This is a genomic window from Nonomuraea sp. NPDC049129, assembly GCF_040648495.1.
In the GTDB taxonomy this organism is placed as follows: domain Bacteria; phylum Actinomycetota; class Actinomycetes; order Streptosporangiales; family Streptosporangiaceae; genus Nonomuraea.
Genome location: NZ_JBEZDU010000006.1, coordinates 386,599 through 499,787 on the forward strand (window position 1 = coordinate 386,599; position 113,189 = coordinate 499,787).

The 113,189-nt window shown below is 69.4% G+C and carries 106 protein-coding genes and 1 pseudogene (1 of these 107 running past the window's edge); 55 read left to right on the forward strand and 52 right to left on the reverse strand.

Translation table 11 applies throughout. The annotated features are described in order from the left end of the window. Window positions 1–95: 95 nt before the first annotated feature. Window positions 96–929, reverse strand: a pseudogene (locus AB0B64_RS21355) (histidine kinase dimerization/phosphoacceptor domain-containing protein); the annotation flags it as partial. 21 nt (window positions 930–950) lie between these two features. Between AB0B64_RS21355 and AB0B64_RS21360 the strand changes: the two are divergent. Together AB0B64_RS21360 and AB0B64_RS21365 are read left to right on the forward strand one after the other, a co-directional pair. Next, window positions 951–1,160, forward strand: a complete 210-nt coding sequence (locus AB0B64_RS21360; protein WP_357943992.1) for a hypothetical protein — start codon at window positions 951–953, stop codon at window positions 1,158–1,160. Between the two features lie 118 nt (window positions 1,161–1,278). Continuing rightward, window positions 1,279–2,418: a cystathionine gamma-synthase gene (locus AB0B64_RS21365; protein ID WP_357943994.1), complete on the forward strand. Its 1,140-nt coding sequence runs from the start codon at window positions 1,279–1,281 to the stop codon at window positions 2,416–2,418. Window positions 2,419–2,447: 29 nt separating this feature from the next. Here AB0B64_RS21365 and AB0B64_RS21370 read toward each other — a convergent pair whose 3' ends face one another. Together AB0B64_RS21370 and AB0B64_RS21375 are read right to left on the reverse strand one after the other, a co-directional pair. Continuing rightward, on the reverse strand, window positions 2,448–2,882 hold the full coding sequence (locus tag AB0B64_RS21370; RefSeq protein WP_357943996.1) for a hypothetical protein: 435 nt from the start codon (window positions 2,880–2,882) through the stop codon (window positions 2,448–2,450). A 10-nt stretch (window positions 2,883–2,892) separates the two neighbouring features. Next, on the reverse strand, window positions 2,893–3,018 hold the full coding sequence (locus AB0B64_RS21375) for a hypothetical protein (RefSeq protein WP_357943998.1): 126 nt from the start codon (window positions 3,016–3,018) through the stop codon (window positions 2,893–2,895). Window positions 3,019–3,158: 140 nt separating this feature from the next. Between AB0B64_RS21375 and AB0B64_RS21380 the strand changes: the two genes are divergently transcribed. Next, window positions 3,159–3,581, forward strand: a complete 423-nt coding sequence (locus tag AB0B64_RS21380; RefSeq protein ID WP_358179219.1) for a DUF6292 family protein — start codon at window positions 3,159–3,161, stop codon at window positions 3,579–3,581. Between the two features lie 108 nt (window positions 3,582–3,689). Here the strand turns inward: AB0B64_RS21380 and AB0B64_RS21385 are convergent, their stop codons facing one another. The 3 genes from AB0B64_RS21385 to AB0B64_RS21395 form a co-directional block, all read right to left on the reverse strand. Beyond that, a complete protein-coding gene (locus tag AB0B64_RS21385) occupies window positions 3,690–5,645 on the reverse strand; it encodes a hypothetical protein (RefSeq protein ID WP_357944604.1) in 1,956 nt (651 codons plus the stop codon). A gap of 30 nt (window positions 5,646–5,675) precedes the next feature. Then, window positions 5,676–6,410 (reverse strand): hypothetical protein, encoded by a 735-nt coding sequence (locus tag AB0B64_RS21390; RefSeq protein WP_358179221.1) that lies wholly within the window; start codon window positions 6,408–6,410, stop codon window positions 5,676–5,678. 63 nt (window positions 6,411–6,473) lie between these two features. Then, window positions 6,474–7,865 carry a sigma 54-interacting transcriptional regulator gene (locus tag AB0B64_RS21395; RefSeq protein WP_358179223.1) on the reverse strand — a complete coding sequence of 464 codons (1,392 nt, stop codon included), beginning with the start codon at window positions 7,863–7,865 and terminating at the stop codon, window positions 6,474–6,476. A gap of 171 nt (window positions 7,866–8,036) precedes the next feature. On the opposite strand from AB0B64_RS21395, the gene AB0B64_RS21400 reads away from it, so the two are divergent. Beyond that, entirely contained in the window at window positions 8,037–9,221 is a 1,185-nt protein-coding gene (locus AB0B64_RS21400; RefSeq protein ID WP_357944607.1) for an FIST N-terminal domain-containing protein, read from the forward strand. A gap of 45 nt (window positions 9,222–9,266) precedes the next feature. Here AB0B64_RS21400 and AB0B64_RS21405 read toward each other — a convergent pair whose 3' ends face one another. Then, a complete protein-coding gene (locus AB0B64_RS21405; protein ID WP_358179225.1) occupies window positions 9,267–10,679 on the reverse strand; it encodes a M1 family metallopeptidase in 1,413 nt (470 codons plus the stop codon). A gap of 168 nt (window positions 10,680–10,847) precedes the next feature. Then, window positions 10,848–11,957, reverse strand: coding sequence for a 4-hydroxyphenylpyruvate dioxygenase (gene hppD / locus AB0B64_RS21410; RefSeq protein ID WP_357944007.1), 1,110 nt, complete (start codon window positions 11,955–11,957; stop codon window positions 10,848–10,850). Between the two features lie 103 nt (window positions 11,958–12,060). Here hppD and AB0B64_RS21415 point away from each other — a divergent pair, with 103 nt between their 5' ends. Together AB0B64_RS21415 and AB0B64_RS21420 are read left to right on the forward strand one after the other, a co-directional pair. Continuing rightward, the gene (locus AB0B64_RS21415; protein ID WP_357944009.1) at window positions 12,061–12,540 is read left to right on the forward strand and encodes an Lrp/AsnC family transcriptional regulator; all 480 of its coding nucleotides are present in this window, start codon (window positions 12,061–12,063) and stop codon (window positions 12,538–12,540) included. A 125-nt stretch (window positions 12,541–12,665) separates the two neighbouring features. After that, on the forward strand, window positions 12,666–14,792 hold the full coding sequence (locus tag AB0B64_RS21420; RefSeq protein ID WP_358179227.1) for a transglycosylase domain-containing protein: 2,127 nt from the start codon (window positions 12,666–12,668) through the stop codon (window positions 14,790–14,792). Window positions 14,793–14,848: 56 nt separating this feature from the next. Here AB0B64_RS21420 and AB0B64_RS21425 read toward each other — a convergent pair whose 3' ends face one another. After that, entirely contained in the window at window positions 14,849–16,819 is a 1,971-nt protein-coding gene (locus AB0B64_RS21425; protein WP_358179229.1) for a thioredoxin domain-containing protein, read from the reverse strand. 142 nt (window positions 16,820–16,961) lie between these two features. On the opposite strand from AB0B64_RS21425, the gene AB0B64_RS21430 reads away from it, so the two are divergent. Further along, window positions 16,962–17,315 carry a Uma2 family endonuclease gene (locus AB0B64_RS21430; protein WP_357944609.1) on the forward strand — a complete coding sequence of 118 codons (354 nt, stop codon included), beginning with the start codon at window positions 16,962–16,964 and terminating at the stop codon, window positions 17,313–17,315. 108 nt (window positions 17,316–17,423) lie between these two features. Further along, window positions 17,424–18,575 carry a hypothetical protein gene (locus AB0B64_RS21435; protein WP_357944015.1) on the forward strand — a complete coding sequence of 384 codons (1,152 nt, stop codon included), beginning with the start codon at window positions 17,424–17,426 and terminating at the stop codon, window positions 18,573–18,575. Between the two features lie 9 nt (window positions 18,576–18,584). Here the strand turns inward: AB0B64_RS21435 and AB0B64_RS21440 are convergent, their stop codons facing one another. The 3 genes from AB0B64_RS21440 to mca all read right to left on the reverse strand — a co-directional run bounded on the left by AB0B64_RS21440 (window position 18,585) and on the right by mca (window position 19,992). Further along, window positions 18,585–18,878 (reverse strand): GNAT family N-acetyltransferase, encoded by a 294-nt coding sequence (locus AB0B64_RS21440; protein WP_357944017.1) that lies wholly within the window; start codon window positions 18,876–18,878, stop codon window positions 18,585–18,587. Then, a complete protein-coding gene (locus AB0B64_RS21445) occupies window positions 18,879–19,043 on the reverse strand; it encodes a hypothetical protein (RefSeq protein WP_357944019.1) in 165 nt (54 codons plus the stop codon). A 64-nt stretch (window positions 19,044–19,107) separates the two neighbouring features. Then, window positions 19,108–19,992 (reverse strand): mycothiol conjugate amidase Mca, encoded by an 885-nt coding sequence (mca, locus tag AB0B64_RS21450; RefSeq protein WP_357944021.1) that lies wholly within the window; start codon window positions 19,990–19,992, stop codon window positions 19,108–19,110. Window positions 19,993–20,126: 134 nt separating this feature from the next. Here mca and AB0B64_RS21455 point away from each other — a divergent pair, with 134 nt between their 5' ends. The 9 genes from AB0B64_RS21455 (at window position 20,127) to AB0B64_RS21495 (ending at window position 28,987) form a co-directional block, all read left to right on the forward strand. After that, on the forward strand, window positions 20,127–20,549 hold the full coding sequence (locus AB0B64_RS21455; protein WP_357944023.1) for a DUF4307 domain-containing protein: 423 nt from the start codon (window positions 20,127–20,129) through the stop codon (window positions 20,547–20,549). Between the two features lie 105 nt (window positions 20,550–20,654). Then, entirely contained in the window at window positions 20,655–21,155 is a 501-nt protein-coding gene (gene greA / locus AB0B64_RS21460; RefSeq protein ID WP_225296428.1) for a transcription elongation factor GreA, read from the forward strand. Window positions 21,156–21,289: 134 nt separating this feature from the next. Then, window positions 21,290–22,423, forward strand: coding sequence for a C40 family peptidase (locus AB0B64_RS21465; protein ID WP_358179231.1), 1,134 nt, complete (start codon window positions 21,290–21,292; stop codon window positions 22,421–22,423). A 69-nt stretch (window positions 22,424–22,492) separates the two neighbouring features. After that, window positions 22,493–23,014, forward strand: a complete 522-nt coding sequence (locus AB0B64_RS21470; RefSeq protein WP_357944027.1) for a hypothetical protein — start codon at window positions 22,493–22,495, stop codon at window positions 23,012–23,014. Between the two features lie 249 nt (window positions 23,015–23,263). Then, a complete protein-coding gene (locus AB0B64_RS21475; protein ID WP_357944028.1) occupies window positions 23,264–25,057 on the forward strand; it encodes a phosphoenolpyruvate carboxykinase (GTP) in 1,794 nt (597 codons plus the stop codon). A gap of 190 nt (window positions 25,058–25,247) precedes the next feature. Then, entirely contained in the window at window positions 25,248–26,081 is an 834-nt protein-coding gene (locus AB0B64_RS21480) for an amidohydrolase family protein (protein ID WP_358179233.1), read from the forward strand. Window positions 26,082–26,100: 19 nt separating this feature from the next. Then, entirely contained in the window at window positions 26,101–26,616 is a 516-nt protein-coding gene (locus AB0B64_RS21485) for a hypothetical protein (RefSeq protein WP_357944032.1), read from the forward strand. 82 nt (window positions 26,617–26,698) lie between these two features. After that, a complete protein-coding gene (locus tag AB0B64_RS21490; protein ID WP_214639665.1) occupies window positions 26,699–27,460 on the forward strand; it encodes an isoprenyl transferase in 762 nt (253 codons plus the stop codon). A gap of 207 nt (window positions 27,461–27,667) precedes the next feature. Continuing rightward, a complete protein-coding gene (locus tag AB0B64_RS21495) occupies window positions 27,668–28,987 on the forward strand; it encodes a PhoH family protein (RefSeq protein ID WP_357944034.1) in 1,320 nt (439 codons plus the stop codon). Window positions 28,988–29,002: 15 nt separating this feature from the next. Here the strand turns inward: AB0B64_RS21495 and AB0B64_RS21500 are convergent, their stop codons facing one another. The 3 genes from AB0B64_RS21500 to AB0B64_RS21510 are packed head-to-tail and all read right to left on the reverse strand — an operon-like array spanning window position 29,003 to window position 31,591. Next, the gene (locus AB0B64_RS21500; RefSeq protein ID WP_357944036.1) at window positions 29,003–29,515 is read right to left on the reverse strand and encodes a hypothetical protein; all 513 of its coding nucleotides are present in this window, start codon (window positions 29,513–29,515) and stop codon (window positions 29,003–29,005) included. Next, on the reverse strand, window positions 29,508–30,920 hold the full coding sequence (locus tag AB0B64_RS21505) for a HAMP domain-containing sensor histidine kinase (RefSeq protein ID WP_358179235.1): 1,413 nt from the start codon (window positions 30,918–30,920) through the stop codon (window positions 29,508–29,510). Before AB0B64_RS21505 ends, AB0B64_RS21500 begins: the two co-directional genes overlap by 8 nt. Continuing rightward, window positions 30,917–31,591: a response regulator transcription factor gene (locus AB0B64_RS21510; protein ID WP_357944040.1), complete on the reverse strand. Its 675-nt coding sequence runs from the start codon at window positions 31,589–31,591 to the stop codon at window positions 30,917–30,919. Before AB0B64_RS21510 ends, AB0B64_RS21505 begins: the two co-directional genes overlap by 4 nt. Window positions 31,592–31,944: 353 nt before the next feature. Between AB0B64_RS21510 and AB0B64_RS21515 the strand changes: the two genes are divergently transcribed. Then, window positions 31,945–32,580 (forward strand): lytic transglycosylase domain-containing protein, encoded by a 636-nt coding sequence (locus tag AB0B64_RS21515; RefSeq protein WP_357944042.1) that lies wholly within the window; start codon window positions 31,945–31,947, stop codon window positions 32,578–32,580. Window positions 32,581–32,650: 70 nt separating this feature from the next. Continuing rightward, window positions 32,651–34,648 (forward strand): glycosyltransferase family 2 protein, encoded by a 1,998-nt coding sequence (locus AB0B64_RS21520; protein ID WP_358179237.1) that lies wholly within the window; start codon window positions 32,651–32,653, stop codon window positions 34,646–34,648. Here AB0B64_RS21520 and AB0B64_RS21525 read toward each other — a convergent pair. The 5 genes from AB0B64_RS21525 to AB0B64_RS21545 are packed head-to-tail and all read right to left on the reverse strand — an operon-like array spanning window position 34,638 to window position 40,690. Further along, window positions 34,638–35,771: a tannase/feruloyl esterase family alpha/beta hydrolase gene (locus AB0B64_RS21525; RefSeq protein WP_358179239.1), complete on the reverse strand. Its 1,134-nt coding sequence runs from the start codon at window positions 35,769–35,771 to the stop codon at window positions 34,638–34,640. The two genes, AB0B64_RS21520 and AB0B64_RS21525, sit on opposite strands and share 11 nt — an antisense overlap. After that, window positions 35,771–36,769, reverse strand: coding sequence for an alpha/beta hydrolase (locus AB0B64_RS21530; RefSeq protein ID WP_358179241.1), 999 nt, complete (start codon window positions 36,767–36,769; stop codon window positions 35,771–35,773). The genes AB0B64_RS21525 and AB0B64_RS21530 overlap by 1 nt, the downstream gene beginning before the upstream one ends. Then, window positions 36,766–38,037, reverse strand: coding sequence for an MFS transporter (locus AB0B64_RS21535; RefSeq protein ID WP_357944050.1), 1,272 nt, complete (start codon window positions 38,035–38,037; stop codon window positions 36,766–36,768). The genes AB0B64_RS21530 and AB0B64_RS21535 overlap by 4 nt, the downstream gene beginning before the upstream one ends. A gap of 30 nt (window positions 38,038–38,067) precedes the next feature. Continuing rightward, on the reverse strand, window positions 38,068–39,930 hold the full coding sequence (locus tag AB0B64_RS21540; protein ID WP_357944052.1) for a helix-turn-helix domain-containing protein: 1,863 nt from the start codon (window positions 39,928–39,930) through the stop codon (window positions 38,068–38,070). Window positions 39,931–39,937: 7 nt separating this feature from the next. Further along, a complete protein-coding gene (locus tag AB0B64_RS21545) occupies window positions 39,938–40,690 on the reverse strand; it encodes an SDR family NAD(P)-dependent oxidoreductase (RefSeq protein ID WP_357944054.1) in 753 nt (250 codons plus the stop codon). A gap of 260 nt (window positions 40,691–40,950) precedes the next feature. On the opposite strand from AB0B64_RS21545, the gene trpD reads away from it, so the two are divergent. After that, window positions 40,951–41,988: an anthranilate phosphoribosyltransferase gene (gene trpD / locus AB0B64_RS21550; RefSeq protein ID WP_358179243.1), complete on the forward strand. Its 1,038-nt coding sequence runs from the start codon at window positions 40,951–40,953 to the stop codon at window positions 41,986–41,988. 37 nt (window positions 41,989–42,025) lie between these two features. Here the strand turns inward: trpD and AB0B64_RS21555 are convergent, their stop codons facing one another. The 3 genes from AB0B64_RS21555 to AB0B64_RS21565 all read right to left on the reverse strand — a co-directional run bounded on the left by AB0B64_RS21555 (window position 42,026) and on the right by AB0B64_RS21565 (window position 46,638). Continuing rightward, window positions 42,026–43,417: a class II fumarate hydratase gene (locus tag AB0B64_RS21555; protein WP_357651720.1), complete on the reverse strand. Its 1,392-nt coding sequence runs from the start codon at window positions 43,415–43,417 to the stop codon at window positions 42,026–42,028. Window positions 43,418–43,600: 183 nt separating this feature from the next. Then, window positions 43,601–45,493, reverse strand: coding sequence for a protein kinase (locus tag AB0B64_RS21560; protein WP_358179245.1), 1,893 nt, complete (start codon window positions 45,491–45,493; stop codon window positions 43,601–43,603). Window positions 45,494–45,528: 35 nt separating this feature from the next. After that, window positions 45,529–46,638, reverse strand: coding sequence for a serine/threonine-protein kinase (locus tag AB0B64_RS21565; protein ID WP_357944060.1), 1,110 nt, complete (start codon window positions 46,636–46,638; stop codon window positions 45,529–45,531). Window positions 46,639–47,413: 775 nt separating this feature from the next. On the opposite strand from AB0B64_RS21565, the gene AB0B64_RS21570 reads away from it, so the two are divergent. Beyond that, complete coding sequence (locus AB0B64_RS21570) at window positions 47,414–47,602, forward strand: DUF5999 family protein (protein WP_214639679.1); 189 nt, start codon at window positions 47,414–47,416, stop codon at window positions 47,600–47,602. Window positions 47,603–47,754: 152 nt separating this feature from the next. On the opposite strand, the gene AB0B64_RS21575 is transcribed toward AB0B64_RS21570, so the two are convergent. Next, window positions 47,755–49,407: a fumarate hydratase gene (locus tag AB0B64_RS21575; RefSeq protein WP_225296469.1), complete on the reverse strand. Its 1,653-nt coding sequence runs from the start codon at window positions 49,405–49,407 to the stop codon at window positions 47,755–47,757. Between the two features lie 168 nt (window positions 49,408–49,575). After that, window positions 49,576–50,439, reverse strand: a complete 864-nt coding sequence (locus AB0B64_RS21580) for a DMT family transporter (protein WP_358179247.1) — start codon at window positions 50,437–50,439, stop codon at window positions 49,576–49,578. Between the two features lie 68 nt (window positions 50,440–50,507). On the opposite strand from AB0B64_RS21580, the gene AB0B64_RS21585 reads away from it, so the two are divergent. The 3 genes from AB0B64_RS21585 to AB0B64_RS21595 are packed head-to-tail and all read left to right on the forward strand — an operon-like array spanning window position 50,508 to window position 53,680. Continuing rightward, window positions 50,508–51,896 (forward strand): PLP-dependent aminotransferase family protein, encoded by a 1,389-nt coding sequence (locus AB0B64_RS21585; RefSeq protein WP_358179249.1) that lies wholly within the window; start codon window positions 50,508–50,510, stop codon window positions 51,894–51,896. A 48-nt stretch (window positions 51,897–51,944) separates the two neighbouring features. After that, window positions 51,945–52,883: a Gfo/Idh/MocA family oxidoreductase gene (locus AB0B64_RS21590; RefSeq protein ID WP_357944069.1), complete on the forward strand. Its 939-nt coding sequence runs from the start codon at window positions 51,945–51,947 to the stop codon at window positions 52,881–52,883. After that, a complete protein-coding gene (locus AB0B64_RS21595; protein WP_357944071.1) occupies window positions 52,880–53,680 on the forward strand; it encodes a TIM barrel protein in 801 nt (266 codons plus the stop codon). The genes AB0B64_RS21590 and AB0B64_RS21595 overlap by 4 nt, the downstream gene beginning before the upstream one ends. 3 nt (window positions 53,681–53,683) lie before the next feature. Here the strand turns inward: AB0B64_RS21595 and AB0B64_RS21600 are convergent, their stop codons facing one another. From AB0B64_RS21600 to AB0B64_RS21610, 3 genes are all read right to left on the reverse strand, one after another. Continuing rightward, window positions 53,684–54,844, reverse strand: coding sequence for an MFS transporter (locus AB0B64_RS21600; protein WP_357944073.1), 1,161 nt, complete (start codon window positions 54,842–54,844; stop codon window positions 53,684–53,686). Window positions 54,845–54,989: 145 nt separating this feature from the next. After that, entirely contained in the window at window positions 54,990–55,829 is an 840-nt protein-coding gene (locus tag AB0B64_RS21605) for an SDR family NAD(P)-dependent oxidoreductase (RefSeq protein WP_358179251.1), read from the reverse strand. Next, a complete protein-coding gene (locus AB0B64_RS21610; protein WP_357944077.1) occupies window positions 55,826–56,533 on the reverse strand; it encodes an SDR family oxidoreductase in 708 nt (235 codons plus the stop codon). The genes AB0B64_RS21605 and AB0B64_RS21610 overlap by 4 nt, the downstream gene beginning before the upstream one ends. 73 nt (window positions 56,534–56,606) lie before the next feature. Between AB0B64_RS21610 and AB0B64_RS21615 the strand changes: the two genes are divergently transcribed. After that, a complete protein-coding gene (locus tag AB0B64_RS21615) occupies window positions 56,607–57,158 on the forward strand; it encodes a TetR/AcrR family transcriptional regulator (RefSeq protein WP_357944079.1) in 552 nt (183 codons plus the stop codon). Between the two features lie 75 nt (window positions 57,159–57,233). Then, on the forward strand, window positions 57,234–57,884 hold the full coding sequence (locus AB0B64_RS21620; RefSeq protein WP_358179253.1) for a DUF1707 domain-containing protein: 651 nt from the start codon (window positions 57,234–57,236) through the stop codon (window positions 57,882–57,884). Between the two features lie 4 nt (window positions 57,885–57,888). Here AB0B64_RS21620 and glpX read toward each other — a convergent pair whose 3' ends face one another. Then, a complete protein-coding gene (gene glpX / locus AB0B64_RS21625) occupies window positions 57,889–58,923 on the reverse strand; it encodes a class II fructose-bisphosphatase (RefSeq protein ID WP_357944083.1) in 1,035 nt (344 codons plus the stop codon). An 82-nt stretch (window positions 58,924–59,005) separates the two neighbouring features. Between glpX and AB0B64_RS21630 the strand changes: the two genes are divergently transcribed. The 3 genes from AB0B64_RS21630 (at window position 59,006) to AB0B64_RS21640 (ending at window position 60,515) form a co-directional block, all read left to right on the forward strand. Next, a complete protein-coding gene (locus AB0B64_RS21630; protein ID WP_357944085.1) occupies window positions 59,006–59,614 on the forward strand; it encodes a TetR/AcrR family transcriptional regulator in 609 nt (202 codons plus the stop codon). 11 nt (window positions 59,615–59,625) lie between these two features. Then, window positions 59,626–60,162 carry a DUF4245 domain-containing protein gene (locus AB0B64_RS21635; protein WP_357944087.1) on the forward strand — a complete coding sequence of 179 codons (537 nt, stop codon included), beginning with the start codon at window positions 59,626–59,628 and terminating at the stop codon, window positions 60,160–60,162. Window positions 60,163–60,248: 86 nt separating this feature from the next. Next, window positions 60,249–60,515 (forward strand): exodeoxyribonuclease VII small subunit, encoded by a 267-nt coding sequence (locus tag AB0B64_RS21640; protein ID WP_225296495.1) that lies wholly within the window; start codon window positions 60,249–60,251, stop codon window positions 60,513–60,515. A gap of 61 nt (window positions 60,516–60,576) precedes the next feature. Here the strand turns inward: AB0B64_RS21640 and AB0B64_RS21645 are convergent, their stop codons facing one another. Further along, window positions 60,577–60,987, reverse strand: a complete 411-nt coding sequence (locus tag AB0B64_RS21645) for a nitroreductase family deazaflavin-dependent oxidoreductase (RefSeq protein WP_357944089.1) — start codon at window positions 60,985–60,987, stop codon at window positions 60,577–60,579. 88 nt (window positions 60,988–61,075) lie between these two features. On the opposite strand from AB0B64_RS21645, the gene AB0B64_RS21650 reads away from it, so the two are divergent. Then, window positions 61,076–61,666: a helix-turn-helix domain-containing protein gene (locus AB0B64_RS21650; protein ID WP_358179255.1), complete on the forward strand. Its 591-nt coding sequence runs from the start codon at window positions 61,076–61,078 to the stop codon at window positions 61,664–61,666. A gap of 99 nt (window positions 61,667–61,765) precedes the next feature. Here AB0B64_RS21650 and xseA read toward each other — a convergent pair whose 3' ends face one another. Together xseA and AB0B64_RS21660 are read right to left on the reverse strand one after the other, a co-directional pair. After that, window positions 61,766–63,019 carry an exodeoxyribonuclease VII large subunit gene (xseA, locus tag AB0B64_RS21655; protein ID WP_357944093.1) on the reverse strand — a complete coding sequence of 418 codons (1,254 nt, stop codon included), beginning with the start codon at window positions 63,017–63,019 and terminating at the stop codon, window positions 61,766–61,768. 27 nt (window positions 63,020–63,046) lie between these two features. Beyond that, window positions 63,047–64,168: a hypothetical protein gene (locus tag AB0B64_RS21660; RefSeq protein WP_358179257.1), complete on the reverse strand. Its 1,122-nt coding sequence runs from the start codon at window positions 64,166–64,168 to the stop codon at window positions 63,047–63,049. A 98-nt stretch (window positions 64,169–64,266) separates the two neighbouring features. Here AB0B64_RS21660 and AB0B64_RS21665 point away from each other — a divergent pair, with 98 nt between their 5' ends. Continuing rightward, on the forward strand, window positions 64,267–65,232 hold the full coding sequence (locus tag AB0B64_RS21665) for a 4-hydroxy-3-methylbut-2-enyl diphosphate reductase (RefSeq protein WP_357944097.1): 966 nt from the start codon (window positions 64,267–64,269) through the stop codon (window positions 65,230–65,232). A gap of 50 nt (window positions 65,233–65,282) precedes the next feature. Here the strand turns inward: AB0B64_RS21665 and AB0B64_RS21670 are convergent, their stop codons facing one another. Beyond that, complete coding sequence (locus tag AB0B64_RS21670) at window positions 65,283–65,792, reverse strand: DUF6542 domain-containing protein (RefSeq protein WP_358179259.1); 510 nt, start codon at window positions 65,790–65,792, stop codon at window positions 65,283–65,285. 14 nt (window positions 65,793–65,806) lie between these two features. Next, a complete protein-coding gene (locus tag AB0B64_RS21675; protein ID WP_358179447.1) occupies window positions 65,807–67,009 on the reverse strand; it encodes a DNA recombination protein RmuC in 1,203 nt (400 codons plus the stop codon). 164 nt (window positions 67,010–67,173) lie between these two features. On the opposite strand from AB0B64_RS21675, the gene AB0B64_RS21680 reads away from it, so the two are divergent. Beyond that, window positions 67,174–67,947: a hypothetical protein gene (locus AB0B64_RS21680; RefSeq protein WP_358179261.1), complete on the forward strand. Its 774-nt coding sequence runs from the start codon at window positions 67,174–67,176 to the stop codon at window positions 67,945–67,947. Between the two features lie 11 nt (window positions 67,948–67,958). Beyond that, window positions 67,959–69,035, forward strand: a complete 1,077-nt coding sequence (ychF, locus tag AB0B64_RS21685) for a redox-regulated ATPase YchF (protein WP_357944103.1) — start codon at window positions 67,959–67,961, stop codon at window positions 69,033–69,035. Between the two features lie 109 nt (window positions 69,036–69,144). Here the strand turns inward: ychF and AB0B64_RS21690 are convergent, their stop codons facing one another. Next, window positions 69,145–69,420 (reverse strand): IS66 family transposase zinc-finger binding domain-containing protein, encoded by a 276-nt coding sequence (locus AB0B64_RS21690; protein WP_357944105.1) that lies wholly within the window; start codon window positions 69,418–69,420, stop codon window positions 69,145–69,147. A 195-nt stretch (window positions 69,421–69,615) separates the two neighbouring features. On the opposite strand from AB0B64_RS21690, the gene AB0B64_RS21695 reads away from it, so the two are divergent. After that, complete coding sequence (locus AB0B64_RS21695; RefSeq protein WP_357944107.1) at window positions 69,616–69,849, forward strand: toxin-antitoxin system; 234 nt, start codon at window positions 69,616–69,618, stop codon at window positions 69,847–69,849. Then, window positions 69,846–70,265: a type II toxin-antitoxin system VapC family toxin gene (locus AB0B64_RS21700; RefSeq protein WP_357944108.1), complete on the forward strand. Its 420-nt coding sequence runs from the start codon at window positions 69,846–69,848 to the stop codon at window positions 70,263–70,265. Before AB0B64_RS21695 ends, AB0B64_RS21700 begins: the two co-directional genes overlap by 4 nt. A 574-nt stretch (window positions 70,266–70,839) precedes the next feature. On the opposite strand, the gene AB0B64_RS21705 is transcribed toward AB0B64_RS21700, so the two are convergent. Further along, on the reverse strand, window positions 70,840–71,190 hold the full coding sequence (locus AB0B64_RS21705) for a hypothetical protein (protein ID WP_358179263.1): 351 nt from the start codon (window positions 71,188–71,190) through the stop codon (window positions 70,840–70,842). After that, window positions 71,187–71,402: a hypothetical protein gene (locus AB0B64_RS21710; RefSeq protein WP_357944112.1), complete on the reverse strand. Its 216-nt coding sequence runs from the start codon at window positions 71,400–71,402 to the stop codon at window positions 71,187–71,189. Before AB0B64_RS21710 ends, AB0B64_RS21705 begins: the two co-directional genes overlap by 4 nt. A 171-nt stretch (window positions 71,403–71,573) precedes the next feature. Here AB0B64_RS21710 and AB0B64_RS21715 point away from each other — a divergent pair, with 171 nt between their 5' ends. The 11 genes from AB0B64_RS21715 to AB0B64_RS21765 all read left to right on the forward strand — a co-directional run bounded on the left by AB0B64_RS21715 (window position 71,574) and on the right by AB0B64_RS21765 (window position 86,945). Continuing rightward, window positions 71,574–72,896 carry a helix-turn-helix transcriptional regulator gene (locus AB0B64_RS21715; protein ID WP_357944114.1) on the forward strand — a complete coding sequence of 441 codons (1,323 nt, stop codon included), beginning with the start codon at window positions 71,574–71,576 and terminating at the stop codon, window positions 72,894–72,896. A 168-nt stretch (window positions 72,897–73,064) separates the two neighbouring features. Then, complete coding sequence (locus tag AB0B64_RS21720) at window positions 73,065–73,364, forward strand: hypothetical protein (RefSeq protein WP_357944116.1); 300 nt, start codon at window positions 73,065–73,067, stop codon at window positions 73,362–73,364. A gap of 629 nt (window positions 73,365–73,993) precedes the next feature. Next, entirely contained in the window at window positions 73,994–74,746 is a 753-nt protein-coding gene (locus tag AB0B64_RS21725) for a conjugal transfer protein (protein ID WP_358179265.1), read from the forward strand. 80 nt (window positions 74,747–74,826) lie between these two features. Beyond that, window positions 74,827–75,072, forward strand: coding sequence for a hypothetical protein (locus tag AB0B64_RS21730; RefSeq protein WP_357652102.1), 246 nt, complete (start codon window positions 74,827–74,829; stop codon window positions 75,070–75,072). 56 nt (window positions 75,073–75,128) lie between these two features. Then, entirely contained in the window at window positions 75,129–78,023 is a 2,895-nt protein-coding gene (locus AB0B64_RS21735; RefSeq protein WP_358179267.1) for a TcpE family conjugal transfer membrane protein, read from the forward strand. 47 nt (window positions 78,024–78,070) lie between these two features. Further along, complete coding sequence (locus tag AB0B64_RS21740) at window positions 78,071–80,551, forward strand: ATP-binding protein (RefSeq protein ID WP_358179269.1); 2,481 nt, start codon at window positions 78,071–78,073, stop codon at window positions 80,549–80,551. Then, window positions 80,548–82,851: a type IV secretion system protein gene (locus AB0B64_RS21745; protein ID WP_357944124.1), complete on the forward strand. Its 2,304-nt coding sequence runs from the start codon at window positions 80,548–80,550 to the stop codon at window positions 82,849–82,851. The genes AB0B64_RS21740 and AB0B64_RS21745 overlap by 4 nt, the downstream gene beginning before the upstream one ends. A 2-nt stretch (window positions 82,852–82,853) precedes the next feature. Next, entirely contained in the window at window positions 82,854–83,483 is a 630-nt protein-coding gene (locus AB0B64_RS21750) for a hypothetical protein (protein WP_357944126.1), read from the forward strand. Next, the gene (locus AB0B64_RS21755) at window positions 83,480–84,580 is read left to right on the forward strand and encodes a bifunctional lytic transglycosylase/C40 family peptidase (RefSeq protein WP_357944127.1); all 1,101 of its coding nucleotides are present in this window, start codon (window positions 83,480–83,482) and stop codon (window positions 84,578–84,580) included. The genes AB0B64_RS21750 and AB0B64_RS21755 overlap by 4 nt, the downstream gene beginning before the upstream one ends. 42 nt (window positions 84,581–84,622) lie before the next feature. After that, window positions 84,623–85,015, forward strand: coding sequence for a (deoxy)nucleoside triphosphate pyrophosphohydrolase (locus AB0B64_RS21760; protein WP_358179271.1), 393 nt, complete (start codon window positions 84,623–84,625; stop codon window positions 85,013–85,015). Window positions 85,016–85,079: 64 nt separating this feature from the next. After that, a complete protein-coding gene (locus tag AB0B64_RS21765; protein ID WP_358179273.1) occupies window positions 85,080–86,945 on the forward strand; it encodes a hypothetical protein in 1,866 nt (621 codons plus the stop codon). A 184-nt stretch (window positions 86,946–87,129) separates the two neighbouring features. Here the strand turns inward: AB0B64_RS21765 and AB0B64_RS21770 are convergent, their stop codons facing one another. Further along, window positions 87,130–87,462: a hypothetical protein gene (locus AB0B64_RS21770; protein WP_358179275.1), complete on the reverse strand. Its 333-nt coding sequence runs from the start codon at window positions 87,460–87,462 to the stop codon at window positions 87,130–87,132. Here AB0B64_RS21770 and AB0B64_RS21775 point away from each other — a divergent pair. Together AB0B64_RS21775 and AB0B64_RS21780 are read left to right on the forward strand one after the other, a co-directional pair. Further along, the gene (locus AB0B64_RS21775; protein WP_358179277.1) at window positions 87,452–88,387 is read left to right on the forward strand and encodes a hypothetical protein; all 936 of its coding nucleotides are present in this window, start codon (window positions 87,452–87,454) and stop codon (window positions 88,385–88,387) included. The genes AB0B64_RS21770 and AB0B64_RS21775 overlap by 11 nt on opposite strands. A 238-nt stretch (window positions 88,388–88,625) precedes the next feature. After that, complete coding sequence (locus tag AB0B64_RS21780; protein ID WP_358179279.1) at window positions 88,626–88,997, forward strand: hypothetical protein; 372 nt, start codon at window positions 88,626–88,628, stop codon at window positions 88,995–88,997. A 7-nt stretch (window positions 88,998–89,004) separates the two neighbouring features. On the opposite strand, the gene AB0B64_RS21785 is transcribed toward AB0B64_RS21780, so the two are convergent. The 9 genes from AB0B64_RS21785 to AB0B64_RS21825 form a co-directional block, all read right to left on the reverse strand. Further along, complete coding sequence (locus tag AB0B64_RS21785; RefSeq protein ID WP_358179281.1) at window positions 89,005–89,823, reverse strand: oxidoreductase; 819 nt, start codon at window positions 89,821–89,823, stop codon at window positions 89,005–89,007. Between the two features lie 11 nt (window positions 89,824–89,834). Then, entirely contained in the window at window positions 89,835–90,533 is a 699-nt protein-coding gene (locus AB0B64_RS21790) for a helix-turn-helix domain-containing protein (RefSeq protein ID WP_358179283.1), read from the reverse strand. 120 nt (window positions 90,534–90,653) lie between these two features. Next, window positions 90,654–91,406, reverse strand: a complete 753-nt coding sequence (locus tag AB0B64_RS21795; protein WP_225300743.1) for a succinate dehydrogenase/fumarate reductase iron-sulfur subunit — start codon at window positions 91,404–91,406, stop codon at window positions 90,654–90,656. Next, window positions 91,403–93,349, reverse strand: a complete 1,947-nt coding sequence (locus tag AB0B64_RS21800; protein ID WP_358179285.1) for a fumarate reductase/succinate dehydrogenase flavoprotein subunit — start codon at window positions 93,347–93,349, stop codon at window positions 91,403–91,405. The genes AB0B64_RS21795 and AB0B64_RS21800 overlap by 4 nt, the downstream gene beginning before the upstream one ends. After that, window positions 93,303–94,088: a hypothetical protein gene (locus tag AB0B64_RS21805; protein WP_357944144.1), complete on the reverse strand. Its 786-nt coding sequence runs from the start codon at window positions 94,086–94,088 to the stop codon at window positions 93,303–93,305. The genes AB0B64_RS21800 and AB0B64_RS21805 overlap by 47 nt, the downstream gene beginning before the upstream one ends. A 195-nt stretch (window positions 94,089–94,283) precedes the next feature. Continuing rightward, the gene (locus tag AB0B64_RS21810; RefSeq protein ID WP_357944146.1) at window positions 94,284–94,736 is read right to left on the reverse strand and encodes a response regulator; all 453 of its coding nucleotides are present in this window, start codon (window positions 94,734–94,736) and stop codon (window positions 94,284–94,286) included. Further along, on the reverse strand, window positions 94,726–95,880 hold the full coding sequence (locus AB0B64_RS21815; RefSeq protein WP_358179287.1) for an ATP-binding protein: 1,155 nt from the start codon (window positions 95,878–95,880) through the stop codon (window positions 94,726–94,728). The genes AB0B64_RS21810 and AB0B64_RS21815 overlap by 11 nt, the downstream gene beginning before the upstream one ends. Further along, window positions 95,877–97,013, reverse strand: a complete 1,137-nt coding sequence (locus tag AB0B64_RS21820) for a fused response regulator/phosphatase (RefSeq protein WP_357944150.1) — start codon at window positions 97,011–97,013, stop codon at window positions 95,877–95,879. The genes AB0B64_RS21815 and AB0B64_RS21820 overlap by 4 nt, the downstream gene beginning before the upstream one ends. Before the next feature lie 34 nt (window positions 97,014–97,047). Beyond that, the gene (locus AB0B64_RS21825; protein ID WP_357944152.1) at window positions 97,048–97,977 is read right to left on the reverse strand and encodes a LysR substrate-binding domain-containing protein; all 930 of its coding nucleotides are present in this window, start codon (window positions 97,975–97,977) and stop codon (window positions 97,048–97,050) included. Window positions 97,978–98,153: 176 nt separating this feature from the next. Here AB0B64_RS21825 and AB0B64_RS21830 point away from each other — a divergent pair, with 176 nt between their 5' ends. From AB0B64_RS21830 to AB0B64_RS21840, 3 genes are read left to right on the forward strand one after another with little or no spacing between them, the layout of a single operon-like run. After that, window positions 98,154–98,861, forward strand: a complete 708-nt coding sequence (locus tag AB0B64_RS21830) for a succinate dehydrogenase cytochrome b subunit (RefSeq protein ID WP_357944154.1) — start codon at window positions 98,154–98,156, stop codon at window positions 98,859–98,861. Continuing rightward, window positions 98,858–100,780, forward strand: coding sequence for a fumarate reductase/succinate dehydrogenase flavoprotein subunit (locus tag AB0B64_RS21835; protein WP_358179289.1), 1,923 nt, complete (start codon window positions 98,858–98,860; stop codon window positions 100,778–100,780). Before AB0B64_RS21830 ends, AB0B64_RS21835 begins: the two co-directional genes overlap by 4 nt. Then, entirely contained in the window at window positions 100,777–101,517 is a 741-nt protein-coding gene (locus AB0B64_RS21840) for a succinate dehydrogenase/fumarate reductase iron-sulfur subunit (protein WP_357944158.1), read from the forward strand. Before AB0B64_RS21835 ends, AB0B64_RS21840 begins: the two co-directional genes overlap by 4 nt. Window positions 101,518–101,594: 77 nt before the next feature. On the opposite strand, the gene AB0B64_RS21845 is transcribed toward AB0B64_RS21840, so the two are convergent. Both AB0B64_RS21845 and AB0B64_RS21850 read right to left on the reverse strand, forming a co-directional pair. After that, complete coding sequence (locus AB0B64_RS21845) at window positions 101,595–102,317, reverse strand: methyltransferase domain-containing protein (protein WP_358179291.1); 723 nt, start codon at window positions 102,315–102,317, stop codon at window positions 101,595–101,597. A gap of 101 nt (window positions 102,318–102,418) precedes the next feature. Further along, window positions 102,419–103,219, reverse strand: a complete 801-nt coding sequence (locus AB0B64_RS21850) for a class I SAM-dependent methyltransferase (protein WP_358179293.1) — start codon at window positions 103,217–103,219, stop codon at window positions 102,419–102,421. A gap of 142 nt (window positions 103,220–103,361) precedes the next feature. Here AB0B64_RS21850 and AB0B64_RS21855 point away from each other — a divergent pair, with 142 nt between their 5' ends. Both AB0B64_RS21855 and AB0B64_RS21860 read left to right on the forward strand, forming a co-directional pair. Continuing rightward, the gene (locus AB0B64_RS21855) at window positions 103,362–104,195 is read left to right on the forward strand and encodes a class I SAM-dependent methyltransferase (protein ID WP_357944165.1); all 834 of its coding nucleotides are present in this window, start codon (window positions 103,362–103,364) and stop codon (window positions 104,193–104,195) included. 280 nt (window positions 104,196–104,475) lie between these two features. Next, a complete protein-coding gene (locus AB0B64_RS21860) occupies window positions 104,476–104,982 on the forward strand; it encodes a GNAT family N-acetyltransferase (protein WP_358179295.1) in 507 nt (168 codons plus the stop codon). Window positions 104,983–105,115: 133 nt separating this feature from the next. Here the strand turns inward: AB0B64_RS21860 and AB0B64_RS21865 are convergent, their stop codons facing one another. Continuing rightward, window positions 105,116–105,742, reverse strand: coding sequence for a phosphotransferase (locus AB0B64_RS21865; protein ID WP_358179297.1), 627 nt, complete (start codon window positions 105,740–105,742; stop codon window positions 105,116–105,118). Window positions 105,743–106,555: 813 nt separating this feature from the next. Here AB0B64_RS21865 and AB0B64_RS21870 point away from each other — a divergent pair. Continuing rightward, on the forward strand, window positions 106,556–108,334 hold the full coding sequence (locus tag AB0B64_RS21870; RefSeq protein ID WP_358179299.1) for an ABC transporter ATP-binding protein: 1,779 nt from the start codon (window positions 106,556–106,558) through the stop codon (window positions 108,332–108,334). Window positions 108,335–108,336: 2 nt separating this feature from the next. Beyond that, a complete protein-coding gene (locus tag AB0B64_RS21875) occupies window positions 108,337–110,136 on the forward strand; it encodes an ABC transporter ATP-binding protein (protein WP_358179301.1) in 1,800 nt (599 codons plus the stop codon). A gap of 133 nt (window positions 110,137–110,269) precedes the next feature. Here the strand turns inward: AB0B64_RS21875 and AB0B64_RS21880 are convergent, their stop codons facing one another. Both AB0B64_RS21880 and AB0B64_RS21885 read right to left on the reverse strand, forming a co-directional pair. Beyond that, window positions 110,270–111,658: an alpha/beta fold hydrolase gene (locus tag AB0B64_RS21880; RefSeq protein ID WP_358179303.1), complete on the reverse strand. Its 1,389-nt coding sequence runs from the start codon at window positions 111,656–111,658 to the stop codon at window positions 110,270–110,272. A 188-nt stretch (window positions 111,659–111,846) separates the two neighbouring features. Beyond that, window positions 111,847–113,189, reverse strand: partial view of a DPP IV N-terminal domain-containing protein gene (locus AB0B64_RS21885; RefSeq protein WP_358179305.1) — the 3' portion only. It continues 724 nt past the right edge of the window; only the last 1,343 of its 2,067 coding nucleotides appear in the window; its start codon lies off the right edge, out of view; its stop codon occupies window positions 111,847–111,849.

Genomic DNA, 113,189 nt, shown 5'->3' on the forward strand with positions numbered 1-113,189 from the left:
GCGACGCGCGGCCCGTTCTCCGAGAACCGTTCCGTCAGCAGCCGTAGATCGGCGAGCGACGTGCCGGGGGTCCTGGCGGCCTCGTCCTCGGCCCGCAGGACGGTGACCAGGCGTCGCATCGAGGTGAGCGCGTCCGTCCCGGCACTGGCGATGGCGTCGAGGGCGGGCAGCACGGCGTCGGGCTTCAGGTCGGCGACCGTGCGGGCGGCCTGGGCCTGTACGACGATGCCGGTGATGTGGTGGGCGACCAGGTCGTGCAGCTCTCTGGCCAGCTCCAGGCGCTCCGCACGCCGTACGGAATGGACGGCCTCCTTGCGGCGCTCCTGCTGGAAGCGGAGGTAGCCGCCGACGGCGGCGATCATCGTCCACGCGGTGAAGAGGATGAACGAGAAGGCCAGCTTGTTCTGGGGATCGCGCGAGGCGCCTTCCGCCATGAGGACGACCAGCGCGGTGCCCCCGAACACCGCGGCCCGCTTGACCGGCTCGACGTGGCGCAGCACGCCGATCGTCAGGATCATCAGCGCGCCGGTCTCCGCCGCGCCGGGCACGCCCACGAACCCGCTGACGGCGATCACCAGCGAGGAGACGAGCGAGAGGGCCAGCATGACGACGAACGTCTCGACCCGGAAACGGCGCCGCAGGATGGCGGCCGCGACGCCCACGACCCCGCAGATCGGCACGAGCCACTGGACGCCGCCCCTGGTGGCGGCTACGGCGAGGTCCATGAGGAGCATCATGGCCAGCCAGCCGATCGCCGCGATGTCGCTCAGCCGGCGGATCCAATAGACGACGTGCTTGGCTTCCCCCACCCCTAGGAGCCTAAGCCGCAAGTCGGATGGCAGGCATCGACCGTTCGGCTGAGGAGGCTCGCCGAGGACCGGCCCTTCAGTGGAGGCGGCGGCGGGGGGCCGTCGACGATGCTGGTACATGTCCGGAAGGGGGACGGGAAAATGATTGTCCTTGGATTCGTACTGCTGGGTATCGGGTTGGTCGTGGGTCTGCTGCTGGCGCTGGCCGACCCGGTGCTGCTCTCCCGCATCAACGGGGAGCACGCGGAGGGCGGCAGCGGCCGCCATATCCAGGTGCCCGTACGCGACGCCGACGTTATACCGCTGGCGTCGCGGGCAGGCGGCGACAGGAAGAAGCCTCAGGCAGCCTGAGACCGGCTCGCGCGGGGCATGACGCGCGAGCCGCGCGGGCGCGGTTGGGGACGGCGCCCGCTTCGGCCCGCGGTCCGTTGGGGAACGGACCGCGGGCCGCTTCCGTTACCGTGGGCCTATGACGAACGGTTTCGAAACCCTGGCGATCCACGCAGGTCAGGAGCCTGACCCGCTTACCGGCGCGGTCGTGCCGCCGATCTATGCGACGTCCACCTACAAGCAGGACGGTGTGGGTGGCCTGCGTTCCGGATATGAGTACAGTCGCTCGGCCAACCCGACCAGGACCGCGCTCGAAGAGGCGCTGGCCGCGGTCGAGGGCGGCGCGCGCGGGCTGGCGTTCGCGTCGGGCCTGGCGGCCGAGGACACCCTGCTGCGAGCTCTCTGCAAGCCGCAGGACCACGTCGTCATCCCCAACGACGCTTACGGGGGCACATACCGGCTGTTCGCGAAGGTCGGCGAGCGCTGGGGCCTGCACTACGACCCAGTGCCGCTCGGCGACCTCGACGCCGTGGCCGCGGCGATGACCCAGAAGACGCGGATCATCTGGGTGGAGACGCCGACGAACCCGCTGCTCGGCATCGCCGACCTCGCCGCGCTCGCCCAGCTGGCCCACGACAACGGGGCGCTGCTGGTCGTCGACAACACCTTCGCCTCGCCCTACCTGCAGCAGCCGCTCGCGCTGGGCGCGGACGTGGTCGTGCACTCCACCACCAAGTACGTCGGCGGCCACTCCGACGTGGTCGGCGGCGCGCTGATCGCGGCCGACGAGTCGGTCGGCGCGGAGCTGGCCTTCCACCAGAACGCGATGGGCGCGGTGGCCGGGCCGTTCGACGCCTGGCTGACGCTGCGCGGGCTCAAGACCCTGGGTGTACGGATGGACCGGCACTGCGACAACGCCGAACGGATCGTCGATCTGCTGCTCGCGCACCCGCGCGTGACGCAGGTGCTCTACCCGGGCATGGGCGACCACCCCGGGCACGAGGTGGCCGCCAAGCAGATGAAGCGGTTCGGCGGCATGGTGTCGTTCCGCGTCACGGGCGGCGAGGCCGAGGCCGTCGAGGTGTGCAACCGGGCGAAGCTGTTCACGCTGGGCGAGTCGCTGGGCGGCGTCGAGTCGCTCATCGAGCACCCGGGCAGGATGACGCACGCCTCGGCGGCCGGCTCGCCGCTGGAGGTGCCCGCCGACCTGGTGCGGCTGTCGGTCGGCATCGAGACGGTCGACGACCTGCTCGCCGACCTCACGCAGGCGCTCGGCTAGGAGCCCGGTACGACCATCAGGACGCTCGGTTAGGAACCCGGTACGACCATCAGGAACAGGATCACCAGCCAGATCAGGGACAGCAGCCCGCTGATGGCGGCGATCCTGCCGTTCTGCACCTTCGCGTCGTCGTCCGGGGTCTCGGTCTCGAGGACCTTGACGGCGGCGCGCAGGTCGCGGTCGATGATGACGAGCAGCACGACGGCCACGATGAACAGCGTCATCGAGGCCGTCATGTACCACTTGCCGAGCACGCCGCCGCCGATCGACATGCCGACGGCCAGCCCGAAGATCAGCACGCCCAGCGAACCGATGCTGTAGATCCGGGTGGTCCGCTGGATGTTCTGCAGGACGGGCACGTTCTTGCCGCGGATGGCTCGCGGAGCGGCCATGGTGGCCGCTGTGAGCGGGCCGATCGTGAAGATCGCGAAGCCGATGTGCAGCCAGAGAAGCAGGGGCGACATGCGTAGGAGACTAGTCCCCGACGATCTCGCCCGCGGACTCGACACTCTGTTTACCCTCTGAGGAGCAGCGCATGATCAGCTCGGTGGCCGCGATCGCGACCACCATGAGCACGATCAGAAGAATCATGGCAATCATGGAGCCCCCCTCCTTCCCCGTGTCGGACGTAAATATCGTCCGTAATGACTAGACGCTCTGGCAACGGAATAAGTTCAGCGCGGGTATGGTTGACCACCGTCGCTTTTTCCTTACCGTCTGGGCACAAGGGGGTGCCGTCCGTGGCCATCAGGCATGTCGAGCCGTATACCGACGAGTGGCTGCAGCAGCCGACCGGCTACGTGCAGCGGGTCGTCGACCTGCTCGGAGCCGAGGTCGCCGACTGGTGGGAGGGCCCCTGCGAGCCGCGTGGCGCGACCGTCCGACTGACGGACGGCAGCGCGCTGGTGTGGGACGAGGAGAGCGGGTGGCGGCTCGGCGGCTTCGTCTCCGGCGGCCGCGGCGAGCACACCCAGCTCGACGGCGTCCGTTACCTGGGCGGCGGCCTGCTGCCCCGGCCCGAGCGCGTGCCGTCGGCGCTGAGCGATGCCCGCACGGGTGTGGGCGCCAGCTCCGCCTGGCGCCCCTGTTACCGCTCGTACCGTAACTGCCGGGACGGCTTCGACGTCGCCCTCGACTTCTACGCGTCTCTCGTCGACGCCTGAGCGGCTGACCGCCTGAAGTCGCGGGCCGGTCGTAGGACATCAACGCCGTCGTACGACATCAGGCCCGCGTTCAGACAGCCAGGCCCCGTTCGGACCTTGAGCCCGCGTTCAGCGGGACCGGCGTACCCGTAGGAAGTCGCTCACCACATACTCGCCCAGCCGATCCGCGCTGGGGGAGAACACGCGACCGCCGTTGCGCCGCGCCACCTCGTCCACGAACTCCTTGAGGCGGTCGTCGCCGGCCAGCATGAAGATGTTGAGCGTCGCCCGCCGCCGGGTCATCTTGTCCACCTCGGCCAGCGTGAGCTCCAGCGTCTCGGGCGACGGCGGCCACTCGAAGGCCGAGTGCCCGTTGCGCATCAGGTGAGCCGTCGGCTCGCCGTCGGTGACCACGAGCACGACCGGCTCGAAGTCGGGATGGCGGTCCAGGTGCCGGCCCGCGATGAGCAGGGCGTGGTGCAGGTTCGTCCCCTGAACCATGTCCCAGTCCAGCCCGGCCAGCTCGTCCGGTTGCAGCACCCGAGCGTAGTTGGAGAACCCGATGATCTGCACCGCGTCCTGCGGGAACTTGGAGGCGACCAGCGCCTGAAGGGCGAGCGCGGTCTGCTTGGCCGCCGCCCAGGTCCCGCGTAGGGCCATCGAGTAGGACAGGTCGACCAGCAGGCAGACGGCCGCCGCGCTGCGCCGCTCGGTCTCGGCCACCTCGAAGTCGTCGACGGAGAGGTGTACGGCGCCTGATTCGGACTGGACGCCGCCGTTGCGGACGCCGTTGACCAGCGTGCGAACCACGTCGATCGGCTGCTCGTCGCCGAAGCGCCAGGGCCGCGACGAGCCGGTCAGCTCCCCGGCCGAGCCCGCGTCGCGCTGGTCGTGGTCGCCGCGCCGGCCCGCGTCGAGCGAGGCGAACACCCGGCGCAGCGCCGTCTCACCGAGCCTCCTGACGGCCTTGGGGGTGAGCTCCAGCTTGCCCCGGCGGCGCAGGAGGTAGCCCTGCTCCTCCAGCTCGCGTTCGATCCGCTTGAGTGCCTCCAGGTCGTCGACCGCCGAGCGGCCGAGCGCGCGGCGGACCGCGGACTCGTCGACGTCGTCGAGCCTGGCGCCCGGGTAGTCCTGCCGGAGCGAGGTCTCCAGCTGTGAGAGGTCGGCCAGCTCCTCCAGGGCGGTGACGGCGTCGCCCATGCCCAGCGGCTCCTCGCCGGTCAGCCGTTCGGGGGTGTCCCAGGCCAGGTCGGGCCGGCGGGCCTGGAGGGACTCGCCGAGCCGGCGCATCTCGTCGGACAGCCCCGCCTGGTCGAGCGTCTGGCTCATCAGGTTGGCCAGCTCCTCGCGCTGGGCCGGGGTCATCGAGGCGAGCATGCGCTGGGTCGCGGCGGCCCGCCGGGCCAGGACGTCGACCAGCTCGTCGAGGTCGCGCGGCTTCTCCGGGAAGAGATCGCCGTATTCCTTCATGAACGCATCGAAGTCCTGCTGGGTGTGCTGACCTCTGGCGTCCTTGTCGAGCATGTCGTTGAGGTCCGACATCATCTGCCGGACGCGCTCCATCGCCGCCGGGTCCGGCTGGGCCAGCGCGTCACGCAGCCCTCTGAACTGGCTGTCGAGCACTTCGCGGCGCAGCAGGTCGCGCAGCTCATCGAAGGTCTGCCTGGCGGCGGCGGAGCGCCACTCGTAGGGGGTCAGCTGCTGGATCGCGCTGGCCGTGTCGTCGGGCAGCGAGTCGAGCTCGCTCTCGCGCAGCCGCGCGTCGTCGGACGGGTCGGGGAACAGCTCGGCCCGCTCCTGGCCGATGGCCTTGTCGAGGAGCGCCCGCGCCCGCTCCAGCGTGCCGTCGAGCCGGCCGCTCTCGCGCAGGTCCCTGCGGCGCCGTCGTACCTCTCTGAGCATGTCGTCGAGACCCCGGCGGTCCTGGGCTCCGGGCAGCCCGCGCTTGAGCAGGTCGCGCAGGGCGTGCACGGGAGTGGAGCCGGACAGGATGGCGTCGCCCATCTCGTCGAGCGCGGCGCGCACGTCGTACGGCGGGGCGAGGGGGTCGGGGCCATCGTTGTACTCGCCATAGCGGTAGGCCATCACGAACACACGCTAACCCGAGAACGAGGGCTACGCGTCCCCGAAGACCTCACGCACACCGGAGAGTTCGTTGACATCCGGCACGTAATCGACCTGTACGAGCACCGGATGCTTGACCGTCTTGAGGGCTTTGGTGAAGTCGCGGCTCTGGCACGCCTTCTTGCCGAGGCCGTGCTTGTCGGCGTTGACCGGCTTGCCGGCCAGCCAGCCGTCGCCGCAGCGCTTGGTGGTCCTGGCGAACGACATCAGGTTCGTGTAACCGAGCTTGAACGTCCTGCCCGCCCCGGTGAACAGGACCGTCGTGTCGTCCACCCGCTTGACCGTGCCCCGGGCCGTGCGTGGTGAGGGCCACTTGGCCAGCACTTCATTGATCTTGACGGCCTCGGCACCGCGATACTCGACGCGGACCGGCGCGGGCCCGGACGCCAGCTTGTCGGTCAGGGCGTCGACCTTGCAGACGGTGGTGCCCAGGCCCTTGCGGTCGATCGCCACGCGCCCCTCGGTCTCCTTGAGGTCGCAGGCGACGGTCACCCGCCGGAAGGCCGCCTTGGCGTAGTCGAGCCGCAGCTCCTTCGCGCCGGAGACGGCCTTGAACGTGTGGAGCGGCTTGCGGTACGTGGCGGTCATGGGCGTGATGCGGATTTCGGTCGCACCGGCCGCCCAGGCGTACCCGTACACGATCTTGGTGTCCGCGGCATCGGCGGGGACGGCGAGAGCGCACAAGGCGGTGGCGCTCAGGGCGGTGGCACAGACAAGCAGACGCATGGGCGGTCTCCCCCGACGGCGTGATCAATTCATCACGTTCGACGTGTGAGACCGCCCGAATGTTCACGTCCGGTAGACGGAGACACCGTCCACGTCGTCCTTGGACAGGCGGCGCATGAGATACAGGCCCTCCAGGGCGAACTCCAGCGCGGCCGCCGCGTGTCCCGGCGACTCCTCGCCCTCGCCCATGCCCAGCCGCGACATGACCTTCGCCAGTCCGCTGACCGGGCCGATGCGGCGCAGCAGTTCGGCGGCCGCGATCAGCTCGCCGGACTCCACCTGGTTGCCCTCGGCGAACTTGTCCGTCAGCGGCGACAGGTCCATGCCGCCCAACCGGCTCCTGAACGTCTCGGCCGTGGCCCGGCGGAGCAGATGGGAGAGTATCTCGGTCTCCCTGCCCTCCTCGCTGACCTCGAACTCCACCTTGCCGCGCAGGCTGTGGACGACGCTGGTCAGGTCGCAGACGCGGGCGACGGCCTGCTCCTCGCCGGCGATCGCCCCCCTGCGTACGGCGGAGGCCATGGCGGTCTCGGCGGCCGCGATCGAGAACCGCGCCGACACGCCGGAGCGGGCGTCGACCGCGGTGGACTCGCGGACCAGGCGGGTGAACCGGGCGATCACCTCCACCAGGTGCTCGGGGAGGTCCGCCCCGATGTCCGGCATGGACTCCTGGCGGATGAGCACCAGCTCGTCCTCGACCGTCAGCGGATAATGGGTACGGATCTCGGCGCCGAAGCGGTCCTTCAGCGGGGTGATGATCCGGCCCCTGTTGGTGTAGTCCTCGGGGTTGGCGCTGGCGATGAGCAGGATGTCGAGCGGCAGGCGCAGGTTGTAGCCGCGCACCTGGATGTCGCGCTCCTCCAGCACGTTCAGCAGCGACACCTGGATGCGCTCGGCCAGGTCGGGCAGCTCGTTGACGGAGAACACGCCCCGGTTGGTGCGCGGCACCAGCCCGTAGTGGACGGTCTCCGGGTCGCCGAGCGTCCGGCCCTCGGCGATCTTGATCGGGTCCACGTCGCCGATCAGGTCGCCGACGGAGGTGTCGGGGGTAGCGAGCTTCTCGCCGTAGCGCTCGTCGCGATGCTTCCACGCCACGGGCAACTCGTCGCCCAACTCTCGCGCGAGCGTGATGCAGCGCGTACAGGCCGGTGCGTACGGATGGTCGTTGATCTCGCACCCGTCGACCACCGGGGTCCACTCGTCCAGCAGCCCGGTGACGGTGCGGATGAGTCGGGTCTTGCCCTGGCCCCGCTCACCGAGCAGGACGAGGTCGTGCCCGGCGAGTAGCGCCCGCTCCAAGTGGGGCAGGACGGAGTCGTCGAAGCCCACGATGCCTGGAAAACGGGGCTCACCTGCCCGCAACTTGGCCAGCAGGTTTTCGCGGACCTCTGCTTTCACGGTGCGATGAACGTGACCGCTCTCTCGCAGCTCGCGGATATTTAGAGGCTGATGCACGGGAACGAGACTACGTCCCCTGGGACCACTGCGGCAGACACTTTCGCATCTGGCGGAGATTTCGGATCTTGACTATTGCGTGACGGTTCGTGCGCGTGCTTGTTCCTTTTATGGGGAGAATCGGTTCCTAGGGAACTTCGACCCGCTGAGGAGGCGAGATCCGTGGCTGTGATGACGAGCCGCTTCGCCGACGGCCTCGCCGTGGGTTCCGACCTGGTGGAGGCCGCGGAGCGTGCTGTCGGTCAGGCCCTGTCGAGGCTCAGCGGCGAGGCGGACCTGGTGTGCTTCTTCATCTGCGGCGACGATCCGGACGAGGTCGCCAGGGCGGGGGAGTGCGCGATGAGGCTGGCCCCCGAGGCCCACGTGATCGGCTGCAGCGCCACCGGCGTGATCGGTGACGGGCAGGGGATCGAGCTGACGTCCGCCGTGAGCGCGTGGGCGGCCACGCTGGACGGGGCCGAGCTGACCACGTTCGCGCTGGAGACGCTGACCGCCGAGGACCGGTTCGTGGTGGTGGGGCTGCCGGAGCGGACACCTGATGATCACGTGGCGATCCTGCTGGCCGATCCGTACACCTTCCCCACGGACGCGTTCGTGGAGCGTTCCGTGGACGTGCTCGGTAATCTGCCGCTGATCGGCGGGCTGGCCAACGGGATGCGGGGCCGGGGGTCGGTCCGGCTCTTCGCCGACGGCGAGATCTACACCGAGGGCGCCATCGGCGTGCTGCTCAGCGGCTCCGTACGGGTCAGCACAGTGGTCAGCCAGGGCTGCCGGCCGATCGGCCCGACCATGGTCGTCACCCGCTCCGAGGAGAACCTGCTGCTGGAGCTGGCCGGCCAACCGGCCCTGGCCCGGCTGGAGGACATCGTCAGCGAGCTCGACGAGGACGACCGCGAACTGGTCGCCGCCGGCCTGCAGATCGGCGTGGCCATGGACGAGTACGCCGAACGGCACGAACGCGGCGACTTCCTCATCAGAGGCGTGATCGGCATCGACCCGGAACGCGAGGCCGTGGCCATCGGCGACGTCGTGGACGTCGGCAGGACCGTACGCTTCCACGTGCGCGACGCGGCCACGGCGGACGAGGACCTCTACGACCTGCTCGACGCGCACCGGGAGGAGCTCGGCCGGATCGACGGCGCGCTGCTGTTCTCCTGCAACGGCCGGGGGTCGGCGATGTTCGGCACCGCCGACCACGATCCGGTGGCGCTGCGCGACACGCTCGGGCCGATCGGGCTCGCGGGCTTCTTCGCCGCGGGCGAGGTCGGCCCGGTGGGCGGCCAGAACCACGTGCACGGCTTCACGGCGTCCGTCCTGGTCTTCTCAGCGCCCGCGGGCACGCCCGGCGCCCCGTGAGCCTCGCGCTCAGGCGATCGGGCAGTCAGGTGATCGGGCAGGCGGTCAGGCGGCGGGCTTGGTCGGCTGGAAGAGCCAGGCGTCGAACAGCGGCTTGAGATCCTTGCCGGAGAGCTTCTCCGCCAGCGCGATGAACTCGTCCGTCGTGACGTTGCCGTATTTGTGGTCGGCCGTCCATGTCTTCAGCAGCGTGAAGAAGGTCTCGTCGCCGATGGCCTTGCGCAGGGCGTGGAGGGTCAGTCCGCCCCGGGTGTAGACCGAGTCGTTGAACAGGTCTTTGGGCTGGGCCCGGCCCGGGGGATATTTCCACATCGGCTCGCTCGCGGCGCGGTTGTAGAAGGTCTGGAAGAGCCGGTCGGCGGTGTTGGTGCCCTTGTGCTCGGCCCAGAGCCACTCGGCATAGGTGGCGAAGCCCTCGTTGAGCCACAGGTCGCGCCAGCGCTTGATGCTCACGCTGTCGCCGAACCACTGGTGGGCCAGCTCGTGCGCGATGATGCTCTGGTCGGGCTCGAAGCCGCCGTAGAGCGGCTTGGTCTGGTTTTCCAGGGCGTAGCCGGCCGAGAAGTCGTCGACTATGCCGCCCGTGGAGGAGAACGGGTAGGGCCCGAAGACCTTGCTCCAGTAGTCGGTGACCTCGCCCGAGATGTTGTAGAGATCGTCGAGCGAGGCGCGGTGCTTGGGATCGACCGCCGCGAAGTTGGGGATGCCGCCCGGCGTGCGGCCCTTGCGCAGCTCGAACTTGCCGATCGTGGCCGTCGCGAGATAGCTCACCATCGGATGCCGCTCGCGCCACCGGAAAGTGGTCTTGCCGTCGGTGGTCGTGGGCTCGCCGACCTGCTCGCCGTTGGCCAGGGCGGTCACGCCGTCGGGTACGGTGATCGCGAAGTCGTAGGCCGCCTTGTCGGCTGGGTGGTCGTTGACCGGATACCAGGTCTTGGCGCCGTCGGGCTCACAGGCCACGAAGGCGCCGTCGGGCGTCGGCACGAAGCCGAACGTGCCGAGGTTGGTGGAGTCCTTGATCGGCTTGGGCACGCCGGAGTAGGTCACCTTGATGGTGAAGTCGGCCTTGTTGGCCAGCGGCGTGGTGGGCAGCACACCGAGTTCGGTGCCGTTGCGCGAGAAGATGGCCTTCTCCCCGTTGACCGTGACCTCGCTCACGTCGAGGCCGGACAGGTCGAGGTCGAACCGCGAGAGCGCCTGCGTGGTCGTGGCCTTGATCGTCGCCACGCCGTCGAGGTGCTTGCTGCTCGGCGTGTAGCCGAGCTCGAGGCCGTAGTGGGAGACGTCGTAGCCGCCGTTGCCGTCAAGGGGGAAGTCGGGGTCACCGATGCCGGACGCGCCCGTGTCTCCGCTCACCGGCCGGGCCGCTGTGGGCGCTATGGCGCCGTTGGACGGCGCGCAGGCGAGGATGCTCAGAAGCGCCACGAGCGAAGCGGCCCTGCGCTGGTCAAACCCCATAGGCTGCGCTCTTCCCTTCGCTAAGTGACAGGAATTCTACGCGGAGTCAGGCATGGACCACGACCGTCTTCGCGGCTTTGGCATGCGGAGCCTGCTGGCGCGGGCCGAACGAATCCAGCCTAGGTCGAGCAGACTCCCCCTGCGCCGTCAGGGCAACGGCGGCGCGAGCTAAAGGTTGCCCCTTCGCTCCTGCTCCCGCTCGATGGCCTCGAACAACGCCTTGAAATTGCCCTTGCCGAAGCCGAGCGAGCCGTGCCGCTCGATGAGCTCGAAGAAGACCGTGGGCCGGTCCTGCACCGGCTTGGTGAAGATTTGCAAAAGGTAACCGTCCTCGTCGCGGTCGACGAGGATCTTGCGCTTCTTCAGCTCCTCGATCGGCGCCCTGACCCGCCCGATGCGCGAGCGCAACTCGGGGTCGTCGTAGTAGGAGTCGGGGGTGTCCAGGAAGCTCACTCCGGCCGCGCGCATGTGGTCGACCGTGGTCAGGATGTCGTTGGTGGCCAGCGCGACGTGCTGTACGCCCGGCCCGCGGTAGAACTCCAGATATTCGTCGATCTGCGATTTCTTGCGACTTACGGCCGGCTCGTTCAGCGGGAACTTGACCTTGCGGCTCCCGTCGGCCACGACCTTGGACATCAACGCCGAGTACTCGGTGGCGATGTCGTCGCCGACGAACTCCGCCATGTTGGTGAAGCCCATCACGTGCTTGTAGAACTCCACCCACTCGTCCATCCGGCCCAGTTCGACGTTGCCCACACAGTGGTCGACGGCCTGGAACAGTCGTCCGGACTTGGTCGTGGGCGGGGCGACGAGCGGCTCGGCGGGCACGTACCCGGGCAGGTAGGCGCCGCTGTAGTTGGCCCTGTCGACGAGGGTGTGCCGCGTCTCGCCGTACGTGGCGATCGCCGCGAGCACCACCTTGCCCCGCTCGTCCTCCAGCGTGTACGGCTCCGCCAGCCCGCGGGCCCCCTGCTCCACGGCGTGCCGATAGGCGGCCTCCACGTCCGGCACCTCGATGGCCAGGTCGATCACCCCGTCACCGTGCTCGGCGACGTGGCGGGCCAGGTCGGTCCCCGGCCGGATCGAGGCCCGGAACTCGAACCTGGCGCTCCCCGAGGTCAGGACATAGGCCGCCTCGTCGCGGCTGCCGTTCTCCGGCCCGCGATAGGCCACCAGCCGCATGCCGAACGCGGTCGAGTAGTAGTGAGCCGCCTGCCTGGCGTTGCCCACGGCGAACACCACGGCGTGCATCCCGTTAACCGGAAAGACATCAGTCATAGCATCAATATTTGGATTCCCTGGACGAGTTGAGCAACAGTTACTTTTTTGACTAGACAATATGTATGGCCCACTCCCATGTAGAGGAGGAGATCTGTACACCATGACGATCGACCAACTGGACGCCCGGCTGATCGCCCTCCTGGCCGCCGAGCCGCGCCTGGGCGTACTGGAGTGCTCGCGCCGGCTGGGCGTGGCCCGCGGCACCGTGCAGGCCCGGCTCGACCGGCTGATCGCCAGAGGGGTGATCACCGGGTTCGGACCCGACATCTCGCCGGTGGCGCTCGGCTACGACGTGACCGCGTTCGTGACGATGGAGATCAGGCAGGTCGCCGGGCACGACCCGGTGGCGCACCGGCTGGCCCACATCCCCGAGGTGCTGGAGGTCCACACGATCACCGGCGGCAGCGACCTGCTCTGCCGGGTGGTGGCGCGGACGAACGCCGATCTGCAGCGGGTGATCGACCAGATCGTCGAAGTTCAGGGTGTTCTCAGGACTTCTTCGATCATCGCCCTCGACACACCTGTTCCCTACCGCGTTTTGCCATTGGTGGCGAATGTTCCCCAGCGCGAAACGCGCTAGCCGTACTATCGCGGGAGGGGACGAGGCACCGTTATCGATCGCTTAACCTTGACATTCGCCCAGCTGACGGGGGTCTGGTGAGGCGCGATAGGGGGTTGTGGGTGCGGATCGGTGGTGAAAAAGGCATGCGAAAGCGGCGAATCCTTAAACGGCTGTTGATCGTTTTCGGCGCCGGGATCCTCTTGGCCATAGGGCTTTTCGCCGTCGCGTGGGCGATGACCCCGATCCCCGACAGCACCCAGAAGGACGCCACGGCCCAGGGGTCGGTGATCTACTACCGCGACGGCAAGAGCGTGCTCGCCAAGAAGGGCATCGACCGCAGGAACGTTCCGCTGGACAAGGTTCCCCAGCACGTACGTGACGCGGTGATAGCAGCCGAGAACCGCTCCTTCTACCAAGACGGCGGCGTCTCGGTCAAAGGCACCGCGCGAGCCGTGTGGTCCACCGTCTCCGGGCAGCAGCTCCAGGGCGGCTCGACCATCACCCAGCAGCTGGTCCGCAACTACTACAGCGGCCTCAGCCAGGAACGGTCCATCACCCGCAAGTTCAAGGAGATCATGATCTCCATCAAGGTCGACCAGTCCAAGTCCAAGGACTGGGTCCTTGAGCAGTACCTCAACACGATCTACTTCGGCCGCGGCGCCAACGGCGCCCAGGCGGCCGCGCAGGCGTACTTCGGCAAGGACGTCGGCAAGCTGAGCGTGGCCGAGGGCGCCTACCTGGCCGCGGTGATCCAGCAGCCCAGCCGCTTCGCCGACCCCAAGGGCGCCGACCTCGACGCCGCCGAGGCCCGCTGGCAGGCCGTGATCGATGCCATGCGGCAGACGGGCAAGCTCACCGCCGAGCAGGCCGCCGCGCAGACGTTCCCGGCGCTCAAGGCGCCGAAGAAGCCGTTCGAGCTCAAGGGCCAGGCCCAGTACATGCTCGACCAGGTCACCGCCGAGCTCAACCGGCGCGGCTACACCGACGAGGACATCAACGGCGGCGGGCTGAGAATCGTCACGACGTTCGACAAGAAGCTCATGCTCGCGGCCGAGAACGCGGTCAAGACCGTGCTGCCCGACTCGACGCCCAAGAAGGTCCGCACCGGGCTGGCGGCCGTCGATCCGGCCACCGGCGAGGTCGTCGCCTTCTACGGCGGCCGCCCCGACCGCTCCGAGTACTACGACAACGCCTTCTCGGCCAAGGTGATGGCCGGCTCCACGTTCAAGCCCTACACGCTGGCCGCCGCGCTCAACAACGGCTTCGACCTGTCCACCAGGGTCAACGGCAACTCGCCGATGCGCGTGGCCTCGGCCAGCAAGCCCATCCCCAACGACAGCGACCGCTCGTACGGCGAGATCAACCTGATCAGCGCCACCCAGAACTCCGTCAACACCGCCTTCGTCGACCTCGGCCAGAAGGTCGGTCTCGACAAGGTGGCCGCCACCGCGGTCGCGGCGGGCATCCCGGAGGCGCAGCTCAAGCAGCACGAGTCGGCCGCCACGTTCCCGCTCGGCGTCGCCTCGCTGAGCGCCGTGCAGAACGCCTCCGGCTTCTCCTCCTTCGCCAACAAGGGCGTCCACATGGAGGCGCACGTCGTGAAGTCGGTGACCGCCCCCGGCAGCAAGAAGAACGTGATCAAGGGCGCGTCCACCCAGGTGGTCAGCGAGCAGGCCGCCGCCGACACCACGTACGCGATGCAGCAGGTCGTCAAGTACGGCACCGGCACCGCGGCCAGGCTGTACGACCGTCCGGTGGCCGGCAAGACGGGCACCACGGACAACTCCCAGGCGGTCTGGTTCAACGGCTTCACGCCGCAACTGGCCGTCGCGGTCGACATGTTCCGCGAGGACAACAAGCCGGTGGAGATCCCCGGCTACGGGGTGCAGTTCGGCGGCCAGTTGCCCGCGCAGATCTGGCGGGCGTTCATGACCGAGGCCATGGCGGGCAAGCCGGTCATGGAGTTCCCCGAGCCGTCGGACTACGGCTATGGCTCCGACGACTGGGGCCGCACCGACCAGCGCCAGGACATGCCGCAGGAACCGCAGCACACCCAGGTACCCGACCCGTGGTCCTCGCCCACTCCTGAGGTCACTGAGCAGCCGAGCACGGAGCAGCCCACCACGCAGGGCCCCGACACGCAGCAGGACCCGCCCCGGCAGAACGACACCGGCGGCCCGCCCACCGGCGAGCCGGACGCCCCTACGACCGGCCCCGACGAGAACAACACCGGCCGGTGGAGCGACACCGGCCGATCACCGGTCGGCTAGGCCTCGGCTGAGCCGGTCATGGGCCGGCTAGGCCGATCGTCGGCCGGCTGGGCCGGTCATCGGCCGGCTAGTTCGGCCCGCAGCTCCTCGGGTGTGGTGACGGGCATCCGGCAGGTGAAGCCCCGGCACACGTACGCGGCGGGGGCGCCGCCGACCGGTCCGCGGCCTTCCAGCAGCTCGGGCCCGCCCGGGGGCACTCCTTCGCCGTCGCCCAGCGCGACCACCAGACCGGGAACGTCGGCCAGCAGCGCCTCGCGGTGCAGCGCCCGCGTACGCGGGTCGTCCATCGGCCCGACGACCGCCACTTCGACGGGACCACTGAGCGCCGCCCGCGCCACAGTCAGCCCCCAGCCGGCGAACCGCGCGTGCCCGGTGGCCAGCACGGACACCGTGCCCAGCGCAGCGTAGGCGGCCTCACGGTGCCGTGTGGACCCTGTCAGCGCCGAGTAGGACAGCAGCGCCCCGGCGGCGGCGTACTGTCCCGACGGGGTCGCGTTGTCGGTGGGATCCTGTGGCCGCTGGAACAGCCGTTCGGCGTCGTCGGCCGTGTCGTAGAACCCGCCCTCGCCGTCCTCGAACCGGTCGAGCACGGTGTCGAGCAGCGAGCCCGCCAGCCGGTGCCAGCGCGTCTCCCCGGTCACGCCGTAGAGGGCGATCAGCCCCTCGGCCAGGTTCGCGTAGTCCTCCAGGACTCCGGCGTTGCGGCCCGCCCGCCCGTCGCGCGAGGTCCGCAGCAACCTGCCGCCGTCCATGTGCACGTCTTCGAGCAGCTCCGCCGCCCGCCGGGCGGCCGCCACCAGGTCCGGCCGGTCGAACACCGTGCCGGTCTCCGCCAGGGCGGCGATGGCCAGGCCGTTCCACGAGGCCACGACCTTGTCGTCACGACCCGGCCGGACCCGCTGCTCCCTGGCGGCGAGCAACCGCGCCCGTACGTCGTCGAACCGCGCCGCATCATCCGCGTCAGGGTCGGTGAGCAGCTGCAGCACCGACGTGCCGTGCTCGAACGTCCCCCGCACCTCGAAGAGCCGCGTGGCCCAGTCCCCGTCCTCCTCGCCGAGCACCTCACGCAGCTGCTCCGGCGTCCAGACGTAGAACCGGCCCTCCTCGCCCTCACTGTCGGCGTCGAGCGCCGAGGCGAAACCGCCCTCGGCGGTACGCAGCTCACGCAGCAGCCACTCGGCCGTCTCCAGCGCCACCCGCCGGGCGAGGGGCGTCCGGCTCGCCTTCCACCAGTGCGTGTAGACCCGCAGCAGCAGCGCGTTGTCGTACAGCATCTTCTCGAAGTGCGGTACCACCCAGCCCGCGTCGACGCTGTAGCGCGCGAAGCCGCCGCCGAGCTGGTCGTACATCCCGCCGCGCGCCATCGACTCCAGCGTGCGGCCGCTCATCTCGGTCTCGCCGGAGCGCAGCAGGAACTCCAGCACCATCGACGGCGGGAACTTGGGCGCGCCGCCGAACCCGCCGCGGACCTTGTCGAACGACTCCCGCAGATTCCGTACGGCCAGCGCCAGCGTCTCCTCGCCGGGCAGCGGCCCGGTGGGCAGCGTCGTGTGCGCGTTGAGCGCCTCGACCACCTTCGACCCCTGCTCGGTCACGCTCGCCCGGTCACCGGCCCACGCGTCGCGCACACCACGCAGCAGCCGCTGGAACTGGAGCCGCGGGAAGTAGGTGCCGCAGTAGAAGGGATGGCCCTCGGGCGTGGCGAACACCGTCATCGGCCAGCCGCCCTGATGGATCATGGCCTGGGTGGCGCTCATGTAGACGGCGTCGACGTCGGGCCGCTCCTCGCGGTCCACTTTGATGTTGACGAAGTGCTCGTTCATCAGCCGCGCGGTGTCGGCGTCCTCGAAACTCTCGTGCGCCATCACGTGACACCAGTGGCACGCAGAGTAGCCGACCGACAGCAGAACGGGTACATCGCGCCGTCGCGCTTCCTCGAACGCCTCCGGCGTCCAGGGCCACCAGTCGACCGGATTGTCAGCGTGCTGAAGCAGATACGGCGACGTTGCATCAGCTAGCCGGTTCATACGATTCAGCCTCTCACAATGCCCATCCCGTCGGTGAGGCCCCGCACGGGCTCTGCCTCGCACAGCCGGCAAGGCAATCGCGCTCTTCCGAGATCAGGCGCCTCGGCATCGCAGACAGTAAACTGAGCTCGGCAGCGCTGAACTGTCGAGGCTCCTCGAAGGAGGCACACACCTCACCAACCGCCGTCCGGACGTCATCGTCTACCGGGCGGAGACCATCGACCTCACGCCCACCCGCCCCGAACACGTACTCCTGGTAGTCGAGGTCGTATCGCCCGGCTCAGAGACCACCGACCGAATCGTGAAGGTGGACCAGTACGCCAAGGCCGGCATCCCCTTCTACTGGCGTATCGAACAGGCCGCAACCGGTGTCCCCATCATCTACACCTACGTTCTCGACCCGGCCACCAATGCCTACAGGGACGGCGAAATGTTCACCGGAGTGATCAAGACTGCCGCCCCCTTCTCCGTCACCGTGGATCTGGGAGCCACCTGACAACCAGCATTCGCTTGGGCGGCATCATCAACAGCCGGCACAGGCCGACGGAGATCGGTCACGCGTACACGCGTGTGGTGGGGATGGTGTGGGCGTAAGTTACGGAGCGTGGATCTGGACTTCGTGTGCACGCATGCCGGCCGCCCCGCCGCCGCCCTCACCCGCAGGGACGTGGCCCGCGCCTTGCTCGCCGTGCCCTCCGGGGTGGCGCTGGTGGCGCTGCCCGACCTGCGGCGCGCGTTGATGGCCGCGGGCAACCCGCTCTCCCTGGCGTTCTGGGAGTCGGCCAGGGCGACACTGGGCGCGATCGAGTCGGGTGTCGCCACGGTCGGCGACGTGCAGCGCTGGGTCGAGTCGACCGGCACCGAGCCCATGCTGATGACGCCCGGCTACTTCGTCTGGCCGGAGGAGGACGAGCGCGGGCCGGTGGCCGAGGAGATGTTCTCGCTGCTCGTGCGGTATCTGGAGGAACGCGTCAGCGCGGGGGAGATCGATCCCGACGCGCTGGTCGCCGGTGACTCGGGGGCCCGCAGGACGTACGAGGAGCTTCAGGAGCGCTGGCTGAGCGAGCCGCAGCCCGACGGCCGGGTGCCCGGGTTCGCGGTCAGTGATGAGCAGGACGAGGAGCTGTTCGCCGCCTGGGACGAGGAGGAGGCGTTCGCGCTGGCCGAGCTGCGGCGGATCGTCGGCGAGCTGCCCAAGCCGCCCGAGCTGCCCGCCGACGAGCTGCGGCGGGCCGGGACACTGCTGCGTGAGCTGCTGGTCCTGCCCGGCTATCCGGCGAACGTGCTGCGGGCCTGCGCCGGGCTTGACGACCGGCCGATGCCCGAGGACGACGGCGAGCTCTGGCTGTCGGTGGCGGCCGGCATCGCCGGGCCCATCTCCGACCTGTCGGAGGCCGGCGACAGCCTGGAGGAGTTCGCGGACCTCGACGGCGACCTCAGCCACGAGGACACCGTGCTGGCCAACCTGTGCGCCATCCAGCACGCCGACTGGCTGGCCGCGGTGGCAGCCCTGACCAGGCTGGGGCCTGGCGTGCTCGCCTCGCCCGAGCGGCTGGCCCGGCTCATCGCCGAGTCGGAGGACATCGACATCGACGACCAGGACGCCGACGACCTCGACGCGACCGAGCGGCTGTTCGTGCCGGTGGTCACCTTGTGGGGCTATCTGGGCATCGTCGACACCGAGGACGTGCTCACCCCGCTGGGCTGGTGGGGCCTGCCCAAGGCCCTCGAACGCGCGTGGTCCCCTAGCGACTGACGCGCCTGGTCACTCAGCGGCTGAGCCGTCGACCAGGTCCTTGTACTGGGGGTGGCGCTCGATGTACTTGCCGACGTACGGGCAGAGGGGCACCACCCGCAGGCCGGTGTCCCTGCTCGCGTCGAGCGCGTGCCCGACCAGCTTGCCCGCCAGGCCCTGCCCCTCATGCTCGGGCAGCACCTCGGTGTGCGTGAAGACGATCTTCGTGGGCAGCAGACGGTAGTCGGCGAACCCGGCGACCGTGCCGTCCACGAGAATCTCGAACCGGCTCTCCGCCACGTTGTCGACTATTTCGACCGGCATCTATTCGGCCTTCTTGTCGTCGATGTCGGCCGCCCGGGGCACCTGGATCTTCGACATCTGCTTGTTCATCGATTTGATCAGGACGTACAGGGCGACCCCGATGAGGGCGACGACGACGAAGCCGAGCAGGCCCGGACTCACATCACCCGCTGCGAGAGTTATCACTCCTCCAGTCTGCCACCGGGGGGTCATGCTCCGGTCAGTGGCAGGCGGCAGGCGTGGATTCGGGTCAGTGGCAGGCGGCGGAGACCTCGTCGGCGTGGATTCCGGCGAACAGATCGTCTTCCGGCAGCTCGGTGTCGACCAGGGAGCGCGCCAGGTGGTAGTCCTCGGTCGGCCAGATCTCCTGCTGGAGCTCGCGCGGGCAGACGAACCAGAAGCCGTCGGGGTCCACCTGGGTGGCGTGCGCGAGCAGCGCCTCGTCGCGCAGCTCGAAGTAGTCGGCGCAGGGCACCCGGGTCGTCACCGGCCACTTGGCGGGCCGGTCCTCCCAGCGGGAGATCCAGTCGGAGTAGGGGGAGCCCATGCCGCGCGAGGTCATCGCGTCGTGCAGCGCCTCGAACCGCTCCTTGGTGAAGCCCATTTGGTAGTAAAGCTTCAGCGGCTGCCACGGGTCGCCGGTGCCCGGGTAGCGGTCGGGGTCGCCGGCCGCCTCGAACGCCTCCACCGAGACCCGGTTGGTCATGATGTGGTCGGGGTGCGGGTAGCCACCGTCGTCGTCGTAGGTGACGATGACATGCGGCCTGAACGCGCGCACGGCGGCCACAAGAGGCGCGGAGGCGTCTTCGAGCTTCTGCACCGCGAAGCAGCCCTCGGGCAGCTCCTCCTCCTCGTTCTCCGGCAGGCCGGAGTCGACGAAGCCCATGAACTCCTGCTGAACTCCAAGAATCTCCCGCGCGCGGGCCATTTCCGCTTTGCGGACCTCGCCGATGTTGTCGACGATCTCCGGCCGGTCCATCTTGGGGTTGAGCACAGAGCCTCGCTCACCGCCCGTGAGCGTACAAACCAGCACGTCAACGCCTTCACGGACGTAGCGCGCCATCGTGGCGGCGCCCTTGCTCGACTCGTCGTCGGGGTGGGCGTGGACGGCCATCAGCCTCAACGGTGCACTCACGGGCTCGATGTCTCCTCAGTTGGACCGATCACTTGCCCAGAGAGGTTAGGTTCAGCTGGGCGGTCGCGAGGGCGTGACCCCCGCAGGGAACAATTGTCTCGGATAACGCTGAGGGAGTGCAGGGAGATTCCGCCATGGCCACCGAAGATGTCGAGAGCCGTCCAGTTCTCGGCACACCCGACGACTTCCCCGATCGTCCTGAGCGCCGGGGCCGCTTCGTCGTGCACGTCGTCATCGGCGTGCTGGTGGCCATCATCGCAGGTGGCTGGGGCTACGTGATGTGGTCGATGACCGGCGGCAACACCGGGGCCATCCCCCAGGTGGTGTCGTTCCAGGCCAATCGCCCGGACGAGGCCGAGATCACCTTCGAGGTGAGCAAGCCGGCCGACCGGGTCGCCGTATGTCGTATCAGGGCCACAGATGTCAACCACGCAGAAGTGGGCAGCAGGGAAGTAAGAATTCCGGCTGGTGGGGGTACTAAGCAGCTCAAGGAGCGCCTGGACACGAGTGCCCAGGCCACGTCCGTCCACATCCAGTACTGCAATCTCGTAGAATGAGACGTTTGAGGAAGCGTACGAGCTGTTGAGTTGTTAGCCTTTCGCAATTCAACCGCACGCAACCTCTAGTGATCTCAGGGCCCCCTAGGCAAGCAAGGAGAACCCGTGGCCGACTCTCGCGATGAGAACGTCACATGGCTGACGCAGGAGGCGTACGACCGTCTCAAGGCGGAGTACGAATACCTCTCGGGCCCAGGGCGCGTCGACATCGCCAAGAAGATCGAGGCCGCCCGTGAGGAAGGTGACCTGAAGGAGAACGGCGGCTATCACGCGGCCAAGGATGAGCAGGGCAAGATGGAGGCCCGCATCTTCCACCTCCGGCAGATCATCGACAACGCCCAGGTGGGAGAGGCACCGAAGACCGAAGGGGTCGTCGGCCCCGGCATGACCGTGACGATCCGGTTCGTCCGTGACGACGATGAGGTGACCTTCCTGCTGGCGTCCCGTGAGGAGAGCGGCGCCCCGATCGACGTGTACTCGCCGAAATCGCCCCTTGGCGCGGCGATCAATGGTAAAAAGATCGGCGAAAAGGCGACCTACTCCATGCCCAACGGTCGCCAGAACACCGTCGAGATCCTCGAGGCCGTTCCGTACATCGGCAACTGACTTCCGAAGACACAACCCGCCGGGCCCACGACGGTCCGGCGGATTTTTCGCGTTCCTCCGGTATCCGGCAGGATCTCAGCTTCCTGGTCCGCTCCAGGAAACGGCGTGACCACCACAAGCTGGTCCCGTTCATCGTGGTTTCGCTCGTCGCGGTGCTGACCGTCGACCTGCTGCTGCTCGCGCAGGTGGGCCAGCGGCAGGTGGGCGGGCAGCTGCCCGCGGCCGCCGTACGACCGCAGTACCGCCCCGCGCCCCAGCAGACCCTGGCGGCCGAGGCCGGCAAGACCGCGCAGCCGGTGAAGCCGCTGGGCCAATTACACAAGCCCAACCTCTTCGTGGTCACCCGCAAGCCGCTGACCAACGAACTGCTGCGCAAGGTGGCGCGGCTGCGAGGGGTGACCGCGCTCGAACTCGCCGACGCGGCCTCGATCATGCTCGACGACAAGCGGGTGCAGACGCTCGCGGTCGATCCCTCCACCTTCCGCGCCTACACGCCCAAGGTCACGGCGGCCTCCGACGCGCTGTGGAACAACGTGGCGGCCGGTGACGTGGCGGTCTCGTTCGTGCTCGGCAGCGACGGGGGCCTCAGTCTGCACAGCCGGGTGCGCGGGCCCGCCGGGCCGCTGCGCATCGGGGCCTACGCCACGACCGGCTTCGGGGCGGTCGACGCCGTCGTCTCCCGCGAGGTCGGACGCACGCTCGGCCTGCCACGCGACAACGCGCTGATCGTGAGCGCGCCCAAGGCCAACTCCGACAAGCTGCGCAAGGCCCTGCTCAAGGTGCTGCCCAAGGGCACACAGACGGCCATGGTCAACCCGGTGCTGCCCCCCGCGCAGGCCAAGGCCCGTACCTGGGCGGCCGGCTCGTTCATGAGCGGCGAGCAGATCACCGTCGCGCTCAGGGCCGCCGCCACCAAGCTGGGCAGGCCGTACGTGTGGGGCGCGGAAGGCCCTGACACGTTCGACTGCTCGGGCCTGGTCCAGTGGGCCTTCGCGCAGGCGGGCGTGCGCATGCCGCGGGTGACGCACCAGCAATGGATGGCCGGGCCGCAGGTGCCCCTCGCCCAGATCCAGCCAGGTGACCTGATCTTCTGGCGCCTGGACCCGACCAATCCCGGCTACATCTCGCACGTGGCGATCTACTGGGGCGACGGCAAGATGGTGGTGGCCCCGCGCACCGGCGACGTGGTCAAGATCGCCCCGATGAGCACCCGGAACCTGGCCGGGATCGTCAGGGTCAGCCCGACGCTCGCGGCCCGCGTTCGCTGACGGCTTCATTCATCAATAGACAGCCCTTCCGTACGTGCTTTTTCCCCGCAACCGTGTAATTCTAATTACATGGCAAGTGACGAAGCAGCGGCCCAGATCAAGGGCTGGTTCACCGGGCGGTTGCCCGAGGAATGGTTCACCGAGGCGCCGGAGATCGTCCGGGACCGCGAGGAGATCGCGGTGCTCGGCACACTGCCGGAGCCCAGCTCCGAGGGATCGGACGCCGAGCGGGCGGCCCTGATCGAGGGGCTCATCGGACGGTTCAGGGAAGAGACGCGCGAGCGCCGCATCGAGATCGCCAAGGAGGCCGAGCGGCGGTTCCGGCAGAAGGTGTCCTGGGGCGTCGTCTGCGGCGACACCACTGTGATGTTCACCACTCTTTCGGTGCCCGTCATGACACGCCTGCGACAGCAGGAACGCCAGGTGCTCGACACGCTCGTCGCCGCGGGTGTGGCCCGCAGCCGCAGTGACGCGCTGGCCTGGTGCGTACGACTGGTCGGAAAGAACACCGACACCTGGCTGTCCGAACTGCGAGACGCGCTGCAACACGTCGACCGAGTTCGCTCCGCCGGGCCGGACGTCAATTCCTGAGAGTACGCAGGAGAAACTCTCCGGCGAATGGACTAAACCTCTTGCGAAATTGGTTTAGACCAACTCCATTCGCCGGCAGTGAGCGAGTCGCTTTCTTTTGAAACCGCTTCTTCGGGGTAGGCTCCCCCAATCATCGAGGCCGCAGCCTGCGGCGACGGCCGGATCCAGGCATAGGTCTATGCCAATTGGCTTTTTCGCGCCGTCGTCGTGAATGATGTTTGGGCCCTGAAGAGTGGAGGAGCCGCCGCCGTGTCCGTTTCCGTGGAAGTACCCGCCCCGACGAGCAATGCCGAATTGGTCGCCTGGGTGAACCAGATCGCCGCATTGACCCAGCCCGACCGGATCGAGTGGTGCGATGGCTCGGAGGAGGAGTGGACGCGCCTGACCAACCTGCTCGTCGAGCAGGGCACGTTCACGCGCCTGGCCAAGCGGCCCAACAGTTTCTACGCCAAGTCCGACCCGACCGACGTGGCCCGGGTCGAGGACCGCACGTTCATCTGCTCCGAGCGCGAGGAGGACGCCGGGCCGACGAACAACTGGGTCGCGCCCGCCGAGATGCGCCGGACGTTCGACAAGCTGTTCGCCGGCAGCATGCGCGGCCGGACCATGTACGTCGTGCCGTTCTGCATGGGCCCGCTGGGCGGGGAGATCTCCCAGCTCGGCGTCGAGATCACCGACTCGCCGTACGTGGCCGTCTCCATGCGGGTCATGACCCGCATGGGGGAGCGGGCGCTGCGCCTGATCGAGGAACGCGGCGAGTTCGTCAAGGCCGTCCACTCCGTCGGCGCGCCGCTGGCCGACGGCCAGGAGGACGTGCCGTGGCCGTGCAGCTCGACCAAGTACATCAGCCACTTCCCGGAGAGCCGCGAGATCTGGTCCTACGGCTCCGGCTATGGCGGCAACGCGCTGCTCGGCAAGAAGTGCTACGCCCTGCGCATCGCCAGCGTCATGGCCCGCGACGAGGGCTGGCTGGCCGAGCACATGCTCATCCTCAAGCTGACCCCGCCCTCGGGCGAGACCCGCTACATCGCGGCCGCGTTCCCGAGCGCCTGCGGCAAGACCAACCTCGCCATGCTCCAGCCGACGATCCCCGGCTGGAAGGTCGAGACGGTCGGTGACGACATCGCCTGGATGCGGTTCGGCGACGACGGCCGCCTCTACGCCATCAACCCCGAGGCCGGCTTCTTCGGCGTCGCGCCCGGCACCGGCGAGGTCACCAACGCCAACGCGGTCAAGACGCTCTGGGGCAACAGCATCTTCACCAACGTCGCGCTGACCGACGACGGGGACGTGTGGTGGGAGGGGCTCACCGCCGAGCCGCCCGCGCACCTGACCGACTGGAAGGGCCGCTCCTGGACGCCGGAGTCCGACGAGCCCGCCGCCCATCCGAACGCGCGCTTCACCACCCCCGCCGCGCAGTGCCCGACCATCGCCCCCGAATGGCAGGACCCCAAGGGCGTGCCCATTTCGGCGATCCTGTTCGGCGGCCGCCGCGCCACCGCGGTGCCGCTGGTCACCGAGTCGCTGAGCTGGGAGCACGGCGTCTTCCTCGGAGCCAACGTCGCCTCCGAGAAGACCGCCGCCGCCGAGGGCAAGGTCGGTGAGCTGCGTCACGACCCGTTCGCGATGCTGCCGTTCTGCGGCTACAACATGGGCGACTACTTCGCCCACTGGCTGGAGATCGGCCGCCGCAAGAACGCCAGGCTGCCGCGCATCTACTACGTGAACTGGTTCCGCAAGAACGCCGACGGCAAGTTCATCTGGCCCGGCTTCGGCGAGAACAGCCGCGTGCTCAAGTGGATCGTGGACCGGCTCAACGGCGAGGCCGAGGCCGTGTCCAGCCCGATCGGCCTGCTGCCGGACGCGCTCGACGTCGAGGGCCTGGACCTGGCGGAAGAGGACCTGCGTACGCTGCTCACGGTCGACCGCGAGGTGTGGCGGGAGGAGGCGGCGCTGATCCCGGCCCACTTCGACAAGTTCGGCTCGCACCTGCCCAAGGAGCTGTGGGAGGAGTACAACGCCCTCCTCGACCGGCTGAGCTGACCCACCGGAACCGATCTGCGCCAACCGGCAGCCACCGGAACCAATCGGCACCGACCGCGCCGGCCGTCACGAAGACGGCCGGCGCGGTCGCGCGTCCGGCCGGGCGGCGCGCTCAGTCGCGCGTCAGGCCGGGCGACCGCATGGCTGCTGCCTCTTGATCTGATATATCCAGACATCCTAGGTTTGCCGGGTGATAGTGGATGCGCACCAGCATTTCTGGAATGTCGAGACCGGCTGGTACACCTGGCTGACCCCCGACCTAGGCCCCCTGCACCGCACCTACGCCCCCGAGGACCTCCAGCCGGAGCTCGCCGCCACCGGCATAGAAGCCACGGTCCTGGTGCAGGCGGCCGACTGCTACGAGGACACCGACGCCATGCTGGCCCAGGCCGAGGCGCACGACTTCATCGCCGCGGTCGTCGGCTGGGTGCCGCTGGAGCGCCCGGAGGAGGCCGCGGCGGCCATCGACCGCTACGGGAGACATCCGAAGTTTGCCGGTGTCCGCCACCTCATCCACGACGAGCCCGACCCCGACTGGGTGGTCCAAGACCGCGTCCTGGAGTCGCTGGGGCTGCTGGCCGAGGCCGGTCTGACCCTCGATGTGCCGTCGTTGCTGCCGCGCCACCTCGACCACGTCGTCACCCTCGCCGAGCGGCATCCGAACCTGAAGATCGTCATCGACCACCTGTCCAAGCCGCGGATCAAGGACCACGAGTGGGAGCCGTGGGCCGCCCAGCTCACCCGGGCCGCCGCGTGCCCCAACGTGTACGCCAAGGTCTCGGGATTGGTCACCGAGGCGGATCACCAGGAGTGGACCGTGGAGGACCTCAGGCCGTACGTGGAGCACGCGGTGGGGGCGTTCGGGCCCGAGCGGCTGATGTACGGCAGCGACTGGCCTGTGGCCCTGCTGGCGGCCGACTACCGGACGGTCTGGGAGGTGGCCACGGCCCTGCTCGGCGGCACAGATCGCGACCAGGTATTCGGTGGCACAGCTGGGTATTTCTACGGGTTTGCCGGGGTTTGACGGGGGATACCCTCTTGACATGGGAGGACTCCGCTGTGTTGACGGCTCATACCTGACCGTCACGCCCGTCGCGTGCACGGACAGCGTCGGCATGCCGTACGAGATCACCCTGGAACTCCGCCGCGACGGCGCGCCGTACGGGATCGTCGGCGAGCGCTGCGGCTGGCTGCTGGAACGGCTGGCGCGCGGCGTCAGCCGGGCACGCGAGGAGCAGGAGCAGGGCGAAGCGGGCAAATGGCCGGATCCTGATGACAGGTTCCCCGGCGACGAAGGCGGGAGCGAGCTGTTCTCGTTCCGATATCGCGCGAGGTCCGGCGCGGTGAACGGCGGGGAGCTACGCTGCCAGCTCAGGACCATCCCCATCTGGCTACCCGCCCAGGGCGAGTGGCGGGTGACCCGCAGGGCCTACGTCGAAGCCTGGGGCTCCAGCGGCGTGGGGATGCGGGCGGTCCTGACATCGTCCGAGTTGGCCGCGTTCGTACACGGTCTGGTCGACGAGGCGGAGGACTGCCTGGGCGGCCGGGATTCCGGTTGAGGGGGCAGGCGGGGGTGAAACGCGGTGATAATTGCCTGTTGGGTCATTCGACCATAGGCACGGCACCGATGGGGAGGACTCCGTGGGCCTGCGCGATCTGGTCTACCGGCTGTACGAGCACCGGCTGGAGACCAAGCTGTCGAAGGACAGCGTCCCCCGGCACGTCGGGGTCATCATCGACGGCAACCGGCGCTGGGCGCGGGCCATGGGCATGCGTGATGTCGCGAGTGGTCACCGCAAGGGTGCCGACAAGATAGCCGAGCTGGTCACCTGGTGCCGCGAGACCGGCGTCGAGGTGGTCACCATCTGGATGCTGTCCAACGACAACCTCAACCGGCCGAGCGAGGAGCTGGAGCCGCTCCTGCGCATCATCGAGGACGTGACGCGGGAGCTGGTGGAGGCGGGCTGGCGGATCAGCCCGGTCGGCGCGCTGGATCTGCTCCCCGACCGGACGGCGAATGTCCTCAAAAACGCAAAAGAAGTCACATCGCACCGTCCCGGCCTGATTGTGAACGTTGCAGTTGGGTATGGAGGAAGGCGTGAGATTGCCGATGCGGTGCGCTCACTCCTCCAGGAGCACGCCAGCAAGGGTGCCAGCATCGAGGACCTCGTCGAGGTACTCGATGTCGAGCACATCGCGGAGCATCTCTACACTCGCGGCCAACCCGACCCGGATCTTCTCATCCGGACCTCAGGCGAGCAACGCCTGTCGGGCTTCATGCTGTGGCAGAGCGCTCACTCAGAGTTCTACTTCCATGAGGCATACTGGCCCGACTTCCGCAGGGTGGACTTCCTGCGGGCGCTGCGCGACTACGCCGCGAGACACCGACGTTACGGTTCCTGACGGGACAACTGGGTATCCAGGACGTAACGTGATAAGTGTCCGGTCACAGGCCGGACACTCCGGAGAGGGCCCGCCTTTGCACCAACACCTGCCGCGGGGGGCCGGAATCCGGCGCCGCCGACAGGTCTTGGTCGGGGACGCGGGTCCGGTCCGGTTCCCACCTCGTCTGCAGGGTGCCCGTTTCGATGGGCGCCCGGGGGAGAACGTGTGGCAGTGTCCTCGAGCAACCCTTCGATCAACCCGGCCAAGCGCACGTACGTGCTGGACACCTCGGTCCTGCTAGCGGACCCGGCGGCCATGACCCGGTTCGCTGAGCACGACGTGGTCCTCCCGATCGTGGTCATCACCGAACTGGAGGGCAAGCGACACCACCCCGAACTCGGCTATTTCGCGAGGAAAGCTTTGCGCTACCTCGACGATCTACGAGTTCAGTACGGCCGGCTGGACGAGCCGATGCCCACGGGAGACGGCACGATCAGGGTTGAGCTCAACCACAGTGATCCATCCATCTTGCCCGTCGGGTTCCGCCTTGGCGACAATGACACCCGCATCCTGACCGTGGCGCGCTCGCTCGCCGCCGAGGGCTGCGATGTCGTGCTGGTCTCCAAGGATCTGCCCATGAGGGTCAAGGCCGCCTCGATCGGCTTGTCCGCGGAGGAATACCGCGCCGAGCTGGTGGTCGAGTCGGGCTGGACCGGGATGGCCGAGGTCCAGGTGACCACGGAGGATGTGGGAACGCTCTTCGAGCACGGCACGGCGGATCTGGAGGAGGCCAGAGACCTGCCGACGCACACGGGCCTGCGGATGCTGTCGGCCAAGGGCTCGGCACTCGGCCGCGTGCTCCCGGACAAGTCGGTGCGGCTGGTGCGTGGCGACCGGGAGGTGTTCGGCCTGCACGGCCGCTCCGCGGAGCAGCGCATCGCGCTCGACCTGCTGATGGACCCGGAGATCGGGATCGTCTCGCTGGGCGGGCGCGCGGGCACCGGCAAGTCGGCGCTGGCACTCTGCGCGGGCCTGGAGGCCGTGCTGGAGCGCCGCCAGCACCGCAAGGTCGTCGTCTTCCGCCCCCTGTACGCCGTCGGCGGCCAGGAACTCGGCTACCTGCCCGGCTCCGAGGGCGAGAAGATGGGCCCGTGGGCCCAGGCGGTCTTCGACACCCTGGGCGCGGTCAGCTCTCCCGAGGTGATCGAGGAGGTGCTTGACCGCGGCATGCTGGAGGTGCTGCCGCTCACGCACATCCGCGGCCGGTCGCTGCACGACGCGTTCGTGATCGTGGACGAGGCGCAGTCGCTGGAGCGCGGGGTGCTGCTGACCGTGCTGAGCAGGATCGGCGCCAACTCCCGGGTGGTGCTCACCCACGACATCGCCCAGCGTGACAACCTGCGGGTCGGCCGGCACGACGGCGTCGTGGCGGTGGTGGAGAAGCTGAAGGGCCACCCGCTGTTCGCGCACGTGACGCTGACCAGGTCGGAGCGCTCGCCGATCGCCGCACTGGTGACCGAGATGCTGGAGGACATCACCCTGTAAGGCCCTTCAGGTAGGTCACTTCAGGTCGCCGCAGATGAACCGTCCCTCCGTCTTGGAGGGGCGGTCGTCCGGGTACTGGTGGACGATCTTGACCTGCTCGAACGCGGCGTCCTGCTGGGCCGTACAGACGATCTGGGCCTTGGCCAGTTTGCTCAGCGTGCCCTCGCCCCTGATGAAGACGGTCAGCGTCGAGGTGCGCGGCAGCTGGACCTCGTCGCGCTGGATGGGGTTCAGCGAGTCCTCGATGCGCTCGAAGGTGAAGCCGCGCAGGGCGGTGTCCCGGTCGCCGAGCGGCATCCCGGAGGCGTCGAACAGGGCGGTGAGCAGGCTGCTGACCGTGTCGGAGTCGACGTCGGCGGGCTCCAGTGTCAGCTTGCCGTTCTTGAGCAGGTAGATGGTCTTCGACGGCGGCGGCACCTCGATGACCGGCGGCGCGGCACGTTCCTCGACGTCCGTGGGGGAGATGCCGCAGGCGGCCACCGCGAAGAGAGCGAGGAGCGCGGCTACGAGGGCCCGACGGTCAGCCATGAGGCAGCCAGACCGTGAAGAGCGTGCCCGGCTCCTGCCGGCGCACCGAGATGGTGCCGCCGTGCAGGTGTACGTTGGCCCGCGCGATGGCCAGACCGAGACCGCTGCCCTGGCTGCGCGCCCGCCCCGCGCCGGCCTTGAAGAAGCGGTCGAACACATGGGGCATCGCCTCGGCCGGGATGCCCTTGCCGTGGTCGCGTACCTTGACCTCCAGCCCGTTCTTGGTGGCCCTGGCGTTGACCACCACCGGCGGCAGTCCGTGCTTGAGCGCGTTGCCGACGAGGTTGGCCACGATGACGTCGAACCTCCTCGGGTCGAGATTGACCGTCAGGATGCGGGAGGTGTGCACCTCCACCTGCTCGCTCCAGCCGCGTACCTCCAGGCAGTCGTGGATGGCGTCGCACACGTTGACCGGTTCCAGGTTGAGCGTCGCCGTGCCCGCGTCGAAGCGGCTGATCTCGATGAGGTGCTCGACCAGGCCGCGCAGCCGCTCGATCTCCCGCAGCACCAGGCGTACCGCCTCCGCGGGCTCGCTGGGCAGCCGCTCGGCCTCCTCGGAGAGCATGTCGGCCACGGCGGTCATCGCGGTGAGCGGGGTGCGCAGCTCGTGCGAGACGTCGGCGACGAAGCGGCGCGACAGCGCCTCCAGCGCGCGCAGCTCCGACACGCTGAGCTCCAGCGCCGCCGCCGCGTCGTTGAACCTGGAGGTGAGCTCGGCCAGCTCGTCCTGACCGTGTACGGGCAGGCGCGTGTCCAGGCGGCCCTGACCGAGCGCCTGCGCGGCGGCGCTGAGCCGCCTGACGGGCAGCAGCACCTGCCTGGCCGACAGCAAGGCCACGACCAGGGCGATCATCAGGATGACCGCGCCGCCCTGGGTGAGCTTGCCCCTGAGCGTGGACAGCTGGCGCTCGTCGTCGCGCAGCGGGAAGAACACGAAGGCCCGCAGGCCGGTGGCCTCGGGTCCGGCGTCGGTGCTGCGGTAGACCTCGGCGCCGACGATGAGCCAGAGCTCGTCGTGGATGAGGGTGCGCTGGGTGACGACGTTCCGCTTGGCGCGGCCGTACAGCTCGTTGGGCACGTCGTTCATGTTGAGCGGGCCTTCGGCGTAGGCCAGGTTCTTGTACTCGACGACGACGCTGCGGCCGGGGCCGTTGAGGGACTGGGCGACGTTCTCCAGGTTCTTGGTGGTGGGCGGGGCCTCGCCCTGCCGGAGCGTGCCGACCGGGAAGGTGATGCGGCCCAGTTCCCTGGTCACCAGGTCGATGGAGGTGTCCTCGGCCCGTTTGATGAGCGCCGACTTGGCCAGCTCGAAACCGATGGTGGCGACGAGGAAGGAGGCGGTGACGGCGACCAGGGTGAACGTGATGACCAGGCGCGCGCGCAGCCCGGTGGGCAGCGGGATCACGGAGGGCTGAACCGGTAACCGAACCCGCGCACGGTGTGGATGAACACCGGCTCCGCCGGTCTCGGCTCGATCTTCGCGCGTACCCGCTGCACGCAGGCGTCGACCAGGCGCGAGTCGGCCACGTGCGTGTGGTCCCAGACGGCCCGCAGCAGGTAGCGACGGTTGAGCACCTGGCCGGGATGCCGTACGAGCTCCAGCAGCAGCCGCAGCTCGGTCGGCGTCAGGTGGATCTCCTTGCTGTCCAGCGTGACCTTCAGCGCGCCCCGGTCGATCATGAGGTCGCCGAAGGAGATCCGGTCGGAGGCGGCGGACTCGGCCCGGCGCAGGATGGCGCGGATGCGGGCGTCCAGGACCCGGGGTTCGACCGGTTTGACCACGTAGTCGTCGGCGCCGGCCTCCAGCCCGACCACCACGTCCAGGTCGTCGCCGCGCGCGGTGAGCAGGATGACCGGGAGCTGGTCGAGCCGGCGGATGCGCCGGCACACCTCGACCCCGTCCATGCCGGGCAGCATGACGTCGAGGATCGCGATCTCGGGGCGGCGGGACCTGACGTGCTCGAGGGCTTCCTCGCCGGTCGCGTACGAGGTGACGGAGTGCCCCTGCCTGGTCAGCGCCAGCTCTAGAGCCGTGCGGACGGAGGGGTCGTCTTCGACGAGGAGGATGCCAGCCACGCGGACATTATTCTTCCCAGCTGCGACTATCTGCGTTCTGTCATGAAACTGTGACATGGCGCGCACAAGACCCAAAACAACGCCAGGCACGCTAGAAGCGGCCCTCCCTTCGGTGACGGGCGCCCGAAGGGCGGGCCGGATGATGTGACGAAAATCACACCGCTGGTAAATCTGTGCGCCAACCAGCCCGTTAGTAAATGTGGCGCCAATCGGATATCCCGTTTCGGTTGCGAACCACCCCCCATGACAGGGCAAGCTCATGGGTCGTGAGCCCTGGTCCGCAGTTGAGTGAGCGCCCCGCGCCGGAAACCCCCCGCTCGGCACGTCGACCGGCCCGTTCGTCCTCGCGGACAGTGAAGCGCGTGGTGGTCATCGGGTTGTCCGTCGTGGTCGTCTGTGGCGGCGGTGCCTTCGTCGCCTACCGAGCGATCCAGAACGCCAACACGCCGCCCACGCCCATCTCGGCGGAGGACTTCGGCCGGATCGCCAGCGGCGACCTCTACGCGCCCGACCCCGAGAGCGACGCGCTCAAGGAGGCGGGGGTCAAGGCGTACCAGGCGCGCAAGCTCAAGGAGAGCCGCCAGGGCGGCAAGGCCGACGACCTCGACTGGATCGTGGTCAAGAAGAAGTCACCGGGCGGCGACGGGTTCCCGCCCGCCGACTTCCCGCCGGGCAGCAACCCCTCGCCGGGCAGTAACAAGGCCGTCGCCAAGCAGATGTTGGCCGGGGCGGGCTTCGGCGCCGACCAGTGGGGCTGCCTGGAGCGGCTCTGGCAGAAGGAGAGCGGCTGGAACGAGCGGGCCATGAACCGCTACTCCGGCGCCTACGGCATCCCGCAGTCCCTGCCCGGCAGCAAGATGGCCAGCGCGGGCGGCGACTGGCAGACCAACGCGGCCACGCAGATCAAGTGGGGTCTCGGCTACATCAAGGGCCGCTACGGCACGCCCTGCGGCGCCTGGGGGCACTCGCAGGCCAGCGGATGGTATTAACGAGCCATCTTTTCTTCTGCAATCGGCAAGCCGCCGCGCCCCATGAGATAGGTCGGCGCACGCTGACCACATGGGTGTGAAGGTCAGTGTGATCGTTAATGTCCACAACCCGGGAAGCCGCGCCGACGCGTGCATCCGCTCCGTCCTGGAGCAGAGCATGCCCGCGGACGACTATGAAGTGATCTTCGTGGACGACGGTTCCATGGACGGGATCGCGGAGCGGCTCGACACGGTCGCCGCGGTCCGCAGGAACGTCCGAGTGCTGCACCTGCCACACACCGGCTCACCGATGCGAGGACGCAACGTCGGCATGGCCGCCGCCAAGGGCGACTACATCTACCTGATGGACCAGGGCGACCGGCTGGAGCGCGGCGCCCTGCTGAGCATGCACGAGCGGGCCGTGGAGACCGACGCCGACGTGCTGGTCGGCCGCCTGGTGCGGGACGTGGGGCCGCCGGTGACCGCGTTCGTGCGCAGCAGGGGACGGGCCGACATCCTGCGCGACCGGCTGCTCAGCCTGCTCACCCCGCACAAGCTCTACCGCCGCGCCTTCCTGGAGGAGCACGAGCTGGGCTTCGCCGTGCCCGGCGGGCAGGTGGCCGAGCAGGCGTTCGCCGTACGGGCCTACCTGCAGGCCAAGGTCGTCGGCGTGCTGGCCGATCAGATCTGCTGCCACATCGGCGAGCGCGAGGAGGTCGTGGAGGACCCGCGCACCACCGTGGCCGAGCTGCGGATCCTGCTCGCCGACATCGACGCCTACGTGAGCGACGGGCGCCAGCGCGACCGCATGTACGGCCACTGGCTGCGCACCACCGTGCTCAAACCGTTGCTGAGCAGCCGGTTCTTCGCCTCGTCCGTGGACCGGGGCATGCACTTCAGGTTGATCAGGCAGCTCGTGCTCGACAGCTTCCCCGAGCGCCTCGACCGCTACCTGCCGGTCCAGCTGCGGGCCGTGGCCACCTTCGTCCGTACCGGACGGCTGGACCAGCTCGTCGTCCTGGCCAACTCCTCCGGGCGGGCCGGGCTGCGGGCGGACCTGAGCGAAGTCCGCTGGGACGCTCAGGTGCTGGTGCTCGGCCTGTCCGTGGAGGTCCTGGGCGGTGACGGGTGGCCCACCAGATTCCGTACGGACGGCGAGCGGCTGCTCTGGCAGCCACCCCGATCGGTCGACGCCAGGCTGCTGCCCGACAGCGTCCTGGACGTCACCGCCGCCATCGAGCGGGCCCGCATCGAGGTGTACGTACGGCACAGCGAGACGAGCGTCATCCACTACCTGCCGGTCGCCTACCGGGTCGAACGGGTCCAGGACGGGCGCCGCCACGTCCGCGTGCGGATCGTCGGCGAGGCCAGGGTCGACGTGACGGCCGCGGCGCACGGCGAGCCGCTCAAGGCCGGCCAGTGGGAGGTGCACGTCCGCATGTTCGGCGGCGCGCACCAGGCCAGGAGCCGGGTCCGCCGCCCGGACGGCCCGCTGAACTGCCTCGGCGTGCTCGCCCAGCGGCCCAGGATGCGCCTGGTGGTGCCCTGCTGGAGCGACGCGGGCGAGCTCGGGCTGGCCGTCGAGCCGCGCTCGTTCTCGGAGTCGATCGCGCTGGTGTCACCCGGCGTGATCATCCGGCGGCAGGAGGGGCACCTGTACGTCGTGCTGCCCGTGCCGTACGTGCCGCCGAGCGGCGGTCCCGCGCTGGAGCTGGTGCTGCGCAACACCGCGCGGCGGCCACGCGAGGTGAGCGCGCCCGCGCTGGTAGAGCCGGGGGTGCCGGGCAAGATCGCCGGCCAGTTGGTGGCCAAGGTGCCGGTCAAGCGGATGATGCCGGGAAAGGACAGCCTCGGCCCCGGGGCCTGGCTCTCGTCGCTGCGTACCGCCGACGACGAGATCGGCCTGCGGTTCGGGCTGGAGGTGCGCAGGGGCAGGATCGAGGTGCGGCCGTCGGCCGCCGTGGACCCCGAGCGGCGCTCGGCGATGGGCACGGACACGCTGCTGCACCGGATCGGCCGGCGCCTGCCCGGCGCGCGGCACATCGTCCGGCTGGCGCGCGCGGGCAGGCATCGCTACCTCAGGGACTGACCCAGTCCTCCAGCTCGGTGAAGGAGTCTCTGAAGACCGGCAGCATCGGCTTCAGCTTGTCGGGGTAGACGTCCACCAGGCTGTCGAGGTGATTGCCGCCCTCGACCCGGTGATAGCGGAACGGCCGGTGCGGGCCGACCATCTTGGCGTAGACGTCGGAGTCACGCGAGATCGGCAGCAGCGAGTCGAGTGTGCCGTGGATGGTGATGAGCGGCTTGGTGATCCGGCCGGTCAACGCGATCTTGGCGACGGCCGCGTACGGCTTGCGCGCGTCGTAGTCGTAGTCCGCCGGGGCACCCTCGTAGGCGGGGTCGAGCTCCTTCTGGTAGAGCCGCTGGGTGAGCTCCCAGTAGTACTGCCGGTGGAAGGGCCACAGGAACTCCGAGCCTGCGGCGAAGCCGGCGTGCTCCGGAGACCCCTTCAGCGCCTCGGGCAGGAAGTTGAGCAGGTTGTCGCCCTTGACCCGCCAGAGCGCGCCCTCCCAGTCGACGCCGCCGTCGTAGAGCCAACCGCGGTTCTCCAGCTGCCAGCGGACGAGGTAGCCGCCGTTGGAGATGCCGGCCATGAACGTGCGCCGGGGCTGGCGGCCGTACCGCTGTCTGACGACGGCCTTGGCGGCGACCGTGAGCTGGGTGACGCGCTCGTTCCACTCGGCGATCGCGTCTCCCGGGCGGCGGCCGTCGGCGTAGAACTCCAGGCCGGTGTTGCCCTTGTCCGTGGCGGCGAACGCGTAGCCCTTCGACAGGACCCAGTCGGAGATCGTGAAGTCGTTGGCGTACTGCTCCCTGTTGCCCGGGGTGCCGGTGACGACCAGGCCGCCGTTCCAGTTCTCGGGGAGCCTGATGACGAACTGGGAGTCGTGGTTCCAGCCGTGGTTGGTGTTGGTTGCCGAGGTGTCGGGGAAGTAGCCGTCGATCTGGACGCCGGGGACGCCGGTGGGGTTGACGGTGGCCGCCGAGTGCAGCCCGGCCCAGTCGGCCGGATCGGTGTGGCCCGTACCGACGGTGCCCGCCGTGGTCAGGTCGTCGAGCCGGGCGCTGATGGTGTGCTCGGCGCCCGGCACCGTGATGCCGCTTTGGGCGGGTGTCAGCAGGGCGGCCACCAGGGTTAACGCGACGAACATCAGGACTCCGCGAGATGGTCGGCCAGCAGGCGCTGGAAGTCGGCGGGACGCTCCAGGTGCGGGCTGTGGCCGCACTCCGTCAGCACGGCCTCCCGGTAGCGGCCGTAGCGGTCGAGCACGGCCCTGGTCTGGGTCACCATGGGCTGCGCGGTGGTGCCGGGCGAGCCGGGCACCACGCCCAACTGGCCGAGGTGGGCCAGGTCGAACAGCGAGGTGTCGGAGACGATCACGTCGTCGGCGCCCCTGATCCACAGGATGGGCGGCTTGGGGTCGATCTCGTGCAGGTCGTCGAGCCGGAAATGGGTGGGGGCCAGGGCGTTGAGCACGCCGTGCTTGCCCGGCGCCACGCCCGGCCACTGCGCCGAGCCGGCGGAGTCGCCCGGGTAGTGGGCCTCGCCGACGCGGGTGGTGAGCATGGAGCGGACGTAGAAGTCCTCGTCGGGGACCGGGTTCTTCACATACGTGGTCCGGAACACCGAGCGAGGGGACGTGGGGGATTCGTCCGTCATGTCGCCCGCCTTGAGGCGGGACACGAAGTCGGGGTTGGCGGCCCCGGCACCCGCTCCGGTGCCGTCCGCGTGGGTGAGCCGGCCGTCCGCGCCCTCCGTGCCGCCGTAGCCGTACGGCGATACGGGGTTGACCAGCGTGACGCTCCTGACCGCGCCGGGACGGTCGCGCAGCAGCCGCAGGACGATGCCGCCGCCCATGCTCCAGCCGACCAGGTGAACCCGCTCCAGGCCCAGCCGGTCGATCAGCTCGATCAGGTCGTCGGAGTAGTCGCGCAGGCCCCGCGTGGCGTCCACGGGCTCGGGGTCGGTCTCGCCGAACCCGCGCAGGTCCACCGCGAGCGGCCGGTACGCCTCGGGCAGCGCGGCCATGGTGCCCCGCCAGAACGCGCCGGAGGAGACGTTGCCGTGCACGAACAGCACGGGCTCGCCGCTGTCCCTGCCCGCCACGGTCAGGACGTGCTGGGTGAGCCGGGGCGTAGTGACCTTCACGCGTTCACCTTCTCCGCCAGGTCGCGGCCCTGGGTCTCCCTGGCGGCGTAGACGGCGACCAGGGTGAGGACGGCCGCCAGGCCGAGGTAGACGGAGATCGGCAGGCCGCTGCCGTAGCTCTTCAGCAGCGCGACCGCGATGATCGGGGCCAGCGCCCCGGCCACGATGGCCGACAGCTGGGCGCCGATCGACACTCCGGTGTAGCGCATCCTGGTGCCGAACAGTTCGGCGAAGAAGGCTGCCTGCGGGCCGTACATCATGCCGTGGAAGAGCAGGCCCACGGTGATGGCCAGCGTGATCGCCAGGAAGTTGCCGGTGTCGACGAGCGGGAAGAACGCGAAGATCCACAGTCCGATGCCGGCCGCCCCGGCCAGGTACATCGGGCGGCGGCCGATCCGGTCCGACAGCGCGCCCCACATCGGGATCGTGACGAAGTGGATGGCCGAGGCGATCAGCACGGCGTTGAGCACGGTGGTGTTCTCGATCTTGTTCGCTTTCGCGTAGGTGATGACGAAGACCGTGAGCAGGTAGAACGAGATGTTCTCGGCCAGCCGCGCGCCGATCGCGACGACGACGTCACGCCAGTGGTGGCGCAGCACCCCGATGATCGGCGCGGTCTCCTCGGGCTCGGCCTGCTGGAACACCGGCGACTCGCTGATCGACAGCCGGATCCACAGGCCGATCAGCACCAGCACGCCCGACAGCAGGAACGGCACCCGCCAGCCCCACGCCAGGAACGCCTCGTCCGACTGCGTGGCGGCCAGCACCGCCAGTACGCCGGTGGCCAGCAGGTTGCCGCCGGGCGCGCCGGCCTGCGGCCAGGAGGCCCAGAAGCCGCGCCGCGCCGCGTCGCCGTGCTCGGAGACGATCAGCACCGCGCCGCCCCACTCGCCGCCCAGCGCGAAGCCCTGCACCAGCCGGAGCAGGGTCAGCAGCAGCGGTGCGGCGGCGCCCACGCCCGCGTACGTCGGCAGGCAGCCGATCAGGAACGTGGCGGCGCCCATCAGCAGCAGGCTGACCACCAGCAACTGCTTGCGGCCGAGCCGGTCGCCGAAGTGGCCGAAGATCAGGCCGCCGAGCGGGCGGGCGACGAACCCGACGGCGTAGGTGAGGAACGCGAGGAGCGTCCCGGTCAGGGGGTCGGCGGTGGGGAAGAAGAGCTTGTTGAAGACGAGGGCGGCTGCCGAGCCGTACAGGAAGAAGTCGTACCACTCGATGGTGGTGCCGATCAGGCTCGCGGCGACGATCTTCTTGATGGAAGTGGCCATGCCGTCACGCTAGGGAGTGACCGGCGTCACTCATATGGCGTCGCGACCCACAGTCTGTGGTGCGGATGTGTGGCCGAGCCGGTGCAGGCGGAGGGCGAGCTGGATCTCCAGCGCCCGCTCCGGCTCCAGCCAGCCGTCGCCCAGGAGCTTGCCGACGCGGTCGAGCCGTTGGGTGACGGTGTTGACGTGGATGTGCATGGCCTCGGCCGTACGGGAGGGCGAGCCGCCCGAGCCGAAGTAGGCGGTCAGCGTGTCGGCCAGGACGGTGCCCCGGCGGGCGTCGTACTCGACCACCGGGCCGAGCACCGAGCCGACGAAGCCGCGCACGTCGCGGCCGTCGCCGACCAGCAGGCCGACGAAGCCCAGCTCGCTCGCGCTCGCGCCGTCACCCGCCCGGCCCAGCGCGATGAGCGCCTCCGCGCAGCGCCGGGCCTCCTGGTAGGCCGCGGCCACGTCGCTCTTGCGTGAGGCTCCGGCCGTGGCGGGCGTGTGCAGCGACGTGCTCAGCTCGGCCGCGACGCGCTGCGCGATGGCGCCCGCGTCGCCGCCGGGAAGCAGCAGCACGACCTCATCGGCCCGCCCCGCCGCCAGCCCATGGCGTACGGCGGCCTGCGACGACGCCCAGAAGGCGGCCCGCTCGCGCTGCCCGTCATGCCGGACCACGACCACGACGTGCGGCGCGGTCAGGTCCACGCCCAGCCGCCGCGCCCGGTCGGCCAGGCCGGGGGAGCCGGGCCTGGAGATCAGGTCGTCGAGCAGCTCGCCCCGCACCCGGCCCTCCGCCTCGGCCACGCTCCTGCGGAACAGCAGCAGCAACGCGCAGACCAGCGCCGCCCGCTCCAGGATGCGCTCGTCGGCGTCGTCGCTGCGCAGGATCAGCGTGCAGAGCGGCTCACCGCCGACGTCCACCGAGGCGATCAGCAGATCCGCCCTGCGCACGGTACGGCCCAGCGCCCTGGACGCCTGCGCGGCCTCGAACACGCCCGCGTCCAGCTCGCCCACGTCTCCGGTGATCGGCCGGCCCAGGTCATCGAGTACGGCCAGCGAGCCGCCGAGCACGTCCGTCACCACGGCGGCCACGTCCTCGATGCCGCCGCCGCGCAGCACCAGCGAGGTCATCCGGTCGTGGGCCAGCGCGGCCCGCTCGACGGCCTGGCCGTGCTCCCTGACGGTGCGGTGCGCGGTGGACAGCTCTTCGAGGGCGTTCCTGGTCTCCTGCAGCAGCCTGGCGTTGTCGATCGCGACGGCCGCGTGCGCCGCCAGGCTCGCCAGCAGCGACACCTCTTCCTGCAGGAACGGCCGGCGGCTGCGGTTGGCCGCGAACAGCACGCCGATCACCCGCTGCCCCAGCCGTAGCGGCACACCGAGGATCGCGACCAGGCCCTCCTCGGTGACGGCCTCGTCGATGTGGTTCTTGTGGTGGAAGCGGGCGTCGTCGAAATAGTCGGCGGTCGCGTACGGCGTGGCGCTCTGCGCCACCAGCCCGCCGAGCCCCGCCCCCATCGCCAGCCTGAGCGCCCGGAACTTGGCCGAGATCGAGCCGTCGGTCACCTGCATGTACGTGTCGCCGCGCGCCGGATCGTGCAGCGTGAGGTAGGCGGTGTCGGTCGCGAGCAGCTGCCTGGCCCGGTGCACGATCGCCTCCAGCACCGCGTCCAGGTCGCGCAGCGCGGCCAGGTCGTTGGCGGTGTCGTAGAGGGCCGACAGCTCGGCTTCGCGCCTGGCCCGGCGTCTCAGGAGGTCGCGCACCTTGAGGGCGTCGACCTTGGCCAGCTCCAGCTCCTCGACGGTCGCCGCGTCGGCACCGGCGGCCCTGGCCTGGATGATCGGCCCCTCGAACTCGACGGCCGACGCCTCCCTGGCCAGCAATTCGAGGAATTGTCTGCTCATCATGGCGTCTTTAGCGTGCCGTCCAGCCGCCGTCGAGGGGCACGGAGACGCCGGTGATGAACGACCCGGCGGGGCCGCACAGGTAGGCGACCAGTTCGGCCACCTCGTCGGGCTCGATCAGCCGCTTGATCGCCGCGGGCTGCAGCATGATGTCCTCGACCACCTCGCCCGGGTCGATGCCGTGCATCTTCGCCTGGTCGGCGATCTGGCCCTCGACCAGCCCGGTCCGTACGTAAGCGGGACACACGCAGGTGGAGGTCACCCCATGGGGCGCCCCTTCGAGCGCGAGGGCCTTGGAGAACCCCTCCAGCCCATGCTTGGCCGCCGTGTACGCCGACTTGTACGGCGAAGCCCGCAGCCCGTGCACCGAGGAGATGTTGACGAACCGCCCCCACCCCCGCGCGTACATGCCCGGCAGCACGTGCCGCGCGATCCGGAACGGCGCCTCGACCATGACCCGCAGCATCGTGGCGAATACCTCGGGCGGGAACTCCTCGATCGCCGCCATGTGCTGGAACCCCGCGTTGTTGACCACGATGTCGACGGGCCCGTCCGGCAGCACGCCGACGAACTCCGGATCGCTCAGATCGGCCACCACCGGCACCCCGCCGACCTCGGCGGCCACCTTCTCCGCCGACTCCGCGCTCCGGTCGACGACCAGCACCTTCGCCCCGCCGGCGGCCAGCCGTCTCGCGCAGGCGGCCCCGATGCCGGCTCCGCCCCCCGTGACCAGCGCCGTCCGCCCCGTCAGCTCGTTCGCCATGTCTTCGAGCCTAAGCGCTCGCGGGCCGAGGGCGGCATGGGTGTCCACGACATAGATCGCTGGCCCCTTATGTGGTGTGTCCCGGCGGCCATGGCACCCGCGTGCCTGATACGGTTTCTCCCATGCACGCGTATTCGTACTCCTGGTGGCCCGCCTTCTAGGCGGTCCTCCTAGCGCATACGCATCCCGGCCGCCTCGACGAGGCGGCCGTCGTCATGTCAGGACCCCCTTGTCGAGCACCTCAGACGAAAGGGCGTCCAGTGACAACCTGGCCAGCGCTGCTCAGCACCCTCCTCGACGGCACCTCGCTCACCTCGGGCCAGGCCGCCTGGGCCATGGACCAGATCATGTCGGGCGCCGCCACGGACGCCCAGATCGCCGCGTTCGCCATCGCCATGCGCGCCAAGGGCGAGACCGTGGCGGAGGTGTCCGGCCTGGCCGACGGCATGCTCGCCAGATCGGCGGCCATCAGGATCCCCGGCGACCCGGTCGACCTGGTCGGCACCGGCGGCGACCGGGCCAACACGGTCAACGTCTCGACCATGGCGGCCATCGTGGCGGCGGCGGCCGGAGCCAAGGTCGTCAAGCACGGCGGCCGGGCCGCCTCCTCGGCCACCGGAGCCGCCGACCTGCTGGAAGAGCTCGGCGTGGTCATCGACCTGTCGCCGGCCGGTGTCGCACGGGTCATGGAGGAGGTCGGCATCACGTTCTGCTTCGCGCCCACCTTCCACCCGGCGCTGAGACGCACCTCGGGGGCGCGGCGGGAGCTGGGGGTGCCCACGGTCTTCAACTTCCTCGGCCCCCTCACCAACCCCGCCCTGCCGGCCGCCCAGGCGGTCGGGGTCTTCCACCCCGACCTGGCGCCGGTCATCGCGGGCGTCCTCGCGGAGCGCGGCGGCTCCTCGCTCGTCTTCCGCGGTGACGACGGCCTCGACGAGCTGACCACCTCCGGCCCCTCGGCCATCTGGCTCGTCCGCAAGGGCACGGTCACCCCGACCCGCTTCGACCCGGCGGACCTGTCGATCCCACGAGCCCGCCCATCGGACCTGGCCGGCGGCGACGCGGCGCACAACGCGGCGGTGGCACGGGCGGTCCTCGCGGGCGAGCGGGGGCCGGTCCGCGACATCGTCCTGCTGAACGCGGCCGCCGCCCTGGTCGCGGCCGACGGCACACCGCCCGCCGCCGACCTCACCGGGGCCCTGGCCCACGCCTACAAGCGGGCGGGGGACGCCGTCGACTCAGGGGCCGCCGAGACCCTGCTCACCCGCTGGGCCCAGGCCACCCACAGGGCGGCCTGAGGCCCGTCGTCACTCGGCGAGCGTTCTGAGGTTGTCGTCACTCGGCGGGCCGGGTCATGGAGAGTACGTCCAGCAGGGCATCGAGTTGTTCCTCCGTGAGCCGGCCGGCCGACACGTGGCCGCGTTCGATGACCACCTCGCGGATCGTCTTGCGCTCGGCCAGCGCCTGCTTGGCGATCTTCGCCGCCTCCTCATAGCCCACGTACCGGTTCAACGGCGTGACGATCGACGGCGACGACTCCGCGTACTCCCGCAGCCGTGGCACGTTCGCCGTGATCCCCGACACGCACCGGTCGGCCAGCAGCCGCGAGACGTTGGCCAGCAGCCGGATCGACTCCAGGATGTTCCGCGCGATGACCGGCAGCTGCACGTTCAGCTCGAAGCTGCCCGACGCGCCCGCGAACGTGATCGCGGCATCGTTGCCGATCACCTGCGCCGCGACCATGGCCGTGGCCTCGGGGATCACCGGGTTGACCTTGCCGGGCATGATGGACGAGCCCGGCTGCAGGTCCGGCAGGTTGATCTCGCCCAGCCCGGCGCGCGGCCCGGAGCCCATCCACCGCAGGTCGTTGGCGATCTTGTTGAGCGAGACCGCGACCACCTTCAGCTGCCCCGACAGCTCGACGATGGAGTCCTGGGCGCTTTGCGCCTCGAAGTGGTCCATCGCCTCCCTGAACGGGATCCCGGTCGCCTCGCGCAGCTTCTCGATCGCCAGCTTCGCGAAGCCCGGCGGGGTGTTGATGCCGGTGCCCACCGCCGTACCGCCCAGCGGCAGCTCCAGTACGTGGCCGAGCGCCGTCTTCACCCGTACGGAGCCGTGCTCGATCTGCGTGGCGTAGCCGCCGAACTCCTGCCCCAGAGTCACAGGCGTGGCGTCCATGAGGTGCGTCCGCCCCGACTTCACCACCTGGTCGAACTGGATCGCCTTGGCCCGCAGCGCCGCCGCCAGGTGTTCCAGGGAGGGCAGCAGGTGGTAGGTCACCTCCGTCGCCGCCGCCACGTGGATCGAGGTCGGGAACACGTCATTGGACGACTGCGAGGCGTTGACGTGGTCGTTCGGGTGCACGGGACGGCCCAGCCGCTCCTCGGCCAGCGTCGCGACGACCTCGTTGGCGTTCATGTTCGAGGAGGTGCCGGAACCGGTCTGGAAGACGTCGATCGGGAAGTGATCGTCGTGCTCGTTCTCCGCGACGTCGGCCGCGGCCTGGGCGATGGCCTCGGACAGATCCTTCTCCAGCACGCCGAGCTCTCCGTTGACCTCGGCGGCGACCGCCTTGATCAGGCCAAGCGCGGCGATGTGCGACGGCTCCAGCGGCCGTCCGGACACCGGGAAGTTCTCCACCGCCCGCTGCGTCTGCGCGCGCCACCTGGCTCCGACCGGAACGCGCACCTCACCCATGGAGTCATGTTCAATGCGGAACTCGCTCATGCCTCCCAGTCTGGCTCACGCATCCCGGAACAGCCCGAAAGGGGCGCCACGACGAGGCCGCGCCAGCTCAGCTCGGCAGGGGCGAGGCCGTGCCGGGCTCAGCTGGATGGGCGGGGCGGGCCCGCTCAGCCGGACAGGGTGAGGCCGTGTCGGCTCAGCTCGACAGGACGCGGCTGTCTCGGCTCAGCTGGACAGCAGCGCCACGATGAGGACGGCGATCACCACGGCGGCGGCCGCGGCCACGGCCATCAGGACCAGCATCCCGTTGCGGTTGCCCGTGGGGCCCTGCTCGGGCTCCTTCGCGATGGCGAACAGGTCCGTTCCCAGCCCCTGCCCGGCCTGGCGCTCCTGCCCCGACTGCCCTGCCGGGCGTGACGGGCCTGGGTGCGGGCCGGTCGGCGGCCCCTGCTGCGGCCCCATCGGTCCCATGGGAGGTCCAGCCTGCGGTCCCATATAGGGCGGCCCTGCTTGTGGCCCACCGGGCTGGGGGCCGCGCGGGTTCTGCTGGGGCGGGGGCACCGGGTAGACCTGCTGCCCCGGAGGGTGGTGGATGCGGGTGGTGACGGTGCTCTGCTCGTCGGAGCCACCCCGAGACGGGTCCTGGGGCATGGGGGTCTTCGGACGCGCCACGCTGATGGTCCGCTCGGGGTCGTACGCACCGCTCGGGCGAGGCCCGGTCGGGGCGCCAGGCCCTCCGGCGCCACGCTGAGGGCCACCGGGCCCGGATGGGGCACCCGTGGAGCCGTGCGGGCCGCCCACAGGGCCGGATGGCGCGCCCGTGGATCCCGGAGACCCGGGAGCGGCACCTGCGGGCCCGTGCGGCCGCGCTCCGGTCGCCGGACCGGCGGCCTGCGCGCCAGGCGCCCCGCCTGCCCGCGCGGCCTGTGCTCCTGTCTGGGGGCCCTGCGGGGGCGTGCCGAACGCGTTCGGACCGGGCCTGGGCCCCTGTGACCCGCCCATCGGCCCCTGCCCGCGCGGATCGGCTTGCCCACCGGGACCGAACGCCCCGCCCGGCGCCTGGCCGCTCGGACCCGCTCCGCCCGGCGTCATTCCGCTCGAGTCCGTCGCGGCGTGCGGGGACCGCGCGTCCCGACCGGCCGCCGCGGCCGGAGCCTGCGCCCCACGGCCGGGTGGGGGACCCCACGTGCCGGCCGCCCTGGGGGGCTGTACGGCGGGCGCCGTGTCGTTCGAGTCGGGCACGCCGGCCTCCTGGGCGATCAGGGCCTCCGCCGTGATCGCCGGCATCTCGCTCGTGGGCGTGTCGGCGATCATCCTGAGCAAGGTCTCCGCCTTGGCCGCCGACAGTCGCCGCTTGTGGTCCTTGTCCAGCAGCCCGGTCAGCACCGGCCGCAGCTGCCCGGCCTGGGTGGGCGGGTCGGCGTTCTCGCTCAGCAGCGCGGCGAGCGTCTCCGCGATCGTGGACCGCTCGTACGCGGGACGGCCCTCGACCGCGAAGTACAGCGTCGCGCCCAGCGACCAGACGTCGGACTCGGGCCCGGTGTATTCGCCCCTGGCCCGCTCCGGCGCCGTGTATCCGGGCGAACCGATGACCATGCCGGTCTTGGTGAGCCGGGAGTCGCCCTCGGCCTTGGCGATGCCGAAGTCGGTCAGCACCACGCGGCCGTTCTCGGTGATGAGCACGTTGCCCGGCTTGACGTCGCGATGCGTGATGCCCTGGGAGTGCGCCGCGCGCAGCGCGCCGAGCAGGTCGACGCCGATCTCCGCCACCAGCCGGGGCGGCAGCGGGCCCTCTTCGTCGATCACCTGCTCCAGGGAGCGGGCCTCGATGAGCTCCATGATGATCCACGGGCTGTTGTCGTGGATGAGCACGTCGTGGATCGCGGCGACGGACGGGTGCTGGATCCGGGCGGCGATGCGCCCCTCCCGGACCATGCGTTCGCGCAGCTCAGACCGCTGTTCCTCGGTGAGACCCGGGTCCTGGCGGATTTCCTTGACCGCCACCTCGCGCCCGAGCGCGCGGTCGCGGGCGCGCCATACGGTGCCCATGGTCCCTCGGCCGAGGGGCGCGATGAGCTCGTAGCGCTCCGCGAGCAGGCGTGTCTGCTGTTCCGGCATGAGAAGAAGATATCGATTCTCGCTTGGGAAGTGCTTTACCCTCGCTTGCGAAGTTCTCTTGGCCAGAACCGTCGAGGAAGGCACAACTTTATCACCGTCGCTTTGAAACGGGCATAAGCGGATGGTGTAGGTCGGGGCTCGACCCGTTTCCGATGGACGCCTTCACCCGGTTTACGTTCCTGACGTGGTGGCGGGACCGCCAAAGCGGCCGCGGTGGCCTCTGCTCGGTGCAGCCCGCGGTGTGCGGGCCTGCGCGCGAAAGAGGGAGTGGTGATCACCGGCGCCGGCCGTACCGATCTGGTCGGGGCCAGCGGCTCCTCCGCGGAGCCGCCCGCCGCGACCCTGGCCAGCATCAACGAGGCGCGTACGGAGTCGAGCCTGGTCTGCGGGTCGATGCGCAGCAGCGCGTCGAGAACCGGCGCCAGCGGCCCGGCCTTCGTCATCGGGATCGGCTCGCCGCTGGTGAGCGCGGCCAGCGCGGCGGCGGCAGTGCGGCGCCCGTGCAGGCCCCGGCCCTCGACGGCGGTGTAGAGGGTCGCGCCGAGCGACCACAGATCACCGGCCGGACTGGCCTTGGACCCCAGCACCCGCTCTGGAGCGATGTATCCCGCCGAACCCAGCACGATGCCCGCCTGGGTAATAGAAACGTCACCTTCCAGTGCGGCCAGCCCGAAGTCCGTCAGGACCGCGCGGTCCTCCATCACCAGCACGTTGCTGGGCTTCACGTCGCGGTGCAGGATCCCCTTGGCGTGTACGGCCCGCAGCGCCCCGAGGATCTGCCGCCCGATCTCGGCCGCCTTGCGGGGATGGAGCGGTCCGCCCTCAAGGATCAGCTGCTCAAGGGACTTGGCCTGAAGCAGCTCCATCACGATCCACGGCCGGTCGTCCTCGGTGACCACGTCGAACACGGTGATGACCGACGGGTGCGCGACCATCGCGGTCGCCCTGCCCTCGCGCTCGGTGCGGGCGCACAGTTCGGCCCGCAGCTCCTCGTCGAGCACGGCCGGCAGCCGGACCTCCTTGACCGCCACGTGCCGGTCGAGCAGCTCATCGTGCGCTCGCCAAACGGTACCCATGCCGCCGCGGCCGACCGGCTCCAGAAGCCGGTAGCGCGCGGCTAGTAGGTAACCGGAGGGCGCACGCATGGCAGGCAGCTTACCTATTTGTCTAAACCGACCAGTAGAGGCGGGGCCGATAAATTGTTGCGAAGTTAAGTCAACTGGTCTGACTCGTGCCGTCAGCAAACCTGCCGTCCGCATCGGTCCAGTTGATTAGGGAGTAGGCGTGCTCCCAGGCGTCGAACACCGGCGGTGTTCCCATCATGGTGGTAAACGCGCTCGATGGCCAGCCGTCCGCCCAGCGGTTCCCCGGCCCCACACCCCGGCTCCGTACCCCCGCGTACCGCCGTCCGCTTCGGGAACGCGGCAAGTTCCATGGCCGCCGAGCTCGCCCTTGTCGCGCCCGAGGGCCTCGGCAGGGTGCCAGTCCGAATCTGCCTCTGGTCGCTGACCTGCGGATATAGCAGTCGGCCCAAGTTGGTCACCAGGATTGTGCGCGATGCCCGCAAGAAGTTCGCAGGCGTCCGGCAGGGTTGCTCATAGGGGCCTGACGCAGCCGTCAGCAGTTTGTAAGGGTGTCGTAAGGGCCCAGGGGCAGACTGAAGTTAAGGGGATCGGATGAACCCGGAGACGGCCGAAACTGTCAGTGGCGGCGGTCACACTGGGGACAAACGCCCTGGTGCTTACCGGAACCAATAACCGAGACGAGTTCGTTGAGGGACGTGATGAGGATGCGCCAGAGTCAGGTTCGTCGCCGACCGGCAAAGAGGCCGGTCGCACCCGCACTGGACCTTCGCACGCCGTCGGGGCGACAGCTGCCCTTTTGAAACCCACAACAGGAGCGCCACCTGAGAGGTGCACGATGTGCAGTCACTACCCGCTTTGTCCCACCGCCGACTCACCCGACCGTGAGGCTTCACACGTGATCTCGGCTCACCCTGATCAGGGCTGGAGCCTGCTGTGCAATGGCGTGGTGCTGTTCGAGGACACCGGGTTGCTCCTTCCAGACGGCTCCGTCGTCGCGCCCCACCGCGGTCTCGTGGCCGCTTGAGCCGTTAATGACCAGTGCCGTCTAAGTGTCACCTGACCGGTGTCGTCTGAGCTTCACCTAACGGGTGCCGCCTGAGCGCCATCCGACCGCCGGGGCCGAGCGGCCGGAGACGGCTCACCCGGCACCCTTTCGGCGACCGGTCCGCGAGAGCGTCAGCGGCGGCCGATCGACAGGACCGGCCCGGTGCGATCGGTGAAGAAGTCGTCACCCTTGTCGTCGACGACGATGAACGCGGGGAAGTCGACCACCTCGATCTTCCACACCGCCTCCATCCCCAGCTCCGGATATTCCAGGACCTCCACCTTCTTGATGCAGTCCTGGGCCAGCCTGGCCGCGGGCCCGCCGATGGACCCCAGGTAGAAGCCTCCGTGCTCCCTGCAGGCGTCGGTCACCTGCTTCGACCGGTTGCCCTTGGCCAGCATCACCATCGAGCCGCCGGCGGCCTGGAAGCGCTCCACGTAGGAGTCCATCCGCCCGGCGGTCGTGGGGCCGAACGAACCCGACGCGTAGCCCTCCGGCGTCTTGGCCGGGCCCGCGTAGTAGACGGCGTGATCCTTCAGGTATTGCGGCATCTCGCCGCCCGCGTCGAGCAGTTCGGCGATCTTCGCGTGGGCGATATCGCGGGCGACCACGAGCGGGCCGGTCAGCGAGAGCCGCGTCTTCACCGGATATTTCGACAGCTCGGCCAGGACTTCCGGCATGGGCCGGTTGAGGTTGATGGTGACGACGTCGTCCGAGAGGTGCTCGTCGGTGGTCTCCGGCAGGAAGCGGGCCGGATCGGTCTCCAACTGCTCCAGGAAGACGCCCTCTGGCGTGATCTTGGCCAGGGCCTGCCGGTCGGCCGAGCAGGACACCGCGATGGCCACCGGGCAGGACGCGCCGTGCCGGGGCAGCCGGATCACGCGTACGTCGTGGCAGAAGTACTTGCCGCCGAACTGGGCGCCGATGCCGAGCTTCTGCGTCAGCTCGAAGACCTTGGCCTCCAGCTCCAGGTCGCGGAAACCGTGCGCGGAGGGGGAGCCGGAGGTGGGGATCGAGTCGAGGTAGCGGGCGCTGGCGTACTTGGCCGTCTTCAGCGCGTACTCGGCCGACGTGCCGCCGACCACGATCGCCAGGTGGTACGGCGGGCAGGCCGCGGTGCCGAGCGAGCGGATCTTCTCCTCCAGGAAGGCCAGCATCCGCTTCTCGTTGAGCACGGCCTTGGTCTCCTGGTACAGGAACGACTTGTTGGCCGATCCGCCGCCCTTGGCCATGAACAGCAGTTTGTACTCGTCCGCGTGGCCGTAGGGGTCCTCGGCGTAGAGCTCGATCTGGGCGGGCAGGTTGCTGCCGGTGTTCTTCTCCTCCCACATGCTCAGCGGCGCCATCTGCGAGTAGCGCAGGTTGAGGCGCGTGTAGGCGTCGTAGACACCGCGCGAGATGTGCTCGGCGTCGCGCCCGTCGGTGAGGACGTGGCGGCCGCGCTTGCCCATGACGATGGCGGTGCCGGTGTCCTGGCACATGGGCAGCACGCCGCCGGCCGAGATGGAGGCGTTCTTCAGCAGGTCGAGTGCGACGAACCGGTCGTTGCCGCTGGACTCGGGGTCGTCGACGATCTTCCGCAGCTGGGCGAGGTGCGAAGGACGGAGAAAGTGGGAGATGTCGTGGATCGCGGTCTCGGTGAGCAGCCGCAGGGCCTCGGGCTCCACTTCGAGGAAGCTGCGCCCGGCGGCCTCGACCCGCCGCACGCCGTCCGGCGTGATGAGCCGGTATTGCGTCTCGTCGGCCCCCAGCGGCAGCAACTCGCTGTAATCGAACTCGCCCATGATCCTCCCCATTCGCCGCACAGAGCCTATCTTTTCTACCAGTCTTCTTTACGGCCAGCCCGGTGGGCCCCACCCGCCGACCATGGCCGGGCCCTGTCCAGGGACACGCTCCTCCGGTGGAGGTGGCGGGCCGCCGTGACGTGCGTGATGTCGGCTATCTGGGTGGTCTTAGCCGATGTGGACCGGTTCCCGTTTCCTCGTGGTGGTCAGCCCGACCAGGATGCCCGCGATCACCAATGAGGCGCCCAGTAGGTCGAAGACCGTTGGGGTGGCGATGCCCAAAGCCAGGCCGGTGGTGATCGCCCCGACCGGGATGAGGCCGGCGAACAGGCCCGCGTGGCCCGGGCCGAGCTTGGGCAGTGCGGTGTACCAGAGGAAGAAGGCCAGGACGGTCACCACGACCGCCAGGTAGACGAAGCCGAGGGCCTGTGCCGTGGTCGGTGTCCTGAGCATGCCGGTGCCCTCCTTGACCAGGCCGATCGTGGCCAGCATGGGAACGGCCAGCACCGTCGAGTACGCCGACAGCCGGATCGCCCCCAGCTTCGGCAGCAGCGGGATGGCCAGCATCGAGAAGCTGACCTCGCCCACCAACGCGCCCAGCGCCCACAGCAGGCCGGGCAGGTCGCCGCTGCCGAGCCCGGTCGCCAGCGTCGCGCCCGCCACCACGACCACCGCGCCGGTCAGCAGCCGGGGCGCTGGGCGGCCGCCGAGCAGCGCCAGGGCGAGCGGCACGGTGCCCAGCACGGTCCCGACCAGCGCGGGGCCGGAGGTGCGGGTCGACTCGATCACGCACATGTTGAACAGCACCAGCCCGAGCAGCGTCAGGCCGACGAGCAACAGCGTCTCGCGCCACGTCAGCCGGACGAACCGCAGGCCGAGCGCCCGGATGACGACGAGCCAGATCACCGCCGCGACCAGGTAGCGCACCGCCTGCCCGCCGTACACGGGGTAGTCCTGGATCAGGCCGGACACGCCCGCCAGCGTCCCCACGAGGAACATGGCGGCGGCGGCTCCGGCGACTCCGCTTCTCATGAAAAGGAGACTAGGGACACAATGGCTCATAACAGCAGTCCAATGTCCCGCCAAAAGGATGGACCAATGTGGCAGACCTACATGTCACGATAAATCGTGATCAAGGGGGCATCGCCGGGCAGATCGCCTCGGAGCTTCGTGAGGCCATCCGGCGTGGTCGCCTCACGCCGGGCACCCGCCTCCCCGCCAGCCGCGACCTGGCCGCCGACCTTCAGGTCTCGCGCGGCGTCGTGGTCGAAGCCTACGAGCAGCTGGTGGCCGAGGGCTTCCTGATCTCCCGCGTCGGCGCGGGCACCCTGGTGGCCCCCGCGCCGTCCCGCGGCTCGGTGGCGGCCACCGCCCGCCCGGAGGTCGCCGCGTGCGGTCCGCACTACGGTCACCGCCCCACCTCTCCCGATCTCGGCTGCTTCCCCCGGGAACGCTGGCTGGCCTCCGTACGTCATGTGCTCACCACGATGCACTCCGACGCGTTCGACTACGGCGACCCCGGCGGCGTCCGGGAGCTTCGCGACGAGCTGGCCGGCTACCTCAGGCGGGTCCGGGCCGCGGACGTGCACCCCGACAACCTGGTGATCGTCGGCGGGGTGGCCCAGGGGCTCAGCCTGGCGCTGCACGTGCTCGCCAAGCGGACCGGCGGCCTGCGGCTGGCCGTGGAAGACCCGAACAGCCACCGCCAGGTCCCCCTCCTCCGCCGGGCGGGCGCCGAGCTCGTCCCGGTCCCGGTGGACGACCAGGGCATCGACGTGACGGCGCTGCGGGCCCGCGGCGCGGACGCGGTCCTGGTCACCCCCGCCCACCAGTACCCCACCGGCGTCGTGCTCTCCCCGGCTCGGCGGGCCGCCCTCATGGAGTGGGCCGCCGAGAGTGGCGCGGTCGTGCTGGAGGACGACTACGACGCCGAGTTCCGCTTCGACCGCGACCCCGTCGGCTGCCTGCAGGGCCTCGCCCCCGCCCGGGTGGTCCTCTCCGGCAGCGTCAGCAAGGCGCTGGCCCCTGGCCTGCGGCTCGGCTGGGTGGCGGCTCCCGCCGAGCTGGCCGAGTCCATGCGGCAGGCGAGAGGCGAGCTGGACCTGGGCTCGCCGGTCATCGATCAGTACGCCCTGGCCCACTTCCTGCGTACCGGCGGCTACGACAAGCACCTGCGCCGGATGCGCCGGGAGTACCGGCGCCGCAGGGACGCCCTGGTCAAGGCGGTGGCCGAGCACCTGCCTGAGGTGCGCGTCCGGGGCATCGCGGCGGGCCTGCACGCCTACCTGGACCTGCCGCCGGGCTCGGACGAGGACGCCTTCGTACGGCCGGCGCGCGAGCTGGGCCTGGCCGCCGACCCGGTCGGCCCGACGCGTCTCACGCCAGGACCGCCCGGGGTCGTAGTCGGCTTCGCCCGCCTCCCCGCCCACCGCGCCGCAGAGGTCATCCAAGGCTTAAAGGTCAGAATGTCAGGACAAAATATTGACTGATGGAGAAGGTCACGCTTAGAAAGAAATCCCCATCTCATTGGAGGCGCCATGCGCGTGGGACTGCTGGGCTTGGGCAGGATCGGCGCGTTTCACGCGGCAACCCTGGCCGCACATCCGCTGGTGGACGAGCTGATCGTCTCGGATCCCGTACGTGAGTCGCCGTACGGCAGACCGGGAGACCCCTTCGAGGCGGACGCGCTGGTCATCGCCTCGCCGACCAGCACGCACGCCGAGCTCCTGCTGAAGGCGTGCGGGCTGGGCATCCCGGTGTTCTGCGAGAAGCCGGTCGCGGGGAGCGTCAAGGAGACCGTGGAGGTGCTCGCGGCCAGCCGGGGCAACCGGGTGCAGATCGGTTTCCAGCGCAGGTTCGACCCCGGTTACATCGACGCGGCGATGGCGCTGCGCGGGGGTGAGCTGGGGGAGTTGCACCGGGTTCACCTCATTACCGCGGATCCGGCGCCGCCGCCCGCCGAGTACATCCCGCTGTCCGGCGGCCTCTACCGCGACTGCCACATCCACGACTTCGACATCCTGCGCTGGGTGACAGGACGCGAGGTGGTGTCCGTGTACGCGACCGGCGCGAACCGGGGCGCCGCCTTCTTCGGCGCGGCAGGCGACGTCGACACCAGCGCCGCGCTGCTCACACTCGACGACGGCACGCTGGCCACCCTGCAGGGCTCCCGCTACAACGGCGCCGGCTATGACGTGCGCATGGAACTGGCCGGCACCAAGGGCACCCGGGCCGTCGGCCTCGGGCCGCGCGCGCCCCTGAGCAGCTCGGAGGGCCTGCAACCGCCAGGGGAGCCGTGGCCCGACTTCGTCACCCGCTTCGCCGACGCGTACGCCGCCGAGATCGACTGCTTCCTGCGCAGCGACGTGAGCCTGTGCTCCATCGAAGACGCCCTGGCGGCCCTGTACGTCGCCGAGGCCGCCGAGCTCTCCCGCCGCGAACACCGCCCCGTCGAGGTCGCGGAGGTGACCGGATGAACCTGGCTGGAGCGCCCATCTCGTGGGGCGTGTGCGAGGTGCCCGGCTGGGGCTTCCAGCTCCCGCCCGAGCGGGTGCTCGCCGAGATGCGCGACCTCGGCCTCACCGCGACCGAGCTGGGCCCGGACGGCTTCCTGACACCCGCCCTCATCGAGGAGTACGGCCTGAGCGTCGCGGGCGGGTTCGTGCCCGTGGTGCTGCACGATCCGGGTCACGATCCGCTCCCCGGGCTGCCCACCGACCCGCCGGGCATGCTCGTGCTGGCGGCGGCCACCGGCGCCGACGGCTACGACACCCGGCCGGTCCTCGACGAGAAGGGCTGGGCGACGCTGCTGGCCAACCTCGACCGGATCGCCGCGGCGTACGGCCGTGGAGCGTCCCTGCACCCGCACGTCGGCACCATGATCGAGACCCGCGAGGAGGTCGACCGGGTGCTCGGCGGCAGCTCGATCCCGCTCTGTCTCGACACCGGTCACCTGCTGATCGGCGGTACCGACCCGGCCGCCCTGGCCGCGGCCGACCCCGGCCGCGTCGCGCACGTCCATCTCAAGGACGTCGACGCGTCGCTCGCCCGGCAGGTCGCCCGCGGCGAGCTCACGTACACGCAGGCCGTGCGCGCGGGCGTCTACCGGCCGCTCGGGCAGGGCGACGTGGACATCGCGGGCATCGTCTCCGGCCTCGAGAGCAGCGGCTACCAGGGCTGGTACGTCATGGAGCAGGACGTGGTCCTGTCCGGTCCGGGGGACGAGCCGATCCACGACGTACGGCGGAGCCTCGCCTACCTGGGGGTCGGCTGACTGTCATGCGATCTCTTTGACCCGTCGCGGCTCGAATCCCCTGGCCAGGACGATGATCACGGCGGACAGCACCAGCGGCGCGGCGAACGCCACCTGCATGTCGCTGGCGCTGGCGATGCCGCCGACCAGCGCCGCGCCCACGATGAAGCCGACGTAGTTGAACATGTTGACCCGCGCGATGGCCACCCCCGTCCCCGCCGGGTCGAGCCGCCCCGCCGCCGAGAACGACTGCGGCGCGATCACCGACAGCCCCACCCCGGTCAGGCCGAACGCCAGGATGGCCAGCGGCTGGCTGGGCGCCAGGACGATGCCCAGGAAGCCGAGGGCGGCGATCCCGCCGCCGATCCTGACGATCGCCGCTGGTCCGTACTTCCTGACGGCGGCGTCGCCGCCGAGCCTGATCAGCAGCGTGGTGGCCTGGTAGGCGGCGTAGGCCAGCGGGACGACGGTGGGGCTCGCGGCCAGCACCTGCTGCATGTAGACGGTGCTGAAGTTGGAGACCGAGGCGTCCCCGACGTACAGGAAGGCCATCGCCAGGCAGAGCGGGATGATCGGCTTCCACGGGAACCCGCCGGCGGCCGTAGCGGTGGTCTCCTCGACCTTCTCCTCCTCGACGGTGCACAGTTGCGGCCCGGCGTACAGGGAGCCCGCCACCGCCACGACCATCGGAACCGTCATCGTGACGATCAAGGGAAGCTCGGCCGCGACCGATGCCCACAGCGCCCCGGCCGTGCTGAACACGCTCCACATGCAGTGGAAACCGTTCAGCACGGCCCGCCCGTAACGACGTTCGACCGCCACGCCCTGCATGTTGATGCCCGCGTCGACCGCGCCGAGCCCGAGGCCGAACAGCAGCAACGCGAGTACCAGCAGCGGCACGCTCGGCGCGAGGCTGATGAGCACCACGGCGACGGCCACGACCGGCTGCGCGAGGCGGAGCAGCGGCTTGCTCCCCTTGCGCGAGGCGAACCACCCGGCGCCCACGCTGCCCAGCCCGGCGAAGACCGGCACGATGAGCAGCAGGATCGTCAGGGCGCCCTCGTCGAGCCGGTGTTTGGTCTGCAGGTTCGCGACCTGGGCGAGCAGCGTGATGAACGAGAGGCCCTGCACCGCGTACACGACGAACGTGGCTATACGGGCCTGGCGATCACGAGGAGTCGGCACGGCGGCCTCCTGATGGGGGGAACGTGAGGCGGGGTCAGGTTAGCCGCTTGGCCAGCTCTTTCGCCACCATGCCAGTGTGACGTCACAACCCCGTGACACCGCCGCCCGTGTGCCGACGCCGCCTATGTCGGTGGTGGCTCGTGGATCAGCCCAGCGCTCGCCGTACGAGATCGTCGCTGAGCTCGCGCAACCGCTTCCGCGCCGCGAGGTCGTATGCCTGGGCGTCGGCCCGGCTCTCCCGCAACCCGTTGAAGTAACGCCCGCTCACACCGTCGAGCTCGTCGATCAACTGCCGCGTCGCCGCCACGCCCTCGTCGACCGTGCTCATCACCGGCGCACCCGCCTCACGGACCATCGTGGTGTCCATGTACGTGGCCGGATGCAGGGCGTTGACCGTCACCCCCTGCCCGGCCAGCTCCTCGGCCAGGTCGAAGGTGAACATGATCTGCGCGAGCTTGCTCTGGTTGTACGCGCGCTGGCGCCCGTAGCCGCGGGTCAGCATCGGGTCGGCGAAGTCGATCGCCTGCTGCCCGGCCGAGGCGACGTTCACCACCTTCGACGGCGCCGACTTGACGAGCAGCGGGAGCAGCCGCCGGGTCAGGTGGTATCCGGCCAGGTAGTTGACCGCGAAGCGGAGCTCGACGCCGTCCCGGCTCTCCGCGCGGCCGGAGCCGGGCGGACCGCCGCCCATCCCGGCGTTGTTGACCAGCACGTCGAGCCGGTCGAACCGGTCGAGCACCTCGTCGGCCAGCCGGTCCACCTGGCGCAGATCGGCCAGATCGGCCAGAACGCCTTCGGTAGTGCCGCCCGCGTCGGCCTGCTCCCGCCGTACTCGCTCCGGGTCGGCCTGCTCTGCGTCGGCCCGCGCCCGCCGTACCCGCTCCGGGTCGCGTCCGTGCACGATGACGCGGTCGTCGGCGGCGAGCCGTCGTGCCAGCTCCCGCCCGAGCCCATCCGTCGCGCCGGTGATCAGGATCGTCCTCATGCCTTCAGCCTGCCCCCTCCGTCGACGGTCAGCACCGTTCCGGTGACGAACGAGTTGCCCACCACGTAGGCGATCGTCGCCGCCACGTCCTCCGGCCGGCCCACCCGGCCGACCGGCGAGCTCCCCGCCGCGTGGGCGAACAGGGCCTCCCGCGCGTCGTCGGGGAGCCCGGACCACCACTCGGTGTCGATCACGCCGGGGGAGACGGCGTTCACCCGGATGGGGCCGAGCTCGACCGCCAGGCCGGGCACCGCGGCCTCGATCGCGCCGTTCACCGCCGCCAGAGCGGAGACGCCGGGGAAGGCCGAGCCCGCCGACGCCGCGGTCACGAATGTGATCGAACCTTCGGGACCGAGTACGTCCAGAGCGGCCTGCGCGGCCAGCAGGTGCGGGATCAGCTTGTTCTGTACGGCCTCGACCAGCGCCTCCCGCGTCAGCGAGCGCAGCGGCCCGGCGGGCCCGCGGCCGGTCACGGTGATGATCAGGTGGTCGATGGCACCGGTACGGGCGAAGAGATCGCGCATCGCCTCGGTGTCACGGGCGTCCACGGCCTCGCCCGAGGCCCGGTCGCCGAGCAGCTTCACCGCGGCCGCCACCCGCTCGGCGGACCGGCCGGTGATGACCACCTCGGCGCCGTCGGCCGCCAGCCGGGCCGCCGTCGCCAGCCCGATGCCCGTGGTGCCGCCAATGATCACGACTCGCATCGCGTTTCCTCCTAATTCAAGACATCTTGCCTCGAAACTATATCGAGGCGCCGTGTCTTGTAAAGTGGCGGGCATGGTAGGCAGACCGCGTAGCGAGGTGGCCAGGAAGGCGATCCTCAAGGCCGCGCTCGACCTGTGCGAGCGCGACGGATACCCGAACGTCACCCTGAAGGGCGTCGCCGCCGCGGCGGGCGTCGGCAGGCAGACCCTCTACCGCTGGTGGCCGACCAAGCGCGAGGTGCTGCTGGAGGCGATGACCGACCTGGTGGGGGCAGAGATGCGGCCCCCGCCCATCAGTGGGGACGCGGGGACGGACCTGGTCGTTTTCCTGCGCGAGACGTTCGCGGTGGCCCATGGCGTGGCCGGGCGGGTGGTCGTGGGTCTCATGGCCGACGCCCAGGCCGACCCCCGGTTCGCTGAGGAGTTGCGGGCCAAGCTCATCGGCCCGCGCCGGCAGGCATTGCGCTCGGTGCTGGAACGCGGCGCGCTCCCGGCCGACGTGGACGTGGAGCTAGCGGTCGATCTGATCTTCGGCGCCATGTGGTACCGCCTGCTCAACCGCCACGCCGAAGTCGACGAGAGGCTCGCGGAGGAGATAGCGGCCCTGGTCGCGCGGCTCGGCTGACTTTCGGGGCACTTTCGGCTGGCGCGGCGACCGAGGCGCGAGCGAAGTGGCCGCCTGCCGGATATCGTCAGAAGTGTGAATGAACGCCCGGGATCCTGGTTGCCACGCCTGCAGGAAGTCGGAGAACGGCTGGCCGAGGAATGGGTCTCGGCACGCCGCCCCAAGGGGGATGACAGCGGCCCGCGCCCGGACGAACTACGCGCCTCCGACGACGATCGCGAGCGGTTCGTCCAGGTGCTCCAGGACGCCCACGCCGACGGCCGCCTCATGCTCGACGAGCTGGAGGAACGGCTCGGCGTCGTCTACGCGGCCCGGACACTGGGCGAGCTCGCCGCGGTGACGGCCGACCTGCTGCCGGCGGAGCAGCAACCGCTGAACCTCGACGGCAGGCCGGTGTCGGCGTTCTTCAAGCAGGAGCAGCGCGGCGGACGCTGGGTGGTGCCCGCCGAGCTGACCGTGACCGCCATGTTCGGCACCACCAAGCTGGACCTCCGCGAAGCCATCCTGCAGAACCGGCGCGTCATCATCAACGCGACGCTGGTCTTCGGCGGTCTGGAGATCCACGTGCCCGAGGGCCTTGAGGTGATCCGCGTCGCGAAGGGCAGCACGGTCCGGCTGACCAAGCAGCCGACCGAGCCCGAAGCGCCGGTGGTCGAGGTGCGCACCACGAACTTCGTGGGCGACGTCAAGGTCAAAGAGCCGCCCCGCCGCAAGCGCCGCCGCTGATCCCCTATCCGGCCGTGTCGAAGTTGATCGCGCTGTAGGCGCGCAGCTTCGTGAGCTGGTGCTCGCTGTCCACCTTGCGGATGGTGCCGGAACGCCCGCGCATCACCAGCGAGTGCGTCAGCGCCACCCCGCCCCTGAACCGTACGCCCTGCATGAGCTCGCCCTGCGTGATGCCGGTCGCCGCGAAGAACACATCCTCAGAACGCACCAGGTCGTTGGTGGTCAGCACCTGGCCGAGGTCGTGCCCGGCGTCGAGCGCCTTCCGCCGCTCGGCGTCGTCGCGCGGCCACAGCTTGCCCTGGATGACACCACCCAGGCACTTGAGCGCGCACGCGGCCACGATGCCCTCGGGCGTGCCGCCGATGCCCAGCATCAGGTCGATGCCGGTGTCGGCGCGGGCCGCCATGATCGCGCCCGCCACGTCCCCGTCGACGATGAACTTGATCCGCGCCCCGGTCTCCCTGATCTCCTTGACCATCTGCTCGTGCCGCGGGCGGTCGAGTACGACGACCGTCACGTCGGAGGACGAACAGCCCTTGGCCCTGGCGACCGCCTGGATGTTCGTGGCGACCGGAGCCTCGATGTCGACCACGTCAGCGGCGTCGGGGCCGGTGACCAGCTTCTCCATGTAGAACACGGCCGACGGGTCGTACATCGAGCCGCGCTCGCTCACCGCGATCACCGACACCGCGTCCGGCATGCCGAGCGCCGTCAGCCGGGTGCCGTCGATCGGGTCCACGGCCACGTCGCAGTCGGCGCCGCTGCCGTCGCCGACGCGTTCGCCGTTGAACAGCATCGGGGCGTGGTCCTTCTCGCCCTCCCCGATGACCACCACCCCGTTCATCGACACGGTGTTGATCAGCTGGCGCATCGCGTTGACCGCGGCGCCGTCAGCGCCGTTCTTGTCGCCCCTGCCCACCCAGCGGGCCGCCGCCATCGCGGCCGCCTCGGTGACGCGTACGAGTTCCAGAGCCAGGTTGCGATCAGGGGCGCGCTCTCCCGTGGCCAGCGCTGCGGGTACGGACGTCTGATCGGACATGATGAAGGGCCTCCTCGTGGACAAACTGTCTCGATCGTAGTTGTCCCTGTATCCCCGGTCACCGGAGGATAATGTGCCTGCCATGAGCAGCGATGTGGAACAACCGGCGACAGCCCGCACCTCCGGGCGAGGCGCGGCCACGCGCAGCGCGCTACTCAAGGCCGCCAGAGACGTCTTCGTCTCCAAGGGTTTCGCCGAGGCCGGAGTGACCGATGTGGTGGCCAAGGCCGATGCCAGCGTGGGCAGCCTCTACCACCATTTCTCCGGCAAGGCCGACCTCTACCTCACGCTGTTCGAGGAGTGGCAGGGCAGGCAGGCCCAGCGGACCAAGCAGGCCGCCCGCGAGGCTCGCGCCGAAGGAGAGAACGACCCGATGCGGGTCTTCATCCGCGCCGCCCGCGCCTACCTCGACGGGTGCATCGAGGAACGCGAGCTCGCCGCGCTGTTCCTGCGCGGCGACGGGCCGCCCGGCTTCGAGCTCGTCATGCGCGCCCGGTTGCGCAAATGGGCCGAGCGCAACGCCGCGCTCTTCGAGGACCAAGGGGCACTGGTGGTCGTCCTCACGGGCGCGCTCGCGGCCGCCGTCTCCGAGGTGGTGCTGTCGGACGACCCCGCGCTGGCCGAGGACGTGCTCGCCATCATCGGCCAGATCCGCCCGGCCGCTTCGTCGGGCGGCATCACCAGCGGGTAATCTCGCCAGTTGTGCGACGGTTCACGGAAGGTTTCTACGGCTACGCGGTAGCCCTGCTCGTCTGTCTTGTGGGGGTAGGGCTGTTCCTGCTGGTCACGCCGCAGAGCCGGGAGGAGCACATTCCCAAGCTCAACTACTCCATCACCGTCGCCAACTTCGCACATGACGTGCCCTACCAGGTGTGGGCGCCCGCGAAGGACCCGGCGGGCTGGATCCCCAACAGCAACAAGATCGCCAAGGGCTCCGGCGGGGCCCAGGTCCTCTACCTGGGCTATGCGACGGCCAAGAGGCAGCACGCCATGTTCGTGCAGAGCGACGAGAAGCCGGCCGCCGGGTTCGCCGACCGGATGGCCAACTCCAACCGGGCCGTGGGCACCCAGCAGGTGGCCGGGCAACCCTGGGAACAGCGCTTCCGCGAGGACAAGAACCAGCGCTCGCTGATCCGGGTGCTGCCGGAGGTCACCTTGGTCGTCACCGGCACGGCCGACTGGACCGAGCTGGGCGAGCTGGCCGCCATCCTGCAACAGCGACCGAAGCCGACAAGCTGACCCACGCCTCCGACCGGGAGGCGGCGGCCGGAGGCGAGAGTCTGACCCGCTCCTCGCCGGGGCTCCTCGGCGGGCCAGGGCGCGGGATGTCGGTGCCTGACTCTAGGGTGGTGCCCGTGGCAGAAGAGAAGGCACCCTCATACGAGCAGGCCCGCGAGGAACTGACCGAGGTGGTGCGCCGCCTGGAGACGGGCGGGCTCACCCTGGAGCAGTCGATCGAGCTGTGGGAGCGCGGCGAGAAGCTGGCCGCCATCTGCGAGGAGTGGCTACAGGGCGCCAGGGTGAAGCTCGCCGCCGCCATGGCCCGCCGCGCCGACCCCACCACCAACCAGTCGGACGACGCCCCGTTCTAGTCGCCCACAGCCGGACGACGTCCCACAGCCGGACGACGCTCGTTCTGGCCGCTGATGCCCGTCAGGCGGAGCGGTGGAGGGCCACTACCGGGATGCGGCGGGTGGTCTTCTCCTGATACTCCGCGAAACCCGGGGCGATCGTGACCACGTGGGCATAGAGCCTGTCGCGCTCTTCCTCGCCCACGACCTCGGCCGTGAGTTCGTACGTCTCCGTCCCGATCTCGGCGGTCACCTCGGGGTTGGCGACCAGGTTGTGGTACCACGCCGGGTGGTGGTCCGCGCCGGCGTACGAGGCGATGACGATGTAGCGGTCACCGTCCTCGAAGTACATCACCGGGCTGGTCGTGCGCTTGCCGCTCTTGGCGCCCGTGGTCGTGAGAAGCAACAGGTTGGCACCCTCGAACATGCCCCCGACCTTGCCCTTGTTGGCACGGAACTCGGCGATGATCTGCTCGTTGAAGTCGTTCGCCATGATCGCTCCTCGAATCGGAAATTTCTCCATTTATGGCAGCCAAAGCCTAGCCGGAGAAATTTCCGTTTACCACGTTTATGCTCACTCTGTGTGCGAGCGTCGATCCCTGCCGATCATCGGGCAGCCCCAGCCCGAACGGGCTGACGCGGCCCGCAACAGGCAGAAGATCATCGAAGTGGCCGCCAAGATGGTCGCCGACGGATGTCTCGGCCGGCTCTCCCTCGACGAGGTCGCCCGTGAGGCGTGCGTGGGGGTCGGCACCGTCTACCGTCGCTTCGGGGATCGGGCCGGTTTGGTGCTGGCGCTGATCGACGATCGCGAGCGGCGCTTCCAAGAAGACTTCCTGCGCGGGCCGCCGCCGATCGGGCCGGGCGCGCCTCCTGCCGAGCGGATCAGGGCGTTCCTGCACGCGCTGATCGATCGGGTGGTGGCGCAGATGGACCTGTTCCTGCTGCTCGGGCCGCCGACCGCACAGCTCAGTGGGGCGTACAGGGCGCATCACACCCACCTGGCCGGACTCCTCGCCCAGGTACGCCCGGAAGGCGCGAGTTTCCTGGCCGACGCGCTGCTGGCGCCGATCAACGCCCATCTGCTCCAGTACCAGCGGGACCAACGTGGCATGTCGATCGAGGAGATCAAGGCCGGATTCGACGCCTTGACCCAGGCGATCAGAACATGAGGCAAGGCAGGTCGCCCTCGAAGTCCGGTTCAAGCGGTTTCGAGAGCCAAGCGCCCGCTAAAAAGCCAGGTCGGGAGCGGGCCGTCCCCGAAAGCCGGCTCAGGAGGCGGTTTCGTCGGAAGCCTTCTTGCGGGGCTTGCGGGGTTTGGCGGGGTCTTCCGTACGGACGGTCAGGCGGTCGTCGCTGAGCCGGATCGTCAGTAGGGAGCCGGGGGCCACGTCCTTGGCCAGCCGGACGACCTCCCCGGACGGATCCTGGACGATGGCGTAGCCGCGTTCGAGCGTGGCGGCGGGCGAGAGGGCGACGAGCCGGGCGCGGAGATGCGACAGTGAGTCCTCCGCGCGGTCGAGCGAGCCGCCCAGCGAGCGCCTGGTCCGGTCGCGGAGCGCCTCGACCTGCTCGGCCCGGCGTTCGAGCTCGCGCACCGGGTCGGCCAGCGAGGGCCGGGAGCGCGCCGACGTCAGCCAGGACATCTCCCGGTCGAGCCAGCCGCCGAGCACCCTGCGACCCCTGTCACGCAGCTGGCGCACCAGCGTGAGCTGCTCGCCCACGTCGGGCACCACCTTCTTGGCGGCGTCGGTCGGCGTCGAGGCCCGTACGTCGGCCACCAGGTCGAGCAGCGGACTGTCCTGCTCGTGGCCGATCGCGCTCACGACAGGAGTGCGGCAGGCGGCCACGGAGCGCACCAGCGTCTCGTCGGAGAACGGCAGGAGGTCTTCCAGGGAGCCGCCGCCACGGGCGATGACGATCACTTCGATCTCGGCGTCCGCGTCGAACTTACGCAGCGCCTCGGTGACCTCGCCCACGGCGTACGGGCCCTGGACGGCCACCTCCTCGACCTTGAACCGCACGGCCGGCCAGCGGCGCCTGGAGTTTTCCAGCACGTCACGCTCCGCCGCCGAGTCGCGGCCACAGATCAGCCCGACCGTGCCGGGCAGGAACGGCAGCCGCCGCTTCCTGTCGGCGTTGAACAGGCCCTCGGCGGCCAGCAGCTGGCGCAGCCGTTCGAGCCGCGCGAGCAGCTCGCCCACGCCGATCGGCCTGATCTCCAGCGCGGTGAAGGCGAACGAGCCCTTGTTGACCCAGAAGTCGGGCTTGACGTGCACCACGACCCGCGCGCCGTCGGCCGGGCGGGGCATGGTCGCTTCGTAGACGCCGCGCGGGGCGGTGACCCGGGCCGACACGTTGGCCACCGGGTCGCGCAGCGTCATGAACACCGTGCCGCCACGCGCGCTCAGATCGGTGATCTGGCCCTCGACCCAGACCGTGCCCAGCTTGCCGATCCAGCCGCCCACCATCTGCAGGACGGTGCGGATCGGCAGCGGAGACTCGGGCGAGGTCTTCGAGGTCATGGCGGAAGACTACGGTGCCGGGACGACTTATTCCCCGGCCTGCAGCTTGACCAGGCGGTTCTCGAACATCCGGACAACCTCGGGTCGCCCGCTCGTGGCCTGCTCGTACGCGATGAGCTCGGTGATCTGCTCGGCGGACTTGCCGCGCATCCTGGCGCGCAGGGAGGCGACGGTCAGCTCGGAGTAGCCGGGCAGCGGCTCGGCCAGGTCGGTGGCGGCCTTCGTCTCGGTGACGGCCGCTGCCTCGGCGGTGGCCTTCGCCTTGGGAGTCGCCTTCGGCTTGGGGGTGGTCTTTGCCTCGGGGCTTGCCTCCGCCTCGGTGGTCGCCTCGGTCTCGGTGGCGGTCACTGTCTCCGTGGCGGCCTTGGCCTTGGGGGCGGCCTTCGGCTTGGCGGCGGCCCGAGGCTTGGCAGGGGTCCGGGGCTTGGTGGCCCGCGCGGGCTTGACCTCGACGGCCTCCGGCGCGACCGGCTCCGCCCCGGCCACCGGTTCGGGGGCGACAGCGGGCTCGACGGTGGCGACTTCAGGCTCGGGGGCGACCGCAGGCTCGACGGTGGCGGCCTCAGGCTCGGGCGCGATCTTGGGCTCAGGGACGGCGACGGGTTCGGGCACGACAGCGGGCTCAACGGTCGCGGCCTCAGGCGCGGTCTTGGGCTCGGGCGCCACGGCGGGCTCAACGGTCGCGGCCTCAGGCGCGGCCACCGGCTCGGGAGTGGTCACCGGGGCGGGCGCGGCAGCAGCGGTCTCGGTGGTGGCCTCGGGCTTCGGCTTGGCCGCCGGGGCGAAGATGACCGGGTCCGGCTTGGTCTTGGGGGAGCCATTGGACGCGGGGGTGTCGGACGGCGTGGGGCGCGGCGCGAAGATGACCGGCTCCTTGCGAGCGGGCTTCGCCACCTCCTCGTCCGCGGTCACGGGCGGCGTCACCTGGTCGGCGGCGGACGGGCGGGAGTCGTGGTCCGCCTCCTTGTCCTCCTTGCCGCCGATCCCCTTGATCGAGTTCTTCATCCGGTCGACGAGCAGCAGCGCCTGACCGGCCGCGCTCAAAGTGGTCTGGATCACGAGGAGGGGAAGGTCTTTGGCCTTCTCCTTCAGCTCGTCCTTGTTGGTGATGGTCTTCGTGATGTTGCGTATCACGTCGCTGAGGGACATGACGTCTCCCTGGGAGGTCTGTATTGGACGGCCAGTCTGGCACGGCGGGCAACCACGCACGCGCGGGCCTGTTGGCCGCTCCACGTAGCATAAGAAGTATGGAGCCCCAGACCCCCACTTCCCGCCGAGTGCTCGTTGCCCGGCCACGCGGCTACTGCGCCGGAGTCGATCGAGCCGTGGTGGCGGTCGAGAAAGCCCTGGAGCAGTACGGTGCGCCCGTCTACGTGCGTAAGCAGATCGTCCACAACACGCACGTGGTCAAGACGCTGGAGGCCAGAGGCGCGATCTTCGTCGAGGAGACCGATGAAGTGCCCGAGGGTGAGATCGTGGTGTTCTCGGCCCACGGTGTCTCGCCCGCGGTGCACGACGAGGCCAGGCAACGCGGATTGCGCACGATCGACGCTACCTGCCCGCTGGTCACCAAGGTGCATAACGAGGCAAAGAGGTTCGCGGGTCAGGAATACGACATCCTGCTGATCGGACACGAGGGGCACGAAGAGGTCGAAGGCACCGCCGGTGAGGCGCCCGACCACATCCAGCTCGTCGACGGCCTCGACTCCGTCGACCGGATCCAGGTCAAGGACCCGTCCAAGCTGGTCTGGCTGTCGCAGACCACGCTCTCGGTCGACGAGACCAACGAGACGGTGGCCAAACTCAAGGAACGCTTCCCCACGCTGATCGACCCGCCCAGCGACGACATCTGCTACGCGACGCAGAACCGCCAGGTCGCGGTCAAGGAGATCGCCGCCGAGTCGCAGCTGGTCATCGTGGTCGGGTCGGAAAACTCCTCCAACTCCAAGCGCCTGGTCGAGGTGGCCAAGGACTACGGCGCCGACGCCTCCTACCTGGTCGACAACGCCACCTTCATCCGTGACGAGTGGCTCGAGGGCGTGACCACGGTCGGCGTGACCAGTGGCGCCTCGGTGCCGGAGGAGCTGGTCGCCGAGGTGCTGGCCCGGCTGGCCGAGCACGGGTTCGACGACGTCGCGGAGGTCGAGCCGGTCCACGAGAGTGTGCGCTTCGCACTGCCGCACGAGCTCCGCAAGGACCTCCGGGCTTCCTGACCTCGGGCGCGTAGCGTCGTCAGCGTCCCCGGGCATGCCCGGGGGCCTGGTCAGTCCTCGGTGCGCGCCGTGCCGTACACCTTGGGCTCGAAGTAGCCCTCGGGCTCCGGTACGAACGACTGGCGCGGGCGCGGCGCTTCGGCGCCCGCCCGCAGCTCCTCGCGCAGATCCCGCACGTTGTCGCGCAGCCCGCGTCGCCAGGCGACGACCAGCACGATCGCCGAGCCCGCGAACAGCCAGGGCGCCCCGCGCGACAACGAGCTGAACAGGCCGACCAGGAGCGACTGCATGATCGACAGCGCGCCGAACGCCCGGCCCAGCTCGACGAAGAACGTCGCGACGAAGAACACCAGCGGCGGCGTCACCACCAGCGACAGCAGCTCGCGAGGGTTGACCAGGAGCACGCCGAGCAGGCTCGCCACCACGAACACCGGCCCGACCACGATAGGCAGGTTGATCACGGCGGCCACGACATAGGCCGCCAGTGTGGCGATCAAGGCGAGCGCGATGGCACCGCGAGCGGTCAGCCTGACGGCTGATCGCTTGCCTCTCTCACTCATTGGCCCCCGCCCCCTTACTGCGACCCGTTGGCCAACTTACCGTTCGCGTGCGAGATCAGAGACGAGGTTTCCAGCAGTTCGGGCGAGGCCAGCGGCCTGGGCAGGCCCTCCAGCATCTCCGGAGCGTCGAGTTCGCCGTCGACGACGCCCAGATCGTGCAGCTTGCGCGCGCTGACCAGTACGCGGCTTTCGAGCGATCCCACGGTCTTGTTGTACGCCTCGACGGCCCGGGTCAGGGACTTGCCCAGGGACTCGACATTCCTGCCCAGCGACGAGAGCCGCTCGTACAACTCCTTGCCCAGCTCGAACACCGCACGCGCGTTCTCGCTCAGCGCGGCCTGCTGCCAGGCGTACTGGGCGGTGCGCAGCATCGTGATCAGCGTGGTCGGGGTGGCGATGTGCACGCGGCGCGTCATCGCGTACTCCAGCAACGCCGGATCCCGCTCCAGCGCGGGCGCCAGGAACGCCTCACCGGGGATGAACAGCACCACGAACTCCGGCGACGGGTTGAACCCCTGCCAGTACGCCTTGGCGGCCAGCCGGTCGACGTGCTCGCGTACGTGCCTGGCGTGCGCGTCGAGCCGCACGGTGGCCAGCGAGTCGTCGGACGCCTCCGCGGCCTCCAGATAGGCGGCCAGCGACACCTTGGAGTCGATCACGATGTTCTTGCCGCCGGCCAGCCGCACGATCATGTCGGGCCGCATGGCGCCCTCGGTGACCTGCTCGTCGAAGTCGCAGTAGCGCTGCATCCCGGCGATCTCGGCGACCCTGCGCAGCTGCAGTTCGCCCCACCGGCCACGGGCCTCGGGCCGTTGCAGCGCGCGGACCAGTGCCGTGGTCTGCGAACGCAGCTCCGCGCTGCTCTGCCGGACGAACTCCATCTGCTTGGCCAGCTCCGCCCGGCCGGCGCGCTGGGCCGACTCGGTGTCGCGCAGCTGGGCCTCCACCCGCGTGAGCGCGTCCTTCAGTGGTTCGACCAGGTGCTCGACCGCCTGCCTGCGCTGGTCGAGGTCGCCGCTGGCCTCGGCGCGGCTGGCGGCCAGCCGCGTCTCGGCCAGCTCCAGGAAGCGGAGGTTGTTGACGTCTAGCGCCCGGGTGGACAGCGCCTGGAAGCGCTCGGCGAGCTGCTCCTCGACGTAGACGAGCTTGTCGGCGGCCGATCTGGCCTCGGCGTCGGACTCGGCCAGCCGCACCGCCGCCCGGGTGCGGGCGATCATGAACCCGATGGCCAACCCAACGGCGAGGCCGATGAGAAGCGAGACGACATCCACTCCTTCGCTGTCCACTCCAACGATGATTGCAGGTCATCGATCGCGGATCTCTCCGACACGCTTGGGCATTCCGCTTGTGCGCCTCATCATCAGTCACCCACAGTACTTGTATGATTACCCGATGGCGGCCGACGCTGTCGCTCGTGGCGGCGCTCGCCGTGGCGGCCGGCGTGGTCGCGCTGGCGGTGGTGGTCGTCCGCGCCGGCTCCCCGCGCCCCGTCGCCGCCCTGAACCCCCGGCCGGCGCTGCGGTGGGAGGCCGGCGCGTGCGTACGCCGATCCGCCGAACGCTACGACCTGACGCCCTGCAACGGCGGCGACGCGGAGGTGGTCGCCTTGTCCGCCGACCCACCGGGGCCGGGCGCCTGCCCCGACGACGTCGACGACGTCCTGCGCATCGACGGAGAGCGCGCCGCCTGCGTACGCAACTTTCTCGAACCGCACCCCGGCGCGCCGGGCGGTGGCGGGGGAGTGCTCAGACCGGGCGACTGCGTCGCGCTCGACGGCCGCGAGCGGCCGTGTTCGGGATCAGGCTGGTACGGCAGAGCCGTCGCCCTCGTCCGTTCACCGTCGAGCTGCCCCGCGACCACGCTCGACACGCTGACTTTGGACGGTCCGGCGCCCGGCACACCGTCCGGCGACGCCGTGATCTGCCTGGGCCGCGGCGGCAAGGTGCTCGGCCGGGGGATGTGCGTGGCCGAGCCGGGCCCCGGCGCGGTGACCAGGTCGGCGATCGACCGGGTCGCCTGCGCGTCGCCGAGGGCCTGGGCCCGGGTGACCGCCTTCGCCGAGTCCGCCGCGAGCTGCCCGGGCAGCTCCGAGCGCTACCTGGAGGCTCGGGGCGCCTATCGGCCCGTGACCTGCCTGAGTCTTGTGAGCAAGTAAACTCGGCGAACGTGAGCCTCTCCATCGGCATTGTCGGTTTGCCCAACGTCGGCAAGTCCACGCTGTTCAACGCGTTGACCAAGACCGGCAACGCCCTAGCCGCGAACTACCCGTTCGCCACCATCGAGCCCAATGTGGGCATCGTGGGCGTGCCCGACGACCGGCTGCCCAAGCTGGCCGAGATCTTCTCCTCGGCGAAGGTGCTGCCCGCCAAGGTGGAGTTCGTCGACATCGCCGGCCTGGTCAAGGGCGCCTCGGAGGGGCAGGGGCGGGGCAACCAGTTCCTCGCCAACATCCGTGACACCGACGCGATCTGCCAGGTGATCCGGGTCTTCACCGACCCCGACGTCACGCACGTCGACGGCGAGATCTCTCCCAAGCGCGACATCGAGACCATCAACACCGAGTTGATCATGGCCGACCTGCAGACCGTCGAGAAGGCCGTGCCGCGCCTGCAGAAGGAGGCGCGCCACAACAAGGACAAGAAGGCCGCCCTGGAGGCCGCGGAGGCCGCTCTGGCCGTGCTCGAGACCGGCAAGACCATCTTCGAGAGCGGCCTCGACCGTGAGGAGCTGCGTGAGCTCCACCTGCTGACGGCCAAGCCGTTCCTCTACGTGTTCAACCTCGACGCCGACGAGCTGATCGACTCCGCGCTCAGGGAGCAGCTGTCCACCCTGGTCGCCCCGGCCGAGGCGGTCTTCCTCGACGCCAAGATCGAGTCGGAGCTGGTCGAGCTCGACGACGAGGAGGCGCTGGAGCTGCTGCAGTCGGTGGGCCAGGAGGAGTCCGGCCTGTCGCAGCTGGCGAGAGTGGGCTTCGAGACGCTCGGCCTGCAGACCTACCTGACGGCCGGGCCCAAGGAGACCAGGGCCTGGACGATCCGTAAGGGCGCCACCGCGCCCGAGGCCGCCGGCGTGATCCACACCGACTTCCAGCGCGGCTTCATCAAGGCCGAGGTCGTCTCGTTCGACGATCTGGTCGAGGCGGGCTCCATCGCCAGCGCTCGCTCGGTGGGCAAGGCCCGCATCGAGGGCAAGGACTACGTCATGCGTGACGGAGACGTCGTGGAGTTCCGCTTCAACGTCTAATACGTGTGGCGAAAGTCCGTCTGACCTGTGGCGGAGTGGGTTGGGCGGCCTTTGCGGTCGGCGCAGGGTCCGCAGCGTGCTGACTTCGGTCAGCGCGCGGGTTTAGGGGTTATGCTGCTTCGGTGAGCTGGAACACCAGCAGGTAGGCAGCCAGCGCGCGCAGGTTCGGCCCGTACGACGACGGCGCGCCCGCCACCGTCCGCGGCAGGTCCGCGCCGGTGAGGTGGCCGCACCCGCCACATCGGCAGCGATGCGCCCGGTGCTCGGTCACCGTCACGGTGACCAGGGGAATGTCACGCACCTGACGGCGCGAATAGCCGACACTCTCCTCGGCCGACAGCGGTTTCCCGCATCCGCTGCACGCGGCCGGGATGTGGTCTTCCACCTCACTCGTGCAGGAGCATCCGCAGCTCCGCTCCACGGCCAGAAGCGCACGGGAGTGGCTGGTCGCGCGCGGAGTCGGTTCCTGAGTCCGGTCGCTCGCCACTGAGAGGGGCCCGCGCGGCGGTCAGCCGATTCACTGTTGGTTGATACGACCCGAGTGCTATCATGGCTGATATCGGCTGAGGAGGTGGTTCTGATGTCATCCATCGTCGTCCGCGGGCTCGAGGAGTCCGTAAAGAAGCAGCTCGCCGTTCAGGCGAAGGAGCATGGCCGCTCCATGGAAGCCGAGGTCCGCGACATCCTAACGAAGGCCGCGCGCCGGCCCCACATCGGCCTGGCGCTCATGCGGGCCGCGCAGGAGGCTGGCGGGATCGACGATCTCGTTATCCCTGAGCGCAGCGACGTCGCGCGAGCGGTGGACTTCGAGTGATCGTCCTCGACACGAACGTCATCTCGGAGATCTTCCGACCGAAGCCCGATGCCCGCGTCGTGGCATGGCTGGAGTCTCTCGCCGGCGATGTGGCCATCACCTCCGTCACGCTCGCCGAGCTTCTGGCCGGCGTGCGCCGTCTCCCAGACAGCAAGCGCAGGTCGGCGCTAAGCGCGACGATTGAATTCGCGCTGCAGCCCTACCGGGAGACCAGAGCAGTGCTGTCGTTCGACGAAGAGGCGGCAGCGCACTACGCCGACGTCCTCGTTGTGCGCGAACAGGCCGGACTGCCCATCAGCACGGCAGACGCCCAGATCGCTGCGATCTGCCGGTCCCACAAGGCCGCGTGCGCGACCCGCAACATCAAGGACTTCGTGCAGACGGGAATCGAACTGCTCGACCCATGGACAGACTGAGCTGGCTCCCTCGCTGCGCCCGACGCTGGCACGCTCCTTGGCTGAAAATTCCAGAGTCGCGTTCCGGTTCAACCTTTGATGGGTTTGCCGCCTGACATGCGGAAACATTAATTTGCGCTGGTTTTTGAAGGTGTTTTGTAGCGTTTCATGTCCTCCCACGGAACGTGGTGGAGTTCCGCTTCAACGTGTAGCGGGTGACGCACCACCATGTCGCTTATCCGGCAAATATGGTGGTCAGAAGGAGTCCGACTCTCCGGGGTTGGGCCTCTGGTTTCTTCCCGTGCTGAGATGCCTGACCTTTATGACTCGTGACCTGAACGACAACTGGCGGGGCTGCTCTACTGACATCGATGTTAGTAACCTGTGTGGAGGTCGGCCTGGCAGCTCTTCGCCGGCACCGCGCCGTGCTCACTGACGAACCCGTTCCAGTCGTGGCTGTCTCGCGCAGCGGAGTCGACTGTCCGGGGCTCGATGCCGCCTACGGCCCTGGCGAATTGCTGACCGCTTGGCCGCTGTGAGCGGCGGATCGCCACCCTGGCCGACCGCCGTGACGGCCTTCCCCTGGTCGATCTGCTCACCCTCTATGGCAGCTGAGCTCCAGAGTGGCCGGTCTTCGGACGTGCCTGCTCTGGGGAGGGATGGGGGGCGCGTACCAGGTGAAGGCCGACTCTGCCTCGCGCATCCGCTCCTCCAAGCCCTCTGGAGTGTCGTCTTCGACGATCAACGGCCTCGGTGCCGGCCAGGCCGCTATGGCGTAGAAACGGCGGTTGCCGAGACTGTAGAGCACGCTCCAGCCGGGCCATGCCTGACCGAGTAGTTCGGCCTCGGCGCGGGCCGGGCCATCCCACAGGCGGCGGTACGCCTTCGTGTGAGCCTGGCCCTTACGGTGGCGGCCGGGGGCGCGGGCAGGGCGTCGCCGGATCATGAGATCACCCGCTCGGCGATCTCTTCCTGCCGGGCGACCTCGACCTTCAGCGCGTCGAAGGTGTCGGCGTCCACAGTGGGTTCCGCCCCTGCGCGCAACGCGTCCGGAGGGAACGCCTCGCGGCGGACGGCCCAGAAGCGGCCCCTGTCGCTGAGGATCAGCCGCCAACCGGGAATCGTCGGTTCTGGCGTAGCGGTCTTAGCATCGTCCATGGATCGCAACTCCTTTGCGATCAAGGAACCCCGTATGGCCTGCCCGCCTGCGGGGTTCCGCTTTACGTAGCGCTGACTGGTGCCATAGTTGAAGCGACTCAGCGTGTTGGACAAGACACGTAGCGTTGCTCCGAGGTCGGTGCAACGCGTGCAACGGATCGCGAGGCAGACGTGATCAGACAATCGACATCGACCGTTTCGACGACCTGGCAGGAGTTCGGCCGTGCTCTGCGGACATGGCGCGAACGGAACGAACTGAGCCTGCGTGACCTTGCCGGGCGGATTCGATGGGACTACTCATTGATCGCCAAGTGGGAGCAGGGGAAGAACCGCCCGCCCGCCGAGGCGATCACGGCCCTTGACGCCGAACTCGGCGCCGGGGGCGAACTGGTGACCCAGGCGCTTCGTGCGGCCATGGCCGAGACCGATCGGCTACGAAGGGGTACCGTCCAAGCAAACGCCTCAACGCGGGATGAGGGTGAGGATGTGGAGCGCAGACGACTGATGCGGAATGCGGCTGCCGTCGCCGCTGTAGGTGCGCTGGCTCCCGTGCTGACCTCGCTGACCGATGCGCTGGCCATCACGCGACGGCCGCTGCCGGGCGCGAGCGTGTCACGCGGGATGATCGACGACTGGGAAGATGCCGCCGATGTCCACGAGCAGCGAGCGCGCTTCGATCCGCCCGCCGTCGTTCTCGCCGCGCTCGCGGTCGACTACACCGACATGGCCCCTCATCTGGGCCGCGCTCAACCCGATGCCGTACAACGTGACCTCTCCCATGCCGCCGCGCGTCACGCGGCCCTGATCGGTGGCAAGTGGTTCGACCTGGGTAACCGCCGCGAGGCGCAGCGCTGGTGGGCACAAGCCCGGCAGTTGAGCGAACGGTCCGGTGATGACCTCCTGGCGTCGTGGCTGAGAGGCTGGGAGGCGGGCTACCGGCTATATGATCAGGGTGAGGATCTCGACAGTGTGCTTCTCGTGGCGGGGGAAGCACGTCGTCTCGCGGGAGATGCCCCAAGCGCGCCACTCGTGGCCGCTCTCGCAACCGAGGCTATGATCCTTTCGATGGTCGGGCGCCACGCTGAGGCGATCACCGCGCTACGCCGCACTGAGGAGACATACGAGCGGCTGCCTTCCTCGGGAGGCTCAGATCAAGGCCGTACGCTGTGGTACGACCGAACGCTCATCTACACTCTCGCGGGGGACGCCAAGCGCGCCGAGGATGCCCGCCATACGGCCGAGAGCCTCTATCCGGCGGGGCATCGCACAGCGACCCTGCTCGCGCTCTATGGCGCCGCGCTCCACGCCCGCACCGATCCCGCCGAGGGCACGCGTCGGGGGTTGCGACTCCTCGACGCAATACCCCCTGAGCGACGCGATACCCGAGTGATCTCAGCGGCCCATCTGATCATCGACGCCTTGCCGGAGAAGGCCCGCGCTCTGTCTTCGGCACGGGAACTGCGCGCCCTGGCGGTGAGTGGCCGGTCGGCCTGAGCCGGACACACGACGACGCCCCGCTGGTCGATGGCCGGCCGGGGGTGGACGAACCGCGGCCGGGAGTTCTGCGTCAACGGCTGATTCTTGGATAAGTGAGTTGTCAACCACTTTGGGCCCCTACGCGTCGAATCGTCACAGCGTTTACGCTGACTCGGGAGGGCCCTCATGATCCGTCGCATCATCCGGAAACGACGTCCCGCACCTTCACTGGCGGGCATCAGCCTCGAAGAGGAGCTCGCACTGTTGCGGGTCGAGCTCATGTACGGTCTGCGCGTCAATCGCGAGGCGTACTTGCGCAGGAAAGTGGACGAGCGCGAAGAGCTCGCCATGCGGGTGCGCGGGCAGGACGCCGCCGCCATGCTCGAAGGCCTGCGTGGTTCGCTGGAGCGGTCGGTGGCGCCCACGGTGGTCGATCTGCGTAGCAGGAGACGGCGCGACTTGGGACAGGACCCAGAGCCTGCCTGAGGGCGCGCCACGCACCAGGCCGCAGGCCCCTTGGCGGGCATGCGGCCGTTCGCGTGTTATACCAATTCCGCAGGTCAAAGAGAGTCCATGGCTGGTTTGGACAGGAATCCATGGCCGCAGGGCTATGCCATTACCGGCCTCTGGCCTGGTCAAATGCCCATTTGGCAGGGGAAGTGACAAGAGTTGGCACTCCAGCGTGGCATACACAACCTGGTTTGCCCATGGACGGCGATGCCTGCAGCATGGGCGTGGCTTTCCTGGAACAATGGCGGAGACCGGTAAGGTGACTGCTTCACCGCGGATGATGGGGATCGGCAACGGACGACACCGCGCCAGCCCGGGGGATCGGCGCGAGCGGAGGCGTGATGGCTCGTAGGTCAACCGTCCAGCAGGGTCCTCGGATCCCTGGCGACCCCGAGCTTTCGGCTCGCCATGACATGGCAGACTTCGACGTGTCGCCTGCTCGCAGGCCGCGCCGTGGCGGCTGGTCTGGCGCCGGCGGGAGATGGCTGGTGTGGACCGGCCGAATCGTTCTTTGGGCGCTTATCATAGTTATCGTGGTTAATGGGGTCCGTGCCCCATTTGAGAGGTTTACTCAGAGTGGCGCGGCGGCTCCGAATGAGGCGCCCGTGGCCAATCACGGATTCCCGGCCGACCGCGGCATGGCGTTCGCGGCCCAGTTCGCCGGCGTCTATCTGAATTTCACTCCCGCCGACGCGCAGAGCAGGGCGGGCAAGCTGGCCGCGTTCCTGGCGGACGGCATGGATCAGCAGATGGGCTGGGACGGCAATGGCAAGCTGGCCGCCGTCGCGATCCAGCCCTACGACATCGAGGCCACCAGCGCCAGCGACGCGATCGTCACCGTGGCCTTCCAGTCGGGCTCCCGCCGGATGATGCTGTCGGTCCCGATCTACTACTCGGCCGACGACGGCGGCAGCTTCGTCGTCTCCGGCCGGCCCGCCATACTGCCCGCGCCCGGCCGGGCGGATCTGCCCCAGCTCGCCAAGCCCGAGAACGACGACGCCGTCGCCGCCGAGCTCAAGCCGCAGCTGGAGGACTTCTTCAAGAACTACGGCTCAGGCGACACGACGGGATTGCAGCGCTATGTCGCCCCGGGCAAGAGCATCGCGAGTTTCGGCGGCGCCTTCACCTTCGCCGAGCTCAAGGACATCGTGGTGCCTGTGGGGGGCGCCACTCGAGAGATCCAGGTGGTCGTGGTGTGGAGCGTGCCGAGCGGCGCGACGCCGTCGGCCGAACCGGACGCCGCCGACGCCAACGCGGTCGGCGCCCGCCTGGAGCAGGCATATCGCCTCACCGTCGAGAAGCAGGGCGACAAATGGTACGTCGACGACATCCGCGGTGCCGGTCGGGCCGTTGGGTAGACGCACGAACGCCCTGTTGATCGGTACCCCCGGGAGGACAAGAAGTGATCTTGAAAACGATAGTGCTCAACCTGATCGAAATGACGCCAACGCCCGCCCCCACCGGCATCGACTCCGAGGGGCTCGCCAACTTCCTGCGGGCCTTCTTCGCCCCGCTCTTCCTTGTCGTCGTCTCCGTGGTCGCGCTCTTCTTCCTCTTCACGCGCGAGATCACGAGGTTCGTGCAGTTCCTCATCCTGGCCATCGCCATCGGCGTGATCTTCTACGTGCCCAACATCATTGAGGTGACGGCGAAGGCGATCGCGGGAGCACTGGGCATCAAGTAAAGGGTTGAGACCGCTCAAGGGCGGTCATTGTACGAGCGGGTGGAGAGGAGGACCGCGTGGACCTGCCCACGTATACCAATATTTGGCGAATTGAGAAGCGGCTCTACAAGCTGTACGACCTACGGCTGCCGATGCCCCTCCCGATCGTGTGGATCGGCGTGTTCGTCGGCGTGCTGGCTCCATGGTCCCTGCTCCTCATGCTCCTGCACATCCCTTTCGCCGCACCATGGCATGTGCTTTACCTGGTGCCACCGGGTGTCGTCACCTGGCTGTCCACCCGCCCGGTGATCGAGAGCAAGCGTTTGACCGAGCTCCTGCAGTCGCAGCTGCGCTACGTGGGCGAGCCGCGGGCCTGGTGCCGGATGGCGCCGACCTCCGAGCCCGAGACGGTCACCTTCGCGGGACGCGTCTGGCGGGTCACGCCCAAGCGGGTCAAGGCGCCGCGCAAGGCCCGCCAGCCCCAGCGCAAGCGCCGCGCCGAGCTGGAGCTCGCCACCCAGACCAGGCGGTCTGTCGGCGCCGAGCCGGTTACCGGCCCGCGCCAGGTCCGCCCCGCGGTCGCGGCCGCCGCCGCGGCGGCCGCCCAGGCTCCGGTCGCCGAGCCCAGGCCCGCCCGTCCCGGCTGGGGTTCGGTCACGCGCCGCGGCACCGCGCCCGCCCTGGGCGCCGAGCTCGCGGTCCAGCCGCCGGCACTTCAGCCTGAGCCCTCCGTACGCCCGGACAAGACACTCGCGATGGGCTCACGGCCGGCCCAGGCGGGGTCGTCGGCGGACAAGACATCGGGTGTGGGGCCGAGAGCGGGCAGGACCGCTGGGAGTGGCTCACGGCCTACGGAGCGGCCGCTGATCGCCGTACAGGGGGACGAGGGCGGCGAAGACGTCGTCCTGGCGGCCGGGAAGCCGGTCGACAGCGGCGGCGACGATGGCGCCCGGGTCGCTGGGAAACCGGTCGACAGGAGTGGAGAAGACGTCGCCCCTACGGCCGGAAAGCCGATCGACACGGAGGCGCTGCGGCGACTGCGCAGGTTGGCGGCGAGCGCCGACACGACGGTGTCCAGCGAGTCGACCCGCGCTGAGACGACTCGGGCTGAGACGACCCGCGCCAGGGCGGTCCCGTCTGTGGCGGTGAGCGCCGACACGACGGCGTCCACCGAGGCGGCCCGCACTGAGGCGGCCCGCACTGAGGCGGCTCCCTCCGACGTGACCCGCGTTGGGGCGGCCCCCTCTGACGCGACCCCCTCTGACGTGATCCACTCCGAAGACGTGACCCGCGCTGAGGCGCCGCACAGCGAAGCCGCCTCTCGTGAGGCGATGGCCGGTGGAGCGGCGGAGGCGGGCGGGTCCTCGGGGATGGGCCGGAGTGAGGGATCGCGATCGGCCGACGGCGCCGGTCGCGAGGACGAGCGCGCGACCGGGCCCGAGGAGGTGCGCGCTGCCGGTCCCGAGGAGGTGCGTGCGGCCGGGGTGGACGAGGTGGCACGTGACCAGCACAGGAAGGGGAAGCCGCCCAGGCAGAGCCCGCCGCTCGTGTTCCCGGATGTGCAACGGCTCTGGCCGCCGCTCAGCCCCGACAGCAAGCCGGTGCGGTTCATCCGGCCGGTGACGCGCGACGACGAGGCCCAGAGGGCCGGGACGGCTCCCGTGGGACGCGACGAGCCCGCGACCACCGCGTCCCTCCAAGGGCCCGAGACCACCGCGTCGGTTCACGAGATCGGCCCCGCCAAGAGTGAGCGGGCCCGTCAGGAGCACGGCCCGGCGAAGGGCGAGCGAGGCCGTCAAGGGACCGGCCCCGTGAAGGGCGAGCGAGCCGCGTCGGCAAGCGACCGCGACAGCGGGACGTATGCGGACGAGGCAGCGGTCAGCAGGGCGTACGCGGACGAGGCGGTGGGCATCGGGCCGTTCGAAAGCGAGCAGAGCGAGCAGAGCGGGCAGAGCGGGCAGGCCGTGCGGCCGCCCGCGGCCAGGCAGATCACCCAGGGGCCCACGCCGGGCGAGCGGGTGCGGCGGGTCGAGTCCGTGGTCGGCCGCGACTCCGGTGGCTGGCGGCGGATCGCGCAGGTGGTCGTCGGCGGCGGCAGCGTGCGGACCGACGGATCGGAGATCGACGAGGCCCGGACGAGGGCGGTGTTCAGCGGCAGTCGCCGGGTCGTGGTGCTCGGCTGCACCGGTGGCGCCGGGCAGAGCACGACCGCGCTGATGCTGGGGCACACCTTCGCCCAATATCGCGACGACCGGGTCGTGGCCATCGACGCCAACATCGGTGGCAATACCCTGACCAGCAGGATCGACCCGGAGACCCCCGAGACGCTGGCCTCGCTGCTGGCGGGGCTGGAGCGGGTCAGCGGTTACCTGACCATGCGGGGCTACACCACCCGCACCGGGTCGGGCCTCGAGGTGATCGGCGCCGACACCGACGCGGAGGCCGAGCAGCGGCTGTCCGACCGGACGCTGTTCTCCGACCACCGGCTGGGCCAGGCCATGCACCTGCTCGACCGGCACTACAAGCTGGCCGTCATGGACCCGGCCGCCGCGCTCGCGGCTCGCGTGCTCCCGTACGCCGACCAGCTGGTCCTGGTGGTCCCCGCGAGTGAGGAGGCGCCCGAGGCGGTGGCGATGACGTACGAGTGGCTCGACGGGCACGGCTGCGCGGACCTGCGCAGGCGGGCGGTCATGGTGGTCAACGGCGTGAGCAGGCGTTCGATGGCCGATGTCGAGCAGGCGGAGTCGGTGGCCAGCGGCAGGTGCCGGGCCATCGTCAGGGTCCCCTGGGAGGACGACCTGGCGCCGGGCGGCGACGGGGTGGTCGATCCTGGGCAGTTGCGCCCGGCTGGGCGGCGGGCGTACCTCGCCCTCGCCGGGGTCGTGGTCGCGGGCTTTGCGGCACAGACGGTCCGTCCGAGCGAAGAGGAGTTGGCGAGTGACCCCCCGGGCACGAGAATCGGTGAGCGATAAGTGAACATGCGAGCAGGTCTGACTTGTTCATGCGCCGAGGGGGCGGCATGAGCAGGGGGTCCCGAGCGCATCAGCGCCTGGCGGTCCGTTATTTCGACGACCGCATCCTGCTCACCAACACCTGCGCATGGGCGTATTTCCGACTTCCGACGATCAGCTATGAGTTCGTTACGCCCGAAGAGCGTGAGGCGCTGGCCACCAACATCACGATCGCGCTGGCCACGATCCGGATGCCCGACGCCGAGGTACACCTGAGGGTCGCGCACCGCACCTATCCCGCGGCCGAATGGGCGATGGCGCTCAACGCCACCTCCGACGAGGGGTCGGGCTGGCGCGACTATCTGGAGGAGATGTACCGGCACGTCTGGGCCAAGGACTTCTGGTCCAAGGAGGTCTACATCGGTGTCCGCCTCGGCCCCCGGGGCAAGCAGGTGGGCGCGGGCGTGCTGGGGCAGCTGTTCGGCTTCTACCAGCGTACGGAGAAGGCACTCGGGCTCGAGGACGACCATGTGCCGGAGGGCGAGATCGGCAGATGGACCGAGCAGGCCGAACGGCTGGGCCGGGCACTCGCCTCCAGCGCCCTCTATGCCAGGCATGCCACCTCCGTGGAGGTGGCGTGGTTGTTCCAGCACTCGGCCGCGGGCGCGCTCGGCGATCCGCCGCCGTCGGCGAGCCCGAAGCGGCGCTGGGGCAAGGGCGAGATCGAGTCGCTGGTCGAGGGAGAGATCCACAACGGCAGGTCACTGCTGCGCATCGTGCAGCCGCAGGGTGACTCCTATGTCGCGCACCTGTCGTTCGCCCGTTTCCCGGACATCATGCCGTTCCCGGACGGCGAGCCGTGGTTGCACTTCGCCGACCAGTTGCCCTTCCCCGTCGAGGTCTCGTCGAGGATGCGGCTGATCCCGCCGGTCAAGGCGTCGAAGGATGTCGCGCGCAAGCTCGCGCACGCGCGCGACATGGACATCCACATCCGCGAGGCCGGCGCGGAGGCGCCGCTCGCGCTCGCCGAGCAGATCGACGCGGCCCGCATGCTGGAGCACGGCATCACGAAGGAGCGGCTGCCCTTCGTGTACGGCTGGCACCGGCTGATCGTGTCGGCCCCGACCGAGGACATGTGCGTACAACGGGTCGAAGCGGTCGTCGAGCACTACCGTGACATGGGCATCGACGTGGTCAACTCGACCGGCGACCAGTTCTCGCTGTTCTGCGAGGCGCTGCCCGGCGAGAAGGTCAGGGTCAACGCCTATGCCCAGCGGCAGCCGCTGCGGACGATCGCCGGCGGCATGGCCACGGCGACCGTGGACCTGGGCGACCGGCTGGGCGACGGCAGCGAGGGCTGGCTCGGGCCGTACATCGGGGAGACCGTCGGCAGGGCCCGCAGCATCGTGCACTTCGACCCGCTGGTCGCAGCCACTCGCAACCGGCCGACGGCCATCGCGATCACCGGCGAGCCCGGTGGCGGCAAGACCACGCTCGCGCTGCTGATGATCTACCAGATGGCGCTGCGTGGCGTCACCGTCGCCGTGATCGACCCCAAGGGCGACGCCGAATCGCTGGTGCAGCTGCTGCAGAAGCGCGAGCGCAAGGCCCGCGTCATCCCGCTCGGCTCGGCCGCGCCCGGCCTGCTCGATCCGTTCTCGTTCGGCGACGACATCGCGGCCAAGAAGACCATGGCCACCGAGACGCTGCGCCTGCTGCTGCCCCGCATGTCGGAGGAACGCGAGTCGGCCATGATCCAGGCCGTCGCGGCCGTGTCCAACGGCGTGGACCCGTCGCTCGGCAAGGTGGTGGAGTTCCTGGAGCAGTCCACGGACGCCGCCTCCAAGAACCTCGGCGCCGTGCTTCGCTCCATGTCGGAGATGCGGCTGGCCAAACTCTGCTTCGACCCCTCAGGAGGCGACCAGGTCGACACCGAGGGCTGGACGACCGTGTTCACGCTCGGCGGCCTGACGCTGCCCGACGTGGCGACGGGCCGCGACGACTACTCCTACGAGCAGCGGCTGTCGGTAGCGCTGCTCTACCTGGTCTCCCAGTTCGCCCGGCGGCTGATGAACAGCCTGGACCGCCGCGCGCCCAAGGCGATCTTCTTGGACGAGGCATGGGCGATCACGTCCACGCCCGAGGGTGCGAAGCTGGTGCCGGAGGTCAGCCGCATGGGTCGTTCTCGCAACACCGCGCTGGTGCTCGTCTCACAGAATGCCGGTGACCTGCTGAACGAGCAGGTCACCAACTGTCTGTCCTCGGTCTTCGCGTTCAGGTCCACCGAGCGGGTGGAGGTCGAGCACGTGATGTCCCTGCTGGGCGTGGAGGCATCGGAAGAGCACAAGGCGGTGCTGAGATCGCTCGGCAACGGCGAATGCATTTTCCGTGATCTGGATGGCAGGGCGGGCCGCATCGGAGTAGACCTGATCTCCGAAGACCTGCTCCGCTGGCTCGACACCAATCCGACACACGACAAACCCAGCGACAACGGGCATCATGATCTTCAAGGGGGAGTGGGCGGCAGAGCGCAGGAGGTGCGGTCATGAAGATCCGGCTACCCAGGCGGCTCGCGCTCGCTCTGGCCCTGCTCGTGGGCATCCTCGTGGTGCCGATCGTGGTGGGCTCGCTCTCACCCGCCGCCGCGGCCCCCTGCGACCTGTCCGGCGCGCTCGCTCCCGAGGTGATCGGCAGCGGCTCCGACGGCATGATGCAGCCGCCCGTCCCCGAGGGCGGCGCGCCGGCGGCGCCGACCACCAACTACGCCCAGTTCGGCATGAGCGGCCAGTTCTGGCACACCTACGACCTGGGCTGCTCCGACTTCGCCGCGGTGCTCGGCAACACCTGGGCCAACACGATCTTCCTGTGGGCCAAGGCGATCGACCGGGTGACCATCACCACCTACCAGGCAGCGGCCACGGAAGGACCGCTGCAGTCCATCAAGGACGTGGTCGATGACATCGTGACGAACCTGTCCAACGCCATGTACTGGCCGCTGCTCCGGCCGCTCGTCATCCTCGGCGCGATCTGGCTGGCCTGGTACGGACTGATCCGCAAGCGGGCCACCACCACCGCCGAAGGCGTGATCTGGATGGTGCTCGCGGTCACGGTCGCGACCTGGTTCTTCAGCCGGCCCGGCGACTTCACCGGCCTCGGCACGATCGTCACGGACAAGACCGGCGAGGTCGTCAACTCCGCCTTCTCCGGCCTGCCCGGCGCGGGCGGCGCCTCCTGCCTGCCCGGCCCCGGCCAGACGAACCCGCAGGTCAAGGCGGGCGGCTACGGCCAGACCGGCACGCCCGGGGTCGACCAGAACGCCGAGGCGCTGTGGTCCACGCTGGTCTGCAAGCCGTGGCTGATGGGCCTGTTCGGCACCGCCGACCCCAACCAGCCGATCGTGCGAGACTTCGGCCGTACGATGCTGGAAACCCAGTCGATCCCCGCCGCGACGGCCAACCAACCGGCGCCGGACGTCGGCGCGCATCAGGCCAAGTACGCCGAGATCGCCGAGAAGCTCAAGAACGACTCCCGCTACATGATCTTCTCCGGCCGTGACTGGACCAGCAGGCTCGGCGTGGCCATCGGCGCGCTGATCGCCGCCCTGGTCGCCGGGGTGCTCATCTTCCTGGTCGCGGTCTCGCTGCTGGTGCTGAAGGTCGGCTTCCTGCTGCTGCTCATACTCGGGCCGGTGTTCCTGCTGATCGGCGTGCATCCGGGCAGCGGGCGGATCATCGCCATGCGCTGGGTGGAGATGCTGATCGGCACGCTGCTCCGGCAGGCCGTGCTCGCGCTCGTGCTCGGCGTGCTGGTCTACGGCTATGCGCTGATCATCTCGACCGCCATGCCGTGGGGGCTGCAGATCCTGTTCATGGCGCTGCTGACGATCGCGGTGTTCTTCTACCGGCGGCCGTTCCAGCACCTGTTCGCCTCGATGAACGGGCACACCCTGACCACGCGCATGCTCGGCGACGCCGCGTCCTCCTCCGTACTCGAGCGGTCGTCCTCGGCGCTGCCGCCGGTGGCGGCGGCCAGGATCGGCCGCTGGGGTGCGCGTAAGGCCGAGCCGCTCATCCAGGCGGCCGCGATGGGCGCGTCGGCGGGCACCGCGGCGGCGGCGTCCACGGTCGCCCAGGGGCGGGCCCGTGGGCAGGAGGCCGCGGAGGGCGTGGCCGCGTCCGGCACCCGGGTCCCCGCCACGGCGGCGCCGCTGAACACCGACAAGCAGGACGGGAAGGCCGCAGGCCGGCAGGTTCCCGCGCCGCGGGCCGGGGCCGCGCCGCCGCTCAACCTGAGTGGCACGCCGACCCGCACCCGTGGTACTCCATCGCCTGGTGGAGCGCGGCCGTCAGGCGGGTCCGCCGCCGGTCCTGGGAGTGCCGGTGCCGGTGCCGGGAGCGCCGGTGCGGGGAGTGGCGGGGCCGGTGGAGGTGGCTGGTTCGGTGGAGGTTCCGGGGGTGGCTGGGCGTCACGTCGTGGCGCGGGCGGCTCCAGTGGCTCCAGGTCGGGTGGCACGCGGTTCGGCGGTTCTGGCGGTTCTGGCGGCTCCAGGTCGGGCGGGTCAGGGTCGGGTGGATCCTGGCTGAGTGGCTCCGGTCGTTCGGGTGGCTCGGGCGGTTCGGGGGGTTCCGGTGGTTCTGGCGGGTCCCGGTCGGCGAGTCGTGGGTCGTCGGGCGGCGGGATGTTCGGTGGTGGCGGTTCGGGCGGTCGGCGCCCGGCCGACGAGCCGAAGGGCCGCTCCTCGGAGGCGCCGCCGCTCTGGCTGCCGAGCAGCCGCCGTGGCAGCGGCTCCGGTGAGGGCGAGCCGTCCGTGCCGTTCTGGCTCAAGCCCAGCAATCCGGACAGGGACTGATCATGGCGCAGCCGGGTGACAGGCGGGGCGTCGCCTTCGCCGCCATCGTGGTGGTCATCGCCGCCGTCGGCATCTACCTGACGATGTGGCCGGACTCCGGCGAACCGGACGCAGGGAAGGCGCCCGCCGGCCACACCACGACCGTCTCACCGGCCGCGCCGAGCAAGCCGCTGGCGACCGCCAGCGGCAAGCCGTTCGACATCTACTCCTACCTGCCGATGACCAAGGAGCAGCTCGCCGCGGCGTCCGACCTGGCCGAGCGGTTCACCGCCGCGTACGGAACGTTCCGCTACGACGAGGAGCCCTCGGCCTATGTGGACCGGGTCAAGGTGTTCACCACGGCCGAGTTCGGCAACGTGCTCGCCAGGACGCGCACCTCGCCCGGCACCGTCGAGCGCGACCGCGCCGACGAGCTCGTGGCGGCGGGGACGGCCAAGATGAAGGAGATCAGGCAGGTCGAGAAGTCGTCCGTCATCTTCGTGGTGACCGGCACGCAGCAGATCACCGCCAAGAGCGGCAACAAGCAGGTCGTGGACGACTACGCGGTCACAGTGAGTCAGATGGGCGCCGACTGGCGGGTCTTCGACCTGCAACCCGCCGACGCGGGCCAGGACGGAGACACCCAGGGGTGAACACCTCCCGCGCTCGCGTCGCCCTGGCGGTCGGAGCCGCCGGGGTGCTGCTTCTCGCCGTCGTCATCATGTCGCCGATGCTCATGACCTCGATCCCGTCCTTTCTCGGCAGCGGAAGCACCGCCCGTACCGACTGCGTCAACGGCGACACGCCCGTGCAGGAGGTGTCCGACACCGGCGCCTCCGACATCCCGGCCGACTATCTGGAGCTCTACAAGAAGTTCGGTACGAAGATCGGCGTCCAGTGGAACATCCTGGCCGCCGTCGGCAAGCGCGAGACCGACCACGGCCGCTCGAACATGGCGGGCGTCAAGAGCGGCACCAACTACGCGGGCGCGGCCGGGCCGATGCAGTTCCTGATCGGCACGTGGGGCGGCAAGGCGCGGATCGCGATGTCGTCGAAGTTCAACGGGTACGCCTCCGACGGCGACGGTGACGGCGTGGGCGACATTTACAATCCCGCCGACGCGATCCTGGGCGCCGCGAAGATGCTCAAGCGCAACGGCGCTCCGGAGAAGGTACGCCAGGCGCTGTTCATCTACAACCGCGCCTGGTGGTACGTCGACCAGGTCGAGCAGATCGCCAAGGGCTACGCCAAGTCCGGTGACGTCGAGGTGCCGCCGCAGGCCGACGAGGCCTGCGACGATCCGCTGGTCGAGGCCGCGCCGAGTGACGTGGTGGCCAAGATCCTGGAGTTCGCGCTGGCCCAGCGCGGCAAGCCGTACCTGTGGGGCGGGACCGGGCCGGACGCCTTCGACTGCTCGGGCATCATCTACGCCGCCTACCGGGCGGCCGGGTTGTCGATCCCGCGGACCACGTTCGGGCAGTGGCCGTTCGGCGTGAAGATCCCGCAGGGTGACGAGCAGGCGGGCGACCTGGTGTTCTTCAACGCCGGGCCGGGCACGGGGCCGGACAACCCCGGGCACGTCGGAATGATCGTGTCGAAGGGCAAGATGGTGGAGGCCCGCTGCACGCTGTGCGGGCCGATCAAGGTGACGACGTATCAAGCGCGCGGCAATATTATGGGTTTCACCCGTCCGTTACAGAACCCCGACGTGCTCGAACAGCTCAAGAAGCTGCAGAATGCCGCACTATGACAGTGATCGTGGTGACGGCGTGATGATGGTCGTGGTGGCGGTATGACGGTGATCGTGGTGGCGGCGGTGATCGTCTCGTCGGATGGGCACGTACTCGCCGCGCAGCGGGCCGAGCCGCCCGCCCTCGCCGGTGGGTGGGAGTTCCCGGGCGGCAAGGTGGATCCCGGCGAGAGCGAGATCGAGGCGCTGATCCGGGAGTGCCGCGAGGAACTCGGCGTGACCGTGTCGGTCGGCGCGCGGGTGGGCGGCGACTGGCCGCTGTCCGAGGGGTACGTCATGCGGGCCTGGCTGGCCTCCCTGGCCTCGGGCGTGCCGGAGGCCAAGGAGCATCTGGCGCTGCGGTGGCTCGGGCCTGGCGAGTATTACGACGTGGCTTGGCTCGGGGCGGATCTGCCGGTCATGGAAGCCGTGGAAGATCTGCTCCGACAGGGTTAACCATCTCCTCTGGGTGACATAACGATTACTGAGCGTAATGTCACGCGGCCTGAGGGGAGGCGACGTGGTCAGACATGGCTGGATCGTGGCGGGGGCACTGGCCTTCGCGGGGGCGTCGGTTTTGGCGGGCATCCAGTGCGAGCCCGTGGCGGCCGAGGTCTTCAGGGCCGCTGGCGGGGCTGGGATCGCGCTGGTCTTCGAGCGGCTGGGCGATGCCGGCGAGATCGGGCGATGGGTACGTACGGGGGATGCGCTGCGGTTTCGGGTGAGCCTGGAGGGGATGGGCAGCGACGCCCGGCTCGCGGTGGCGACCAGCCCGGCGAACGCGCTGACGTCGATGACGTGCCCGAGCTTGCCCGCCGGTGGGTTGTTGGACGCGGGTCCGGGAATCGTGGGCGGGCCGGGGGATCAGGCGGTTGAGGGGCGAACGGTTCCGGGCGGGCAGGCGGTTCCGGGCGGGCAGGTCTCGAGTGGGCTGGCGGTTCCGGGTGGGCAGGCCGTTCAGGGTGGGCAGCCGACCGTCGGGCAGGCTTTGCCGGGCGGGCAGGATTTTGGGAGCGGGCAGGCTTCGCCGGATGGGCAGTCGGTAGGCCGCGTGCATGCGTCGGGCGGTGCTCTGGCGGCTCGGACCGCCGCTCTGAACGCGCTCGCCGCTGGGGAGGCGGCTGACGGACAGGCTTCGATGGGTGGGCGATCGGTCGCCGGGCTGGCGGCGTCGCGAGGCGTGCTGGCGTCCGGGCCGTCATCGACGCTGGCCGCGACGCTGAGGACCGCGCTGGTGCCGACCGCTCCGGCGGCCAGCGCGTCGGGTGTGACGGCGCCGGGTGTGGTAGCGCGGGGCGTGATGGCGCAGGGGGTAACGGCGCGGGGCGTTGGCGCGTCGGGTGTGAGGGCGCAGGGTATGAGCGCGCCGAGTGTGGCCGCGCCCGGCGGGACGCACCCAGGCGGCGGAGTCGCGCCGGGCGGGGTGGCTCCGGGTGTGGTCCCTGGGGCGCGGGTGTGTGCGCTGGGTGATGTGGCGGGGGATCGGTCGGTGGACGTGCTGCTCACCGTGCCGAGCGGGCCGAAGGAGGTCGTGCTCACGGCGGCGGCTCGGGCGCGTGACACGAGCGGCGGTTTCGCGACCGTCGTCGGCTCGACCACGACCTCTGTCAAGGCTCCAGTGAGCGCCCCTGCCAGGGCGAGCGGCAGACCGGCCGCACCTGTCGCGACCCTGCCGAAGGGGGCGCGTGGACAGGGGGCGGTGCGTGGGGAGGCCGCCGATGACAGCGTGGGGACGCTCATCGAGATCCCGCGTGGCGATGTCACGCTGAGCGGCCGAGCGGTGCGCGTCCAACGCGGCGCCGAGGACGCTCGCCCGGACAAGACGGCGGTCGCCGGAAGCGTACGCCCTAGAAACGGGCATACCGCGAAGTCCCATCTGCGGATGGTCTCAGCCGGTCATGCGCACGCGTCCAGCGCCGTACCGAACGGGACGGCCGTCCAGGTCCCGGCGCCTGAGCTGCGGCGCGAGCCCGCACTGACCCTGCCCCAGGTTCCCCAGGTCCTCCCTCCGCCGACGTCGGGGCTCGGCGCTCCGGGAGTCGGCGGCACTTCAGGAGTCGGCACCGGTGGCATGCCAAGAGCCGGGGCTCCAGCACTGAGCGCCCCACAAGGCGGCACCCCCGCAGGCGGCGCTCCGGGACTTGGAACTCCGGGTTTCGGTGCCGGTGCGGGAGCCGGGTGGGGAGCCATGACATCGGCCGAAGAAGTTGGGCCGCCCCTGCCATTCGCCATTCCGGGTAACCGCTTTCAACCGGCCGAGCGGGTGAATCCCCTGGCAGGCGCACGCGGACTGCCATGGGTCGCGAGCGGGATCGCGGTGCTGCTCGGCGCGCTGTGGCTGGTCGCCAGGGCACAACGGGCGCGATTGCGACGAAAGGTGTTGTAATTCCGTCTTTACTGTTACTTTTACCCGGCTAGGATTCCCTTGACCATGGTTTCGGGACTGCGCGGAGGGCACAGGTGGCACGTACGCGAGCGACGGCCGTGTCCGCACTGATCCTGGCTTTAGGGCTGACAGGTGCCGGTGCGGTTCCCTTCGTCCTCCAGAGCGCGAGCGCCTCCGCGGTCGCCTACGACCCCGCCGTCGAGCCCTGTGAAGCGGGCGAGGTGTGCGACACCACGCCGGAGACCACCGTCACGGTCACCACGACGATGGACACCCCCACTCCGGACCCGGAAACGACGATCACCAAGACCGTCACCGCGCCCACGAAGACGACGACGAAGACGAGCACCCCGAAGCACTCGAAGACGCCGAGCTCGACTCCCAGCACGGCCAAGTCCACGCCCTCGTCGCTGCAGCCGTTGCCGTCGCAGAGCGTGGAAGTGCCGACTGCGACCGTCACCTCGTCCACGCCCGAGCCCACGGACTCGGGCGTCGTCCTGCCCAGCGTGGCGCCCATCGAGACCCCTTCGACGACGCCGTCGCCGAGTTTGACGGAGAGCTCGACGGAGGAGTCGGTCCCGCTCGAACTGCGTAACGCGGCCCCCGAGTACGACCAGCGGACGCTGACGCAGCAGCTCAGCATCCCGGCGCTCGTGCTGGTGCTGCTGGTGCTGTTCGCGGTGCTCATCTTCGAGGGGCGGCTGCGCCGGATGGCCCACGCGGCGGCCGTACGCAAGGCGGGCCCGCCGGGCGGCCCGGGTCAGCCCGGCTTCCCCGGAGCCCCCGGAGGGGCTGGTTATCCGGCGGGCCCTGGCTATGCCACTGCCGGCTTCGCGGCGCCCGGTTATCCGGGCGGTACGGCGTACGCGCCGATCATCAGCTTCGTCCCCGTACAGACCTATCCAGGGGGACAAGTCCAGTACGGCGCGGTCTATCAGGACCCGAACATGTACGGCCAGCCCGGCTACGGCCCCGCGCAGCCGCCCGCAGCGGGCGAGCCGGTGGTGCTGCATCCGGACGAGTTCGACACGTTCAGCCAGGAGCCGGCCAAGTCCGACTTCGATGCCTTCAGCCGTCCCGAGCCCCAGGGGGAGTCGTACCGGGCCCCGTTCGAGGCTCTGGTCCCGGCTGAGCAGCCGCCCGCGGACATCCCGCCCGGTGGTGCCGGTCCGTACGAAGACTCGCCTGAGCGCCCGCTGGGCGCCGCCTCGGCCGCCGAGACCGGCGACGCCGAGCCGTGGCAGAGCATCGGCCGGCCTCGACCCGGCACCGAAGGGCCTGGCATCGAAGGGCCTGGCCCCGGAGGGCCAACCCTCGAAGGGCCCACACTCGATGGGCTGGCCGCCGAAGGGGCGCCCGCAGATGGGGCGCCCGCCGATGTGACCGCCATCCAGCCGCTGCCTCCGCAGAAGCCCAAGCGCCGCTGGGGACGTCGCCCGTAACGCGGTCGTACGATCTCGCGACTGTGGCGTCCGGCCGTCGGATTCGGCACGCAACTCGCGGCCCTGCCCTCTCGATGACCCGTTTTTCGCGCGGTACGCGAGTATGTCATCCATGTCGACTCCCCCAGCCGCGGCTGAACCCGCATTATCGGAAAAGTCCGGGCATTCACGTGTAGCTCGGCGGATCGGTTGCCTGGGCTTGTCGTTGGTGCCGTTCGTGTTACTCGGGGCGATCGTTATGACGCCCGTTTGGCTCAACGACTATCGGCTGGCGCGCATGGTGGACCGCATCCAGGAGTATCCGTCGCCGCCCGGAGCGGACTTCGGGTACATCGACCCGCAAGTGGAGGTGACCGGCGACTCCGGCGACTGCTGGTACACCATTCGCTTCGAGGTCTCCACCGACCGGCCCGTCCAGGAGGTGCTGAACCACTACCGCCAGGCGAAGATCGAGGATCCCGACGGAGACCTCGATGACTTCGAGATCATGGCCTGGACACCGTTTGACGAGCCTGGCGTTCAACCGGACGAGACTTCTGCCACGAACCAGGTGATCGTCCACCTGGACGGCATGTATGACGGCGGATTGAGGGACATGCGCTGCTGGTGAAGCGGCGTCACGTACGGGTGACGAGTTTGTCGAAGGCGCGGTCCGAGAGCAGCCGGTGGATTCTCAGCAGGAGCTTGGCCATGTAGCCGACGGCGTACCGCGGCCTGGGGGCCTTGGCGTCGATGGCCGTGCGAATGGCCTGGGCGACCACCGAGGGGTCCGAGGCCTTGTTCTTCCCGGCGAAAGCGGCTTCCGCGCGGTCGGCCATCGCGTTCGCGACGGAGGCGTAGGCGCCTTTGCCGGAGATCTCCCTCAGGTCGTGGGGCGTGCTCGACTCGAATTCCGTCTTGATGAGGCCGGGCTGGACGACCACCACCTTGATGCCGAAGCGGCCGACCTCCTGGCGCAGGGTGTCGGAATAGCCTTCCAGGGCGTGCTTCGAGGCGTGGTACCAGGCGCCGAGTGGGAGCGAGATCACCCCGGCGATCGAGGAGACGTTGACGATCGTGCCGGAGCGGCGCTCGCGCATCCCCGGCAGGACCAGCTGGATCAGCCGGGCAGGCCCGAACATGTTGACCTCGAACTGGTGGCGCGCGGTGTCGAGCGGCACATCCTCGGCGGCTCCGTACACGCCGACGCCGGCGTTGTTCACCAGCACGTCGATGCGTGACTGCTCGGCGAGGATGGTGTCGACGACGCGTCGCAGGTCCTCCTCCTTGGTGACGTCCATCGCGAGGGTGTGGCCGCCGGCCTTGCGGATGTCCTCCATCCGCTCGACGCGCCGGGCCACGCCGTACACCGTGTGGCCGGCACGCAGCAGGTCGAGTGCGGTGGCGCGGCCGATGCCGGCCGAAGCGCCTGTGACGAGGCAGATCTTGGCTGCCATGGAACGACCTTTCATCTGGGGTACGCGGCGTAGAGCCACTCCCGGTAGGGCGGTATCAGGGCTTCCGAGGCGGCGATGATCTCCGCGGCGGCGGCCGCGATCACCTGTGCGTCCGGCTGCTCGGTCGGCTCGTACGCGTGCCGGACGATGTGCGCGAGCACCCTGGCCTTGGCCTCGGGGTCCGGCTCGTCGGGCACCGTGATCACGGTGCCCAGGAGGTAGAAGCTCGCCTGCGTCGCGGTCAGGCCGTAGATCAGGTGCTCGACGTCGTCGCGGAGCAGGCCGTGACGGATCATCACCTCGTGGAAGCGCGCGGTGGCGAGCAGTTCGTGGCTGCGCGTCGCGCTGTCGGCCATCCTGCCCTGGAGGAGCGGCAGGTCGCCGGCGAGGAGCGCCCGCAGCATCGGCCGGCGGCAGCTCACCAGGAACAGCGTGCTGAGCATGCGGTGGGGCAGCACCACGGCCGGATCGCGGCGCAACTCCGCCAGCAGCGTCTCGACGTAGATGATGGCCTCGCGCACGAACAGGGCCTCGAAGAGCTGCTGTTTGGTACGCCAGTGCAGGTAGACGGTGCCCTTGCCGATGCCGGCCCGCTGGGCGATGTCGTCGATCGTCACCTTGCGAACGCCGAGGCGCACGGTCAGCTCGGCCGCCGCGTCGAGGATCCGGTCGGCGCGGTCGGCCGCCTCGCTCGGTCTTCCCAGCGCCATCGTGCGACCTCCATCTGACTTATTGACCAGCTTAGCAAAAGAAGTCAAAAAGTCACCCGGCCTCATGAAGAAGGCCGGTGAGGGGAGCCCTCACCGGCCTGCTTCAGTACGAGTACGACGCTACTTGGCGCGCTTGAAGATCTTGTTGCCCAGCCACACGATCGGGTCGTACTTGCGATCGGCCACGCGCTCCTTCATCGGGATGAGCGCGTTGTCAGTGATCTTGATGTGCTCGGGGCAGACCTCGGTGCAGCACTTGGTGATGTTGCAGTAGCCCAGCCCGTGCTCCTCCTGGGCTGATTCCTGCCGGTCCGCCACGTCGTACGGGTGCATGTCGAGCTCCGCGATGCGCATGAGGAAGCGCGGCCCGGCGAAGGCGGGCTTGTTCTCCTCGTGGTCGCGGATGACGTGGCAGATGTTGTTGCACATGAAGCATTCGATGCACTTGCGGAACTCCTGGGACCGCTCGACGTCGACCTGCTTCATCCGGTATTCGCCCGGCCGCACACCCTCCGGCGGGGTGAAGGACGGGATTTCTCGCGCTTTTTCGTAGTTGAACGAGACGTCGGTGACGAGGTCCTTGATGACGGGGAACGTACGCATCGGCGTGACGGTGATCGTCTCGTCCTCGGTGAAGGTGGACATCCGCGTCATGCAGCCCAGCCGGGGCTTGCCGTTGATCTCCATCGAGCAGGAGCCGCACTTGCCGGCCTTGCAGTTCCAGCGGACCGCCAGGTCCGGCGCCTGCGTGGCCTGCAGGCGGTGGATGATGTCGAGGACGACCTCGCCCTCGTTCACCTCGACGGTGAAGTCCTCGAGCTTGCCCTCACCGCCCTCACCGCGCCATACCTTGAACTTTGCCTTGTAGCTCATGACTTTGCGATCCCGTCGAACTCGGTCATCTCTTCGTCGGTGAGGTATTTCGCCAGCTCGTCCCGGTCGAACAGCTTGATCAGGTGGTCGGCCATCGTAGGCTGCACCTTCTCCTCGACCGAGATGGACGAGCCGTCCTCCGTCGAGCAGACGAGCAGCTTGCGGCGCCACGCCGGGTTCATGCCGGGGAAGTCGTCGCGGGTGTGCCCGCCGCGGCTCTCCTCGCGCAGCAGCGCGGCCCGCGCCACGCACTCCGAGACGAGGACCATGTTGCGCAGGTCGATCGCGAGGTGCCAGCCGGGGTTGTAGATCCGCGAGCCGGCCGCGCCGACCAGCTGGACCCGCTCCTTGAGCTTCTCCACGGCCTCCAGGGCCTCGGAGACCTCTTCGGCCTTGCGGATGATGCCGACGAGTTCGTTCATCGTCCGCTGGAGCTCGTGGTGCACCTCGTAGGGGTTCTCGCCGGAGCGGCCCAGCGGGGCCAGGGCCTCGGCGTGCGCCTCCTCGACGAGTTCCTGGGACACCTGGGGCCTGGCGGGCAGGCCGTCGATGTACGCGGCGGCTCCGGCGCCCGCTCGGCGGCCGAAGACCAGCAGGTCGGACAGCGAGTTGCCGCCCAGCCGGTTGGAGCCGTGCATGCCGCCCGAGACCTCGCCCGCGGCGAAGAGTCCCGGCACCGCCGCCGCGCCGGTGTCGGCGTCGACCTCGACGCCGCCCATGATGTAGTGGCAGGTCGGACCCACCTGCATGGGCTCGGTGGTGATGTCGACGTCGGCCAGCTCCTTGAACTGGTGGTGCATCGACGGCAGCCGCCGCTTGATCTCCTCGGCCGGCAGCCGGCTGGACACGTCGAGGAAGACGCCGCCCTGGGGAGAGCCGCGGCCCGCCTTCACCTCGGAGTTGATCGCCCGAGCCACCTCGTCACGCGGCAGCAGCTCCGGGGGACGGCGGTTGTTGGCCTGGTCGGTGTACCAGCGGTCGCCCTCCTCCTCGCTGGTGGCGTACTTGTCCTTGAACACCTCGGGGATGTAGTTGAACATGAAGCGCTCGCCGTTGGAGTTGCGCAGCACCCCGCCGTCGCCGCGGACCGACTCGGTGACGAGGATGCCGCGTACGGACGGCGGCCAGACCATCCCCGTGGGGTGGAACTGGATGAACTCCATGTTGATCAGCTTCGCGCCGGCCAGCAGGGCCAGGGCGTGGCCGTCACCGGTGTACTCCCAGGAGTTGGAGGTGACCACGTAGGACTTGCCGATGCCGCCGGTCGCGAGCACGACGGCGGGCGCATCAAAGACCACGAAATTTCCGGACTCGCGCCAGTAGCCGAAGCCACCCGAGATGCGGTCGCCGTCCTTGAGCAGGCGGGTGACCGTACATTCGGCGAAGACCTTGATGTAGGCCTCGTGATCGCCGTGCGTCTCGAAGTCCTCCTGCTGCAGCGCGACGACGCGCTGCTGCAGCGTGCGGATCAGCTCCAGTCCGGTGCGGTCGCCGACGTGGGCCAGCCGGGGGTACTCGTGCCCGCCGAAGTTACGCTGGCTGATCTTGCCGTCCTTGGTGCGGTCGAACAGCGCGCCCCAGGCCTCCAGCTCCCAGACCCGGTCGGGGGCCTCCTTGGCGTGGAGTTCGGCCATCCGCCAGTTGTTCAGGAACTTGCCGCCCCGCATGGTGTCACGGAAGTGCACCATCCAGTTGTCGTCTGAGTTGACGTTGCCCATCGCGGCGGCCGCGCCGCCCTCGGCCATGACCGTGTGGGCCTTGCCGAACAGCGACTTGCAGACGATCGCCGTCCGCTTGCCCTGCTGGCGGGCCTCGATGGCGGCCCGCAGCCCGGCGCCGCCCGCGCCGATGACGACGACGTCGTATTCGTGACGCTCGATTTCCACAGAAAGATCCTTAAGCGAACGGGAAGGCGATGATGCCCTTGGCGACCAGGCGGACATAGAGGTCGGCGCCCATGACGGAGAACATCGAGGCCCACGCGAGTGGCTGGTGCTTGGCGTTGAGCTTGGAGACGAACGTCCAGGCCCGGTAGCGAAGCGGGTGCCGGGAGAAGTGGTTGAGCCGGCCCGCGGTGATGTGCCGGCACGAGTGGCACGACAGCGTGTAGGCGACGATCAGGACGGCGTTGGCGATCAGGATCCACGAGCCCAGGCCCAGCGGCTTGTGGACGACCGCCAGGATCGCGTCGTAGCTCAGGATCGCGCCGATGACGATGGCCGCGTAGAAGAAGTACCGGTGGATGTTCTGCATGATCAGCGGGAAGCGCGTCTCACCGCTGTACTTGCCGTGCGGCTCCTGAACGGCGCACGCGGGCGGCGACAGCCAGAAGGACCGGTAGTAGGACTTGCGGTAGTAGTAGCAGGTCAGCCGGAACCCGCCGGGCAGGCCGAGGATCAGCAGACCGGGCGGCAGCGTGTACCAGTCACCGATCGGCGCCCAGCCGAACAGCCGCGCGCCCTCGGCACACGAGGTCGTCAGACACGGCGACGAGAACGGGGCGATGTACGGATCGATGTAGTAGCTGCTGTCAATGATCGCCCATACGCCGTAGACGAGGAAGGCACTGAGTGCCAGGAACGTCAGCAGCGGGGCCAGCCACCATCTGTCGGTGCGCAGCGTGCGCACCTTTATCTGCGCACGCTGCCTTCTGACAGGAGCATCGGGCGTCGTTTGGGTCATCGCGGACCTCTCCACCTCCCGCGGACCCTGCTCGCAGGGAATCCGGGTCGTTCGCTTGGCGCGTGCACGGCGGGGCGTGGCCTCCGCTCGCAGAGCGCTTTGGTGGGGGATACGTTACGACGACCGCCTCGGGATTTGTGAGGAGGGTCACTCACTTTTTCGATGACTCGCTGTGATTCCTGTCACGTACCCCTGTCACGTGGGCTGCCCTTTGCTCGGCAGCTTAACCACAGTCACGAAAAAATCATCTATTTGGCGGACAACTCGGATAAATTGCTCAAAATCTACCGGCTTGGAGACGTACGCATTCGCGTGCAGCCGATAGCTGTGCAGGATGTCCTCCTCCGCCTCCGAGGTCGTCAGGATCACCACGGGGATCGTGCGCAGCTCGGCGTCGGCCTTCACCTCTGTGAGCACTTCCAAGCCGCCCATCCGGGGCAGGTTCAGGTCGAGCAGGATGAGGTCGGGCGTCGGCGCGTTCTGGTAGCCCTCCTCCCGGCGGAGGAAGGCCATCGCCTGCTCGCCGTCGTTGACCACGTGCAGGCGGTTGCGGACCTTGTTGAAGTCGAACGCCTCTTTGGTGAGGAGCACGTCACCCTGGTCGTCCTCGACCAGGAGCACCTCGATCGGCCGCCAGTCAGTCGTCATTTTCATCTCCAGCCGCGGGCAGGGTCCAGCGGAACGTCGCGCCCTTCCCCGCAGCCTTGTCTTCGCCATCCAGCCAGAGCTGGCCGCCGTGATACTCGACGATCTTGCGGCAGAGCGCGAGCCCGATGCCGGTCCCTGGATAGACGTCCCGTGGATGCAGGCGCTGGAAGATCAGGAAGATGCGGTCGGCGTACTTGGCCTCCACCCCGATCCCGTTGTCCGAGCAGCTGAACTCCCACATCCGCCCGGCCCGCTTGACGCCGATGTGCACCCGCGGCGGCAGGTCGGAGCGGAACTTGACGGCGTTCTCGATCAGGTTCTGGAAGAGCTGGGTGAGCTGGCCACGGTTGCCGACGACCTTGGGCAGGGCGTCGCGGGTGACGACCGTCCCGGTGTCCTCGATCGCGGCCGACAGGTTGTCCAGGGCCGTGGTGAGCGCCGCGTCCGTGTCGGTGACCACTCGCTCGCCGGTGACCCGGCCCACCCTGGAGAAGTCGAGCAGGTCGTTGATGAGCAGTTGCATACGCTTGGCGCCGTCGACCGCGTAGCGGATGTACTCCTTGGCCCGGTCGTCGAGCCGGTCGCCGTACCTCTGCTCCAGCATCTGCGTGAAGCTGGCCACCTTGCGCAGCGGCTCCTGCAGGTCGTGACTGGCGACGTAGGCGAACTGCTCCAGCTCCCCGTTGGACCTGCGCAACTCGTCGGACTGCTCCTCGGCCCGCCGCCAGGCCGACACGATGCGCGCGCGCATGGAGTCGATGTGGCTCGACAGCTCGGCCAGCTCCGCCGGCCGCGCCACGCTCAGCCGGTGGTCGAAGTCGCCCGCCGCGACCTTACGCACCTGGTCGGTCAGCTGGGCGATGGGCTTCAGTACGGCGTAGCGGACGATGAACACCAGCCCGATCCCCACCACGGCCATCACGGCCAGCAGCACGATCAGCGCCACGTTCAGCCGGTCGAGCTGGACCGCGACGTCGGGCCGCGGACCCCGCTCCTGTATGTCGGCGACCAGCTTCATGATCAGCGTGGCCCCCAGCACGAACACCACGGCGCTCACCACGCCGACGGCGAGGAACCAGCGGCCTACCGGCAGTCTGCCGACGCCCGTCGCCGGCTTCGGCGGGGGCAGCGGATGGATGCTCACTGAGACCTCCTGCTGACGCGCACCACGGCGAGGTCGTCGCTGAGCGTGCCCACATGCCTGATGAGCCGGTCGAGATCGATCGAGCCGTGCTCGCGTACCAGGTCGACCAGGCCGTCCACGCCGAGCAGCTCCTTTTGCTCGCCCACCGCGGCCTCGATCAGGCCGTCGGTGTAGAGCATCATGGACCATTCCTCGCCCAGTGGCACGTCGAGGACGGTCCATTCGGCGTCGGAGAAGATACCGAGCGGCGGTCCGGAGGGCGCGCCGGGGACCACGCCGACGACTCCGTCACGGACGAGGACGGGCGGCGGGTGTCCGACCACCCGCATCCTGGCGTTGCGCAGGTCGGGCGTGATGGTCGCCATGCACAGGGTGGTGAAGATCTCCGGGGCCTGGCGCTCGGCACAAAGGACGGCGTCGAGTGTACGCAGCAGCCGCTCGCCCGTCTGCCCGGCGAGCACCAGGGTGCGCCAGGCGATCCGCAGCGCCACACCGAGCGCGGCCTCGTCGGGCCCGTGCCCGCACACATCGCCGACCACGACGTGCACCGCGCCGTCGGGCGTCTGCACCGTGTCGAAGAAGTCGCCGGCCAGCAGCGACCCCTGGGTGCCCGGCAGGTAGCGGGTGGTGTGCTCCAGCGCGTCGGTGCGCAGCAGGGCGACGGGCAGCAGGCCGCTCTCCAGCCGGGCGTTCTCCTTGGCCGTCAGCTCGGCCGCGACCAGCCTGAGCTGCGCCAGATCGGCCCGCTTGCGCTCCATCGCGTAGCGGATGGCCCTGGCCAGCAGCCGCGCGTCGACGTCCTGCTTGACGAGGTAGTCCTGCGCTCCGGCCTGGACCGCGGCGACCCCCACGTGAGCGTCGCGCAGCCCGGTGAGCACCAGTACGGCCGCGTGCGGCGCCGCCCCCAGCACCTGCTCCAGCGCCTCCAGACCGGTGGCGTCGGGGAGCGTGAGGTCGACGAGTACGCACTGGATCCGGGCGTCGAGCTTGGCCTTGCCCTCGGCCAGGCTGCGTACCCAGGTGATGTGCGGCGGTGCCTCGGCCTGCTTCAGGAGCTCCTCGACGAGGAACGCGTCACCGGCGTCGTCCTCGATGAGGAGCAGCGTCAGCGTTTCGTTGAGAGTTGCCGTCACACGCGCCTCTTCATAGAAGTCGGGCTGTTGGGGATTATTCTGCGATGAGCTCTACCCCTTGCGGAAGCGTGCGCTCATGACCCGCTTCGACGACGAAGGAGAGCAGGGTCGTACGGAAGGCCTGCGCCGCCCTCGTCGGCTCCACATCCTTGCGGTGGGCCAGTGCGATGGTGCGGCTCAGTCCCGGTGGCGCCAGAGGAGTGCCGGTCAGCCCCGGCCGTCCGTCGAGCACCATGGACGGCACCACGGCCAGCCCCAGCCCCGCCTCCACGAACCGCAGGACGGCGTCCATCTCGCCGCCCTCCACCGCGAACCTGGGCTCGAACCCGGCCTGGCGGCAGGCCGCCAGGGTCGCTTCGCGCAGGTCGTAGCCGCGCCTGAACATCACCATCCCCCTGCCGCGCAGATCCTCCATACGCAGGTACGGCTTGCGTTCGGGCTTGTGCGAGGGCGTCACCACGACCAGGTTCTCGCGCAGGATCTCCTCGGTCACCAGGGACGGGTCGTCGCCCTGCAGCGGCGTGATGATGAGGGACAGGTCGAGCTGCCCGCGGGCCAGCGCCCTGACCAGGTCGCGTGAGCCGTCCTCCTCGACCAGCAGCTCGATGCCCGGATAGGCGAGGTGGAAGCGGGCCAGGGCGTCGGCGAGCAGTCCGGCGCACAGTGACGGCGTGGCGCCGAGCCGGACCCGGCCCCTGCGCAGTCCGGCGAGCTCGGCCACCTCCTGGCGGGCGGTGCCGGCGTCGGCCAGCATGCGGCGGGCGAGCGGCAGCAGCGCCTCTCCCGCCGGGGTCAGCGTGACGTTGCCGCGCGCCCTGGAGAAGAGCGGGGCGCCGAGGTCGCTCTCCAATGCCTTGATCTGCTTGCTGAGTGACGGCTGGGCGACCCGCATCCGTTCGGCGGCCTGGGTGAAGTGCCTTGTCTCCGCGACGGCGACGAAGTAGGCGAGCTGTTGCAGCTGCATGTGATTTTCCTCGCACCGGCTCGTGGGATTTCCTTACGCCGGCCGTACAAACCAAGCATCATAGCCGAAGGCTATGGAAACCAGACCCGTCATGACTTGGACGGATCATGGCTGGATATCTAGCGTCGGAAGACGTGACAGCCACGATTGAGCGAGGCGCCGCTACCGCGCCAGTCTTGAAGCCCACGCCGAAAAAGCCGACCCCCAGCGGAAAGCGCGGCGGATTCCTGCGCTCGTCCAACGGCAAGAAGGCCATCATGGCCGTCACGGGCGCCGCGATGGTGCTCTTCTTGATCCTTCACATGCTGGGCAACCTCAAGATCTTCCTCGGCAAGGACTCCTTCAACGAGTACGCCGAGGCGCTCCGCACACTGCTGGAGCCGCTCGCGCCGTACCGGACGGTGCTGACGATCCTGGAGGCCGGCCTCGTCGTCGCGGTGGTCCTGCACATGTGGGCCGCGATCTCGCTGGCGCGGCGGGCCCACCACGCCCGGCCGGTGAAGTACGTGGCCAAGAAGTCGCAGGCCAAGGGCTACACCACGCACATCATGCGGTGGGGCGGCGTCACGATCCTGCTCTTCCTGGTCTGGCACCTGCTCGACCTGAGCTTCGGCGTGGTGAACCCCAAGGGGTACGACTCCGCGCCGGCCGACCGGATGATCGCCGGGTTCGATCTGTCGCGCTGGTGGGTCACGCTCTTCTACGTCGTGGCCGTCGTCATGGTCGGCCTGCACCTGCGGCACGGCATCTGGAGCATGTTCCAGACCCTTGGCTGGGCCACCCGTTTCAAGGCCCTTCGCCCGGTCGCGGCGCTGGTGTCCGCGGTCCTGGTCATCGGCTTCCTCGCGCCGCCGCTCGCCGTCACGTTCGGAGTGATCAAGTGAAGTACACCGAAGGCCCGGAGATCAAGGACGCCAAGGCGCCCGCCGGCCCTATCGAGGAGCGGTGGGAGAAGCGGAAGTTCGCCGCCAAGCTCGTCAACCCGGCCAACAAGCGCAAGCTCAACGTGATCGTGGTCGGCACCGGCCTGGCGGGCGGCTCCGCCGCCGCGACGCTGGGGGAGCTGGGCTACAACGTCAAGTCGTTCTGCTACCAGGACACGCCGCGCCGCGCGCACTCCATCGCCGCGCAGGGCGGGATCAACGCCGCGAAGAACTACCGCGGCGACGGTGACTCGATTTATCGCCTTTTCTACGACACGGTAAAGGGCGGTGACTTCCGGGCCCGCGAGTCGAACGTCTACCGCCTCGCCCAGGTCTCCGTGAACATCATCGACCAGGCGGTCGCCCAGGGCGTCCCGTTCGCCCGTGAGTACGGCGGGCTGCTGGACACCCGCTCGTTCGGCGGCGCGCAGGTGTCGCGTACGTTCTACGCGCGCGGCCAGACGGGCCAGCAGCTGCTGCTCGGCGCCTACCAGGCCCTGGAGCGGCAGATCGCGGCCGGGACGGTGGAGATGTTCACCCGGCACGAGATGCTCGACGTGATCGTCGACGACGGCCGGGCGCGCGGGATCATCGTCCGCGACATGGTCACCGGGGAGATCGAGCGGCACGTGGCCGATGCCGTCGTGCTGGCCTCCGGCGGCTACGGGAACGTGTTCTTCCTGTCCACGAACGCCAAGGGCTGCAACACCACGGCGATCTGGCGGGCACACGAGCGCGGCGCGTACTTCGCCAACCCCTGCTACACGCAGATCCACCCGACCTGCATCCCGGTGTCGGGCGAGTACCAGTCGAAGCTGACGCTGATGTCGGAGTCGCTGCGCAACGACGGCCGCGTGTGGGTGCCGCTCGTGGGCGGCGACTCCCGGGCGCCCGGCGACATTCCTGAGGACGAACGCGATTACTACCTGGAGCGGATCTATCCGGCTTTCGGGAACCTCGTCCCCCGGGACATCGCCTCCCGCGCCGCCAAGAACGTCTGCGACGAGGGTCGCGGCGTCGGACCCGGCGGGCTGGGGGTCTACCTGGACTTCGCCGACGCGATCAACCGTCTCGGCCGGGACGCCGTGGAGAAGAAGTACGGCAACCTCTTCGAGATGTACGAGCGCATCACGGGCGAGAACCCCTACGAGGCGCCGATGCGCATCTACCCGGCCGTCCACTACACCATGGGCGGCCTGTGGGTGGACTACGACCTGCAGTCCACGATCCCCGGCCTGTTCGTGATCGGTGAGGCCAACTTCTCCGACCACGGCGCCAACCGCCTCGGCGCCTCGGCGCTGATGCAGGGCCTGGCCGACGGCTACTTCGTGCTGCCCACCACGCTCGGCGACTATCTGGCGGCCGGGCCGTTCGGTGAGGTCTCCGAGGATGCCGTGGCCGAGGCCGAGATCAAGGTACGTACCAAGATCGACAGGCTGCTCGCGGTGAACGGCACGCGTACCCCCGACTCCTTCCACCGCGAGCTCGGCAAGCTCATGTGGGACTACTGCGGCATGGAGCGCACCGAGGAGTCGCTGCGCAAGGCGCTGGAGCGCATCCCGGAGCTGCGCGAGGAGTTCTGGCGGGACGTCAAGGTCTCGGGCACCGCCGAGGAGCTGAACCAGGTCCTGGAGAAGGCCGGGCGGGTCGCGGACTTCTTCGACCTGGCCGAGCTCATGTGCCTGGACGCGCTGGTCCGCACCGAGTCGTGCGGCGGCCACTTCCGCGCCGAGTCGCAGGACGCCGACGGCGAGGCCCTGCGGGACGACGAGCACTTCGCACACGTGTCGGCCTGGGAGTTCTCCGGGGACGGACCGGTGCTGCACAAGGAAACGCTCGAGTACGAGTACGTCAAGATGACCCAGCGGAGCTACAAGTGAACTTGACTTTGAAGGTCTGGCGCCAGAGCGGCCCGTCAGCTCCCGGCAAGATGACGACTTATCGGGTCGAAGACGTCTCCCCGGACATGTCCTTCCTGGAGATGCTCGACGTACTCAACGAGCGCCTCATCCTCTCGGGCGACGACCCGGTGGCCTTCGACCACGACTGCCGCGAGGGCATCTGCGGCATGTGCGGCATGGTCATCAACGGCGTCGCGCACGGCGAGCAGCGTGCCACCACCACCTGCCAGCTCCACATGCGCCACTTCGAGGACGGCGCCACCATCACCATCGAGCCGTGGCGCGCGGCGCCGTTCCCGGTGGTGAAGGACCTGGTGGTGGACCGGTCGGCGTTCGACCGCATCATCCAGGCGGGCGGCTTCGTCTCGGTCCCGGCGGGCTCGGCGCCCGACGCCCACAGCATCCCGGTACGCAAGGAGGACGCCGACTCGGCCTTCGACGCCGCCACCTGCATCGGGTGCGGGGCCTGCGTGGCGGCCTGCCCGAACGGCTCGGCCTCGCTCTTCACAGCCGCCAAGATCACCCACCTCTCGCTGCTTCCCCAGGGCCAGCCGGAGCGGCTGACGCGGGCCAAGGCGATGGTGGACCAGATGGACGCGGAGGGGTTCGGGGGGTGCACGAACACGGGTGAGTGCACCGCTGTGTGTCCCAAGGGGATCCCGCTGGACACCATCGCGCAGATGAACAGCGACTACCTCAAGGCGAACGCCAAGTAGGGGGCTGCGGGCCGTACTACTTGTTTTTTGTACGGCCCGCCCGTGCCGGCTGGCGGGGCTGCCAGGCGTTGACGCCGTCAAGGTGCGTCGGCCACCACCATGAACAGCGGGCAACTGACCAGGAAGGGCCCGGAGCCGAGGTCGGCGGAGTCCTCCAGGTAGCCCGCGTGCACAGCCCTGGAGAGGGTGCGGCGCAGGCCGAAGAGCTGTTCGGCCGTCTCCAGGTCCCGGATCACCGGGCTGAACACCGTTGCCGTCCGTACGGTCAGTCCGGCCTGGTCGGCCAGGCGGGCGAGGCTCCGTCCGATGGCCGGGTTCCTGATCACCTCTGTGGTGATGTATCGGACGAGGCCCGGGCCGGCCGGTGAGTCGATCAGCAGGCCGTGCCAGTCGGGTTCGGCCATGGCGATGGTGGCGCCCGGCCGGGCCACGCGGTGGAACTCCGCCAGCACCCGCCCCGGGTCCGGCACGTGCTGCAGCACCCGGTCCGTACGCGCCCGGTCGACGGTGCCGTCGTCGAGTGGCATCGCGTGGGCGTCGCCGACGCGGATCTCCACGTTGGTACGGTCGGCCAGCCGTAGCCGGGCCTGGTCCGCCATGGCCGGGTCGTGGTCGAGGCCGATCACCGTACCCGAAGAGGTCACGCCGTCGGAGAGGCCGGCCAGGTCGGTGCCGGGGCCGCAGCCTATGTCGAGGACGGTCTGGCCGGGCCGCATCTCCATCAGGGTCAACAGGTCCCGCTTGTACGCGCGGCCGGGGGCGCTGGCGGCGAGCTGGTCCAGGTACGCGATGGTCGTCATGACCATGAGCCAAGCAGGTCGGTGTGCGGTTTCCGGGGAGAGCGTGTCAAGATCCGGTGCACGGGCGTCTTCAGGTCACGGGCGTAGCGGCTATCCCCAGGTCATAGGCGTTGGCCGATGGTGAGGCCGACCGACCAGTGGCGGACGAGCCGTCCGTCCGGGCGTGTGGCGAGGAGGCGGCGTATCTCACGGTAGAGGTGTTCACGTTTGGCCGGGTCCATGGCGATGTGGCCGGAGAACGTGTCGAGCAGCGCGATGTATTCGTCTACCGTGTAGCGCAAAGCCCATACGTAGAGTCTTGTTCCGACCACTGTGAAGTGTCCGGAGGCATCGAACTCGGTGGCGATGGGGTCGGGCTGGTTCTCAGGCGGTGGCGGCGGCCACGGGCTGCCATCACCTTCGCCGATTTCGTCGTATACCTTCTGGATTTCGGTGAAGAACGGGTCGAAACCTGCCGGGAATGCGTGGTCGGCGTTCCACACGGCCAAATGGCCGCCTGGGGCGAGCAGTTCGGCTGCTTTCGCGTACTTGACCTTCGGGTCCACCCATTTCCATGCTGTGGCCGCGTACGCGAGATCGAAGCTGGCCCCTGTCGGCGGCTCCCAGTCTTCGAAAGACGACGCGATCACGGAAACGTCGGCGAATTCGGCGAGGCGGCGCCGTGCTTCCGCTGCCAGAGCATCGCCGAGTTCGACCGCGGTGATCCGGAAGCCCATCCGTGCCAATGGCAGCGTGGCTTTCCCCGGACCGCATCCGACTTCGAGCAGGTGCGCGGGTGGCGTGATCGACGTGATCGCCAGCAGGTCGGAATACAGCTCGGCCGGGTAGTCGGGGCGGGCGTCCTGATAGGAGTGAGCGGCGCTGTCGAAGGTGGCTCTCATCAGCCGAAGATCGCGGGACATTCTCCGATGCTGACAGTGCGGCGACGATGCTGTCATCGAGGCACCCAGCTCTGATCGAACGCCGCGTTGCTACGAGGTGACGGCGGTACGCCCGACTTAATGGGAGGCGTTGCGACCGCGTTCCTGCTTACCCTCGGGCGTCATGGACTACCTGACGACCAACCGGGCCAACTGGAACGCACGGGTCCCGATCCATGTCGACAGCGACTTCTACGATGTAGAAGGTTTCAAGGCCAACGGCCGGAGCGTCCTGAGGCCGTTCGAGGTCGCGGAGGTCGGCGACGTGTCCGGCCGCCGCTTGGCGCACCTGCAGTGCCACCTCGGCCTGGACACGCTCTCCTGGGCCAGGCTCGGCGCCGAGGTGACCGGGCTCGACTTCTCCGACGCCGCCATCGAGCAGGCCAGGGCCATCGCCGCCGACTGCGGCCTGCCGGCGAGGTTCGTCACCGCCGACGTGTACGACGCGGTCGAGGCGCTCGGCGAGACCTACGACATCGTCTACACCGGCCTCGGCGCCCTGGTGTGGCTGCCCGAGCTCACCCGCTGGGCGGAGACGGTCGCCGCGCTGCTGGAACCGGGCGGATTCCTCTATCTCGCGGAATTCCACCCCTTTCCCCAAGTCCTTGATGAGGAGACCGGCACGACGATCGCCTACGACTACTTCGACCGGGGTCCGCACATCTGGGAGGAACCGTACACGTACACCGGCGGGCGGCTGATCGAGTCCCACACCTCCGTGCAGTTCCAGCACAGCATCGGCGACGTAGTCAGCGCTGTGGCGGCGGCGGGCCTGCGGGTGGAGTTCCTGCACGAGTACGACCACACCCTCTTCCGCCGCTTCGCCACGATGTCCGGCGACCACACTGGCTACCGCCTGCCGGAGGGCGCGCCCAGGGTCCCGCTCATGTACTCCTTGCGAGCCTCAGCCGGTGGTGCACCTCCTCCGGCGGCGGGTCCGGCCGCCCCAACGATGTGACCCGGAATCGCTCGCAGAACCGTCGCGCCCGCGGGTCGTCGGCCGACACCGCAGCCCCACCTCGGCGCATCCCGACGCCAGATGATCGAGACCTCCTTCGGCCGCCGCGGCAACATCGTCCTTCGGCCGCCGCGGCAACACCGTCGCGATGCCGTAGGAGCGTCCTCAATGCTCCCGTCGGCGGAGGTAATCCGAACACGGCACGGTCATTCGCAGGATGGGTCCGGACGTCGCAAGGTTCGCGCGGTGATTGTCAGACTCGTTCAGTACCATCCGCGGGATGGAGATACCTTTTGTCCGACTTGAGCCCTGGTCGCAGGGTGACCTTGGGTTGCTGCGCCGCCTCAACGCTCCTGAGATGACCGAGCACCTGGGCGGTCCCGAGACCGAGGAAGAGGTGGTCGGGCGGCACGAGCGCTATCTCAAGCTGAATGATCCGGGCTTGGGCGCCATGTTCAGCGTGGTCGTCGAGCCTGAGCTGGAGACGGTCGGCTCGATCGGTTTCTGGGAGCGCGAATGGCAGGGTGAGACCGTTTATGAGACGGGATGGGGGATTTTGCCGGAGTTTCAGGGGCGGGGCATCGCGACGGCGGCCGCCATTGCCATCGCGACCAAGGCTCGGGCGGAGGGCAGGCACCGGCACCTGCACGCCTACCCATCGGTGGAACATCCGGCGTCCAACGCGATCTGCCGCAAGGCCGGGTTCACCTTCGTCGGGGAGGTCGACTTCGAGTACCCGGCCGGTCATCCGATGCGCTGCAACGACTGGCGACTGCGACTGCTCTGATCGGTCGCCCGCCGCTCTGGTGCCCGCCTGCATCGGCATCAGGCTGCGCTGGCTCAGGAAGCGGTGATAACGACTGGCGACCGTGATCGCGCTGATCGGTCGCCCGCCGCTCTGATGTCCGCCCGTATCGGCGTCAGGCCGCGTCGGTCCAGGAGGCGGTGACGTCGAGGCGCTCGCGCCACAGTTTCTCGCCGTCGCCGCCCGGCTCCCACCGGCCGGTGAAGTCGAGCAGGGCACGGCAGCGCGCCACCATGGCCGCGTGACGGTCCGGCCAGGGCGGCACTGGGCCGCCGTACGCGTCGAAGAAGGACGCCAGGAGCGGTACGTGCTCCGCGTGGTGCATGCGTACGATCCACTCGCACCACGCGAGGTCCTCGATCGGCTCGCCCGGGTGCGCCCACTCCCAGTCGAGGATCGCCGCCGTCTCGAACGTGGCCGGGTCGAACAGCAGGTTCTGCGGCCCGTAGTCGCCGTGCACGATCCCCAGCTGGTGGATGCGGGCGAGCGTCTTCCCGCACCCGGCGAGGACCTCGGTCACGCGGCCCTCGTCGAGCAGGTCCTGGCCGTGCGCCCCGCGTACGTAGCGAGTGGTCACGCTCGTCGGGGTCACCCGGTGTACGGCGGGCACAGGCAGCCGCCCGCGCAGTCGGCGCAGGAACCTGCTCTCAGTCTTGAGGCGGATAGCCGCGTCAGGGCCTTCATAACACTTGACGACCCATGTGTCGTCGCCGACCGTGCTGTTGGTGTACCCGTGCTTCACAGGGATCGATTCTGGCGTACCGGGAAGATCCCCGGAATCACCTGAGCCAGCCTCGATACACGGTGTAAGACCGGGTCGGCGGTAGAATGGTAGGGAAACCGCAGGCACCGGGCGGCTGAACGGCAAAAGCACGACGATGTGTCAGCCCGATGCGAACATGCGTCCTGTAAAGCGCTTCGGCGTGTCCCCGCAGCGCGCTCCCTGCTACCTGCTTGGGGCCAGGCGCAAGGACAATCCGGCGGCAGCCGGCCGGCCGGATGTTCGGCGGGAGCCGTCCGTCCGGATGATCGGGTGCCGGACCGTCCCTGCAGGGCCGCCGTGGCCGGACCGGCGGTACCGCCGTGGCACGCCGCCTGCAGCAGGCGCGGGTTGAGCCGCCAGTGCGCAGCCGCTGCATCCGGCAGCCGGCGCGCGGCCGACGCTCGGCGCGGCGGGAGCGTCTCCGCCAGAACGCCTTGGCGGAATGCCATCGCAGGGAGTGCCGTGGCCGGAACCCCGATCTGGCAGGGGTCGGCGATCCAGGTCGGTGCGGTTCGTCGCGGGCAGGTCGTACACGCAGCCGGCCGCCACGACAACGGACCGGTGGATCCGGTCGGTGAGCACCGCCAGGGTGCTCAGGTCGGAAACCGCTGCACTTGGTCGGTCAGCATCGGTGTGGTGTTCAGGTCGGAGATCAGCGGGTCTGGTCGGTAAGCGCCGCTATGGGTGGTGAGGTCGGAGGCCGGTGGACCTGATCGGTCAGCACTCGTTGCGGTGCTCGAGTCGGAAAATGGTTTGCCGGGTCAGCCGGCGCCTTGTCAACCTTGATGAGCTATGCGATCCCTTCCAGAAGCCGATTTCGGCATGCCCGACATCCGCAGCCCGCTCCGGTACCTGTGGTGGAACGCGCGTGCCCAGGCCCCGGCATTGCTGGGCGGCATCGGCTTCGCCACCGCCTGGTGGCTGTTGCAGGCGCTGGTCCCCGCTGTGCTCGGCAAGGGCATCGACGCCGTCACGGCCAAGGACACCGACGCGCTGCTGACCTGGTCGGCGATCATGCTCGTGATCGGCATGCTGCAGGCGTTCACCGGGATCATGCGGCACCGGATGGCGGTCTACAACTGGCTGGCCGCCGCCTACCGCACCGTACAAGTGACCGCCAGACAAGCCGCGCGGCTCGGTGCCACGCTGCCCAAGCGGGTCTCGACCGGCGAGGTTGTCAGCGTCGGCAACTCCGATATCTCCCACATCGGCAACTCGATGGAGATCCTGCCGCGTGGCACCGGCTCCGTCGTGGCGATCATCGCGGTCACCGTGATCCTCATCTCCACTTCGCTGCCGTTGGGGCTGCTGGTGATGTTCGGCGTGCCGCTGATGGCCGTCGCGATCGGGCCTCTGCTCAAGCCGCTGCACAGACGGCAGAAGGCCCAGCGCGACCTGATGGGCGAGCTGTCCACCAGGTCGGCCGACATCGTGGCGGGGCTGCGAGTGCTGCGCGGCATCGGTGGCGAGCAGGTGTTCGCCGCGCGCTATCGCGAGGAGTCCCAGCGTGTACGGGCTGCGGGCGTCAACGTGTCCAAGGTCGAATCGCTGCTCGAAGGCGCGCAGATCCTGCTGCCCGGAGTGCTCATCGCGGTCGTTACCGGGATAGGCGCCTCGTTCGCGATTGGCGGCGAGATCACCGCTGGTCAGCTCGTTGCCTTCTACGGCTACGCGGTCTTCCTGATCGGCCCGATGCGTACGCTCACCGAGGTCGCCGACAAACTGACCAAGGGCCATGTCGCCGCCCGTCGCGTGGTGCGCATTCTGTCCATCGAACCCGAGGTGTCAGGGGGCACCGGCACCAGTGAGGGCGGCGTGCTGCGCGACTCCTACAGCGGCGTCACCGTCCAGCCGGGCGTCATGACCGCGATCGCGGCCGCTCTGCCGGAGGACGCCATCGCCATCGCCGACCGGCTCGGCCGCTACGCCGACGGCGACGTCACCTTCGGTGGGGTCGACCTGGCGACACTGCCGATGGCCGAGATCCGTACGCGCATCCTGGTCGCTGACAACGGCGCCCGCCTGTTCACCGGGAGGCTCCGCGACGAGCTCGACGTCCGTGGCGACTCTTCCGGCGAGCTGGACGTCCGTGGCGACTTTTCCGGCGGGCTCGGCGTCCGCGGCGACTCTTCCGGCGAGCTCGATGTCCGTGGCGACTCGTCCGGTGAGCGGGTGGAGCAGGCGCTGTACGCCGCCTGCGCCGAGGACATCATCGAGGCCCTGCCCGACGGGCTCGACGCTCTGGTGGCCGAGGCGGGACGGGAGTTCTCCGGCGGGCAGCAGCAGCGGCTCCGGCTGGCCAGGGCGCTGCTCGTCGATCCGGAGGTGCTCATCCTGGTCGAGCCGACCAGCGCCGTGGACGCCCACAGCGAGGCCCGCATCGGCGAGCGGCTGGCCAAGGCCCGCGTCGGCAAGACCACGTTGGTCTGTACGACCAGCCCGCTGGTGCTCGACCGCACCGACCACGTGATCTACGTCGAGAACGGCAGGGTGCTCGCCGAAGGCACGCACCGCGACCTGCTGGCGACCTCGCCGGAATACACCGCGACCGTGACGAGAGGGGAGGACTGACGATGGCCCGCGAGATCCTGCCGGTCGCCGACCAGAGACAGGTGCGTGCCTACGCCAGGCGGCTGACGCTCAAGTATCCGCGTCAGCTCACTGTCGTGCTCGCCCTGCACGGGCTCGCGGCGATCGTGGGCCTGGCCGTGCCCTGGCAACTCGGCAATCTGGTGCAGAACGTCCAGGACGGCGGCCACGTCAACGTGCTGCTCTTCGCCGTCGGCATCGGCGCGTTCCTGTTCGGGCAGGGCGCTCTGGTGCGTTACGCGGTGCTCGCCTCGGCCAAGCTCGGTGAGAAGGTCCTCGCCGAGCTGCGTGAGGAGTTCGTCGACCGGGTGCTCGGCCTGCCGCTGTCGACGGTGGAGCGGGCCGGGTCCGGCGACCTGATCACCAGGACCTCCCGCGATGTCGACTCCCTCTCCCAGACCGTTCGGCACGCCGTGCCCGAGACGCTGATCGCGATCGTCACTTTCACGATCACCGTGGGCGCGATGGTGCTGGTCAGCCCGCTGCTCATGCTGCCGATGCTGATCGCGGTGCCGCTGCTCTGGATCTCCACCCGCTGGTACCTCAACCGCGCCCGCGACGGCTACTTGCGCGAGAACGCCGCCTACGCGGACATGACCGAGGGACTGGCCGAGACCGTCGAAGGCGCCAGGGCCGTGGAGGCGCTCGGCCTCCAGCGGCGGCGGGAGGCGCGGACTGCGAACGACATCCGTGGCTCGTTCGCCGCCGAACGCTACACGCTGTGGCTGCGCACGATCTGGTATCCCGCCGTTGAGCTGGGCTACGTGATCCCGGTCGTCTCGACCCTGTTCATCGGCGGCCTGTTCTACACCAACGGCTGGGTGTCGCTGGCTCAGGTCACCGCCGCCACCTTGTACGCGCAGCAGCTCATCGACCCGCTCGACCGGTTTCTCATGTGGATCGAGGAGTTGCAGGTGGGCGGGGCCGCCATGGCCCGGCTGCTCGGCGTCGCAAACGTGCCTGACGACCGGACCGCCTCCACCGCGCGGCCCGAGGGCGAACTGCTGGAGGCCGACGACGTCCGCTACGCCTACCGCGAGGGCCGCGACGTGCTGCACGGCGTGTCGCTGACCGTCCGGCCGGGGGAACGGCTGGCCATGGTCGGCCCTTCCGGCGCGGGCAAGTCGACGCTCGGCAGGTTGCTGGCGGGCATCCACGGGCCGCGTACGGGCGCGGTGTCGGTGGGCGGTGTGCCCCTGGTCGACCTGCCCCTCGACGACCTGCGCGGCCACGTCGCGCTGGTCACCCAGGAGCACCACGTGTTCAAGGGCACACTCCGTGACAACCTGCTGATCGCCCGTCCGGACGCCGACGACACCGCCGTGCGCGCGGCCCTCACGGCGGTCGACTCGCTCGACTGGGTGCTCGCCCTGCCCGACGGACTCGACACGGTCGTCGGGTCCGGCGGGCTGGCCGTCTCCCCTGCCCACGCCCAGCAGTTGGCGCTGGCCCGCCTGGTGCTGGCGGACCCGCACACGCTGGTGCTGGACGAGGCCACCTCGCTCATCGACCCCCGAGCCGCCCGGCACCTGGAGCGGTCGCTGGCGGCGGTGCTCGACGGTCGCACGGTGATCGCCATCGCCCACCGCCTCTACACGGCGCACGACGCGGACCGGGTGGCGGTGGTCGAGGACGGACGGATCAGCGAGCTCGGGTCGCACGATGAGCTGGTGGCGGAGGGCGGCTCGTACGCGGCCCTGTGGAGTAGCTGGCACGGGACCCCGGCCAGCACCCGCTCCCTCGCCACGGACGAGTCGGCAGAGTGGCTGGCACAGCACTCCTGACCGCCGACTCCTGGTCACCGACTCTGGTGACCGGCTACCGGTCATCGGCTCCTGATAGGCGGCCTTTGGGAGTCGATGAGTCGGCTCCCGATGGGCGGCCTTTGGGAGTCGATGAGTCGGCTTCCGGGGGTGGTCAGCACTTCGCTTCAGGGGACGGCAAGGTGCGGTCTGTCAAGTAGCGGAACATGTGGTTGCGGGCGCACTCGTTGAAGGCGAAGAGCGTGTGTCCTGGGCCCTCGTGGCGGATGGTGGCGCTGCCTGGCACCTGCCTGAGAATCCGGGCGACCGCGTCGGACTCGCGCCAGGCCCCAGCGCCCAGCATCGGTGGCAGGCCCTTGGGGAGGGGTGCGGGCGGGTTGGTCACTGATACCGGCCAGCCGATGCAGCCGAGCGTGCCCGTCGCCAAAGTGTTGGCCGCGCCCGCGTTGGGGGCGATCTTGCGGAGTCGGGCGATCGTCTTGTCGAGTTCGGCGCGGCCGGCGGGGCGTGGCCAGTCGGTGCACTCGGTGACGCCGGTCGACTGGTCGGGGTAGCGGGAGCCGCGGGCGGGGACGAAGCCGGAGGCGTCGCCGCGTACGGCCTTACGGAGGGCCTCCGCCAGCTTGGGATAGCCGTCGGGACCCTGATGGGCGAACCCCATGGCGAGGGATTGCAGGTCGCCCCCCGTATAGGCGATCCCTGCAGACTTGGCCGGGACCGGGGAGCGGTCGGCCTTGGCGACCAGACCGCGCCACTGGGCGGACAGCTCTCGGCACTTGCCGGCACCGGCGCACCAGGTGAAGAAGCGGTTGAAGGACGTCTCGTTGTCCTTGGCCATGTTGACCATGTCGGTGGTCCAGTCGGTGCCGCTGTGGCTGATCGTGCCGTCGAGCACCATGGTGCGCACCTGGCCGGGGAAGAGCCGGGCGTAGTCCTGCGCGTAGATCCCGGCGTAGGAGGCGCCGTAGAAGTTGAGCTTGCCGTCGCCCAGGGCCTTTCTGATGGCCTCCATGTCTCTGGCGTGGTCGGCCGAGCTCATGTTGGCGAACAGCTCGGGGTCCTTGTTGCGGCAGGCTTCCGCGTAGCCGCGGTTGGTGTCGGAGAGCCGTCCGAAGTCGGCGTCGTCTTTGGGGAAGTCGGGCAGCGGGATTCGGGTCCAGGTGCAGGCCAGCCCGGTGCTGAGGCCGCTGAACTGCGAGCCGTAGCCGCGGGTGTCCCAGGTGATGACGTCCATCCGTTCGCGCAGCTTGGCCCAGAGGTCCGCATAGGTCTGGGTCAAGGCGATGCCGGGGGCACCGGGGCCGCCGTAGGCCACCAGAACCGACCCTTCGGAGGAGGTGCCGGTGGCCTTCAACCGGCCCAGCTTGAGGGTGATCTTGCGGCCGTCGGGTTTCTGCCAGTCGGCGGGGACCTGGAGGTCGGCACAGGTCATCCCGACTTTGTCGTTGGGGCAGGCGGACCAGTCGAGGGTGGCCGCCTGCTGGGACTGGACGCCGGAGCCGAGGAGGGCCATGGCGATGGAGAGGGAGATGTGCTTGAGCATGCGCACGACGATCCCGCAGCGGGGGTTGCGGGCACATCGGACCAGGGGCTGGTCTGGGGGGAGGCGAATCAGCCCGTGGCATGTCATGCCACGGGCTGATGACACCTGCGACGCGGCCCACCCCGAGAGGTCGACCGACGAGTGTCACCTACAGCGCAGGAAGCCGGGCCACGGCCCGCCCCAGGCGGTCACACGCCCAAGGACCTCTTCAGGAACTCCACCTGCAGCAGCAGCAAGTTCTCCGCCACGACCTCCTGCGGCGTCATATGGGTGACGCCCGACAGCGGGAGCACACTGTGCTGCCGCCCCGCCGCCAGCAGCGCCGACGACAGGCGAAGGGTGTGCGCGGCCACGACGTTGTCGTCGGCCAGCCCGTGGATCAGCAGCAGCGGCCGCTCCAGCTTGGCCGCATCGCCGAACAGCGAGGAGTTGTCGTACACGTCCGCCTGCTCGTCCGGATGCCCCAGGTACCGCTCGGTGTAACACGTGTCGTACAACCGCCAGTCCGTCACCGGCGCCCCCGCCACCGCGGCGTGGAACACGTCGGGCCGGCGCAGCACCGCCAGTGCCGCCAGGAAGCCGCCGAACGACCAGCCCCTGATGGCCACCTTCGTCAGGTCGAGGTCGTCAGGGTATTGCTCGGCCACCCCCTGCAGGGCGTCGATCTGGTCCTCCAGCGGGGGCGTGGCCAGGTCGTTGAGTACGGCGCGTTCGAAGGCGGGGCCCCTGCCCGGGGTGCCGCGGCCGTCGGCCACGATGACGGCGAAGCCCTGCTCGGCGAACCATTGGCTCTCCAGGTAGCCGCCGCGACGGTTGAGCACCCGCTGCGCGTGCGGCCCGCCGTACGGATCCATCAGGACCGGTAGCTTCCGCGAGCCCTGCTCGTGCCAGGAGGGCAGTACCACGGCGGTGGAGAGGTCGCGGCGGCCGGAGCGGCCGAGCGAGACCCGCAGATCGAGGCCGGGGCGTTCGGCCAGCGAGGGGATCGGGATGGCCATGCCGTCACGCCGTACGACCGTGGTGGACACGCCCTCGGTGTCGAGGCTCTGCTCGGTCAGTACGCCCACACCGCCGGACATCCGCCCAGAGAACACGCCGGACCGGGTCGACACGGGCAGCAGCGAGTGGCCGTCCCAGGTCCACAACTGGATCTCGGTGGGGTCGCCGCTCGCGCTGAACAGCACGCTGTCATGGTCGACGTCGAGCACCGCGCGTACTTGCAGGGTGGGCGGAGTGACGGCGCGGTCACCCACGAACAGGCGATTGCCGCCGTCGGCGGCGGCCACCCAGACCAGCGAGCCGTCGTCGAGGTGCGCGGGCACGCCGGTGACGACGTCGACCCAGGCCGGATCGGTGTCCTCGCGGACCAGCGTGGACACGCCGGTCGCCGGATCGACCGCGAACAGGCGCAGCCTCTTCTGATCACGCGACATGGTCACGATCGACAGTGCATGGGAGCTCCAGGCGGCCGTCGTGAGGTATTCGTCCTCGTACGGCACCGCCACGCGCGACCCGTCGATTCCGAGCACGA

Coding starts and splice junctions, on each gene's coding strand:
- AB0B64_RS21360 (WP_357943992.1), top strand. CDS start 951: ATGATTGTCCTTGGATTCGTACTGCTGGGTATCGGGTTGGTCGTGGGT.
- AB0B64_RS21365 (WP_357943994.1), top strand. CDS start 1,279: ATGACGAACGGTTTCGAAACCCTGGCGATCCACGCAGGTCAGGAGCCT.
- AB0B64_RS21370 (WP_357943996.1), bottom strand. CDS start 2,882: ATGTCGCCCCTGCTTCTCTGGCTGCACATCGGCTTCGCGATCTTCACG.
- AB0B64_RS21375 (WP_357943998.1), bottom strand. CDS start 3,018: ATGATTGCCATGATTCTTCTGATCGTGCTCATGGTGGTCGCGATCGCG.
- AB0B64_RS21385 (WP_357944604.1), bottom strand. CDS start 5,645: ATGGCCTACCGCTATGGCGAGTACAACGATGGCCCCGACCCCCTCGCC.
- AB0B64_RS21390 (WP_358179221.1), bottom strand. CDS start 6,410: ATGCGTCTGCTTGTCTGTGCCACCGCCCTGAGCGCCACCGCCTTGTGC.
- AB0B64_RS21400 (WP_357944607.1), top strand. CDS start 8,037: ATGACGAGCCGCTTCGCCGACGGCCTCGCCGTGGGTTCCGACCTGGTG.
- AB0B64_RS21405 (WP_358179225.1), bottom strand. CDS start 10,679: ATGGGGTTTGACCAGCGCAGGGCCGCTTCGCTCGTGGCGCTTCTGAGC.
- hppD (WP_357944007.1), bottom strand. CDS start 11,957: ATGACTGATGTCTTTCCGGTTAACGGGATGCACGCCGTGGTGTTCGCC.
- AB0B64_RS21415 (WP_357944009.1), top strand. CDS start 12,061: ATGACGATCGACCAACTGGACGCCCGGCTGATCGCCCTCCTGGCCGCC.
- AB0B64_RS21420 (WP_358179227.1), top strand. CDS start 12,666: ATGCGAAAGCGGCGAATCCTTAAACGGCTGTTGATCGTTTTCGGCGCC.
- AB0B64_RS21425 (WP_358179229.1), bottom strand. CDS start 16,819: ATGAACCGGCTAGCTGATGCAACGTCGCCGTATCTGCTTCAGCACGCT.
- AB0B64_RS21440 (WP_357944017.1), bottom strand. CDS start 18,878: ATGCCGGTCGAAATAGTCGACAACGTGGCGGAGAGCCGGTTCGAGATT.
- AB0B64_RS21455 (WP_357944023.1), top strand. CDS start 20,127: ATGGCCACCGAAGATGTCGAGAGCCGTCCAGTTCTCGGCACACCCGAC.
- AB0B64_RS21470 (WP_357944027.1), top strand. CDS start 22,493: ATGGCAAGTGACGAAGCAGCGGCCCAGATCAAGGGCTGGTTCACCGGG.
- AB0B64_RS21485 (WP_357944032.1), top strand. CDS start 26,101: ATGGGAGGACTCCGCTGTGTTGACGGCTCATACCTGACCGTCACGCCC.
- AB0B64_RS21500 (WP_357944036.1), bottom strand. CDS start 29,515: ATGGCTGACCGTCGGGCCCTCGTAGCCGCGCTCCTCGCTCTCTTCGCG.
- AB0B64_RS21520 (WP_358179237.1), top strand. CDS start 32,651: ATGGGTGTGAAGGTCAGTGTGATCGTTAATGTCCACAACCCGGGAAGC.
- AB0B64_RS21525 (WP_358179239.1), bottom strand. CDS start 35,771: ATGTTCGTCGCGTTAACCCTGGTGGCCGCCCTGCTGACACCCGCCCAA.
- AB0B64_RS21535 (WP_357944050.1), bottom strand. CDS start 38,037: ATGGCCACTTCCATCAAGAAGATCGTCGCCGCGAGCCTGATCGGCACC.
- AB0B64_RS21540 (WP_357944052.1), bottom strand. CDS start 39,930: ATGATGAGCAGACAATTCCTCGAATTGCTGGCCAGGGAGGCGTCGGCC.
- AB0B64_RS21545 (WP_357944054.1), bottom strand. CDS start 40,690: ATGGCGAACGAGCTGACGGGGCGGACGGCGCTGGTCACGGGGGGCGGA.
- AB0B64_RS21555 (WP_357651720.1), bottom strand. CDS start 43,417: ATGAGCGAGTTCCGCATTGAACATGACTCCATGGGTGAGGTGCGCGTT.
- AB0B64_RS21560 (WP_358179245.1), bottom strand. CDS start 45,493: ATGCCGGAACAGCAGACACGCCTGCTCGCGGAGCGCTACGAGCTCATC.
- AB0B64_RS21565 (WP_357944060.1), bottom strand. CDS start 46,638: ATGCGTGCGCCCTCCGGTTACCTACTAGCCGCGCGCTACCGGCTTCTG.
- AB0B64_RS21570 (WP_214639679.1), top strand. CDS start 47,414: ATGTGCAGTCACTACCCGCTTTGTCCCACCGCCGACTCACCCGACCGT.
- AB0B64_RS21575 (WP_225296469.1), bottom strand. CDS start 49,407: ATGGGCGAGTTCGATTACAGCGAGTTGCTGCCGCTGGGGGCCGACGAG.
- AB0B64_RS21580 (WP_358179247.1), bottom strand. CDS start 50,439: ATGAGAAGCGGAGTCGCCGGAGCCGCCGCCGCCATGTTCCTCGTGGGG.
- AB0B64_RS21590 (WP_357944069.1), top strand. CDS start 51,945: ATGCGCGTGGGACTGCTGGGCTTGGGCAGGATCGGCGCGTTTCACGCG.
- AB0B64_RS21595 (WP_357944071.1), top strand. CDS start 52,880: ATGAACCTGGCTGGAGCGCCCATCTCGTGGGGCGTGTGCGAGGTGCCC.
- AB0B64_RS21605 (WP_358179251.1), bottom strand. CDS start 55,829: ATGAGGACGATCCTGATCACCGGCGCGACGGATGGGCTCGGGCGGGAG.
- AB0B64_RS21610 (WP_357944077.1), bottom strand. CDS start 56,533: ATGCGAGTCGTGATCATTGGCGGCACCACGGGCATCGGGCTGGCGACG.
- AB0B64_RS21615 (WP_357944079.1), top strand. CDS start 56,607: ATGGTAGGCAGACCGCGTAGCGAGGTGGCCAGGAAGGCGATCCTCAAG.
- glpX (WP_357944083.1), bottom strand. CDS start 58,923: ATGTCCGATCAGACGTCCGTACCCGCAGCGCTGGCCACGGGAGAGCGC.
- AB0B64_RS21630 (WP_357944085.1), top strand. CDS start 59,006: ATGAGCAGCGATGTGGAACAACCGGCGACAGCCCGCACCTCCGGGCGA.
- AB0B64_RS21640 (WP_225296495.1), top strand. CDS start 60,249: ATGTCGGTGCCTGACTCTAGGGTGGTGCCCGTGGCAGAAGAGAAGGCA.
- AB0B64_RS21645 (WP_357944089.1), bottom strand. CDS start 60,987: ATGGCGAACGACTTCAACGAGCAGATCATCGCCGAGTTCCGTGCCAAC.
- xseA (WP_357944093.1), bottom strand. CDS start 63,019: ATGACCTCGAAGACCTCGCCCGAGTCTCCGCTGCCGATCCGCACCGTC.
- AB0B64_RS21660 (WP_358179257.1), bottom strand. CDS start 64,168: ATGTCCCTCAGCGACGTGATACGCAACATCACGAAGACCATCACCAAC.
- AB0B64_RS21665 (WP_357944097.1), top strand. CDS start 64,267: ATGGAGCCCCAGACCCCCACTTCCCGCCGAGTGCTCGTTGCCCGGCCA.
- AB0B64_RS21670 (WP_358179259.1), bottom strand. CDS start 65,792: ATGAGTGAGAGAGGCAAGCGATCAGCCGTCAGGCTGACCGCTCGCGGT.
- AB0B64_RS21675 (WP_358179447.1), bottom strand. CDS start 67,009: ATGATCGCCCGCACCCGGGCGGCGGTGCGGCTGGCCGAGTCCGACGCC.
- AB0B64_RS21680 (WP_358179261.1), top strand. CDS start 67,174: ATGATTACCCGATGGCGGCCGACGCTGTCGCTCGTGGCGGCGCTCGCC.
- AB0B64_RS21695 (WP_357944107.1), top strand. CDS start 69,616: ATGTCATCCATCGTCGTCCGCGGGCTCGAGGAGTCCGTAAAGAAGCAG.
- AB0B64_RS21705 (WP_358179263.1), bottom strand. CDS start 71,190: ATGATCCGGCGACGCCCTGCCCGCGCCCCCGGCCGCCACCGTAAGGGC.
- AB0B64_RS21710 (WP_357944112.1), bottom strand. CDS start 71,402: ATGGACGATGCTAAGACCGCTACGCCAGAACCGACGATTCCCGGTTGG.
- AB0B64_RS21720 (WP_357944116.1), top strand. CDS start 73,065: ATGATCCGTCGCATCATCCGGAAACGACGTCCCGCACCTTCACTGGCG.
- AB0B64_RS21730 (WP_357652102.1), top strand. CDS start 74,827: ATGACGCCAACGCCCGCCCCCACCGGCATCGACTCCGAGGGGCTCGCC.
- AB0B64_RS21740 (WP_358179269.1), top strand. CDS start 78,071: ATGAGCAGGGGGTCCCGAGCGCATCAGCGCCTGGCGGTCCGTTATTTC.
- AB0B64_RS21745 (WP_357944124.1), top strand. CDS start 80,548: ATGAAGATCCGGCTACCCAGGCGGCTCGCGCTCGCTCTGGCCCTGCTC.
- AB0B64_RS21750 (WP_357944126.1), top strand. CDS start 82,854: ATGGCGCAGCCGGGTGACAGGCGGGGCGTCGCCTTCGCCGCCATCGTG.
- AB0B64_RS21760 (WP_358179271.1), top strand. CDS start 84,623: ATGACGGTGATCGTGGTGGCGGCGGTGATCGTCTCGTCGGATGGGCAC.
- AB0B64_RS21770 (WP_358179275.1), bottom strand. CDS start 87,462: ATGGGCGCCACGCTGGGCAGGACGACGCCCGAGTCCGTGGGCTCGGGC.
- AB0B64_RS21780 (WP_358179279.1), top strand. CDS start 88,626: ATGACGCCCGTTTGGCTCAACGACTATCGGCTGGCGCGCATGGTGGAC.
- AB0B64_RS21785 (WP_358179281.1), bottom strand. CDS start 89,823: ATGGCAGCCAAGATCTGCCTCGTCACAGGCGCTTCGGCCGGCATCGGC.
- AB0B64_RS21790 (WP_358179283.1), bottom strand. CDS start 90,533: ATGGCGCTGGGAAGACCGAGCGAGGCGGCCGACCGCGCCGACCGGATC.
- AB0B64_RS21795 (WP_225300743.1), bottom strand. CDS start 91,406: ATGAGCTACAAGGCAAAGTTCAAGGTATGGCGCGGTGAGGGCGGTGAG.
- AB0B64_RS21800 (WP_358179285.1), bottom strand. CDS start 93,349: ATGTCCGCCTGGTCGCCAAGGGCATCATCGCCTTCCCGTTCGCTTAAG.
- AB0B64_RS21805 (WP_357944144.1), bottom strand. CDS start 94,088: ATGACCCAAACGACGCCCGATGCTCCTGTCAGAAGGCAGCGTGCGCAG.
- AB0B64_RS21810 (WP_357944146.1), bottom strand. CDS start 94,736: ATGACGACTGACTGGCGGCCGATCGAGGTGCTCCTGGTCGAGGACGAC.
- AB0B64_RS21825 (WP_357944152.1), bottom strand. CDS start 97,977: ATGCAGCTGCAACAGCTCGCCTACTTCGTCGCCGTCGCGGAGACAAGG.
- AB0B64_RS21845 (WP_358179291.1), bottom strand. CDS start 102,317: ATGACGACCATCGCGTACCTGGACCAGCTCGCCGCCAGCGCCCCCGGC.
- AB0B64_RS21850 (WP_358179293.1), bottom strand. CDS start 103,219: ATGTCCCGCGATCTTCGGCTGATGAGAGCCACCTTCGACAGCGCCGCT.
- AB0B64_RS21855 (WP_357944165.1), top strand. CDS start 103,362: ATGGACTACCTGACGACCAACCGGGCCAACTGGAACGCACGGGTCCCG.
- AB0B64_RS21860 (WP_358179295.1), top strand. CDS start 104,476: ATGGAGATACCTTTTGTCCGACTTGAGCCCTGGTCGCAGGGTGACCTT.
- AB0B64_RS21870 (WP_358179299.1), top strand. CDS start 106,556: ATGCGATCCCTTCCAGAAGCCGATTTCGGCATGCCCGACATCCGCAGC.
- AB0B64_RS21875 (WP_358179301.1), top strand. CDS start 108,337: ATGGCCCGCGAGATCCTGCCGGTCGCCGACCAGAGACAGGTGCGTGCC.
- AB0B64_RS21880 (WP_358179303.1), bottom strand. CDS start 111,658: ATGCTCAAGCACATCTCCCTCTCCATCGCCATGGCCCTCCTCGGCTCC.